Here is a 114271-nt window from a genome sequence, read left to right as displayed (position 1 = left end):
CGCGCCGGGCCCGCTGACGCCGCCGCCGGGGCGGCCAGCTCCCGGATCAGCCGCCGTGTCACCGCAGGCGCGACCACGCCCTCCCCGCGGGCGACGGTGCGGACGGCGTCCACGAGCGTCGCGGCGTCGCTGTCCTTGAGCAGGAAACCGGCGGCCCCGGCCCGCAGCGCGCCGAGGACGTACTCGTCCAGGTCGAACGTCGTCAGCACCAGGACGTCCGCCAGCTCCTCGGCCACCACCTGCCGGGTGGCCGACACACCATCCAGGCGCGGCATCCGCACGTCCATCAGGACGACGTCGGGCCGCAGCTCGCGGGCCAGCCGCACCGCCTCCTGTCCGTCGGCCGCCTCCCCGGCGACGTCGATGCCAGGCGCGCCGCGCAGGATGAGGACGAGACCGGCCCGTACGGCCGACTGGTCCTCGGCGACCAGGACCCGGATCGTCATGGGCGAGGTGCTCCTTCGGTCAGGGGCAGCCGGGCGGACACCCGCCAGGCGCCCTCGCGCGCGCCCGCGTCGAACGTCCCGCCCAGCAGCTCCACCCGCTCGCGCATGCCGACGAGGCCGGTGCCCGTGCCCGGGACGCGCGGGCCGCCGCGCGGGCCCAGCGGACTGCCGACCGTCACCACCAGCCCGTCCTCACGGGCCAGCCGCACGGTGACCTCCCCGGGGGCGGCGTGCTTGAGCGCGTTCGTCAGGGACTCCTGCACGACACGGTAGGCGGCCAGTTCGACGGGCGCGGGCAGCGGCGGCCCGCCGGCCCGCTCGTCGTGCAGGGTGAAGCGCAGCCCGTTCGCCGCTCCGCCGGTCCGGGCGGCCGCCACCAGCGCGTCGAGGCCGGCCAGTGTCGGGGCTGCGGCCGGTGCCTCCTCGTCCCCCGGGGTCCGCAGGATGCCGATCAGGCGGCGCATCTCCGCCAGGCCCTGCACGCTGTTCTCGCGGATCACCGCCAGCGCGCGGGCGGTCGCCGCCGGTTCCTCGCGCGCCTGCGCGGCCGTCGCGTGCAGGGCGACCGCCGAGAGGTGGCCCGCCACCACGTCGTGCAGCTCCCTGGCCATGCGGGCGCGTTCGGCGGTCACCGCCTGGGCGCGGTCCATCTCGGCCAGGAGCGCGGTCTGCTCCGCCCGCAGCCGTTCGGCGGCCGCCGCGTCCTGGTGGGTGCGCACCAGCAGCCCGGTGTACGCGGGGGCCGCGGTGACACCGGCGAAGAGGATGCCGAGCAGCAGCGCCTCCGGCTCGCGCAGCAGCGCCAGCAGCCCGGCGGTGAACGCGACGCTGGCGGCCACCGACCACGGCGGCAGCAGCCGGGCCGCGCGCGGCGTTCCGTACAGGACGGCCGCGTAGACGACGTCGGTGAACATCAGCAGTGTCGGCAGCACGCCTCCGGTCAGCTGGTCGGCGGCCAGGGCCGCCACCGCCAGGCACAGGGCCCAGGGCTGCGCGGTGCGACGGCCCAGCACGGCCAGGCACATCACCGCCAGCGGCAGCGGCACCCACTGGCCGCGCTCGCGGCCGAGCGGCTGGACGGTGTACAGGCCGAGCCACCACAGCAGCAGCCCGCCGAGCAGCCCGGCCGCCGCGATCCACACGTCCGACCGGTGCGGTCGGCGGCCGGGCGCGCACGGAGGGGGCATGCCCCCATCTCAGCACGGTCCGGCGACCGCCCCGGGGGCGAGGTGGCGGACGGGGGGACGCCGGGCCGTACATCGAAGGGTGCAGCCGGGAATCGTCACCCGCGACGACGCCCGGGGGCGGCGCCGCGGCGAGGCTTGGGGGGACGGAAGGAGCACGCCGTGGTCGTCACCCTCATCATCGCCGTGGAGGTCGCCTTCTGGGTGCTGCTGGCCGCCGGTCTCGCCCTGCGCTACCTGGCCCGCATGCCCCGCGCCGGGCTGGCCGTGCTGCTGTGCGAACCGGTCCTGGAGGTGGTGCTGCTCGTCGCCACCGCCGCCGACCTGCGCAACGGCGCGGAGCCGGACTTCACGCACGGGCTGGCCGCCGTCTACATCGGCTTCACCCTCACCCACGGCCACTACCTGATCCGCTGGGCCGACGCCCGCTTCGCGCACCGGTTCGCGGACGGCCCGCCGCCGGTGCGGCCGCCGCGCTACGGCACGGCCAGGGCGGTGCACGAGTGGAAGATGTCCGCCCGCGCGATCGGCGCCGCCGCCATCGCGGCCGGACTGCTCCAGGCCGCCGTCTGGTACGTCGGTGACGCGGGCCGGGCCGAGTCGCTGCGGGCCTGGCAGGAGCGGATGGGCCTGGTCGTCGTGATCAGCCTGGTCGTCGCGCTGAGCTACACCCTCTGGCCGAAGCGCCCGCCCGCCCCGCCCGCTTCGTCCGCCGCCGGGCCTGGGGCGCAGCCGTCCGGCGAGCGTTCCCGGAGCTGACCCGCGGCGCCAGGGGCACCGCCCGCCTGCGTGGCGGTGGGGCATCGGCGCCGGTGCGGCGGTCCGCGCTGGTCAGCGGTGTGCGGATGCGGGACGTGGCGACGGTTGTGATGCTGGAGGGACGACACAGCCCATCGGCGAAGGGACTGCCATGTCCATGAAGGACAAGCTCAAGGGCATGCTCAAGGGCCACGAGGGCCAGGCCCGGCAGGGCGTGGAGAAGGGCGGCGACCAGATCGACCGCCGCACCGGCGGCAAGCACAGCGAGCACGTCGACACGGCCCAGCGCAAGCTGAACGACCAGCTGGGCACGCAGCCGCCGGAGCACGGCGGTGACCAGCCGCCCCGGTCCTGACGGCTTCGGTACGCGACGGCGGACGCCCCCGGGACCACGTGCCGCGGGGGCGTCCGGCGGCTGTTCGGGCGGTGTGCGGGTTTTCGGGTTCCATCCGGGCAGAAGGGGGCACTCGCGCTGGGTCCCTCGTCGACCAGGAGGCGCGTATGTCGTTCAACCCCTTGGAGCAGCGGGGCATCCCGCTGGACCGCCAGCTCCGCAACTGGCGGGAGCTGGATGTCGAGCCCATCGACCCCGACCACTGCGACCCGTACACCCGGTGCCGGATCATCACCATGAACGGCATCGAGGTCGAAGCGATCCTCTTCAGCCACCAGATGGCCCGGCACTGCCCCGACCCCCAGGTCAAGCGGCAGCTCGCCTCCACCCGCTACATCGAGGCGCAGCAGCAGAAGGTGGTGAACTGGCTGCTGCCCGGAGTGTCCTCCGTGCTGGAGACGACCATCGCCTACGAGCAGGTCGCCGTGGACCTCACGGCATGGGTGGCCCGCATGGAGCCGGACCCGTACCTCAAGCAGGCGTACCAGTTCGGCGTCCTGGAGGACTTCGACCACCTGTACCGGTACGCCAACCTGTACGAGATGATCGAGCACCGCAAGGCGGAGAAGATCGTCGACGGCCTCACCGAGGTCATGCCGGGGCGTCCGACGAAGTTCCACCACCGCGACCCGGTGGACAACGTCCGCGACCCGTACGACCGCACGACGGCCGACCCGCTGTCCAAGCTGCACGCGCTGACGGTCATGTCGGCCGAACAGCAGACGATGAACTTCTACATGAACGTCGGCCCGACGTACATGGAGCCCATCGCCCGCCAGCTCTACCAGGAGATCGGGCTCATCGAGGAGGAGCACGTCACCCACTACGAGTCCCTGGTGGACCCGGGGGAGACGTGGTGGGAGCAGCTCGTCAACCACGAGTACAACGAGTGCTACCTGTACTACTCGTTCATGGAGCAGGAGAGCGACCCGCGGATCAAGGCCATCTGGGAGCTGCACCTGAACATGGAGCTGGAGCACCTGCACGTCGCCTGCGACCTCATGCGCCGCCACGACGGGCGCGAGCCCGAGCAGGTGCTGGCCCCGCAGCTCCCGCAGGTGCTCACCTTCGAGCCCAACAAGGAGTACCTCCGCGAGCTGCTGGACACCCAGATCGACCTCACCACGCTGGGCGCCGGCTACGTGCGCGAGGCCCACGAGCGGTTCGAGCGCATGCAGGAGAAGCTCAACGACGGCCAGGCCCCGCCCAGCGAGCGCCTGATGGAACGGCACCGCGAGATGATGGGCGGCGAGTACCGGCTCCAGACGGAGGGCGAGCACCCGGTGCCGTCCCTGCGCGCCGCCCACTGACCGGCACCGAGGCGGAGGACACCGTGACAGAACAGGCCCAGTCCGGCATGCGTGACGCCGGAAAGGACGTCGTGGCGCTGCTGATGCAGCAGCACGGCGAGGTGCGCAACCTCTTCGACGAGGTGGAGCAGAGCCGGGGCGACGAGCGGCGCGACGCCTTCCGGCGTCTGGTCCGCATGCTCGCCGTGCACGAGACCGCGGAGGAGGAGGTCGTCCACCCGGCCGCCCGCCGCGCCTTCGACGGCGGGGACCAGGTCGTCGAGGAACGCCTCGCGGAGGAGAAGGAGGCCAAGGAGCAGCTCAGCCGCCTGGACGACATGGACCCGGACGACCCGGACTTCGGCCCGAAGCTGCAGAAGCTGCGCCGGGACGTCATGGAGCACGCGCGCGCCGAGGAACGGTACGAGTTCACCAAGCTGCGCCGGACGATGAGCGCGCAGCAGCTCGCCTCGATGGCCAAGGCCGTGAAGGCCGCCGAGGCGATGGCGCCCACCCGGCCGCACCCCGGCGTCGAGTCGGGGCCGGCGAACATGGCCGCGGGGCCCGTCGCCGCCCTGATCGACCGCACGCGTGACGCGGTGCGCAAGGCGATGGGCGACCGCGGCTGAAGCACGGGCCGCGGATCTTCCCTCCGAGTGCCGGAGCCGGTTCCCGCCGGCTCCGGCACTCGTGTGCGCACTCAGCGGGTGATGAAGCGGGAATTGCGTGTACTCATGCGGCGCGCAAGAATTCCCGGCGCCGTCCTGTTTCGGATTTCCTGGAGTTCACGGCCTTGACCCCGTTGGCTACTGATCCGTAATTTACCGATCCACAACCCGTTCGTATCGATCTGAGGCGCTCAGCGCACGGCCGACCCCGTCCCGCATTTCACGTGCATTACCGCGTCAATGGTATTTCGGCCCGCGATCGTTTACCGGGCTGCGGCGACCGGTATTCCGGCGGACGTGGCGGTGTACGCGGCGCCGATCTTGGAACCGGAGAGGTAACTCATGGGAGTCCACAGACGGAAGCCCCGTTCCAGGGCAGCGCTCGGGGCCGTCACCGCGGCCGGAATGGCCGCGGGCATGCTCGGTCTCGCCGCCGCCGGTCCCGCCTCGGCCGAGCCGGTGTCGCTGACGCAGACCTACAGCTGCGTCCTCCCGCTGATCGGGGCCGACCCGATCAGCGTCGAGATCAACTCGGACATGCCGGCGACCGTCGAGAAGGGCCAGCCCACCGGAGCCTTCGCCATCGAGGCCGTCACGCAGGTCAGCGCGAAGGCCGCCCAGGGCATGGGCCTGGTGGGCGGCGTGACCGTCGAGGGCACCGCCACGGCCGACGTCACCGTCGAGCTGCCGTCCGGCGCGCTCGACCTGTCGGTCGTCAACACCGTTCCCAGCACGCCCGTGCCGAACCCGCCGGCCCCGTTCGAGGTCCTGGCCTTCGGCGAGTCGCCGTCGCTGACCTTCAACCAGACCGGCACGGCGACGATCAACGTCAACGCGCTGACGCTGACGATGACGCCCCGCACCGCCACCGGCGGCGAGACCGGACTCGGCACCTTCGACGCGCCGTGCACCCTGGCGCCGCAGGACCAGAACACGGTGCTGCACACCTTCGAGATCGTCGAGACCGGCCCCGGCGAGGAGCCGGAGGAGCCCGAGGAGCCGGAGGAGCCGGAGGAGCCGGAGGAGCCCGTCGGCGACGGCAGCCAGAACCTCAGGACCTCGGTGCGCGGCGGTTCGCTGTCGATGTCCCAGGCCGGCGACACGGTCGAGATGACCCCCGTCGACTACGGCGCGGGCGGCACCTCCACGGGTGACCTCCAGACGGTCACGGTCGAGGACTTCCGCGGTGGCACGGCCGGCTGGTCGCTCACCGGCAAGGTCACCGACTTCACCGGCGACGGCGACACCATCCCCGCGGAGAACCTGAGCTGGAACCCGTCCTGCGTGGCCGCCGCGGGCTCGCAGAGCACCTGCGTCGCCGGCTCCCCCGGTGTCGTGGGCAGCGAGGGCGCGGCCCTGGCCAGCGCTCCGGACGCCGATGCCACCGGTGGTGAGTTCGCCGTGGACGCCGGGCTCTCCCTGGACGTCCCGGAGCTGGCCGCCCCCGGCACGTACTCCAGCGTGCTCACCCTCACCCTGACCTGACGCCCAGGTCCCCGGCACCACCCCGGGGTGGGCCGGCCGCAGCGGCCGGCCCACCCCCTTCCCGTCCCAGGCATCCCAGTCCCAGGTGTCCCAGGGGGTCCCCACCCATGCGCGCACGAGCGTCCGCACTCCTGATACTCGTCCTCGGCCTGCTGCTCTCGCCGGTCGCGCCACCGGCGCACGCGGCGGACAACGGCAAGTGGTCCGTCTTCCCCGCCACGGGCGAAGACGTCCAAGGCCGCGCCCACTTCCGGCTGGAGGCCGCGCCCGGTTCCACCGTGCGGGACGAGGTCACCGTCGCCAACCTCTCCGGCTCCGCGAGGACGTTCCACCTCTACGGCGCGGACGCCTACAACACCCCGCGCGACGGCGGCTTCGCCGTGCGCGGCGCCGAGGAGGAGCACCGGGGCGTCGGCGTCTGGCTGCGTCTGGACCGCGAGAAGCTGCGGATTCCCGCCGGGGGCCGGACCACGGTGCCCTTCACCCTCACGGTGCCTACCAACGCCGAGCCGGGGGACCACCCCGGTGCCGTCATCGCGCTCGACCAGGAGGTCCGCAAGGCCGGGGGAGCGGTGGGCGTGGGGGTGCGCCAGGCCGTCGGCGCCCGGGTCTACCTCCAGGTGACCGGCGAGCGGAAGCCCGCCGTGGAGGTGGAGGACGTGCGCTGGGAGTACGAGGCGCCCGCCGTCCCCGGCACGGGGGACGATCCGGCGACCATCCGGTACACGCTCGTCAACAGCGGCAACGTGACGCTGCGGCCCGAGGTGCGCCTCGCGGCCGAGGGCGTGTTCGGCCGGGAACTGGTCGAGCGCGCGGCCGGGGCCGTCCCCCTGGAACTCCTCCCCGGGGAGCGGGTGCGGCTCTTTGAGTCGTGGACAAAGCCGCCCGCGATGGACAGGGGTGACGTCACCGTGACGGTCACCGACGAGGCGACCGGGCAGCGGGCCAGCGCGAGCACGTCGTTCCTCGTCGTCCCGTGGCTGCTGCTGGCCGCCGTGGTGCTGCTGCTCACCGTGCTGGCGCTGCTCCTGCTGCGCCGCAGGCGCGGGGCGGCGGACGCCGCCCCGCGGGAGTGAGGCCGCGCGGGGGCGGAGCCGCGCACCGGCCTCCGCCCCCGCGCCCCGCTCAGCGGTTCTCGCCGGGCACCCACAGCACGTCGCCCTGCTCCCGGTTCGCCGTGCGGGCCAGGATGAACAGCAGGTCGGACAGGCGGTTGAGGTAGGTGGCGGTCAGCGGGTTCATCGTGTCGCCGTGCTCGGCGAACGCGGCCCACGTGGAGCGCTCCGCCCGCCGCACCACCGTGCACGCCTGGTGCAGCAGGGCGGCCCCCGGCGTGCCGCCGGGCAGGATGAAGCTGCGCAGCTTCTCCAGGTCGGCCAGGAAGCGGTCGCAGTCGGATTCCAGCCGGTCGACGTAGCTCTGCTCGACGCGCAGCGGCGGGTACTGGGGGTTCTCGGCGACCGGCGTCGAGAGGTCGGCGCCGACGTCGAACAGGTCGTTCTGCACGCGGGTGAGCACCGCAGTGACGTCCTCGGGCAGTCCGCCCAGCGCGATCGCCACCCCGATGGCGGCGTTCGCCTCGTTCGCGTCGGCGTACGCCGAAATGCGGGTGTCGGTCTTCGCGGTGCGGCTCATGTCACCGAGCGCCGTCGTGCCGTCGTCCCCGGTGCGGGTGTAGATGCGCGTCAGATTGACCATGCGGCCGACCCTAGCCCCTCACCGGCGGGCCCTGCCGGGGGACGGCGCGCGGGGGTGCGGGCGGGTGGTGTCCGGCCCAACTGGGGTGTGCCGCCTGCTCGGTAATGATCCGATGTGATGTCCATCAGATGAGACGTGACGCGTATCTCTTCGCCGCCCACCGGGCCCTCACGGGCGCTATGGTCCGGCTGAGAACACCCGCCAACGACCGTCGAGGGGACACACGTGGCCAGGAAACTCGCCGTCATCGGAGCCGGACTGATGGGTTCCGGCATCGCGCAGGTCTCCGCCCAGGCCGGATGGGACGTGGTGCTGCGCGATGTGACCGACGAGGCGCTGGCCCGGGGCCGCGGCGGCATCGAGGCGTCCTACGGCAAGTTCGTCCAGAAGGGCCGTCTCGACGCCGGGGACGCGCAGGCCGCGCTCGCCCGCATCACCACGACGACCGACCTGGACGCGGTGGCCGACGCCGACATCGTCGTCGAGGCCGTCTTCGAGCGGATCGACGTCAAGCAGGAGATCTTCCGCACCCTGGACGGCATCGTGAAGGACGAGGCCGTCCTCGCCTCCAACACCTCGGCCATCCCGATCACCAAGATCGCCGCCGCGACGCGGCGCCCCGAGCGGGTCGTGGGCACCCACTTCTTCTCGCCGGTGCCGATGATGCAGCTGTGCGAACTGGTGCGCGGCCTGAAGACCAGCGACGAGACCCTCGCCGTGGCGCGGGAGTTCGCCGAGGGCGTCGGCAAGACGTGCATCGTCGTCAACCGGGACGTGGCCGGGTTCGTCACCACCCGGCTCATCACCGCCCTGGTGGTGGAGGCGGCCAAGCTCCAGGAGTCGGGCGTCGCCACCGCCGAGGACATCGACACCGCCTGCAAGCTGGGCTTCGGGCACGCCATGGGCCCGCTTGCCACCGCCGACCTCACCGGCGTGGAGATCCTGCTGCACGCGGCGGACAACATCTACACGGAGTCCAGGGACGAGAAGTTCGCCGCTCCCGAGCGGATGCGCCGCATGGTGGACGCCGGGGACCTGGGGCGCAAGAGCGGCGAGGGCTTCTACCGCTACTGAGCCGCTGCCGCGCGCCGGCACCGCCGGACGGACGTCACCCGCAGGGGTGGATTCCGTATCGATTCGCACACGGACGGCAACTTCGCTCCCGGGCGGGCCGTCAAGTGTAGTGAGACATTCGGACACGAAGGTTTACGCGACGTAACCATCGGGGAGCGCGTTATGCACATCAAGGGCGACCACGCCGAGCTGTTCGTCGGTGGACGCCTCGACGTGCGCAGCGCCGCCGACGCCCGTACGGCGCTGCACACCGCGCTCGACGCCGGTGACGGCGACCTCGTGCTCAGCCTCGCCCAGCTCGACTCCTGCGACGCCACCGGCCTCGGCGTCATCATGGGCGCCCACCGCAGGGCGGGCCGCTGCGGACGGCGGCTCGTCCTGCGGGACGTCCCCCCGCAGATGCAGCGGGTCCTCGTGGCGACACGCCTGCACCGCATCCTCGCCATCGAGGGGCAAACGCTCACAAAGCCATGACGATTCGGGGCCGGGCCGCAGGGTCGGGCTTCGCCGCGGCCCCGGTTGCGTCTAGGGTTCGCTTCACTGCCGGGAAGGGCCCAGGGAGTACCACGAGCACCGCATCTGGGGGGCTTTCACCATGCACCCGACTCACCGCGGACCGGAGGACAAGGGCGGTCGCGAGAGCCACGACAGCGGGGCTCTGGCCCGTACCGTCCAGCTGGTCGCGGGTGAATACCTGCTGACCGTCAACCCCGTCGACGGCAGCGAAATCGAGCCATGTCCGCCGGGACGACTGCCCGGGCCGCCGCGGCGCCGCGGCCCGCGGGCGCGCGCCGACCTCGCCCGCGCCGCCGCGCCGCCCGCCCCGGTGGGCGAGGCGGCACTCGACCTGCCGCTGCTGGAGCGCGACGAGGAGCGGGAACGGCTCGTCCGCCTCCTGGCCCGCGGCCGTTCCGTGCGGCTCACCGGGCCCAGCGGCTCCGGCCGCACCGGGCTGCTCGCCGCCGTCGCCGCCGGATGCGCGGACCTGGCGCCCGACGGCGTCGTCCGGCTCAGCGGCCACCGCCGCGGCGTGACCGACCTGCTCTACGCCCTCTACCACGCGGTCCACGACGCCCCCCGGCACCGGCCGGAGCTGGCGGAGCTGCTGGACGCGCTGGCGGAGGTCGGCGCCGTCGTCGTCCTGGACGACCTGGAGTTCGGCGGCGCCGCGCTCGACGAGCTGCTGAAGGCGACCCCCGAGTGCGCCTTCCTGTTCGCCGCGACGCCGGACGTCCCCGCCCCCTCGGCCGACTCGGACCTGGAGGAGGTCGTCCTGCGCGGCCTCAGCCGCACCGCCTGCGTGGACCTCCTGGAGCGCGCCGCGCGCAGGCCGCTCACCGAGGGCGAGGCCGACTGGGCCGGCGACCTGTGGTTCGAGTCCGAGGGGCTGCCGCTGCGGTTCGTCCAGGCGGGCGCGCTGCTGCGGGAACGCGACGCGCGCGGCCTGGCCGTCGGTGCCGCCCCCAGTGACGACGACCCCGCGCCGGACGGCGCCGGGGCGCAGGAGGCCGAGCCGGGCGAGGCGGAGCGCCCGGCCGGGCTGACCGTCGCCTCGGTCACCGCGGTACGGCTCGCGCAGGCCCTCTCCGGGCAGGGCCGCGACGTCCTGCGGTTCGCCGTCGCGCTCGACGGCGAGGTGCCGCAGGCCGCGCACCTGCCCGCCCTGCTGGACGACGAACGGGCCGACGCGGCGCTGGCCGAGCTGACCGCCGCCGGGCTCGCCACGGCGGCCGGCGCCCACTACCGCCTGGCCGCCCAGGTCACCGCGCAGCTCGTCGACGCCGGGTACGCCGAGGGCGCGGGCGCGCGCGCCCGGACCGCCGCCCAGCACTACGCCTGGTGGGCCGGGCACCCCTCGGTCACCGCGGAGCGGGTCGCCGCGGAGTCGGAGGCGGTGCTCGCCGCCGTGCGGGGCGCCCAGCGCGCCGGGCACGCCAGCGCGGCCGTCCTGCTGGCCCACACGGCCGCACCGGTCTTCGCCGCCGCGCAGCACTGGTCGGCCTGGGAGCGCGTGCTCACCGCCGGGCAGGAGGCGGCCCGGCAGTCCGGCGAGGTCGCCGAAGAAACGTACTTCCACCACGAGCTGGGCGTCCTCGCCCTGTGCACGGCCGACCTGGACCGGGCCCGCACCGAGCTGGAGACGGCGATGGCCCTGCGGGGCGGACTCGCCGACCGCAGCGGTACGTTCGCCGGCCGCCGCGCCCTGGCGCTGGTCGCCGACCGCTCCGGCGTGCCGCTCACCCCCGCGCTGGACCCGGTGCCGGGTGCCGAGGCGGAGGAGGGGGCGACGGCGCCCTCCGGCAGCGAGGACGCCACGGTGACGGCCGCGGCCGTCACCGGCGCGACGCCGTCCCAGCCGTTCGGCGCCTACGCCGACGCTGCCCCGGCGGTCCTGCCGGATGATCCGGGGACCGGCCCGCGCGGCGGCCTGCGGCGCGTGCTCGTGGCGAACGGCCGCCGCAACGTGCTGGCCGCGGCGGCCGGAGCCGTGCTGGCCGTCGTCCTCGGCACGGTCGTGACGGTGGCCAGCACCTCGGGCGAGGAGGACACGGCCGACCGGGTCAGGCCGGACAGTTCCACAACGCAGCCGGAGGACGACGGGTACGGCACGCCCGAGACCCCCGGCGAGCCGGCCGGTTCCGAGGGCCCGCGGCCCTCCCGGGACCCCGGCTCCTCCGGTGCCCCCGGCGCCACGCCCCCGGACTCCGGTGCGTCCCCCTCCGGCGACGGCGGGGAGGACACCTCGGCTCCCGGAGGCGGCGGCGACGCCCCGGACGGGGGAACGAGCGGCGGCACCTCCGGCGGCACGGGCGACGGTGCCTCCGGGGGAACGAACGGCGGCACCGGGGACGGCGGCACGCCCGGCGGCGGGAACAGCGGCACGCCCGGCGAACCGGGTGGCGGCGATGACGGAACGCCCGGCGGCGACGGGCCGGATGGCGGCGGTGAGACGGGCGGCACGCCGTCGGACCCGGCGACGGGCTCTCCCGGGGGCGGCGAACCCGATCCGGACGAATCCACCGACGAGCAGACCGGTGAGCCGACGGAAGAACCCACCGACGAGCCGGGCGAGGCGACGCCGACGGCTACGCGGCCCGAGCCCACGGTCACCGTGACCGGCTCCGGTTCGCCGTCCCCGGCGCAGAGCGGGACGCTGCTCGTCTGACGCCGGGTCCGGGCACGCCGTCTCCGGCGCGCCCGGACCCGGCGGCGAACCCGTCAGTCAACGACCGTCAGGCAACGACCGTCAGAAGAGGCGCAGTTTATCGTCGTCGATGCCGCGCAGGGCGTCGTAGTCGAGGGTGACGCAGTCGATGCCGCGGTCGGTGGCCAGCACGCGGGCCTGCGGCTTGATCTCCTGCGCCGCGAACACGCCCTTCACCGGGGCCAGGTGCGGATCGCGGTTGAGCAGCTCCAGGTAGCGGGTGAGCTGCTCGACGCCGTCGATTTCGCCGCGCCGCTTGATCTCGATGGCGACGGTCGCCCCGCCCCCGTCGCGGCACAGGATGTCCACCGGTCCGATGGCGGTGGGGTATTCGCGCCGAATCAGGGACCAGCCCGCGCCGAGCGTCTCCATGCGGTCGGCGAGCAGTTCCTGGAGGTGCGCCTCGACGCCGTCCTTGATGAGGCCGGGGTCCGTGCCGAGTTCGTGGGACGAGTCGTGCAGGACTTCCGCCATCGTGATGATCAGTTTCTCGCCCGCCTTGTTCACCACCGTCCAGACCCCGTCCTCACCCTCCTTGAGCGTGCACGGAGGAGACATCCAGTTGAGGGGTTTGTAGGCCCGGTCGTCGGCGTGGACGGACACCGACCCGTCGGCCTTCACCAGGATCAGCCGGGGTGCCAGGGGCAGGTGTGCAGTGAGCCGGCCGGCGTAGTCGACGGAGCAGCGGGCGATGACGAGACGCATGGGCGGCACGCTATCCGACCTCGGAGCCGGGTAGCGATTCGCCCCTGCTTCTCCCCGTTCATGCGTGGCTTGTTGTGCGCGCAACGCACTGGTCGACTGGTGGCTACGGCTTTACCGTAGGTGATGGGGGCGTCGCCGAACGAAAGCGTGTTACGGCGAGGCCCCCTGCCCCGTCCGTGGGACCCCGGCGCCGCCGGGGTCGCGAGAGGAGAACCCCATGTCGCTCGACGTCTCACCGGCCCTCCTGGAACAGGCCGAGCGAGGCGAGGTGGACGAAGCGGATTTCGTCGACTGCGTCAAGAACTCCCTCCCGTACGCCTGGGAGATGGTCAGCTCCCTCGTCGCCAGACTCCAGGTCGACGGTGGGGCGTTCGCCGACAACCAGACCCCGCCGCCGGACGAGCAGGCGCGTGGCCAGCTCCTGCGGGCCATGGCCAGTAACGCCATCCGGGGGGCCATGGAACGGCACTTCGGGGTGCGTCTCGCCTTCCAGAACTGCCACCGCGTCGCCGTGTTCCCGCTCGACGCCTCCGCCGACGAGCGGCTGGAGCGCTTCACGTCCATACGCGGCCAGCTCCTCAACCAGTCGCCGGTGCTGCGCGACTGCTGAACACCCGGCGCGGACGCTGCCGCTCCTCGAAGCCGAGGAGCGGCAGCACCTCCGCGCCGACCCGGGCGATGTTGGCCTCGGTGGCGGCGAGGCCGCCCGCCCCCTCCGCGAGCAGGGCGAAACGGCGGATGCCCGTGCGCTCGGCGGTGCGGGCGAGCCGGTCGGCGCACAGCACGGGCGGGCCCACCGGGTGCAGGGAGCACAGCAGCCGCGTGTACGCGGCCGGGTCCCGCATCGTGCGTGCCCGGCCGTCCACCGTGACGTGGGCGCCCAGCCCCTGCCGCAGCCAGCCCGGCATCGTCTCGCAGAGCGTCCGGGTGGCCTCGGCGGCGGTGTCGGCCACCTGGACGACGCCGGCGGACACGTGCCCGTCGGCGATCGTCTCCGCGTCGTGCCCGGCGGCCAGCGCCTCGCGCCGCCACAGGGCGGCCAGGCGGGCCTTCTCCTCGTCCCCGCAGTGCATGCCGAGCAGCATCGGCAGCCCGCGCACCGCGGCGAGGCGCACGGAGGCGTCCGAGGTGCACGCCATGACGACCGGCGGACCGCCGGGGCCGGTGAGCGCTTCGGCGGGGCGGGGGACGACGGCCACCTCGCGGAAGCGGTAGCGCTCCCCGTCCGCCCCCACGCGGGGCTCGCGCAGCCAGCGCAGCAGCAGGTCCAGCGCTTCGGGGAAGCCCGACTCGTACGCCGCGAGGCCGCTGCCGAAGACCTCCAGGTCCACCCACGGGCCGCCCCGGCCCACCCCCAGGGTGAACCGGCCGCCGGTGGTCAGGTGCAGCAGCGCGGCCTGCTCGCCCAGCGCCACCGGGTGCGCGGTCGGCAGGACGCTGACCGCCGTCCCCACGCCGATGCGCCGGGTACGCCCCAGGAGCAGGGCGGCCAGCGTCACCGCGGAGGGGCAGGTGCCGTACGGGACGAAGTGGTGCTCGGCCAGCCAGACCGCGTCCAGCCCGGCCTCCTCGGCCGCCACGGCGGACCGCACCGCGCGGTGCAGCGCCTCCTCCTGGCTCTGCCCGGGAAACTGTGCGGCCAGTACGAACGTCCCTACGCGCATTGTCGTCAACCTCCTCGGCGGCGCCCGTGGCCGTGCTGCCCCCTCCTGGCATTAACGCCTGACACGTGCCGAAGGCACGCTCACGGCACCCCGTTATTCGGATCATCGTTACGACGCCGCGGTGGAGCACGGACGGTTCGGGCGCGCAGCGTCCGGTGCGTAGGCTGGTCGGACAGTCCGCAGCGGTCGGACAGCCCGAGCCCCGGGCCGGTACGGCCCCCGACTCCTTCCGAGGTTCCCGTGTCTCCGCGACGAAACCGCCCGCGCGGCGGTGCCAAGGCCGACCCGAGCGCCGCCGGGGGCGGCCCGCGGTCGGTCAGCCTGGACCGCACCGAGTCCTGGCGGGGCGAGGACTGGGTCGTGCGGCGCATCAGCGGCGGCGGAGCGGCCAAGCACTACCGCTGCCCGGGCTGCGACCAGGAGATCCCGCCCGGCGTGCCGCACGTCGTCACCTGGCCGCAGTACGGGGACGTGGACAACCGCAGGCACTGGCACGGGCCGTGCTGGTCGGCGCGGGACCGCCGGGGCGTCCGCGTCCAGCGCTCCCGCAACGCCCCGCGCTACTGACCCCCGGCGCTCCCCGGCGGCGCCCGCCGTCCGGGCCGCCCGCTCAGGCGCCCGGACGGCGGCCCGGCGCGCGGGCGGCCCGCCCGTCACCAGCGGTCGTGGACCTGGGCGCGGGCGTAGCGGTCGTACAGGCCGCGCACGGCGTCCAGCACGGCGGGCGGCAGGGGCGCCAGGGCGGCGGCCTCCGCGTTCGCCACGGCCTGCTCGGGGGAACGGGCGCCGGGGATGACGGAGGTGACGCCGGGCTGCTGGATGACCCAGCGCAGGGCCGTCTGCGCCGGGGTGGCGCCCTCGGGGGCCAGCGCGGCGAACTCGGCGGCCGCCGCGAGACCGGTCCCGTAGTCGATCCCGGAGAACGTCTCGCCCTGGTCGAACGCCGAGCCGTCCCGGTTGAACGCGCGGTGGTCGTCGGGGGCGAACACCGTCTCACGGGTGTACCGGCCCGACAGCAGCCCGGAGGCCAGCGGCACGCGGGCGATGATGCCGACGCCCGCCTCGGCGGCCGCGGGCAGCACCCGCTCCAGCGGTTTGAGCCGCAGCGGGTTGAGGATGATCTGGACGCTGGCCGTGCCCGGCCGGGCGATGGCCGCGAGCGCCTGCTCGCACGTCTCCACGCTCACCGCGTACGCCGCGATCCGTTCCTCGGCCACCAGGGTGTCCAGGGCGTCGAAGACCGCGTCGGAGGAGTACACCGGCGAGGGCGGGCAGTGCAGCTGCACCAGGTCCAGGGTGTCGGTGCCGAGGTTGCGGCGGGAGCGGTCCGTCCAGGCGCGGAAGTTGTCGAGGTGGTACTGCTCGGGCGCCTGCTCGACGCGGCGGCCCATCTTCGTCGCCACGAACACCGGGGCGTCCGGGCGTTCCCGCAGGAAACGGCCGATGAGCTGCTCGCTGCGGCCGTCCCCGTACACGTCGGCGGTGTCGAAGAAGGTGACGCCGGACGCCGCCGCCGCGTCCAGCACGGCGAGGGCGTCCTCCTCCCGTACCTGGCCCCAGTCGGCGCCGAGCTGCCAGGTGCCCAGCCCCACGACGGAGACCGGCCGGCCGGTCCTGCCCAGTATGCGCTGTTCCATGAACCGATCCTAAAGCCGTCCGGCGCGGCCCGGCAGCCGGGCCGCGGCTCACACGTCGCGGAGGGCGATACGGGCGTAGGCGGCGGCGAGTGCCGCCGCCGTGACCGCCGCGAGGACGCCGAGCAGCGGCCAGCCGTTCGGGGTGCCCGGGTCCGCGGAGGACAGCTCGATCGGGATGTGGAACAGCGTGGCCAGGCCGTTGAGCGTCGAGTACTCGCGGATCGTCTCGCCCAGCTCGAAGGTGTTCTCGGTCGTCAGGAACAGCGAGACGATGAACGGCACGAGCACCAGGCCCAGCATGGTCGTCACCGCGCCGGGCGTGCTGCGCAGCAGCGTGCCGACGGCGAGCGAGAGCAGACCGAGCAGGGCGACGTACAGCGCGGCGCCGACCGTGGCGTCCAGCCACTCGCCGGAGGTGACGACGGCCTCCCCGGCCGCGCGGCTCGCCTCGCCGGTCGACGCTGTGTCGGCGTAGGGGCTGAGCGGCTTGCCCTCCAGCACGGCCGACTGGATGACCGCGGTGATCCCGCACGCGGCCAGCGTCATCACGAAGGACAGCAGGAAGAAGACGATGGCCTTGGCCGACAGCACCCGGCCGCGCTGCGGGCACACCGTCATCGTGGAGCGGATCATCCCGGTGCTGTACTCGGAGGTCACCACGAGCACCCCGAGGGTGATCACGGCGAGCTGCCCCAGCATCAGGCCGAAGAAGCCGCCGGAGAGCACCGGCATGTCCAGGTACGCGCTGCCGCTCATCCCGACGGCGACGAGCAGGCCGACGCCGACGACGAGGGCGAACAGCACGGCCAGCGTCCACACCGTGGAGCGCACCGAGCGGATCTTCGTCCACTCCGAGGCGATGGCGTGGCCGAGGTGGGCGCGCCGCTCGGGCAGCGGCGGGGCGTGGCCGGACCCGGGGCCCTGGGCGGCCCGGGCCGGCGGCGTGGCGGAGGACGGGGCGTAGGGCGTGGTCATCGGGCGTCCTCGCGGTCGGACGTGGGCTGCTGGACGGGGGCGGGCGGCGCCGGGGGAGCCGCCGGCGGGACGGGCGGGCCGGACCCGGGGGCCTGCGCGGTGCCGGACGGCCCCGGCCATCCGGCGCCGGGCGGCTGCGCGGCGTACGGCCCGGGTGCGGCGCCGGGCACTCCGGGCGGCCCGGCGTACGGACCGTGCTGGCCCGGCACCGGCTGCCCCGGCACCGGCTGCCCCGGCTGCCCGGAGCCGGGGCAGCCGGGACCGGGGCGGGTCCCCGGCGCGGCGGCGTAGTCCACGGCGCCCTGCGTCATCCGCATGTACGCCTCCTCCAGCGACGCCTGGTGCGGCGACAGCTCCCACAGCCGCACGTCCGCGCCGTGCGCCACGTCGCTGATCCGGGGCAGCGGCAGCCCGTCCACACGCAGCGCGCCGTCCGGCTCCGGCTGCACCCCGCCGCCCGCCTCGGCGAGCGCGGCCGACAGCTTCTCGCGCTGCTCGGGGGCGTCGTCCGGGGTGCGCACGCGCGCGAAGCCGGCGGAGTTGGCGGCGATGAACTCCCGCACCGGCTGGTCGGCGAGGAGCTGACCGCGTCCGATGACGATGAGGTGGTCGGCGGTCAGCGCCATCTCGCTCATCAGGTGGCTGGAGACGAAGACCGTCCGGCCCTCGGCGGCCAGCGCCTTCATCAGCTGCCGTACCCAGCGGATGCCCTCCGGGTCGAGGCCGTTGACCGGCTCGTCGAACAGGAGCACCCGCGGGTCGCCCAGCAGGGCGGCGGCGATGCCGAGCCGCTGCCCCATGCCGAGGGAGAAGCCCTTGGAACGCTTCCTGGCCACCGAGGTGAGGCCCACCATGGCCAGGACCTCGTCCACGCGCCGGGCGGGGATGCCCGAGAGCTGGGCGAGGCACAGCAGGTGCTGGCGGGCGCTGCGCCCGCCGTGCACGGCCTTGGCGTCCAGCAGCGCGCCCACCTGCCGGGCGGCGTTGGGCAGTCGGCGGAACGGGAGGCCGCTGACGGTGACCGTGCCGCTGCTCGGCTCGTCCAGCCCCAGGATCATCCGCATCGTCGTGGACTTCCCCGAGCCGTTGGGGCCGAGGAAGCCGGTGACGACGCCGGGCCGCACCTGGAAGGAGAGGTCGTGCACGGCCGTCTTGCCGCCGTAGGTCTTGGTCAGCCCGTAAGCCTCGATCATCGGCCCAGCCCCTGGTGTTGCGCGGGAACATCGGGGCGACGCCCGCCCCCGTAGAACCAGGAGGCTACCGGGACGCCGGCGGTTCCCTCACGCGTCCCGCCGTTTCAGCAGCAGGTAACCGCCGACCAGCGACGCGGCCGTCCACGCGGCCATGATGAGCAGCCCCGCCCAGGGCCCGTACGGGCGGTCTCCGGTGTCCACGACCGTCATGATCATCGATCCCGCCTGGTCCGGCAGGTACCAGGCGACCTCCCGGGTGGCCTCCACCGAGCCCAGGATCGGGCTGACCAGGAAGAACAGCGGCGTGAGGATGGCGAACGGCAGCATGGGCGTGCGCAGCATCCAGGTGACGCCCATGGCGAACAGCCCGATCAGCGCCATGTAGAAGCCGCCGCCGACGACGGCGCGCAGCACGTTCGGCTCGCTGATCGACGTGGCCAGGTCGCCCAGGACCGCCTGCCCCAGGAAGAAGGACAGGAAGCTGGTGACCATGCCGACGACCAGGACCAGGGCCGTGCCGACGAGCAGCTTCGCGGCCATGAAGGTGCCGCGCTGCGGCACGGCCGCCAGGGACGCGCGGATCATGCCGGTGCTGTACTCGCTGGAGACGATGAGCACGCCGAAAGCGATCATCGCGAGCTGGCCGATCGACATCCCGGCGAAGCTGGTGACGACGGGGTCGAAGGTGAGCTTGTTCTCCTCGGGGAGGTCGTCGTACGTCGTGCGGATCAGCAGGCTCAGCAGGACGCCGAAGGCGACCGTCACGAGGAAGGCGCTGCCCAGCGTCCAGACGGTCGAGCGGATCGTCATGGCCTTGGTCCACTCCGAGCGGAGGACCTGCGTCGCGTGGGCCATGGTCAGGACCCCTTCCTGGGCTGCGGGGACGGACCGGCGCCCGGGTCCGGCGGCGGTGCGGCGCCCGGGGGCACGGCGCCCGGCGGCGGTGCGGCGCCCGGAGGCACGGCGCCCGGCGGCGGGGTCTCGCCCTGCGCCTGGTACTGGACGGCGCCCGCGGTCAGCTGCATGAACGCTTCTTCCAGCGACGCCTGCTGCGGGCTCAGCTCGTGCAGGACGAGACCCTCCGCGGCGGCCAGCTCGCCCACCCGGTCGGACTCCGCGCCCTCGACCTCCAGCGCCCCGTCCGGACCCGCCACGACGGTGAGCCCCGCCGCGCCGAGCACGTCCCGCGCCTTCTCCTGCTCGGGCGTGCGCAGCCGCACGTACGACCGGGAGTTCTCCCGGATGAACTGCCGCATCGAGGTGTCGGCCAGCAGCCTGCCCTGCCCGATGACGATGAGGTGGTCGGCGGTCAGCGCCATCTCGCTCATGAGGTGGCTGGAGACGAAGACGGTCTTGCCCTGCTCGGCCAGGTGCTTCATCAGGTTGCGGATCCAGTGGATGCCCTCGGGGTCGAGCCCGTTGACGGGCTCGTCGAACATCAGGATCTTCGGGTCGCCGAGGAGGGCGGCGGCGATGCCGAGCCGCTGGCCCATGCCCAGGGAGAACCCCTTGGGGCGCTTCTTGGCGACCGACGACAGCCCCACCAGGCCCAGCACCTCGGTGACCCGCCGCTCGGGGATGCCGTTGGACTGGGCGAGCACCCGCAGGTGGTTGTACGCGGTGCGCCCGCCGTGCACCGACTTGGCCTCCAGGAGCGCGCCGATGGAGTTCAGCGGGTCCCGGAGCCGGTCGTAGTGCTGGCCGTCGATGCGCACGTCCCCGGCGGTCGGCCGGTCCAGGCCGAGCATCATCCGCATCGTGGTGGACTTGCCTGCCCCGTTGGGGCCCAGGAAGCCGGTCACCATACCGGGCTGGACCGTGCAGGTGAGCCGGTCGACCGCCGTCGTGGTGCCGTAGCGCTTCGTGAGCCCGTCAAGCTCGATCATGGGCCCGACGCTAGACGGTCCAAGTGCCGCACGCCAACCGTCGTGCGGCACTTGGACCGATAGGTGCGGGATGTCACCACCGCCCGGCGGCGACGCCCCGCGTCAGCGCGTCTGCTGCGCCGGGACGCCGCTGGTGGCACCGTCCTCGTCGTCGGCGGGCTGCCCGGAGGCGGCCACCGCCGCGCCCGTGAGGGTGGCCAGCATCTCGCGCACGTTGGTCAGCTGCGCGTTGATGCTGTCGCGGCGGTTGGTGAGCGCCGCCAGCTCGCGCTCGGACTCGCTGCGCACCCGGTCGGCCTTGGCGTTGGCGTCGGCCACGATGTCCTCGGCCTGCCGCTGGGCCGTCTCGACCGTCTGGCGGGCGCGGCGCTCGGCGTCGGTGCGCAGCTTCTCCGCCTCCAGGCGGAGCTGCTCGGCACGGTGCTCGATCTCCGCGAGCCGCTTCTCGGCCTTGGCCTGCCGGGAGGCGAGGTCACGCTCGGACTGCTCCCGCCGCTTGGCGAGGTTCGTCTCGAAGTCGGCCGCGGCCTGGGCCGCCTTGGCGCGGGTGTCCTCGAAGAGGGCGTCCGCCTCCTCGCGCTTGGACTGCGCGTCCCGCTCGGCGTCGGAGCGCAGCGTGGAGGCTTCGCCCTTCGCCTTGTCGACGATGCGGACGCCCTCGTCCTCGGCCTTCGCCTTCCGGTCGGCGGCGTACGCCTCGGCGTCGTCCCGCACCTGCTGGGCCGCGCTCTCGGCCAGCTCCCGGTGCTGCTCGGCGGCCCGGCGGGCCTCCTCGCGCAGGTCCTTGGCCTCCTCCTCCGCGAGGCGGAGGATCTTCTCGACCCGCGCGCCGAGCCCGGCGTAGGACGGCTCGGAGTCGTTGACCTGGGCCTGGGCGTTCTGCGTTTCGAGGTGCAGCTCCTCGATCCGCTTCTCCAGCGAGGTGATGCGGGCCAGTGCGCTGTCTCGGTCGGCGACGAGCTTGTTGATGCGGTCGTCCACCTGTCCGCGGTCGTAACCACGCCGCACGAGCTCGAAGCCGAAGGGGGAGGAAGTGTCGCTCATGGGGTTCCTGTCGAAAGAGACCGGTGAGGTGATAACCGGAATCCTAGGGGCCAGGGCGCCCCCTCTTCGAGCGGTTGCCTCACTTGGTGCCCTTTACCGCGCACACGACCGGAACCCGACCGGAAGAGGTGCGCTCTTTCGGGTGGCTACCCCTGGGGCGACTTGCCGCCGCGGGAACCGCCCGCTCCGGCCCCCGCCTTGACCGTCCCCTTGCCGTCGCGCCCGTCCTTGCCCTCGCGGCTCTCGCCCTTGTCCCGGCCCGGCTTCCCCGCGCCGGGCGACTCGAAGGACTCCAGCGCGTCCAGCACGTCCTGCACCCGGGAGATCTCCGCCTGGACGTCCTCGCGGCGGCGCACCAGCAGGTCCAGCTCCCGCCGCCCCTCCGCGACGATCCGCTCCGCCTCCTGCCGGGCCTCCTCGCGCAGATCCCCGGCCTCCTTGACCAAGGTGGCCTTCTTCTGCTCGGCCTCCTTGAGCAGCGCCTCGGCCTTGCGCACCGCCGCGATGCGCACCTTGCCCGCCTCGGAACCGGCGTCCGACACCAGCTTCCGTGCCTTCTCCTGCGCCTCGGTCAACTGCTCCTCGGCGGCCTTCACGAGTTTGTCGGTGCGCTCGCCCGCCGACTTCATCGTCTCGGCCGCCTCCCGGCGGGCCCGCTCGTGCAGCTCCTCGACCTCGCCCTCCACCCGCTGACGCAGCTCCTCGGTGCGCTCCCGGATGGCCGTCGCGTCCCTGCGGGCCTCCTCCAGCATGGTGTCGGAGTCCGCGCGGGCCCGCTCCACCAGCCGGCTGCTCTCCGCCCGGCCCTCGGACACCAGCCGCTCGGCCTCGGCGCGGGCGACGCCGACCATCGTGTCGGACTGCTCCTCGGCGGCGGCCGCGGTACGGACGGCCTCCTCCCGCGCCTTCGCCAGCAGCTCGTCGGCCTGCCCGGCCGCCTCGTTCAGCTTCCGCGACGCCTCCCGGCGCGCCTCGTCCCTGACCCGGTCGGCGTCCCCGCGGGCCTGGTCGGCCTCGCCCTGCGCGGAGCTGCGCAGCCGCTCCGCCTCGGCGATCGCGTCCGTGACGGTGCGCTCGGCCAGCGACTTGGCCGCGTCCGTCTCCTCCTCGGCCTCCCGGCGCAGCGTCGCCGCCGCGTGCTCGGCGGCCGACCGCAGCCCGGCGACGTCCTCCTCGGCGCGCTCGCGCAGCCCGGCCACAACCTCCCGCACCTGCCGCGCCTGCTCCTCGGCCGTGGCCACCAGCCCGGCGGCGCGCTCCTCCGCCTCGGCCACCAGCCGCGTCGCCTCGCTCTGCGCCTCCTCCACGCGGCGACGCGCCGACGCCAGCAGCTCCTCACTCTGCTCCCGCGCCTGCGTGCGCTCGCGGTGCGCCTCCTCGCGGGCGTCGGCCAGCAGTTCGTCGGCCTCGCCGCGCCGGCGGGCGGCCTCCTCCCGCGCCGCCGCCAGCGCCTCGGCCGCCTCGGTGCCGAGCCGCTCGGCCGCGGCCTGCGCCTCGGCGCGCACCCGGTCGGCGGTCTCCTGCGCCTCGGAGCGCAGCCGCTCCGCCTCGGTGGCCGCCTCGGTGCGCAGCCGGACGGCCAGGGCCTCGCCCTCGGCGCGGGCGTCCGCGGCGTCCGACGCGGCCTCCGTGCGCAGCCGCTCGGCCTCCTCCTCGGCCTGCTGCCCGAGCGTCCGGACGCGCTCGGCGGCCTCGGCGCGCAGCCGTTCCGTCTCGGCCCGCGCCTCCTCGCGCAGCCGCGCCGCCTCGTCCCGGGCGCCGCGCAGCTCCTCCTCGGCGGCGGCGAACCTCTCCTCCGCCTCCTCCCGGCGCCGGGCCAGTTCACCGGCGGCCTCGGTGGCGGCCTGCCCGGCCTGCTCCTCGGCCTCCTCGCGGATGCGCCGGGCGGCTGCCTCGGCCTCCGCCCTGGCCTCGTCCGCCTGCTCCTGCGCGCCGCGGCGCAGCTCCTCGGCCTCGGCGCGGGCCCGCTCCAGCAGCTCCTCGGCCTGGCGGCGCAGCCCGGTGGCCCGCTCGATGGCCTCGGTGCGGACGCGCTCGCCCTCGGCGGTGGCCGCGCCGCGCGTCTCCTCGGCGTCCGCCTTGGCCTGGGCGAGCAGCTCCTCGGCCTTGCCCGCGGCCTGCTCGATCTGCTGGACGGCGTCCTTGCGGGCCTCGGCCCGGAGCCGCTCGCCCTCCTCGACGGCCTCCGCGCGCAGCTGCTCGGCCTCGCCACGCAGCCGCCGCGCCTCCTCCTGGAGCTCGGCCGTCTTGGCCCGGTACGCCTTGGTGTCCGCCTGCGCGGACCCCTTCAGCTGCTCGGCGGTGTCGTGGGCCTGCGCGCGGAGCCGGTCGGCCTCCTCCTCGGCCTCGGTGCGCAGCCGCTCGGCCTCCTCGGCCGCCGCCTTCGTCGTGGCCTGGGCCTCCGCGGACGCCTTGCCGAGCATCTCCTCGGCGCTGCGGGCCGCCTCGGCGAGCTGGGCGGCCGTCTCCTCGGCGGCGGAGGCGCGGGCGTCCTCGCGGGCCTTGGCCAGCGCGCGTTCGGTCTCGGCGCGGGCGTCGGTGAGCGTCTGCTCCGCCTCCGCCTTCAGCGCCTCGGCCTCCGAGGTCGCCTCGCTGACGAGCCGGGCGATCTGGGCCTTGGCGGTGCGGGTGCGCTGCTCGTTCTGCGACTCCGCGTCCGCCAGCCGCTTGGCCGCGTCCTCGCGGGCCGCCTCCAGGACCTTGTCCGCCTCGCTGCGGGCGCTGCGCAGCGCCTCGTCGGCCTCCCGCACACGCTGCTCGGCGCGGCGGGCCAGCTCGGCGGCCTCCCGCCGCGCCGCCTCCGTCTCGGACGCGGTGCTGCTGCGCAGCCGCTCGGCGTGGTCGGTGGCCTCCTGCGCCTGCGTGGAGGCGGCCGCGAGCAGCCGCTCGGCGTCGGCGCGGGCCCGGCGCAGCAGGGCTTCGGCCTCGCCGCGGGCGGCCCGCGCCTCCTCGGTGAGCCGCTGCCGCGACTGCTCGGCCAGCCGCTGCGCCTCGGCCCTGGCGGCGCCGAGGGTCTGCTCCGCCTCGGCGCGGGTCTCCTCGGCGAGGCGGCGGGCCTGGGCCTCGCTGCGGGCGCGCAGTTGCTCCGCCCAGGCGACGTTCTCGTTGACGTGCGACTCGACGGTCGAGCGGCGTTCGGCCAGCTCCTGGTCGAGCTGCTGACGGCGGCGCACGGCCTCGGCGTGCAGGTCCGACTCCAGCCGGGCCTGCGCCTCGGCCTGCTCCTGGTGTATGCGCTGGGCCTGGGCCCGGGCCTCGCGCAGCTCGCGGTCCGCGTCCGCGCGCAGCTGCTCGGCCTGGAGCTGGGCGTTGCGCAGGAGCTGCTCCGCCTGACCGGCGAGGTTGTCGTAACCGGCCGGGCGCGCGGCGAGGGAGCGCCGCGCCTCGTGCAGTTTGGCGCGGAGCACTTCGACCTGGTAGCCGAGGTCGTCGGCGTGGTCGACCGCCTTGTCCCGTTCCTTTCTCAGCCGTTCCATCTCGGCTTCGAAACGCGACAGGTGGTCGTCAGCCTCGTAGCGGTCGTAGCCCCGCACTGCGCGGTCCCATCCGTCCCCTGGTCGGTAAGGTGAACTGGCTGTTCCGAAGAACGTCCGCGGAAAGCTCCGCGGATCTCCCGAAGAACCTCCGAGGAAATGGTGTCAGATCATCGGCGGGACGCGGAACGGGACCCAGGACCTGCCCGGCCGCCCACGGCTGTGCGCCGCGCGGCCACTCTAGCGCCCCCGAGCGCGAATTCCGTGCGTGTGCCGGGGGGAACGGACGGGCGTGGGGACGGGTGCGGGGGACGGCCGGCGGCCGCCGGGCGTCAGGCGCCGTCCGGCGCCTGCCCCTCGTGCGGTGCGGCGGAGGCGGAGGTGACGAGTTCGGTGAGCACCCCGTGGCAGTCCTTGGGGTGGAGGAAGGTGATCCGCGAGCCCATGGAGCCGGTGCGCGGCGCGTCGTAGAGGACCCGCACGCCCTTGTCCCTGATCGCCTCCGACTCCCCGTCGATGTCGGCCGTGCCGAAGGCGATGTGGTGGACGCCCTCGCCGTTCTTGGCGAGCCACTTGGCGACGGTCGACTCCTCGTCGACCGGCTCCAGGAGCTGGAGGTAGGAGGCGCCGCCGTCGTCGGTGCCGTTGATGCGGAGCATGGCCTCCCGGACGCCCTGCTCCTCGTTGACCTCGGTGTGGAACACCTCGAAGCCGTAGGTGGCGCGGTAGAACTCGACGGTCGCGTCCAGGTCGAAGCAGGCGATCCCGATGTGGTCGATGCGCGTCAGCATGGAACAAGGACACCGCCTGCGGGGTTGATTACGCAACGTGCGCACGGTCACACCGACGGACCGGTGACCGGCCGGGTACCGCTCAGTACATTGGCGATTAACCCTCGTTCACTTCCTTCTCCGAAGGGGCCGCAGCATGACTGGCACGACCGGCACCACCTCAGTGATCGTCGCGGGCGCCCGTACGCCCATGGGACGGCTGCTCGGCTCGCTGAAGTCCTTCTCCGGGGCGGATCTCGGCGGCTTCGCGATCAAGGCCGCCCTCGACCGTGCGGGCATCGGCGGCGACCAGGTCCAGTACGTCATCATGGGACAGGTCCTCCAGGCCGGTGCGGGGCAGATCCCGGCCCGCCAGGCCGCGGTGAAGGCCGGTATCCCCATGAACGTGCCCGCGCTGACCGTCAACAAGGTCTGCCTGTCCGGGCTGGACGCCATCGCCCTGGCGGACCAGCTCATCCGGGCCGGCGAGTTCGACGTGGTCGTCGCCGGCGGCCAGGAGTCCATGACGAACGCGCCGCACCTGCTGCCCGGCTCCCGGGAGGGGCACAAGTACGGTGCCGTGCAGATGCTCGACGCGATGGCCCACGACGGCCTGACCGACGCCTTCGAGAACGTGGCGATGGGCGAGTCGACCGAGAAGCACAACACGCGCCTGGGCATCGGCCGCGCCGAGCAGGACGAGATCGCCGCCGCCTCGCACCAGAAGGCCGCGGCCGCCCAGAAGAACGGCCTGTTCGAGGCCGAGATCACGCCCGTGGAGATCCCGCAGCGCAAGGGCGAGCCCGTCGTGTTCAGCAAGGACGAGGGCATCCGCGGCGAGACGACCGCCGAGTCCCTGGGCAAGCTGCGTCCGGCCTTCGCCAAGGACGGCACCATCACGGCGGGCTCCGCCTCGCAGATCTCCGACGGCGCGGCGGCCGTCGTGGTGATGTCCCGGGCCCGGGCCGAGGAGCTGGGCCTGGAGTGGATCGCCGAGATCGGCGCCCACGGCAACGTGGCGGGCCCCGACAACTCCCTCCAGTCCCAGCCCGCCAACGCCATCCGGCACGCGCTGGGCAAGGAGGGCCTGGACGTCGCCGACCTGGACCTGGTCGAGATCAACGAGGCGTTCGCCGCCGTCTCGCACCAGTCCGTGAAGGAGCTGGGCATCAGCCCCGAAAAGGTGAACGTGAACGGTGGCGCCATCGCCCTCGGTCACCCGATCGGGATGTCCGGGGCCCGCATCGTGCTGCACCTCGCGCTGGAGCTGAAGCGGCGCGGCGGCGGCACCGGTGCGGCCGCCCTGTGCGGCGGCGGCGGCCAGGGCGACGCCCTCATCGTGAAGGTGCCGGGCAGGTGACGTCCGCACGGCGGCAGGCGCGGAGTCGGTGAGCGAGCGAGGAGCACAGCGCACATGGCGGTGAACGTCCCCGAACTGGTGGAGCAGGCCCGCGCGGGCAGACCCCGGGCGGTGGCCCGGCTCATCTCGCTGGTGGAGGGGGCGTCACCGCACCTGCGCGAGGTCATGGCCGCGCTCGCGCCGCTGAGCGGCTCCGCGTACGTCGTCGGGCTGACCGGCTCGCCCGGTGTCGGCAAGTCCACGTCGACGTCCGCGCTGGTCAGCGCCTACCGGAAGGCGGGCAGGCGGGTCGGCGTGCTGGCGGTCGACCCGTCCTCGCCGTTCTCCGGCGGGGCGCTCCTGGGTGACCGGGTGCGGATGTCCGACCACGCCTCCGACCCGGGTGTCTACATCCGCTCCATGGCCACCCGCGGCCACCTGGGCGGGCTCTCCTGGGCCGCCCCGCAGGCGATCCGGGTGCTGGACGCGGCGGGCTGCGACGTGATCCTCGTCGAGACGGTCGGCGTCGGCCAGTCCGAGGTGGACATCGCCGGACAGGCCGACACCTCCGTGGTGCTGCTCGCGCCGGGCATGGGCGACGGCATCCAGGCCGCCAAGGCGGGCATCCTGGAGATCGGCGACGTGTACGTGGTCAACAAGGCGGACCGGGACGGCGCCGACGCCACCACCCGCGAGCTGAACCACATGCTCGGCCTGGGCGAGGCCCGCGCCCCCGGCGACTGGCGGCCGCCGATCGTCAAGACCGTCGCCAGCCGGGCCGAGGGTGTGGACGAGGTCGTTGAGGCGCTGGAGAAGCACCGCGCCTGGATGGACGAGCGCGGCGTCCTGACGGAGCGCCGCACCCGCAGGGCGGCCAGGGAGGTCGAGAACATCGCCGTGACCGCCCTGCGCGAGCGGATCGCCGACCTGCACGGCGACCGCCGCCTCGGGGCGCTGGCCGCGCGCATCGTAGCCGGTTCGCTGGACCCCTACGCGGCGGCGGACGAACTGGTCGCGGGGGTCACCGAGGGCGAGTGAGCCGGGTCGGCTCAGTCGTCCCCGTGGTCGTCGTCACCGTCGTCCCCGCGGTCATCACGGTCGTCGTCTCCGTCGTCGTCGCGGTCGTCGTCCCGGCTGTCGTCGTCCTTGCCGTCGTCGTCGCGGTCGTCCGCGTCGTCGTCGGCCGCGGGGGCGGTGTCCCCGGTGAGGGAGACGCGCACCTCCCGGTCGTCGTCGTCCTCACCGCCCCCCAGGCCGACCGTCCACCACGTGCCGTCCAGCTCGACGTCGTCGACCGTGCCCCGTCCCTGCTCCGCCCCGATGCGGGCGGCGTCGGCGAGGGTGACCTGCGTGCCCCGCAGCGCCTCGCGGACCCGCGCGGCGTCGTGCCGGTCGTCGTCGCGGTCGTCGCCGTCGTCGTCCCGGTCCACGCCCAGGACGCGCCCGTCCGCCCGGGCGACGTCCACCTCCCGCCAGGTGCCGTCCGCGCCCAGCACGGTGACCTCCCAGACCCGGCCGTCCTCCTCCGCGTCCAGTTCCGTCCCGGTGCCCTGCGCCGCCGCGAGTGCCCGCTGGACGGCCTGCTCGGCGGTGACGGACCCGCTCCCCGCCGGGGGCGGGGCGTTCCCCGTGCCGTCCGTCCGGTCGCCGGCCGGTGTGCCCGCCGCCGTCCGCAGCGCCCGGGACGTGTCCTCGCCGTCGCCGTCCGCCAGGGCGGTGCCCGCGACGATGCCGCCGCCGACGACGGCCGCCACCGCGAGGGCCGCGATCGTGTGGTTCCGCTGCATGAGGTCCCCTTCCACCGTGTCCGGCCGGTGCGCGGTCGCCCGGCCAACCGCTGCCCACGGTGCCGGAAGCAAGCTGAAGCCCCGCTGAACGAACCTGAAGACCGCTTCAGGAACGATCTGCCACGCTGGCCCCCATGCGCGTGCTGATCGTGGAGGACGAGCGCCGCCTCGCCCGCTCACTGGCCCGGGGACTGACCGCCGAGGGCTTCGCCGTCGACGTCGCCCACGACGGGCGCGAGGGCCTGTTCATGGCCACCGAGAACCCCTACGACCTGCTCGTCCTCGACATCATGCTCCCGGGCCTGAACGGGTACCGCATCTGCTCGGCGCTGCGGGCCGCGGGCGACGAGACGCCCATCTTGATGCTCACCGCCAAGGACGGCGAGTACGACGAGGCCGAAGGGCTGGACACCGGCGCGGACGACTACCTCACCAAGCCGTTCTCCTACGTCGTCCTGCTGGCCCGCATCCGGGCATTGCTGCGGCGGCGCGGCGGCGGCGCGGCACCGGTGCTCCGGCTGGGCGGGCTGTCCGTGGACCGGGCCGCGCGCCGGGTGGAGCGGGACGGGCGGGAGACCGAGCTGACCGCCAAGGAGTTCGCCGTGCTGGAGCAGCTCGCCGTGCGCGCGGGCGAGGTGGTCTCGAAGGCGGAGATCCTCGAACACGTCTGGGACTTCGCCTACGCGGGCGACCCGAACATCGTCGAGGTGTACGTGAGCGCGCTGCGCCGCAAGCTCGGCGCCGGGCTGATCACCACCGTGCGGGGCGCCGGGTACCGGCTGGCGGTGGACCGTGGCCGGTGACGCACCGCGCCGCCCGTTCGGCACGGTCCGCGCCAAGGCGACGGCCGGGGCGACGGCCGTCGTGGCGCTCGCGCTCGCGCTGGCCGCGGGCGCGGTGCTGTGGCTGCTGGAGGCCAACCTGATCCGTGAGGTCGAGCTGCGGGCCGAGGTGCAGGCGCGGGACATCGCGGGGCAGCTCGCCACCGGGGTCGCCTTCGCCGACATCGAGTCCGCCGAGGGGCCGGTGCAGATCGTCGACGGCGCGCGTCGGGTCAGGGGCGTGAGCGACGGCCTGGAGGCGCTCACGGGCACGTCCAGCCCGAGCGTCGAGCCGGTCGCCGTCCCGCCCGCGGCCGCTCCCACCGCCCCGGCGCCCGGCACGGGCGACGGCGGTGACGACGACGGCGGTGACGACGGCGACGACGGCGACGACGGTGAGGACGACGACGAGGACGACGGCGTGCGGCTGCCCGCCGGGCCCGGCGACGTCGACGGGGCGGAGCGGCTCGGCCCCGGCCAGGTGGACGGCGACGTGGAGTTCACCGACGGCACCGCCACCGTGGACGGCCGGCGCGGCGACTACCGCTACGCCGTCGCCGAGGTGGTGACCCCGCGCGGGGAACCGCTGACCGTCTACGCGGGCGCGCCGCTCGCGCTGGAGCAGGCGGCCGTCGGCACGGTGCGGACGGCGCTGCTGGTGGGCGTCCCGCTCATGCTCGTCGTCGTCGCCGCGACCACCTCGGGGGTCATCGCGCGGGCGCTGCGCCCCGTCGAGGGCATCCGCCGGAGCATGGCGGAGATCACCCGCTCCACCGACCTGTCCCGGCGCGTGCCCGAGCCCGCGGTGCGCGACGAGATCGGGCGGCTGGCCCGTACGACGAACGAGACGCTGGCCGCGCTGGAGGGGGCCGTGGAGCGGCAGCGGCGGTTCGTGGCCGACGCCTCGCACGAGCTGCGCAGCCCCATCGCGTCCCTGCGCACCCAGCTGGAGGTGGGGGAGGCGCACCCGGAGCTGCTGGACGTGGCGGAGGCCGTCCAGGACACCGTGCGGCTCCAGGACCTCGCCGCCGACCTGCTGCTCCTGGCCCGGCTCGACGCCGGGGAACGCCCCGTGCAGGGGCGCGTCGCGCTGCCCGCCCTGGTGCACGAGGAGCTGGCCCGGCGCACGGCGGACCGGGTGCCGGTGGCGTGCGGTCCGGCGGCCGGCGCGGAGGTGGCCGGGTCACGCGCCCAGGTGGCGCGGGTGCTGGGCAACCTCCTGGACAACGCGCAGCGGCACGCCGACGCGGTGGTGCGGGTGTCGGTGCGGCGCACCGGCCGCTGGGCGGTGCTCGAAGTCGCGGACGACGGCGCCGGGGTGCCGCCCGGGGAGCGGGAGCGGATCTTCGAACGGTTCGTGCGGCTGGACGACGCGCGCAGCCGGGACGACGGCGGCGCGGGCCTGGGGCTGGCCATCGCCCGGGAGGTGGCCGCCCGGCACGGCGGCAGCCTCACGGTGGGCGAGGCGCCCGAGGGCGGCGCCCTGTTCGCGCTGCGGCTCCCGGCCCTGACGTGACCGGCGGGCGTTCCCGCCCGCGCGCCGCCCCGGGCCCCGCGCGCCGTCCCCCGGCTCCGCTCGCCGTCCCGCTCGCCGTGCGGTCCTAGACCCGTCCGCGGTGCTCTCTGAGGTGGTCGGCGACCGGCTCCAGGTACTCCCGCAGGGCGGCGAGGCTGTCCGGCTTGAGCAGGTCGATGAAGTGCCGCCGGACGGACGCCACGTGGTGCGGGGCGACCTCGCGCATCGTGTGCCATCCGTGGTCGGTGAGCACCGCGAACAGGCCGCGCTTGTCGGTGTCGCAGTGCTCGCGGCGCACCAGCCCGGCGTTCTCCATCCGGGTGACCTGGTGGGACAGGCGGCTCTTGGACTGGAGCGTGGCCCCGGCCAGGTCGCTCATCCGCATGCGGCGGTCGCCCGACTCGGAGAGGTTGACCAGGATCTCGTAGTCGTTGAGGGTGAGCCCGAACGGCTGGAGGTCCCGCTCCAGCTGGTACATCAGCAGTCGGCTGACGTCCAGGTGGGTACGCCAGACCCGCTGTTCGTCCCGGCTGAGCCAGCGGGGGCCGTCTTCGGTGTCCATACCTGCGACTTTACCCAGTCCAGCCCGCTCCGCCGCCGGGTGCGCCCGGCACGCCGTGGGCGCCCGGCACCGCGCCCGTGGGCGCTTCGGGCATCAGCGTCTCCGAGGACTGGAGCAGGACCGTCCCCGCTCCGGTGAACTCGAACTGGTGCTCCTCGCCGGAGGCGCCGCCGAAGCCGGTCAGCGCCCGCACGCCGCCGAGGAAGCCCCGCAGGTAGCCGTGGTCGTAGTGGTGGCAGGGGGACGGGCAGTCGGCCCAGCCGACCAGCGCCTGCGGGTCCACCCGGACCGGCGGCTCCACGAAGTGCACCGCGCCGTTGGAGGCGGCGACAAACTTGCCCGTGCCGATCAGCGTCACGAAGCCCGGGATGATCGACTGCTTCAGCGACAGGTTCGGGTCGAAGGCCAGCAGGTTGCCGGAGCGGATGGTGAGGTTGCCGTCCTCCAGGTCGAAGGAGTTGACGTCGAACGCCCGGTCGGCCAGCAGCAGCCGGCCCCGGCCCTGCGCGACGACCCAGTCGGCGGCGTGCAGCGGGGAGTGGAAACTGCGGGCGACGAGATGGTCGAGCGGGCCGTGCCCGACGCCGTCGAAACGGATGTCGCCGAAGTAGGCGATCATCTTGCCCTTCTGGAGGAACCACTGCCCGTCCAGCTCGACGCAGAAGGCGTACGAGCCGACGTTGTCGTTGGCGGGCAGCGTGTGCGCGTCGTGGACGATCGGGCCGTTCACAGTTTCTCCTCGCTCGCCTGGACGTAGACGGTGCCCTGGCCGGACAGCTCCAGCTGGAACGCCTCGCCCGAACCGCGGCCGACCATGTCGCGCCAGCCCAGCGCCGTGGACAGCCGGTTGCGCAGGTCACCCAGGTGGGCGACGTAGGCCTGCGGGTCCACGTGCACCGGGCGCTGCGGCGTCACCGGCAGCTCCAGCACGCCGCCGTGCGCCAGCACCGCCACCGCGCCGTGGCCCTCCAGCGTCGTGGTGAACAGGCCCTGCCCGGTGGCCTGCCCGCGCACCAGGCCCATCACCCCGCCCTGCGCGCCGAGGAAGACGGTGCCCTGGCGCAGCGTGCCCTCGAAGGCCAGCAGCCGGTCGGCCTCCACGTGCAGCAGCGCGCCCGCGGCCTCGATGACGTGCACCTCGTGGCCGCCGTGCCCGAAGAAGACGGTGCCGTCGCCCTCGACCGTCATCAGCGGGGCCGCCTCCCCGCGCGCCCGCCGGCCCAGCGCGGACATCAGCCCGCCCTGCCCGCCGACCAGGTTCGGGGTGAAGGAGACCTCGCCGCGGTAGGCGAGCATCGCGCCGCGCTGGCTGTACAGGGGACGGCCCGGCGCGACGCGGGCCTCGACCATCTTGCTGCCGACCCGGCTGAAGCCCGTCACAGCTGCCCTCCCACGGTGAGGCGCTCGCTGGGCTGGACGTAGACGAGTCCCTCGCCCTCGAAGCGGATCTGGAACGCCTCGCCTGATCCCTCACCGGCGAAGGTGCGGAACGTCACGCCGCTCTGGAACTCCTGGCGCAGCCGCCCGGTGTGGGCCAGGTAGGCGCCCGGGTCCACGGTGAGCGGTGTCTGCGGGCTGACGCGCAGCACGATGGCCGGTCCCGTGGACGTCAGGGCCGCCTGCCCGGTGCCCTCGACGGTGGTGGTGAACAGCCCGTTGCCCTGCGAGGCGCCGCGCAGCCCGGTGAACGTCGTCCCCGTGCGCAGGGCGCCCTCGGTGCACAGCAGGTTGTTCGCCTCGACGTGCAGCGTGTCCTGGTGCAGCGTGACGAGGCTGATGTCGGTGGCGGCGTCCGCGAGGTAGCAGGTGCCGTGTCCCTTCACCTCCATGACCTCCATCTGCTCGCCCGTCAGCCGCCGGGTGACCATGCCGCGCAGGCCGTCACCGCCGCCGGTGAGCTTCTTGAAGGCCATGTCCCCCTCGTAGGCGATCATCGAACCGTTCTTCGCGCGTACGCCGTCGCCGCTGAGGTCGACGGCGAGCACCTTGCTGCCCTGGAGCCGGAACTGAACCACGCCCCGAACCTACCCCGGCGCCGGAGCGCCCCGGGAGGGTGCCACAATGGACTCTGCTTGTGCTTTTCTTCACAAGCGCGGGAGGCGGTTCGCGCACGCGCCGTCGGCCCCGCCAGTCCCTTCGACCCGAGGAACCGCCGTGGACCTGAAGACCGCGTCCGCCCTGCGCCGCCTGCGCCTGGTCTCCACCCCGGAGGCCGTCTCCTTCCTGCTGCTGCTCGTCGCCTCCGTGCTGAAGCGCACCACGGACTTCAACGCCGTCCCGGTGATGGGTGCCATCCACGGTGCGCTGTTCGTCATCTACGGGCTGTTCTGGGCCGACGCCTGGAACCGGACCCGGTGGCCGCTGGGCCGGGCCGCCCTCTACTTCGTCCTGGCCGTGCTGCCCTTCGGCGGCTTCTACGCCGACAAGCTGCTGCGCCGGGAGTCCGAGGCGAGCGTCATCGCCACCCGGGCCCAGCGCGAGGGCGTGGTCGGCGGATGATCGTCGCCTTCTCGGTGACCCCGCTCGGCGTCGGCGAGGACGTGGGGGAGTACGTCGCCGACGCCGTCCGGGTCGTGCGCGCCTCCGGCCTCCCGCACCGCACCGACGCCATGTTCACCTCCGTCGAGGGCGAGTGGGAGGAGTGCATGGACGTCGTCCGGCGGGCGGTCGCCGCCGTCGAGGCCAGGGCTCCGCGCGTCTCGCTCGTGCTCAAGGCGGACATCCGTCCGGGCGTCACCGATGGACTAGCCCGGAAGGTGGAAACCCTGGAGCGGCACCTGCGCTGACGGGGCGCCCAAAGCCGCAGCCCGTCGGCCCGGGGCCCCGCCCACCGGCGGACACCACCCTCCGCACTCCGTTCGACACGGAACCGCGTGTCCCTTCTGCTGGGACATGTCGGTTTCGTCGGAACGAGCTGTGGAGGGATCGTGCGGCCGGAGGGCTACGACTACGAGACCTACAGCCGTCTTGCCGGACCGCTGACCGAGCCGGGCCGGCTGCCCTACCGGGTGCGCTACCGCAGGCTGCTGTCCACCGAGCCGCACCGGATCAGGGCGGTGCTGCTGATGACCGCGGCGCCGGCGCTGTCCGCCGTCCTGCTGCTGTGGCTGGTCTGGCCGACGCACTGGACCGAGCGGACCGGTGCCCCGGTCTGGCTGGTGGCCGCGGACTGGGTGATGCTCGGCTGCATCGGCCTGATCGAACTCTTCCGCCTGGTCAACGTCTTCTCCATCGCGCACGCCACGATGGTCGCCCGCGATCCGGTGCCGGTGGTGCCCGAGCCCGGCACCCGGGTCGCGTTCCTCACCACGTACGTGCCCGGCAAGGAGCCCCTCGACATGCTCCGCGCCACGCTGGAGGCCGCGGTGGCCCTGCGGCACGACGGCCCCCTGGACGTGTGGCTGCTGGACGAGGGGGACGACGAGCTGGCCAAGGCGCTCTGCCGCGAGCTGGGCGTCCACCACTTCACCCGCAAGGGCGTCGCGGAGTGGAACCGCGCGGAAGGGGTCCACCGGGCCCGCACCAAGCACGGCAACTACAACGCCTGGCTGGCGGCGTACGGCGCCGGCTACGACGTCTTCGCCTCCGTGGACACCGACCACGTGCCGCTGCCGAACTACCTGGAGCGGATGCTCGGCTACTTCCGCGACCCCGACGTGGCGTTCGTCGTCGGGCCGCAGGTGTACGGCAACTACGACAAGGCCGTCACCAAGGCCGCCGAGAGCCAGCAGTTCCTCTTCCACGCGCTCATCCAGCGCGCCGGGAACGCCTACGGCGGCGCCATGTTCGTCGGCACCAACAACGCCGTGCGCGTCTCGGCCGTCCTCCAGATCGGCGGGCTGCGGGACTCCATCACCGAGGACATGGCCACCGGCTTCGAGCTGCACCGCACCCGCAACCCGCTCACCGGGCGCACCTGGCGCTCCGTCTACACCCCCGACGTCCTGGCCGTCGGCGAGGGCCCCGAGTGCTGGACGGACTTCTTCACCCAGCAGATGCGGTGGTCGCGGGGCACCTACGAGACGGTCATCGGGCAGCTGTGGCGCGCCCCGCACCGCTTCCCGCCGGGCAAGCTCCTCAACTACGCGCTCATGCTGGCGTACTACCCGATGAGCGCGGTCACCTGGCTGCTGGGCGCGCTCAGCTGCACCCTCTTCCTGTGGCTCGGCGCCTCGGGCACCCAGGTCCCGGCGGCGGTGTGGATGATGCTCTACAGCGACGTCGCGGCCCTCCAGATCGGGCTGTACGTGTGGAACCGCCGCCACAACGTCTCGCCGCACGAGCCCGAGGGGTCCGGCGGCCTCGCGGGCATGGCGATGTCCGCCATCTGCGCCCCCGTCTACGCACGGTCCGCCGTCGCCGCCGTCCTGCGCCGCGAGTGCCGCTTCGTGGTGACGCCCAAGGGCGACACGGCGAGCCCCGACCGGCTCGCCACCTTCCGCATCCACCTGTTCTGGATCGGCGTGCTCGGCACCGGGCTCGCCGCCTCCTTCGTCCTCGGCCACACCCACGTCGCCATGCGCACCTGGACGGTGCTGGCGCTCGTCATCGCGCTCGCCCCGGTGGCGATGTGGAGCCTCACCGAGTACCGCACGAAACGCATTCGCCGTGAACCGCGCGACGAGCGGGAACCCGCGCTCGTCGCCACGTCCAGCGGGAGCTGACTGACCCATGCCCTACCGCCCCAGCGCCCAGTTCAAGAAGACCCTCATAGGCACAGGCGTCACCCTCGTGCTCGCCGGGCTCAACGCCCCGGCGACCTTCGGCTTCGCCAAGGAACGCCTCCACGACTACCGGACGTCCCGCCCCGAGTACCAGGCGCGGTACGGCTCGTGGGAGGTGATGGACGTCCCCTCCCAGTACCAGACGAACGCCATCCACGCGGCGCTGCTGCGCACCGGCAAGGTGCTGCTCATCGCGGGCTCGGGCAACAAGCAGGACCAGTTCGACGCGGGCACCTTCGTCTCCGTCCTGTGGGACCCGGCGACGAACACCTTCAAGCGCGTCGACACCCCCGACGACCTGTTCTGCGCCGGGCACTCCCAGCTCGCCGACGGCAGGCTGCTCGTCGCGGGCGGCACCGCGCGCTACGAGCAGCTCGACGGCGAGGTCGAACGCGCCGGCGGGGCGATGCGGGTGAAGAACGAGAACCCGGACGAGCCCCGCACCTTCCCCGAGGGCACCCGGTTCCGCGCGCCCGACGGCACCGAGTACGCCTCCGCCTTCCCCGTCCTGGTGCCCCGCGCCGACAAGACCGTGGACGAGGACGGCGAGGTGACCATCACCGCCGGTGAGGCACGGGTCTTCGTGGAGGCCGTCGAGGAGGGGCCGCAGGCCGTCACCGAGGAGCCCGCCCAGTACGAGATCGTCGGCCTGAAGGGCAAGGAGGCGGACAACCTCTACGGGCTGGCCGAGAAGATCAACCTCGACAAGCAGGACTTCCAGGGCATCAAGGAGTCCTTCGAGTTCGACCCCGTCGCCGAGAAGTACGTCCCGGTCGACCCCATGGACAAGGCCCGCTGGTACCCGACGCTGGTCACGATGCCGGACGGGAAGGTGCTCTCCGTCTCCGGGCTCGACGAGATCGGAGAGATCCTCCCCGGCGACAACGAGCTGTACGACCCGCGGACGAAGAAGTGGTCCACCGCCGCCAAGCGGTACTTCCCCACCTACCCGGCCCTCTTCCTCGTCGAGGGCGGCAAGCTGTTCTACTCCGGCTCCAACGCCGGGTACGGCCCCGCCGACGAGGGCCGCGTGCCGGGCATCTGGGACGTGGGCGCCAACACCTTCAAGGAGGTCGGCGGCATCAAGGACCCGGACCAGCTGGAGACCTCCAGCTCCCTGCTGCTGCCCCCCGCCCAGGACCAGAAGGTCATGGTGCTCGGCGGCGGCGGGGTGGGGGAGTCGGCGAAGTCGACCGACCGCACCGCCATCGTGGACCTCACCGAGGAGAGCCCCGCCTACCGGGCGGGCCCCGAGCTGCCCGAGCCGACCCGCTACCTCAACAGCGTGATCCTGCCGGACGACACCGTCTTCACCACCGGCGGCTCCCGTGACTACCGGGGCCGCGGCAACAGCGACATCCTCGCCGCACAGATCTTCGACCCGGCCACCGAGGAGTTCCGCGAGGCCGCGGCGCCGGAGGTGGGCCGCAACTACCACGCGGAGGCGCTGCTCCTGCCGGACGGCCGGGTGGCCACCTTCGGCTCCGACCCGCTGTTCGCCGACAAGGACAACACGCAGCTCGGCGTCTTCGAGAAGCGTGTCGAGGTGTACACCCCGCCCTACCTGCACGGCGGCCGCGCCGAGCGGCGCCCGGTGGTCGGTGAGGGGCCGACGGAGCTTGAGCGGGGCGCCGAGGCGGTCTACCGCACGCCGGACGCGGGCCGCGTCACCAAGGCCCGCCTCATGCGGCCCAGCGCGGTCACGCACGTCACCGACGTGGAGCAGCGCTCGGTGGCGCTCGGCCTGCGCAAGGAGGAGGGACGGGTGACCCTGACCGTCCCGGACGACCGGTCGCTGATCCCGCCCGGCTGGTACATGCTCTTCCTCACCGACGAGGAGGGCACCCCCTCCGAGGCGAAGTGGGTCCACCTGCCGTGAACCGCGGGTCCGCCGTCCCCGGCCCGGCACGGGCCGGGGACGGCGGACGTCCCGGGGCCGGACCGGGTGGTGAGACGGGGCTGACCGCCATATGACCGCCCGGTAGGGTCGGCCGCGTGCCCAAGCCGCTCAGCCTCTCCTTCGACCCCATCGCCCGCGCCGACGAACTGTGGCAGCGCCGCTGGGGCCCCGCGCCCTCCATGGCCGCCATCACCTCGATCATGCGGGCGCACCAGATCCTGCTGGCCGAGGTGGACGCGGTGGTCAAGCCGTACGGGCTGACCTTCGCCCGGTACGAGGCGCTGGTGCTGCTCACGTTCTCCCAGCACGGCGAGCTGCCGATGTCCAAGATCGGCGAACGGCTCATGGTCCACCCCACGTCGGTGACCAACACCATCGACCGGCTGGAGCGCGCCGGTCTCGTCGCCCGGCGCCCCAACCCCAACGACGGGCGGGGCACGCTCGCGTCCATCACCGCCAAGGGCCGTGAGGTCTGCGACGCGGCGACGCGGGACCTGATGCGCGTGGACTTCGGCCTCGGCGCCTACGACGCCGAGGAGTGCGCGGAGATCTTCGCCCTCCTGCGCCCGCTGCGACTGGCCGCACACGACTTCGACGAGGGCTGACGCCCGGCGGGTGGGCCGCGGCGGTTACGCTCGACGGCGACGCCGCAGTCCGCCGCGGGGCAGCCCCCGTACCCCGTCCGGGCGGGCTGCCCTATGCGAGGAATGGCTCAGTGAAGCAGAAGGTGCTGACCCGCTACCGGGTGATGGCCTACGTCACGGCCGTGTGGCTGCTGGTGTTCACCGGTTTCATCGTCGCGAAGTACGCCTTCGACACCGGCGACACGATGCTGGTGTCCCAGATCCACGGCGTGCTCTTCATCGTCTACGTGGTCTTCGCCTTCGACCTCGGCTCGAAGGCGCGCTGGCCGTTCGGCAAGCTCCTGTGGGTGCTGCTCGCCGGCTGCATCCCCTTCGCCGCGTTCTTCGTGGAGCGGCAGGTGGCGCGCGAGGTGGAGCCCCTGGTGGAGCCGGAGGAGGACGAGGTGCGCACGCCGGCGGGCGCCTGACCGCCGCGCGGGCGCCGGGCTTGGCGGTCGGCCCCGGCAGCCGGGCCCGGTCACCGGACGGGCGGCAGACCCGTCCGGGTCACTGCTGGTAAATAGTTGGACGTCCTAGTAAATTCGTCCGTATGGACGCTGACGCCATCGCAGAGGGCCGCCTTCGGTGGCAGGCCCGGTTCGACGCCGCACGGAAGCGGGACGCCGACTTCACCACGCTCAGCGGGGACGAGGTGGAGCCCGTCTACGGCCCGCGCCCCGGTGACTCCTACGAGGGGTTCGAGCGCATCGGCTGGCCCGGCGAGTTCCCCTACACCCGGGGTCTGCACGCCACCGGCTACCGGGGGCGGACCTGGACGATCCGCCAGTTCGCCGGTTTCGGCAACGCGGAGCAGACCAACGAGCGCTACAAGATGATCCTGGAGGCGGGCGGCGGCGGGCTGTCCGTCGCCTTCGACATGCCGACGCTCATGGGCCGGGACTCCGACGACCCGCGCTCGCTCGGCGAGGTCGGCCACTGCGGCGTGGCCATCGACTCCGCCGCCGACATGGAGGTCCTGTTCGACGGCATCCCGCTGGGGGACGTCACCACGTCGATGACGATCAGCGGCCCGGCCGTGCCCGTCTTCTGCATGTACCTGGTGGCCGCCGAGCGGCAGGGCGTGGACCCGGCCGTGCTCAACGGCACCCTCCAGACGGACATCTTCAAGGAGTACATCGCCCAGAAGGAGTGGCTGTTCCAGCCCGAGCCGCACCTGCGGCTCATCGGCGACCTGATGGAGCACTGCGCGCGGGGCATCCCCGCGTACAAGCCGCTGTCCGTCTCCGGCTACCACATCCGCGAGGCCGGTTCCACGGCCGCGCAGGAGCTGGCGTACACCCTGGCGGACGGCTTCGGGTACGTGGAGCTGGGGCTCAGCCGGGGGCTGGAGGTGGACACGTTCGCGCCGGGCCTGTCCTTCTTCTTCGACGCCCACCTCGACTTCTTCGAGGAGATCGCCAAGTTCCGCGCCGCCCGCCGCATCTGGGCACGCTGGATGCGCGACGTCTACGGGGCGACCAGCGAGAAGGCCCAGTGGCTGCGCTTTCACACCCAGACGGCCGGGGTCTCGCTCACCGCCCAGCAGCCGTACAACAACGTCGTCCGCACGGCGCTGGAGGCGCTGTCCGCGGTGCTCGGCGGCACCAACTCGCTGCACACCAACGCGCTGGACGAGACCCTGGCGCTGCCCTCGGAGCAGGCCGCCGAGATCGCGCTGCGCACCCAGCAGGTGATCATGGAGGAGACGGGCGTCACCAACGTCGCCGACCCGCTGGGCGGCTCCTGGTACGTCGAGCAGCTCACCGACCGGATCGAGGCGGACGCCGAGAAGATCTTCGAGCAGATCAAGGAGCGCGGCCTGCGCGCCCACCCCGACGGGCGGCACCCGATCGGGCCGGTGACCTCCGGCATCCTGCGCGGCATCGAGGACGGCTGGTTCACCGGCGAGATCGCCGAGGCCGCCTTCCAGTACCAGCGGGCGCTGGAGAAGGGCGACAAGAAGGTCGTCGGCGTGAACCGCCACACCGGTTCGGTCACCGGGGACCTGGAGATCCTGCGGGTCAGCCATGAGGTGGAGCGCGAGCAGGTGCGGGCGCTGGGGGAGCGCAAGGCCCGCCGGGACGAGGCGGCCGTGCGCGCCGGTCTGGACGCCATGCTCGCCGCGGCCCGGGACGGCTCCAACATGATCGCCCCGATGCTTGAGGCGGTCCGGGCCGAGGCCACGCTCGGCGAGATCTGCGGCGTGCTGCGCGAGGAGTGGGGCGTCTACACCGAGCCCGCCGGTTTCTGACCGCCGGGCGGCGGCCCGGCGGCGGCTCCGCCCGCCGCCAGGCCGCCGAGCAGCAGCGCGGTGAAGCGCCGCGCCCAGGGCGCGTCCACCGGTTCGGCGCTCACCAGGCTGCGGTGCACCACCGCGCCGGCGATCACGTCGAAGATGAGGTCCACGGTGCGGGCGGTCTCCGCCGCGTCGGCGCCGTCCGGCGGCAGCTCGCCCCGCGCCTGGGCGCGGGCGCGGCCCTGGAGCACCAGGCGCTTCTGGCGCTCCACGACGGCGCTGCGGATGCGCGTGCGCAGGGCCGGGTCGTGGGTGGACTCGGCGATCACCGCCATGAGGGACGTCTTGGTCTCGGGGTGCTCCAGCAGCGCGGCGAAGGAGAGGACGACGCCCTCCACGTCCGCCGCGAGGCTGCCCCGGTCGGGCAGTTCCAGCTCGTCGAAGAGGACGGCCACGGCGTCCACGACCAGTTCGCTCTTGCCCGGCCAGCGGCGGTAGAGCGTCGTCTTGGCGACGCCCGCCCGCGCGGCCACCTCCGCCATGGTCAGCCGGGACCAGCCCAGCTCCACCAGGGCGGCGCGCGTGGCGAGGAGGATCGCCTCGTGGGCCGCGCTGCTCCGGGGTCTGGCCATGGGGTGACCCTATCGCCGCCATCGGTTACGCTACGACCCGTAGCGGAATCCGCCGGTCTGCGGCGGCGCCCCGCGACAACCACACGAGCCGGGTGGGGACCCGGCACACACCACCGCGCGGAGGGGGGAGACTGGTCTCATGCAGCCACGCAACATGTCCATGAGCGGTGTGGTCGACCTCGCCGCGGTGAAGGCGGCCGGTGAGGCCAGGCAGAAGGCGGAGGAGGCCCGCGTCCGGCGGGCGGCCTCCGGGGATCAGGACGGCGGTGCCCCCGCGGGGGGCGCCCAGGTCGTCATCGACGTCGACGAGGCGAACTTCGAGAGCGAGGTGCTCCAGCGCTCCGCCGAGGTCCCGGTGGTCATCGACTTCTGGGCCGAGTGGTGCGAGCCGTGCAAGCAGCTCGGGCCGGTGCTGGAGAAGCTGGCACGGGAGTACTCCGGGCGGTTCCTGCTCGCCAAGATCGACGTCGACAGCAACCAGGCGCTGTTCCAGCAGTTCGGCGTCCAGGGCATCCCGGCGGTGTTCGCCGTGATCGCCGGGCAGGCGCTGCCGCTGTTCCAGGGCGCGGCGCCCGAGCAGCAGGTCCGGCAGGTGCTGGACCAGCTCATCGACGCCGCCCGGCAGCAGTTCGGCATCGAGGGCGCCCCGGTCGACGTCGCCCCGGGGGACGAGGAGGTGCCGCGGTCCGTGCCCGAGCCCCCGGCCGACCCGGCCCTGGCCGCCGCACACGCGGCGCTGGACGCCGGTGACCTGGGCGGCGCGGTGCAGGCGTACCGCAACGTGCTCTCCGGCGACCCGGGCAACGTGGAGGCCAGGCTCGGCCTCGCGCAGGCCGAGCTGCTGGACCGGGTGCAGGGCCTGGACGCGGCGCAGGTCCGCAAGGACGCGGCCGACCGGCCCGCCGACGTCCCGGCGCAGCTGCGCGCCGCGGACCTGGACCTGGTCGGCGGGCACGTCGAGGACGCCTTCGGGCGGCTGGTGGAGACGGTGCGCCGCACGGCGGGTGAGGACCGGGAAGCCGCCCGGCTGCGCCTGCTGGAGCTGTTCGAGGTCATCGGCGCGGAGGACCCGCGCGTCGTCGCGGCGCGGGGCGCGCTCGCCCGCGTGCTGTTCTGACGGCTCCCGGCGGCGTCCCGTCGCCACCGTCCCTTCCTTCCTGACGCCCCGCGCACCGGCCCGTATGACGGGCCGGTGCGCCGCGTGGGCGCCCCCCTGTTGACGCGCTGACGAACAGCGGCCGCACTTTGCCAGAATTTGACGAAGGCCGCAGCTGTAACTGGAGGTAAGTCGCGCGTTGCCCTTCGTCGGCCGCGCGCCACCCATATGACCTTTTGTCCCCCCATAGCCCCGCGTGCTCCCGGTGATCGCCGGGGCCTTCCCGCGCGGTGCCCGCGACCTCCCCGTTACCCGTAAGTAACGAGCCCCTTGTGCCGCGCCCCGCCGATGGACGACGATCGGCCACGCTCGGTCCTCTCCCGCAGCCCGGCAGCCAACCGGCGCCCAGCGCGAGCGGAATCCCCACCGGGCCGCCGGGATCTCCCACGCCCGGCGAGACGGACAGGGGGGTCTCCGCCGGACGGCGGGGCCTGTCCGGCAGGCCGCGCGCGAGCGCGGCCCGTGGTTGTCGCTCGGGGGTGAACGCCGCCGGTGGACGCGGAGCCCGCGTCAGCGTGACGGCGCTTCTTCCCGAGGACGTAGCACTTCTCCATTCCCGCCCGGCCGACGGCCCGGCGGGGGTGTACGTCCGAGAAGGAGGACATATGGAGTCCCACGTTCGTGGCGGGACGAGATGGAAGCGGTTCGCCGTGGTCATGGTGCCGAGCCTGGCCGCGACGGCCGCGATCGGTGTCGGGCTGGCCCAGGGCGCGCTGGCCGCGTCGTTCAGCGTCTCGGGCCAGTCGTTCAAGGTGAAGGCCGAGCGGCTGGAGGGCAAGGGGTTCGTGCAGTACGGCGCCCTGGCCCAAGGGCACGACCTCAAGGGTGAGAAGGCATCCCACCCGGTCGCGGTGTCCGGGTTCGAGACGGCGGACATCACCAACATGTGCCAGTCCGTCGTCACGCCGGGCGTGCCGGTGTTCGGGTCCGTCAGCCTCGTGCTGCGGGCCGGCGGCAGCGGAACGCCCGTCCACGCGAAGAACCTGTACATCGACGTGGCCCAGCTGGACGCCGACGCGACGTTCAAGGGCATGGACATCGGCGTCGCCGCCCAGGACGCCGGCATCAAGCCCGGTGAGCGCAACGCCAACCCGTACGGCTTCTCGCAGCGGGCCGACGAGGCCACGCTGACGAACGTCGAACAGACGGCCTGGGCCACCACCGCCGGCACCTTCGAGCTGAGCGGTCTCAGCATGCGCCTGCACAAGGGCGTCAAGGAGTGCTTCTAGCACCACCCGGGCGGGCGGGGACGCCCAGGGCAGCCCCGCCCGCCCTCGCAGGTTTCCCGATCTGATCTCCACGGCAATGCCGGTTCCAGGGAGCTGTATACATGAGCGCCGAGTCTCCGGGTCCCCGCGACGGCCGATTCACGCACCTGCGGCTGCGGTTCCGCGCCTGGCGGCGTAGTCGCCCGTTCTGGGCGGGCCTGCTGACCCTCTGGGGCGGTCTGCCGATCGCCTACCTTCCGTACCACGACTTCAAGCTCGGCCACCTCACGCTGACCATGGCCACCACGGCGGGCGCGGGCTCGCTCATCATCGGCGTGCTGCTGGTCACGCTGGGCCTGACGATGTGGTACCAGCAGCTCGTCCGCGTCTTCGCGGGCATCGCCTCGATCCTGCTCGCCCTGGTCTCCATCCCCGTCGCCAACCTGGGCGGCTTCGGACTCGGTTTCCTGCCCGCGCTCATCGGCGGCGCGCTGGCCGTGTCCTGGACCCCGGGCACGGAGCGGGCCGCCGGATCCGGCCACCACGGGGATCCGGGCCCGGACCCGGACCCCGGCACGCGGCCGGACGAGGGGGATACCGCGCCGCTGCCCGCCCCCGGGGACGAGTGGACGGGCGGCCCGGCCGTGGCTGACCCGAACGGGGGAACCCACCGTGCAGGCTGACGACGCGCCCGGCCGCGCCGCGCAGGACGGACCGCGCCACGCGGCCCCCCGGAAGTCGCTGTTCACGCGGATGCAGCTCCCGGCGGGCAGGGCCATCGTGCTGGCCGCGATGCCCAGCGCCCTGCTGGTCGGCATGGGGCTGACGCCGCGGCTCGCGCTCGCCGACGAGCAGCCGGTGAACCCCTTCGCGCCGGGACCCTGCGTCACGCAGCCGGACCGTCCGGAGGAGACGGAGCCGCCCGCGTCGCCGTCCCCCACGCCGGAACCGTCCGGGACGGCGGAGCCGGAGGAGCCCGGCGGTCCGCCGGACGCCGCCGGACCGGACGGGAGCGGCCCCGCGGAGACCGGGCCGGGCGGGACCGGGCCGGACAGCGGGACCGGGAGCGGCGCGTCCGAACCGGCGCCCGCGGAGAGCCGTGCCGCGCCGCCGGACGCCGGGGAACCGGCGCCGCCCGCGCCGCAGGCCGGCCCGGAGCGGGAGGAGCCGCGCCAGGAGGAGCCCGGGCCGACCCGGAGCCGCGACCCGTGGGACCCGCTGGGCCTCGGGGACGCGCTCAGGGACCTCCTCGGCGGGGAGGACGACGAGCCCGCGCCGCGTGCGGGCAGCCCCGCGCCGGGCACCGGGGAGACCCCCGGCGGCCGGGACGGCGGGGACCGGGACGGCGGCGGCCGGCCGGACGAGGCGCCCGCCCGCGGGGCGGAGTCCGGCGCCCCGCAGGAGTCCGCCGCCCCGGAGGAGTCCGCCGCCCCGGAGGAGTCCGGCGACACCGGGGCGCGCAGCACCGAACGGGCCATCCGGGAGGCGGCCAAGGAGGTCGGAGCCGAGGTCGAGGAGCTGGCGGAGGGCACCGGGGACGGGGCCGGGGCCGGTGCGGAGCCCACCGCGGAGCCCGACCCGGACGCCAGGCAGCCCTACCCCTGCCCGACGCCCGACCCGGAGGCGCTGGCGGCGGCCGAGCTGGAACCCGGACTGCCGCTGCTGCCCGCCGAGCCGTGGCGGCTGGAGAGCACCCGGCTGACGCTGACCGGGCTCGACTACCAGGGCATCGTGGAGGTCGCGACGGCCGCCGGCCCGAGGAAGGTCCTCAAGTTCACCGCCGACCGGCTGGACATCAAGGACCTGCACCAGATCGTGGTGGGCCCGGACGGCGCGACCGCCCACGTGAAGGGCGCGCCGGGCTCCACGTCCACCTTCCGCGACGGGACGGTGACGATGTACACCGAGGAGCTGAAGGGCAACCTCTTCGGGCTCATCCCGATCACCTTCAGCCCCCGCACCCCGCCCCCGCTGAACGTGCCGTTCGTGTTCTTCACCGACGTGCGGGTCACGCAGGCCGCGCAGTTCGGCGGCACGCTCACGATCCCCGGCATGGACCTGTACTACGACTGACCGCCCGCCGGGCGGCGGCCACGCGGGCCCGCACCCCCGGCAGGGGTGCGGGCCCGCGGGCGTACGACGGTCCCCGGGGGGTGCGTCAGCTGTCCTTGCCCAGGTGCAGGACGCGGACCATGTTGGTCGTGCCGACGACGCCGGGCGGGGAGCCGGCCGTCATGATCATCACGTCGTTCTCGTTGTAGCGCTGGAGCTTCAGCAGCTCCTGGTCCACCATCCCGACCATCGCGTCCGTGTTCTCCGCGTGCGGCACCACGTACGTCTCCACGCCCCAGCTCAGCGTGAGCTGGTTGCGGGTGTTCGGGTCCTCGGTGAAGGCGAGGATCGGCTGCTCGGCGCGGTAGCGCGAGAGCCGCCGCGCGGTGTCCCCGGACTTGGTGAAGGCCACCAGCGCCTTGGCCCCGAGGAAGTCCGCCATCTCGGCCGCCGCGCGGGCCACCGAGCCGCCCTGGGTGCGCGGCTTCTTGCCCGGCACCAGCGGCTGGAGCCCCTTGGACAGCAGCTCCTGCTCCGCCGCGATGACGATCTTGGACATCGTCTTGACCGTCTCCATCGGGTACTGCCCGACCGAGGACTCCGCCGACAGCATCACCGCGTCCGCGCCGTCCAGGATGGCGTTGGCGACGTCGGACGCCTCCGCGCGCGTCGGCCGCGAGTTGGTGATCATCGACTCCATCATCTGGGTCGCCACGATCACCGGCTTGGCGTTCCTGCGGCACAGCTCCACCAGGCGCTTCTGCACCATCGGGACCTTCTCCAGCGGGTACTCCACCGCCAGGTCGCCGCGCGCCACCATCACGCCGTCGAACGCGAGGACGACCTCCTCCATGTTCTCCACCGCCTGCGGTTTCTCCACCTTGGCGATGACCGGCACCCGGCGGCCGACCGCGTCCATGACCCGGTGCACGTCCCGCACGTCGCCCGCGTCGCGCACGAAGGACAGGGCGACCATGTCGCAGCCCAGCCGCAGCGCGAACTCCAGGTCGGCGATGTCCTTCTCGGACAGCGCCGGGACGTTGACCGCGGCGCCCGGCAGGTTGATGCCCTTGTGGTCGGAGACGACGCCGCCCTCGATCACGATGGTGTGCACCCGCGGCCCGTCCACCTCGGTCACCTGGAGGGCGACGTTGCCGTCGTTGATCAGGACGGCGTCGCCCTTGGAGACGTCACCGGCCAGGCCCTTGTACGTCGTCCCGCAGATGGTGCGGTCACCGGGGACGTCCTCGGTGGTGATGGTGAACTCCTCGCCCCTGACCAGTTCGACCGGCCCCTCGGCGAAGGTGGCGAGACGGATCTTGGGGCCCTGGAGGTCGGCGAGCACGCCGACGGCGCGGCCGGTCTCCTCGGCGGCCTTGCGGAGACGGGCGTACCGCTCCTCGTGCTCGCGCTGGGTGCCATGGCTCATGTTGAAGCGGGCCACGTTCATGCCGGCCTCGATCAGCGTCTTGAGCTGATCGTAGGAGTCAACGGCGGGACCCAGGGTGCAGACGATTTTGGAACGGCGCATGGGGCGATCCTATCGTTTTGTTTAGAAGCCAAACCTACTGGGGGTGATCCAGCTCACCCGTCGGCGTGCGCGACCAGGGCGTACGCCTGTGCGGCGATTTCCAGTTCCTCGTCCGTGGGTACCACGGCGACGGTCACCGGCGCGTCCGGCGGGGAGATCAGCCGCGGCGCGTCGGAGCGCTCGGCGTTCAGCCCGGGGTCCACCGCGAGGCCCAGCCCCGCCAGCCCGTCCACCGCTGCCGCCCGCACCGGCGCCGAGTTCTCGCCGACGCCGGCGGTGAAGGCGACTGCGTCCACCGTGCCGAGCACCGCGCTGTAGGCGCCGATGTACTTCTTCAGCCGGTGCACGTAGACGTCGAACGCCAGTTGCGCCCGCTCGTCGCCCTCGTCCACGCGCCGCAGGATCTCGCGCATGTCGTTGTCCCCGCACAGCCCGGCCAGTCCGCTGCGCTGGTTCAGCAGGGTGTCGACCTCGTCCACGGACAGGCCCGCCACCCGGACCAGGTGGAAGACGACCGCCGGGTCCACGTCGCCGGAGCGGGTGCCCATCACCAGGCCCTCCAGCGGGGTCAGCCCCATGGAGGTGTCCACGCAGCGCCCGCCGCGCACCGCCGAGGCGGAGGCGCCGTTGCCCAGGTGCAGCACGATGACGTTCACCTCCTGCGGCCGCTTGCCCAGCAGCTCGGCCGTGCGCCGCGACACGTAGGCGTGGGAGGTGCCGTGGAAGCCGTAGCGGCGGACGCGGTGCGCGTCGGCGGTCGCCACGTCGATCGCGTACCGGGCGGCGTGCTCGGGCATCGTCGTGTGGAAGGCGGTGTCGAAGACGGCGATCTGCGGCAGCCGCGGGTTCAGGGCGCGCGCGGTGCGGATGCCGGTGATGTTGGCCGGGTTGTGCAGCGGCGCCACCGGCACCAGCCGCTCGATCTCGGCCAGCACGCCGTCGTCCACCACGGTCGGCTCGGTGAACCGCAGCCCGCCGTGCACCACCCGGTGCCCGACGGCCGCGAGCCGCGGCGAGTCGAGCCCGTGCCCGTCCGCCGCCAGCTCCGCGGACAGCGCCTTCAGGGCGCTCTCGTGGTCGGGCACGGCGACCGTGCGCTCCCGGCGCCGCCCGCCCGCGGGGGTGTGCACCAGCCGGGACGCGTCCTCACCGATCCGCTCGACCAGCCCGGCCGCGAGCCGGGAGTCGTCGGCCATGTCCAGCAGCTGGTACTTGACCGAGGACGAACCGCAGTTCAGGACGAGGACGCGGGTGGCGGCGCCGGGCGCCGGCCCGGTGCCGGGGGCGCGGTTGCCGTCGGGGGCGTCGGTCATGCGGAGGGGTTCCTTCCCTGGGCCTGGATGGCGGTGATGGCCACGGTGTTGACGATGTCCTGCACGAGCGCGCCGCGCGAGAGGTCGTTGACCGGCTTGCGCAGCCCCTGGAGCACCGGGCCGACGGCGATCGCCCCGGCCGAGCGCTGCACGGCCTTGTAGGTGTTGTTGCCGGTGTTCAGGTCGGGGAACACCAGCACCGTCGCCTGCCCGGCGACGTCCGAGCCCGGCAGCTTCGTCGCCGCGACGGACGGCTCCACGGCGGCGTCGTACTGGATCGGCCCCTCCACCAGCAGGTCGGGGCGGCGGGTGCGCACCAGCTCGGTGGCCTGGCGCACCTTGTCCACGTCCGCGCCGCTGCCGGAGGTCCCGGTGGAGTACGACAGCATGGCGACGCGCGGCTCCACGCCGAACTGCGCGGCGGTGGCGGCCGACTGGATGGCGATGTCGGCGAGCTGCTCGGCGTCCGGGTCCGGGTTCACCGCGCAGTCGCCGTAGACGAGCACCTTGTCCGCCAGGCACATGAAGAACACCGACGAGACGATCGAGGCGTCCGGCTTGGTCTTGATGATCTCGAACGCGGGCCGGATCGTGGCGGCGGTGGAGTGCGCCGCGCCGGAGACCATGCCGTCCACCAGGCCCTCGCGCACCATCAGGGTGCCGAAGTAGGAGACGTCGGCCACCACGTCGTAGGCCAGTTCGTGGGTGACGCCCCGGTGTGCGCGCAGCTTGGCGTACAGCTCCGCGAAGCGCTCGCGCAGCGGCGAGGTGGCCGGGTCCACGATGCGGGCGCACGCCGCCAGCGACCCGCCGCCCCACTCGGCCTCCTCCGGTCCGAGCAGCCGCAGGTTGACGCCGAGTTCCGCGGCGCGCTTGCGCACCGCCTGCTCCTCGCCGAGGAGCGTCAGGTCGCAGATGTTGCGGCGCAGCAGGACCTCGGCGGCGCGCAGCACCCGCTCCTCGGTGCCCTCGGGCAGGACCACGTGGCGCCGGGCCTCGCGGGAGCGCTCGATCAGCTCGTGCTCGAACATCATCGGCGTCACCCGGTGGGTGCGGACCACCGAGAGGCGTTCGGTGAGCTGCCGCGTGTCCACGTGCGTCTCGAACAGCCCGAGGGCGACCTCCACCTTGCGGGGGCTCGCCGCGTTCAGCTTGCCCTCCAGCGAGAACAGCCCGGCGGCGGTGGGGAAGGAGCCGGTGGGGACGGCCAGCACGGGGGTGCCGGGGGCGAGCCGTTCGGCGAGCGCCATGGTCTCCTCGCCCGGGTACTGGTCGAGGGTGAGCAGCACCCCGGCGATCGGCGGCGCGCCCGCGGAGTGCGCGGCGAGTGAGCCGATGATCAGATCGGCGCGGTCCCCGGGGGTGATGACCATGCAGCCCTCGGTGAGCGCGGGCAGGAAGGTGGGGAGCATGGCGCCGCCGAAGACGAAGTCGCGGCAGTCGCGGGACAGCCCCGCCGGATCGCCGAGCAGCACCCGGGCGCCCAGCTCGTCCACCACCTGCTGGACGGTCGGCGCGGCCAGCGCGGGCTCCTCGGGCAGCACGAACACGGGCTCGGGCAGGTGGCGGCCCAGCCAGCGGGCGGCCTCGGCGGCGTGGCCGTCGCGCACCCGGTTGGCGATGGTGGCCAGGACCTCGCAGCCCAGCGAGGTGAAGGCGTGGTGGGCGTTGCGCACCTCGGCGACCACGGAGTCGGCGCTCTGGTCCAGCCCCGCGACGACCGGCAGTACGGCCGCGCCCAGCTCGTTGGCCAGCCGCGCGTTCAGCGACAGCTCGGCGGGCAGGTTGGTGTCTGCGTAGTCGGTGCCCAGCACCAGGACGGCGTCGAAGCCGCGGGCGATCTCGTGGTAGCGGTCCACCAGCCGCGATATCAGCTCGTCGGTGCCGCTCTCGGCCTGGAGGGCGGCGGCCTCGTCGTAGCCGAGGCCGGTCATCGTGCCCTGCGGCTGGGAGAGCCGGTAGCGGCTGCGCAGCAGGTCCAGCAGCGGGTCCGGGCCGTCATGGGCGAGCGGGCGGAAGACGCCCACCTTGCCGACCTGCCGGGTCAGCAGCTCCATGACCCCCAGCTCCACCACCTGCCGGCCGTCGCCGCGGCCGATGCCGGTTACGTACACGCTGCGCGTCACGCGGGGCTCTCCTCGCTCTCTGCGTTCCTGGCCGTCCACCGCCCGGCTCCGGGCGTCCGGGCCGGCTGCGTCATCCGGGCCGACTGCGTCATCCGACCGTCCGCCCGGACCGTCCGCCCGTGCCGTAGCGCTTTCCCGGGGGAGCGGGACGGACGCCCGCGGGCCCGCGAGCGTCAACCCGGGCACCGGGAAAGTACCCGTTTTGACCCGGCTATGCCCTTGACGGTACCCATCGCCCCCCACGCGCCGCGCGCCAGGCCACAGCATTCGGACAGCCAGGGCCGCGGCGGGCCGGACGTGAAACAATCCCCCCGGCCATCGGACCGTCCCCGACCAGGAGTAACGATCAGCATGCGTATCGGAGTCCTCACCGCCGGCGGCGACTGCCCCGGCCTGAACGCCGTCATCCGCTCGGTCGTGCACCGGGCCGTGGTCGATCGCGGTGACGAGGTCATCGGCTTCGAGGACGGCTACAAGGGCCTGCTCGACGGCCGCTACCGCGAACTGGACCTGGAGTCCGTCGGCGGCATCCTCGGCCGGGGCGGCACCATCCTCGGCTCCGCCCGGCTGGAGCGGGGGCGGCTCGCCGAGGCGTGCGCGAACGGTGAGGAACTCCTCGGCCGCCTCGGCATCGACGCGCTCGTCCCGATCGGCGGCGAGGGCACCCTGACGGCCGCCAGCATGCTCGCGCAGGCCGGTCTGCCCGTGGTGGGCGTGCCCAAGACCATCGACAACGACATCTCCGCCACCGACCGCACCTTCGGCTTCGACACGGCGGTCGGCGTCGCCACGGAGGCCATGGACCGGCTCAAGACGACCGCCGAGTCCCACCAGCGCGTCATGGTCGTGGAGGTCATGGGCCGCCACGCCGGGTGGATCGCCCTGGAGGCGGGCATGGCCGGCGGCGCGCACGGCATCTGCCTGCCCGAGCGGCCGTTCCAGGTGGACGCCCTGTGCAAGATGGTCGAGGAGCGGTTCTCCCGGGGCAAGAAGTTCGCCGTCATCTGCGTCGCCGAGGGCGCCCGCCCGGCCGAGGGCTCGATGGCCTACGAGAAGGGCCAGATCGACCAGTACGGGCACGAGCGCTTCACCGGCATCGGCAACCGCCTCGCCCGCGAGCTGGAGGACCGCCTCGGCAAGGAGGCCCGGCCCGTCATCCTCGGCCACGTCCAGCGCGGCGGCACCCCGACCGCCTACGACCGGGTGCTGGCCACCCGCTTCGGCTGGCACGCGGTGGAGGCGGCGCACCGCGGCGACTTCGGCATGATGACGGCCCTGCGCGGCACGGAGATCGTCATGACGCCGCTGGCCGACGCGACGCGCGAGCTGAAGACCGTCCCGCAGGACCGGATGGACGAGACCGAAGCGGTGTTCTGAGCGGTGGCGGACGGGCCCGGTCCGGTCCGGGCGCGTCCGGGCTGGTCCGGGCTGGTCCGGCGGCGGGCGGAACCGCCCCTCAGCCCCTTCCGGCCCAGCGGTACACGTGTTCCGGGCGGCCCTGGCCGCCGTAACGCGGCGCCCGCCCGGCCAGGCCCTGCGCGGCCAGGTGCTCCAGGTAGCGCCGCGCCGTCACCCGGGATACCCCCGTCAGCTCGCCCACCGCGCTCGCGGAGAGCCCGGCGGGCGCCGCGCGCCGCAGGTGGCCCACCACGGCCTCCAGCGTCGTCGCGCTCAGCCCCTTGGGCAGCGGTCCGCCGACGCTGCCGCGCAGCGCCGCGAAGGCCCGGTCCACGTCCTGCTGCGCCGTCGCCCCGGCGCGCGGGACCAGCTCCCGGCGGAAGTCGGCGTACCGCTCCAGCTTGTCGCGGAAGGCGGCGAACGCGAACGGCTTCATCAGGTACTGCACCACCCCGTGGGCCACCACGGAGCGCACCACGCCCGCGTCCCGCGCGGAGGTGACGGCGATGACGTCGGTGAGGTCCGCTGTGCCCCTGCGCGTCCGCAGCGCCCGGCAGACGTCGAGCCCGGTCATGTCCGGCAGGTAGAAGTCCAGCAGCACCAGGTCCACGGCCTCCCGCTCCACGAAGTCCAGCGCCTCCCGCCCCCGGTGCACGGCGCCCACGGCCGTGAAACCGGGCACACGGTCCACGAACTGGGCGTGCGCGTCCGCGATGCGCGGGTCGTCCTCGACGACCAGGGTGGTGATCATGACGCTCCGCAGGGTCGTCTCCGTCGCTCGCCGCGCGGCCGCAGCCGGACGGTGAACACCGCGCCGCCGCCGGCGGCGACGTCGGCCTCACCGTCATAGCGGTTGATGACCTGGGTGACCAGGGCGAGGCCGAGCCCCCGTCCTCGCACGCCCCCCGGGCCGCCCTTCGTGGAGAAGCCCCGGGTGAAGATCGCGTCCAGGTGCGCGCGGTCCACGCCCCGCCCGGAGTCCGCCACCCGCACGAGCAGGCCGCCGTCCGGCTCGGAGCGCACGGTGACGGCCACCCGGCGCGGCGGGTCGCCCGCGAGGGCGGCGTCGATGGCGTTGTCCGCCAGGTTGCCCACCAGCGTGACGAGGTCGCGGGCGGCGAACGGCGACGGCTCGGCCTCCGCCACCGCGGTGTCCTCGGTGACCTCCAGTTCCACGCCCTTCTCGGCGGCCTGCGCGGCCTTGCCCAGCAGCAGGGCCGCGAGCGCGGGCTCGGCGACCGCGCCCGTCAGCCGGTCCGCGAGGTGCTGCGCCGAGGCCAGCTCGACGGTGGCGAACTCCACGGCGTCCGCGGGGCGGCCCAGCTCGATCATCGTCACCACCGTGTGCAGCCGGTTCGCCGACTCGTGGGCCTGGCTGCGCAGCGCCTCGGCGAAGCCGCGCACCGAGTCCAGCTCCCCGGCGAGCGCCTCCAGCTCGGTGTGGTCGCGCAGCGTCGTGACGGTGCCGAGCGGGCGCCCGTCCTTCTCGATCCGCTCCTGGCTGGCGACCAGCACCCGGTCCCGGTACACGCACAGCTCGTCGTGCACGGGGGTGCCCGAGGCGAGGAGGGGGCCGAGCGGTCCGTCGATCCGCAGCGCCGCCACCGGGCGTCCCTCGGAGCGGTCCGGCAGCCCGAGGAGGCGGCGGGCCTCGTCGTTGGCCAGGGTCAGCCGCCCGGCCGGGTCCACGATGACCAGGCCCTCGCGTACCGTGCGCAGCACCGCGTCGTGGTGCTCGTACAGGCGGGCTATCTCCGGGGCGCCGAGTCCGAACGTCTGCCGCCGCAGCCGCCGGCTGACCGCCCACGACCCGGCGGCGGCCAGCGCCAGCGCCCCGCCGCAGACGGCGGCGACCGGCACCATGCGGCGCCGCACGTCCCCGCCTATCTGCTCCTGGAGGATGCCGACGGACAGCAGCCCCAGCAGCCGCCCGTCCGGCGTGCTGACGGGCACGACGGCCCGCACGGAGGGGCCGAGCGTGCCCGGGTACGTCTCGGTGACGGGCCGGCCCTCCAGCGCCGGGCCGACGGTGCCGACGAACCGCTCGCCGAGGCGGTCCGGGTCCGGGTGCGAGTACCGGGTGCGGTCCGGTGCCATGAAGACGACGAAGTCGGTGCCGGTGGCTCGGCGCACGGACTCGGCGAGCGGCTGGAGCGTGCGCGTGGGGTCCGGCAGGGCGAACGCGGCCCGCACGCCCGGCAGCTCCGCCAGCCCGGAGCTGAGGGTGAGCACCTCGCGTTCGGCGTCCCCGGCGCTGTCGTCGCGGGCGTCCAGCACGACGAGCAGCCCCCCGCCGGCGACGAGGACGACGATGACGGCGAGCTGGAGGACGAGGAGCTGCCTGGCGAGGCTCGCCCGGGTGCGCATGCCGTCATTCTGGCAGCCCGCCGGACGGCCCCCCCGCCCGCCGGGCGGGGCGGCGCGGCACTCCGTGGAGTCGCGGAGCGCGCCGAGTCGCCGGACACTGGCGGCATGACGGCTGACCAGCGCACGCTGTACACGACGACCGCCCGTTCGCTGCCCGGCCTGGAACGGGTGCAGATCGAGGACGAGGCCGACCTGCGGCTGGCCGTGTCCACCCCGGCCGGGCTCGGCGGGGCGGACGGGGCCGAGGGCTGGAATCCGGAGCGGCTCTACGCGGCGGCGCTGGCCACCTGCATGCACCAGGCGGTCGAACTGGCCGCGGGCACCCGGGGCGCGGACACGGCGGACAGCCGCGTCACCGCGCGGGTGGCGCTGGAGCACGACGGGTCCCTGCGGTACTCCTTCGAGGCGCGCCTCACCGTGGAGCTGCCGCGCCTGGACGCGGACGAGCGCGCGGCCGTGATCCGGGAGGCGGTGCGCAGCTGCCCGATGGCGCGGGGCGTCGAGGTCGGCGAGGACGGATGAGGGCGCCGGGGACTGCCGGGGCCTGACCCGGTCCGGCTCCGGTCCCGTCTCCGGCTCCGGCTCCGGTCCCGGCTCCGGTCCCGGGGACGGGCTCGGACCCGGGCCATTTTTGCAGGATCTGCATTTTTGCGTACCCTGCAATGTGTGACCGACACTCCCCACCCCGGCCTGCGCGAGCGCAAGAAGCGGGCGACCCGGACCGCCCTGGCCGAGGCCGCCGTACGGCTGGCCGCCGAGCACGGCGCCGAGCACGTCACGGTGGAGGCGATCAGCCAGGCCGCCGGCGTCTCGCCGCGCACGTTCTTCAACTACTTCGACAGCCGCGACGACGCCTTCGTCATGCTCGACGCCGAGGTGGGGGAGCGGGTGCGCCGCGCCGTGCTGGAGGCGCCCGCCGCCCTCTCGCCGCTGGAGGCCGTCCGCGACGCGCTGGCCGCCGAGCTGGCCGACCTGGAGGAACGCCACGAGCTGTGGCACCTGCGCGGCCAGGTCCTGCACCGGTCCCCGCACCTGCTCGCCCGCAGCCTCGGGGCCCACATGACCGACGAACGCGGGCTCGCCGCCGCCGTCGCGGAGCGGCTGGGCGCGCCGCCGCGCCCCCGGACGGACGGTGCCCCCCGGGCGGACGGCGGCGGGTGCTCCGCCCCGGACGCGCCCGCGGACCTGGCCCTGTACCCGCGCGTCGTCGCCGCCATGGCCGCCACCGCCGTGCGCGTCGCCGTCCAGCACTGGAGCGAGAACCAGGACACCGGACCGTTCCCGGAGGTCTTCCGCCGGGTCTTCGAGCAGCTCGGCGCCGGGCTGTCCGCGCCCGCGTCCTGACGAGACGCCCGCGCCCCTCAGTACCCCCACCCCTCACCGAAGAAGAAGGACTCCGTGACCGCAACCGACGCGCGGGAGGCCCAGGCGCCGCCCGCCGCCATGACCAACCGCCAGATACTCCAGGCGATGTCCGGCCTCATGGCGGGCATGTTCGTCGCCATCCTGGCGGGGACCGTGGTGGCCAACGCGCTGCCGCGCATCATCGCCGACCTCGGTGCCAGCCAGTCCGCCTACACCTGGGTCGTCACCTCCGAGCTGCTCGCGATGACGGCGACCGTCCCGCTGTGGGGCAAGCTGTCCGACCTCTACAACAAGAAGCTGCTGCTCCAGCTCTCGCTGGGCATGTTCGTCGTCGGCTCGCTGCTCGCGGGCTTCTCGCAGGACGTCGGCACGCTGATCTTCAGCCGGGTCTTCCAGGGCATCGGCGCCGGCGGACTGACCGCCCTCGCCCAGGTCGTCATGGCCGCGATCGTCCCGCCGCGCCGGCTGGGCAAGTACGCGGGCATCTTCGGGGCCGTCTTCGCCGTCGGCACCGTCACCGGACCGCTCGTGGGCGGCGTCATGGTGGACACCCCGTGGCTGGGCTGGCGCTGGTGCTTCTTCGTCGGCGTGCCCTTCGCCCTGCTGGCCATCGTGCTGCTCCAGCGCACGCTGAAGCTGCCCACCGTGCGGCGCGACGCCAAGGTGGACTACCTCGGCGCCTTCCTGCTCGTCGCGGGCGTGTGCGCGCTGCTCATCTGGACCACGCTGGCGGGCAACGAGTTCGCCTGGGCGTCCTGGCAGACGGCGGCCCTGACCGGTGGCGGCGCGGTCCTGCTGGCCCTGGCCGTGTACGTGGAGGGCCGGGTGCCCGAACCCGTCATCCCGCTCGGCATCTTCCGCAACCGGACCGTCACCCTCACCACCGTCGCCAGCCTCTTCGTCGGCGTGGCGATGTTCGGCGGCACCGTCTTCCTCTCGCAGTACTTCCAGCTCGCGCTCGGCAAGTCGCCGACGGTCGCCGGGCTGATGAGCCTGCCGATGGTCGGCGGCCTGCTGGTCTCCTCCACCGTGGCCGGGCAGGTCATCAGCGCCACCGGCCGGTGGAAGGTGTACCTCGTCGCGGGCGCGGCCGTCATGACGGCCGGTCTCGGGCTGCTGTCCACGATCGGCGCCGACACCGGCTTCGGCGAGCTGAGCCTCTACATGGCGGTGCTGGGCGTGGGCGTCGGCCTGCTGATGCAGAACCTCGTGCTGGCGGCGCAGAACGACGTGGCGGCGGCCGACCTGGGCTCGGCCACCTCCGTCCTGTCCTTCTTCCGCAGCATGGGCGGCACGATCGGCACCAGCGTGCTGGGCGCCGTCCTCGCGCACCGGGTCGCTGACGAGATGTCCGCGGGCCTGGGCGACGCGGGCGTCGCTCCTCAGGCCGGGGGCGGTGCGCACGGCGCGGTGCCGGACGTCTCCACGCTGCCCGGACCGGTCCGGGAGGTCGTGGAGCAGTCCTACGCGGCCGCGACGGCCGACCTCTTCCTGGTCGCCACGCCGTTCGCCGTGCTGGCACTCGTCGCGGTGGTGTTCCTCAAGGAGAAGCCGCTCAAGACGACGAGCGGCATGCAGCGGCTGGCGGAGGAGACCGCGGCCGGGCACACCACGGCCGGGGACAGCGCGGCGGCGAACGCCACCGGGGACACCGTGGCGGACGCGGCGGGGGAGGGGGCCGGGAGGCCCGGCCCCGAGGACGACGCCACCGTCCCCGCGGGCTCGGCGACCTGACCGGCGCGGCCCCGCCGCCCGGGGCCGCGCACGGCGGAGGCCGGGGCCGCCACCGTGGCGGCCCCGGCCTCGCGCGTGAGGTGTCCGACCGGATCAGGGGGTGTCGCAGTCGCCCCCGTTCAGGCTGAACTCCGTCGGGTCGGCGGCGGCTCCCGAGACGGTGCCGTTGAAGCCGAAGCTGGCGCTGGCACCGGGGGCGAGCGTGCGGTTCCAGCTCACCGGCTTGGCGGTGACGTCACGCCCCGACTGGGTGATCTGCGCGTTCCAGTGGTGCGTGACCCGCTGCCCGTCGGCGTAGGACCAGGTCAGCTCCCAGCCGTCGACCGCGCTCGTGCCGGTGTTCTTCACCGTCACGTTGGAGGTGAAGCCGCCGTTCCAGCGGTTCGAGGAGAACGTCACCTCGCAGGCGGCGGGCTCCGGGTCACCGGGGTCGCCCGGGTCACCGGGGTCGCTCGGGTCGCCGGTGCCGAGGTCGTCCAGGTAGGAGGCGATCCAGGCCAGCGGCGCGTTCCAGTTGATGGTGATCTCGTTCGTCGCCCACGACTCGATGTGGTCGACGTAGCACATCGCCGGTGCGCAGCCCTGGAGCATGTCCTGCGCGATCGGGTCGTCGATGCTGACGTTCGGACCGCCGGCGACGGAGCCGGGGGCCGGGTTGGGCAGGCTCGCGTCGAGCTGGTTCGCCCAGAACCGGTGGTGCTGGTTCTTCGAGTCGCGCTCGCCGTAGCCGGTGACGTAGGACTGGTTGAGCGGGTTGCGGCCCAGCAGGTAGTCCATGCCGCGCAGCACCGCGTCCCGGTAGTCGCTCTCGCCGGTCAGGTCGTGGGCGGTGGCCAGGACGACCATGTTGTTGAGCACCTGGCTGTTCGAGCCCCAGACGTAGTTCATCCCGGAGGGCGCGTAGGGCAGGCCGTAGGCCATGGCGTCGGAGTCGGCCGCGAAGCCGTCGGCCGCCTCGGTGACCATGTCCCGGACGCCGTCGAGCTGCGCGTCCGTCATCTCGTTGGGCACCGTGGCCAGCGTCAGGGCGCCGAGCCCCGAGGTCGCGCCCCAGGAGATGCCGCCGCGCGGGAAGACGGCGTCGGTGTCGCCGTGCAGCTCGGAGTCCAGAATCGCCTGGCGGAAGGTCTCGTCACCGGTGGTGGTGAACAGTTCGGCCGCCGCCCAGTAGAACTCGTCCCGCACGTCGCCGTCGCTGTAGGCACCGCCGCCCACGCCGTCGTTCGGGTCGGCGTACACCTCCGGGTTCGCCTGCGCCGCCGCCCACGCCGTGCGGGCCGTGTCCAGGCACGTGGCGGCGAAGTCCGCGTCGTAGGGCTCGAAGAGCCGGGCGCACTGGGCCCCGGTCGCGGCGACGTTCAGCGTCGCCGCGGTGGACGCCGGGTGCAGCTCACGCGGCTGCGGGTCCTCGTGCGGCAGCAGCGGCAGACCGGTCCACGCCCGGTCGTGGATCTTGTGGTGGACCATGCCGGCCAGCGGCTCGCCCTCGGGCACCTGCATGCGCATGAGGAAGTCCATCTGCCAGCGGACCTCGTCCAGGATGTCCGGCGTGCCGTTGCCGTGCTCGGGCACCCGCAGCCGGCCGTCGCCGAGCGGCTCGCCGTCGGCGCCGTCGACGGTCAGCGTGCGCTCGTAGGAGGACATCAGCTGGGCGACGGATATGCCGCCGTTGACCACGTACTTGCCGTGGTCGCCCGCGTCGTACCAGCCGCCGGAGACGTCGAGGCGGTAGTCGCACACGCCGGGCTGGCAGGGCACGCTCAGGTCGCCCTGGTTGGGTGCCACGCCCACGTGGCCCGCGGGGCGCGCGTACTCCTCGCCGACGAGGTCGCCGTCGATCTCGATGCCGCTGCGGTTGTGGTAGAAGTACGCGAGCGCGTCGGTCCGCAGCGGTTCGTAGAGGTCGGAGCCGAGCGAGAACGGCTCGCTCGTCTGCCCGTCGACCGTGACGGTGTACCCGTCACCGGCTTCCGTCACGTTGCTGAAGTCGAAGGTGTGGACGTTCTGCCGCGAGGTGGGGTCCACGCCCTCGGGGGTCGTGGTGCCGCTGGCCGCCTCGCTCCCGTCCGCAGCGTTCACCGTCCAGGTCAGCGGCGTGGTCGCGTCGGTGACGACGGTGCCGCTCTTGGGGCCGTGGGTGAGGTAGCCGACCTGGTTGACGCGGACCGGCGAGCCGGTGTCCGGTTCGTACACGGGCGGTTCGGCGCCGCCGCGCAGCGACACGTCGTCGAGGCAGAAGGTGGTCGGCTCCGCGCTGCCGCCGACCTGGAAGACGAGCTGCGCCGCCTCGTGGTCGGCGCCCGCGGTGAAGACGTGTTCGAAGGTCGTCGGCTCCGCGCCGAGCCGGTCGTTCGCGGACAGCTCCGCCGTCCACGGGTCGGCGGCCATCTGGGCCAGCGTCCGCACGGTGATGGGCGCCGTGCTGCTGGCCGAGTAGCTGAGCGTGTAGCTCTCCCCCGCGGTGAGCGGGAGGTCGTCGTGGCCGACGATGGCGTCCCAGGGGTTGGTGAGGTCACCCGGGATGTCGGCGCACAGGCGTCCGTCCACCACGGCGCCTTCGGTGTTCTCGGTCCACCACCAGGGGGCGGTGCCGCTGTCGAAGGACCCGTTGGAGATCAGCTCGGGGCCTTCGGCCGCGGGGGCGGCGGGCTGCGCCACGGCGGGCGCGGTGACGCTCGCGGCCACCAGCCCGGCCAGCGCGAGGGCGCCGACCAGGCGGGGACGGCGGAGTCTGCCGCGGTGCGCGTGCCCGGCGCCTCGCGGCTCCGGGTGTGCACGGGACGGACGAGGAGTCACGGCTCGGTCCTTCCGGCGAATGTGGGGATGGGGGTGGGAGGTGCCGGGACGGTCCGAACGGCAACAGCCGCCCCGGCTGTGGGAGCGCTCCCACATGCATCCTGGGGGGCCGCCGGTCATGGGTCAAGAGGTATGACAACAGTGCGTGGCTCCCTGTACCCGCCACGCGTCCGGCCGCGCCGCGCCGCCCGGCCGTCCCGCCCCGCGGCGACGGGCCCCCGGCCCGCGCCTCTCCCGCCCCCGCCCCGGCCCTCCCGCTCCGCGACGGCGCGGGCCCCCCGGGCTCCGCGCCGTTACCGCGGGCGGGCGCCGGTTCAGCCCGCGTCGTCGAGCCGGAAGCCCACCTTCAGGCCCACCTGGAAGTGGGCGACCCGGCCGTCCTCGATGTGCCCGCGCACCTGGGTCACCTCGAACCAGTCGAGGCCGTGCAGCGTCTGCGCCGCGCGCCCGACGCCGTTGCGGATCGCCGCGTCCAGGCCCTCGTGCGAGGTGCCGACGATCTCCGTCACCCGGTAGGTGTGCTCGCTCATGGCCGTCTCCCTGCAGTGTGGGCACCGTGCTCTCTCCACTTCCACGGTGCCCCAGCGGCCCCCGGGCCGCGAGCGGGCGGCCGGGGGGCTGCCCGGGGGCCGCCGGGGCCGCCGGGGCCGCCGGGGCCGCCGGGGCCGCCGGGGCGGGGCCGGACGCGGGCCGCCCGGCCGGGGTCAGGCCGGGCGCAGCCACACCGTCGCCAGCGGCGGCAGCGTCAGGCCGACGCTGACGGGGCGGCCCTGCGCGGTGACGGCCTCGCTCTTGACCGGCTCCGGGTTGTGCACCCCCGAGCCGCCGTACCGGGCCGCGTCGGTGTTCAGCACCTCGCGCCACGCGGGGACGCCCTCGGGCACGCCCAGCCGGTAGCCGTGCCGCACCACCGGGCAGAAGTTGCTGACCGCCAGCAGCGGGGAGCCGTCGGCGGCGAAGCGCAGGAACGCGAAGACGTTGTCCTCCCGCGCGTCCGCCTCCACCCAGGCGAAGCCGGAGGGGTCGGTGTCCTGCTCCCACAGCGCGGGAGTCTCCAGGTAGCGGGCGTTGAGGTCGGCCACCAGATCACGGACGCCGCGGTGGTCGCCCTGGGCGGAGTAGGCCGGGTCCAGCAGCCACCAGTCGGGTCCGTGGCTCTCCGACCACTCGGCGCCCTGGGCGAACTCCTGTCCCATGAACAGCAGTTGCTTGCCGGGATGCGCCCACATGTAGCCGAGGTAGGCACGGTGGCCCGCGCGCTGCTGCCACCAGTCGCCCGGCATCTTCGACACCAGGGAGCCCTTGCCGTGCACGACCTCGTCGTGCGAGATGGGCAGGACGTAGTTCTCCGAGTAGGCGTACACCATCGAGAACGTCATCTCGTCGTGGTGGTACCTGCGGTGCACGGGCTCCTTGGCGACGTACTCCAGGGAGTCGTGCATCCAGCCCATGTTCCACTTCAGCCCGAATCCGAGCCCGCCGAAGCCGTGCCCGCCGCTGTGGTGGGTGGGCCGGGTCACGCCGTCCCAGGCGGTGGACTCCTCGGCGACGGTGACGACGCCGGGGCAGCGGCGGTAGACGGTCGCGTTCATCTCCTGGAGGAACCGCACCGCGTCCGGGTTCTCCCGGCCGCCGTGCTCGTTGGGCGTCCACTGGCCCTCCTCGCGGGAGTAGTCCAGGTAGAGCATGGAGGCGACGGCGTCCACCCGCAGCCCGTCGATGTGGAACTCCTCGCACCAGTACACCGCGTTGGCGACGAGGAAGTTGCGCACCTCCGGGCGGCCGTAGTCGAACTCCAGCGTCCCCCAGTCCGGGTGCTCGGCCCGCAGCGGGTCCGGGTGCTCGTACAGGGGCGGGCCGTCGAAGCGGGCCAGGGCCCAGTCGTCCTTGGGGAAGTGCGCGGGCACCCAGTCCATCAGCACCCCGATGCCCGCCCGGTGCAGGGCGTCCACCAGGTACCGGAAGTCGTCCGGGGTGCCGAGCCTCGCGGTGGGGGCGTAGTAGCCGGTGACCTGGTAGCCCCACGAGCCGCCGAACGGGTGCTCCATGACGGGCAGCAGCTCCACGTGCGTGAAGCCCAGCTCACTGACGTAGGCGGGGAGCTGTTCGGCCAGCTCCCGGTAGCCCAGCCCGGGCCGCCACGAGGTGAGGTGCACCTCGTAGACGGAGAACGGCGCGGCGTGCACCGGGCGTTCGGCGCGCCGGGCCAGCCACTCCCCGTCCCCCCACGTGTAGGCCGAGCGGGTGATGACGGAGGCGGTGGCCGGCGGGCACTCGGTGCGCCGGGCCATGGGGTCGGCGCGCAGGCTGTGGCTGCCGTCGGGGCGGCAGACGTCGAACTTGTAGCGGGCGCCCTCGCCGACGTCCGGCAGGAACACCTCCCACACGCCGCTCGCGCCCAGTGAGCGCATGGGGAAGCCCGTCCCGTCCCAGTGGTTGAAGTCCCCGGCGACCCGCACCCCCCGGGCGTTCGGCGCCCAGAGCGCGAAGCGGGTCCCGGCGACGCCGTCGTGGACGGTGGGGTGGGCGCCCAGCGCCCGCCACAGCTCCTCGTGGCGGCCCTCGCGGAGAAGGTGCAGATCGAGGTCGCCCAGGGTCGGCAGGAACCGGTAGGGGTCCTCGGTCTCCAGCACGGTGTCACCGTCGTAGGCCACGCGCAGCCGGTAGCCGGGCACGGAGCCACCGCGCAGCCCCTCCGCGGGCGGGAGCAGCGCGGCGAACAGGCCGTCGCCCTCGTCGTGCAGCCGAGCCGTGCGGCCGTCCGCGAGGCGGGCGGTGACCGACCTGGCGTACGGCCGCAGCGCGCGCAGCAGCAGGCCGCCGTCCACGGGGTGCGCGCCCAGCAGGCCGTGCGGGTCGTGGTGGGCACCGGAGAGCAGGCGGCCCCGGTCGGCGTCGGACAGCGCCGGTGCGGGCAGGACGGCCAGCGCCGCGGCCTCCTCCTCCCGGGCCTCCCGCGCCGCGCCGGGGGCCGGGCGGCGCGGTGCGGGCGCCGAGGGCGGGGCGGCGCGGAAGGTGTCGGGTACCTCGGGGCGGGGCGTCACGGGGCGGTCCTCCTCGGGGATTGCGGCGCCTGCGCGAGGCGGCGGATCGCGGCCAGCGGGATGGGGAGCCAGGCGGGGCGGTGGTGGGCTTCGTAGAGCACCTCGTAGACGGCCTTGTCCGTCTCGTAGGCGCGCAGCAGGGTGGCGTGCTCGCGCGGATCGGTGCCGCCGCCCGCGGCGTAACCGGCGCAGAACGCGTCCCGGTTGGCCTGCGCCCAGCTCCGGGCGAAGTCCCCGGCCCCGTCCTGACAGGCGGCGTAGTCGAAGGAGCGGAGCATGCCGGCGACGTCCTGGAGCACCGGCTGCGGGCGGCGGCGCTCGTCGAGCCGCTTGGCCGGTTCGCCCTCGAAGTCGATGAGGGACCAGCCTCCGTCCCGGCCCCGGCCCCGGCCCCGGCCGGCGGTCGCGGTGCGCAGCACCTGCCCGAGGTGCAGGTCGCCGTGGATGCGCTGGACGGGGTGGCCCTCACCGGCGCGGGCCAGCTCCTCGACGGCCGCGTACGCCTCGCGCAGCCCGGCGCGGTACGGCCGCAGCTGGGGGACGGCGTCGCAGGCCAGCTTGAGCCGTCCCGCCATGTCCTCGGCGAGCGCGGCGAGCGGTTCGCCGCGCAGGACGGAGGTGGGCAGCGCCGCGGCGAGCGCGGTGTGCACCTCGGCGGTGGCCCGTCCCAGCGCGTGCGCGGCGCCGGTGAAGTCGGCCCTGCGGTGCAGGGCGTGCAGCGCGAGCCGCCAGCCGTCGCTGCTGCCCGTCAGGTAGGGCTGGAGCACGCCGAGGGTGAGGGGGTCCGCCGCGCTCGCCTCGAACCAGGCGACCGGCGCGGGCACCCGGTCGCAGCCGGTGCGGGCCAGGGCGAGCGGCAGCTCCAGGTCGGGGTTCACGCCGGGGCTGACCCGCCGGAACAGCTTGAGGATGAACGTATCTCCATAGACGATGGACGAGTTCGACTGCTCGGCACGCAGCGGGCGGGCCCGCAGTCCGCCGGGCAGGGCGCAGCCGGGTTCGCGGGTGAACCGCAGGGCGCCGAGGCGGCCCGGGGTGCGCAGCCGTTCCAGGAGCACGCCGGTGAGCCGTTCGTCGGGCACGGCGTCGTACACGGCGAGTCCGCGCAGCGGCCCCCGGGCGGGGCGGCCGATGAGGGTGGGGGCCAGCGGCGGCGGCATCACCGGGCGTACGCCGAGCAGGAGTTGGTAGCAGTCGACGGTCTCGGCCTGGCGGGCTTCGAGCAGCAGGTGCAGCAGCCCCGGCCCGGCGCCCGCGCAGGGCAGCAGCTCGGTGGCGGCGGACAGGGTCAGGCCGTCCAGGGGACGGCCCTTGCCCGCGAACCAGCGTTGCCGTGGCAGCCACCGGGTCAGCATGGGGGCGAGCGAGCGCAGCAGCTCGGTGGCCGCCGGGCCGCCGGGCGGCCCGGTGACGCGGGGCGAGGAGCTGTCCGGCATGGCGGTCATGGCTTCCTTCCCCCGGGCACACGAAATGTACGCAGAGTGTCCCGGATGGCGGCAGTGGCTGTCCGGCTGTGCGGTACGTGTTGGAGGGAGATCGTTCGTGCGGCGGTGGCGCGCTGGGCCGCACGGGTGTCTGTACGTGTGCCCACGGCGGCCCGGGTGTAACCTGCCGGGCCGTCGTGGCGCGCACACGGGCCGGTGCGCCTAGCCGGCCGGCGCCGCGGGCGCCGCCGGGGCGGCGGGCGCGGTGGGCTGTTTGCGCAGCCGGAACCAGTAGAAGCCGTGCCCGGCCAGCGTCAGCAGGTACGGCAGCTCGCCGATGGCGGGGAAGCGCACCCCGCCGATCAGCTCCACCGGGTGCAGACCGCGCCAGGTCCGCAGATCGATCTCGGTGGGCTGCGGGAAGCGGGAGAAGTTGTTGACGCACATCACGATGTCGTCCTCGCCGCTGGGCAGCCGCACCTCCCGCAGGAAGGCCAGCACCGCCGGATTGGAGGAGGGCAGTTCGGTGTACTGGCCCAGCCCGAACGCCGGGTTCTGCTTGCGGATCTCCACCATCCGCCGCGTCCAGTGCAGCAGGGACGAGGGCGAGCTCATCGACGCCTCGACGTTGCTGACCTGGTAGCCGTAGACCGGGTCCATGATGGCGGGCAGGAACAGCCGCCCGGGGTCACAGGAGGAGAAGCCCGCGTTCCGGTCCGGAGTCCACTGCATCGGCGTGCGCACCGCGTCCCGGTCGCCGAGCCAGATGTTGTCGCCCATGGCGATCTCGTCGCCGTAGTACAGGATCGGCGAGCCGGGCAGGGAGAGCAGCAGCGCGGTGAACAGCTCGATCTGGTTGCGGTCGTTGTCCAGCAGCGGGGCCAGCCGCCGCCGGATGCCGATGTTGGCCCGCATGCGCGGGTCCTTGGCGTACTCGGCGTACATGTAGTCGCGCTCTTCGTCCGTCACCATTTCGAGGGTCAGCTCGTCGTGGTTGCGCAGGAAGATGCCCCACTGGCAGCCCGAGGGGATGGCCGGTGTCTTGGCCAGGATCTCCGAGACGGGGTAGCGGGACTCCCGGCGGACGGCCATGAAGATGCGCGGCATCACCGGGAAGTGGAACGCCATGTGGCACTCGTCGCCGCCCTTGGCGTAGTCGCCGAAGTAGTCGACGACGTCCTCCGGCCACTGGTTGGCCTCCGCCAGCAGCACGGTGTCGGGATAGTGGGCGTCGATCTCGGCGCGGACCCGCTTGAGGAAGTTGTGCGACTGCGGCAGGTTCTCGCAGTTCGTGCCCTCCTCGGCGTACAGGTAGGGCACGGCGTCCAGCCGGAATCCGTCGATGCCCAGATCCAGCCAGAACCGCAGGGCGGAGATCATCTCCTCCTGCACCATCGGGTTCTCGTAGTTGAGGTCGGGCTGGTGGGAGAAGAACCGGTGGAAGAAGTACTGCTTGCGCACCGGGTCGAAGGTCCAGTTGGACGCCTCGGTGTCGACGAAGATGATCCGCGCGTCGGCGTACCGCTTGTCGTCGTCCGCCCAGACGTAGTAGTCCCCGTAGGGCCCGTCCGGGTCGGAGCGGGACTGCTGGAACCACTCGTGCTGGTCGCTGGTGTGGTTCATCACCATGTCGATGATGACCCGGATGCCGCGCTGGTGCGCCGCGTCGACGAACTCCACGAAGTCGGCGAGGTCGCCGAACTCCGGGAGCACCGAGGTGTAGTCGGACACGTCGTACCCGCCGTCGCGCAGCGGTGACTTGAAGAACGGCGGCAGCCACAGGCAGTCGACGCCCAGCCATTGCAGGTAGTCGAGCTTGGCGGTGAGGCCCTTCAGATCGCCGACGCCGTCACCGTTGCTGTCCTGGAACGAACGCACCAGGACCTCGTAGAAGACCGCGCGCTTGAACCACTCGGGGTCGCGGTCCTTGGCGGGCGTGTCCTCGAAGGTGTCGGGGACGGGCTCATTGACGCTCATCGTTGGGTGACCCTCCGGTCGGTGAGGACGGTCGCAGGGTCAGGACGTGCGCCGGAGCCGGCGAGCCGGCTCGGCCGGGCTCCAGCCGCACGTAGTTGTCCCTGCCCCAGTGGTAGGTCTCGCCGGTGAGCTCGTCGCGCACCGGGAAGGTCTCGGCGCCACGTTCCTGCGCCTCGGTGAGGCCGAGCTTCCCCATGTCCAACGACACGGTGGCTTCGTGGGTGTGGTGCGGATCGAGGTTCACCACGACCAGCACTGAGTCGGCGTAGGGCGCTGTGCTGCGCTTGGAGTACGCGATGATCTGGTCGTTGTCCGTGTGGTGGAAGTGCAGCGAGCGGAGCTGCTGGAGCGCGGGGTGCCGCCGGCGCAGCCGGTTGAGCGTGGTGATGAGCGGGGCGATCGAGCGGCCCTCACGTTCGGCCGCCGCCCAGTCGCGCGGGCGCAGCTCGTACTTCTCGGAGTCCGCGTACTCCTCGCTGCCCTCGCGCACGGGGGTCGCCTCGCACAGCTCGTAGCCCGCGTACACCCCCCAGGTGGGGGAGAGGGTGGCGGCCAGCACCGCCCGTGCCTCGAAGGCGGCCCGCCCGCCGTGCTGGAGGTAGGCGTGCAGGATGTCGGGCGTGTTGACGAAGAGGTTCGGGCGCATGTAGGCGGCGGCCTGCCCGGTCAGCTCGGTGAGGTACTCGGTCAGCTCCTGCTTGGTGTTGCGCCAGGTGAAGTAGGTGTAGGACTGCTGGAAGCCGACCTGCGCGAGCGCGTGCATCATCGCGGGCCGGGTGAACGCCTCGGCCAGGAAGATGACGTCGGGGTCGGTGCGGTTGATCTCGGTGATCACCTTCTCCCAGAAGCGGACGGGCTTGGTGTGCGGGTTGTCCACCCGGAAGATCCGCACCCCCCGCTCCATCCAGAACCGCAGGAGGCGCAGCGTCTCGGCGACCAGGCCCCGGTACGCCTTGAGGCCGTTGTCGAAGTGGATCGGGTAGATGTCCTGGTACTTCTTCGGCGGGTTCTCGGCGAAGGCGATCGTGCCGTCCCCCCGGCGGCGGAACCACTCGGGGTGCTCGGTGACCCAGGGGTGGTCGGGGGACGCCTGGAGGGCGAAGTCGAGCGCGACCTCCATCCGCAGGCTCCGGGCCGTCTCGACGAAGTGCGCGAAGTCCGCGAACGTGCCCAGGTCCGGGTGGAGGGCGTCGTGGCCGCCCTCCGGCGAGCCGATGGCCCACGGCGAGCCCACGTCGTGCGGCCCGGCGTCCAGGCTGTTGTTGCGGCCCTTGCGGAACGCGGTGCCGATCGGGTGGACGGGCGGCAGGTACACCACGTCGAAGCCCATCGCGGCCACGGCCGGGAGCCGTTCGGCGGCCGTGCGCAGCGTGCCGGGGACCGGCGGGCCGTCCCCGGTCACGACGGCGCCCTCCGAGCGCGGGAACAGTTCGTACCAGGAGCCGAACAGGGCGCGGCGCCGCTCGACCTGCACCGGCATCGAGCGGGAGGCGGTCACCAGCTCGCGCAGCGGATGCCGCGCCAGCACCGCCGTCAGCTCCGGGTGCAGGGCGGCGGCCAGCCGGGCGGCGTCCGGCGCGCCGGTGTCCCGCAGGGCGTCGGCGGCCTCCAGCACGACGGCACGGCCCTCGTCCTTGGGCACCTCGCCCGCGGCCTTCTCCAGCAGCGCGGCGCCCTCGGTGAAGGTCAGCTCCGTGTCCACACCGGCCGGGATCTTCAGGCCCGCGTGGTGGCGCCAGGTCGCCACCGGATCGCTCCACGCCTCGACGACGAAGGTCCACCGGCCCTCGGCGTCGACGGTGACCTCGGCACCCCACCGGTCGGTGCCGGGGGCCAGCTCGCGCATGGGGGTCCACGGCCCGGTCCGTCCGCTCGGGTCGCGCAGCACCACGTTGGCGTTCACCGCGTCGTGCCCTTCCCGGAAGACGGTGGCGGACACCTGGAAGGACTCTCCCACCGCTGCTTTGGCGGGCCGCCGCCCGCAGTCGACGAGCGGCTGGACGTCCAGGACGGGAATACGACCGATCATGGGTTCTCACCTGTGGTCGAACGGAGTGGTTTTGTACTTTGTATCCGTTTTTCAACGGCGGGGGGATGTGCGGGCATGACCGCTCCTGTCCGCGTTCACTCGGCTGGGGGTCTCGTCGCGCAGGGGAGTTACCTGCCCAGGCTCAGGGGGGCGGATGCCACGCCCAGGTGAACTACTCGTAGGTAGCCGCGCGGTCGTGCTGACCGGCGCATGCGGGGCGCACGGAAGCGGCGCGCCCGGCCGCAGCGCGGAATCACCCGTCGTACAGCAGTTCAGTTCCGGTGTGTTGACGTCCCGTCGGACGCGGCGGTGCGCCCGGCGCGCGCGCACCCCTGCGGACACCCGGGGAGCGGGGACGGCGCGCGGGCGGCGCGCGCGGAGGTGACACGCAGGGAAACGCCGCGAACGGCGCCGGGCGCCGCCCGGGCGCGGCTACCTTCGAGGGGTGAAGGCCATCCGTCGATTCTCCGTGCGTCCCGTCCTTCCCGAGCCCCTACGACCCCTCAGCGACCTGGCGCGGAACCTGCGCTGGTCCTGGCACCCCGACACCCGAGAGCTGTTCCGGTACGTCGACCCCGAGGGCTGGCGGGCGGCCGGCGGCGACCCGCTGCGGCTGCTCGGTTCCGTCCCGGCCGGCCGGCTCGCCGAGCTGGCCCGGGACCGCCGCTTCCTGCGCCGCCTCACCGTGGGCGCGGGTGACCTCGGCGACTACCTGACCGAACCGCGCTGGTATCAGAGCGCGGACGACGGCCTGCCCGCCGCCGTCGCCTACTTCTCGCCCGAGTTCGGCATCACCGCCGCCCTGCCCCAGTACTCCGGCGGCCTCGGCATCCTCGCCGGGGACCACCTCAAGGCCGCCAGCGACCTCGGCGTCCCCCTCGTCGGCGTCGGCCTGCTCTACCGGCACGGGTACTTCCGCCAGTCGCTCTCCCGGGACGGCTGGCAGCAGGAGAGCTACCCCGTGCTCGACCCGGACGAGCTGCCGCTCGAACTCCTGCGCGAGCAGGGCGGGACGCCGGTCACCGTCGTCCTCGCGCTGCCCGGCGGCCGCACCCTGCACGCCCACGTCTGGCTCGCCCGCGTCGGACGCGTCCCGCTGCTCCTGCTCGACTCGGACGTGGAGGAGAACGCCCCGGCCGAGCGGAACGTCACCGACCGGCTCTACGGCGGCGGCCGGGAGCAGCGGCTCCTCCAGGAGATGCTCCTCGGCATCGGCGGCGTCCGCGCCGTGCGCGCCTACTGCCGCCTGACCGGCCACCCCGCCCCGGAGGTGTTCCACACCAACGAGGGACACGCGGGCCTCCTCGGCCTGGAACGCATCCGGGAGCTGTGCGCGGACGGGCTGGAGTTCGGCGCCGCCCTGGAGGCCGTCCGGGCCGGCACCGTCTTCACCACCCACACCCCCGTGCCCGCGGGCATCGACCGGTTCGACCGCGACCTCGTCTCCCGCTACTTCGGCGACGACGGCGAGCTGCCCGGCATCGGCGCCGAACAGGTCCTGGGCCTGGGCACCGAGAGCCCGCCCGAGGGCGACCCCGGCCTGTTCAACATGGCCGTCATGGGCCTGCGCCTGGCCCAGCGCGCGAACGGCGTCTCCACCCTGCACGGCGACGTCAGCCGCCGCATGTTCTCCGGTCTGTGGCCGGGCTTCGACGCGGCCGAGGTGCCCATCACCTCCCTCACCAACGGCGTCCACGCCCCCACCTGGACCGCCCCCGAGGTCACCGAGGAGGCGCCCCGCCTGTCCGACTCCGACCTGTGGGACCTGCGCCGCGGCCTGCGCGAGCAGCTCGTCGGCGAGGTGCGGCAGCGGCTCTACGACGCCTGGCGCGAACGGGGCGCGGGCCACGCCGAACTGGGCTGGGTGGACGGCGTCCTGGACCCCGACGTGCTCACGATCGGCTTCGCCCGCCGCGTCCCGTCCTACAAGCGGCTCACCCTCATGCTGCGCGACCGCGACCGGCTGCGGAACCTGCTGCTCCACCCGGAGCGGCCCGTCCAGCTCGTCGTCGCGGGCAAGGCCCACCCGGCCGACGACGGCGGCAAGCGGCTCATCCAGGAACTCGTCCGCTTCGCCGACGACCCGCGGGTGCGGCACCGGATCGTGTTCCTGCCCGACTACGGCATGGGCATGGCCCGGAAGCTCTACCCCGGCTGCGACGTGTGGCTCAACAACCCGCTGCGCCCGCTGGAGGCGTGCGGCACCAGCGGCATGAAGGCCGCGCTGAACGGCGGCCTCAACCTGTCGGTGCTGGACGGCTGGTGGGACGAGTGGTACGAGCCCGACTTCGGCTGGGCCATCCCCACCGCCGACGGCCCGGCTGACGACGGCAGCCCGGCGGACGGCGCCGACCGGCGCGACGCCATCGAGGCCGCCGCCCTCTACACGGTCCTGGAGGAGCAGGTCGCCCCCTGCTTCTACGACCGCCCCGAACGCTGGCTCCAGATGGTCCGGGCCACCCTCACCCGGCTCGGTCCCAAGGTGCTCGCCGACCGCATGGTCCGCGACTACGTGCGGCGCCTGTACGCGCCGGCCGCCCGCGCCCACCGCGCGATGGACCCGGACGCCGCCCGGGAACTGGCCGCTTGGAAGACGCGGGTGCGCGCCGAGTGGAGCCACGTCGCCGTGGACCACGTCGAGGCCGCCGGTCCCGCCTCCGGCTCCCTGGAGCTGGGCGGCTGCCTCACCCTGCGGGTCCGGGTCCGGCTCGGCGCGCTGGAGCCGGGCGAGGTGGAGGTGCAGGCCGTCACCGGCCGGGTGGACCGCACCGACACCATCACCGATCCGGAGACGGTCGTGCTCAAGCCCGCCGGCGGGGCCGACCTCGCGGGCTGCCGGCTCTACGAGGGCGAGCTGGCCCTCGACCGGACCGGGCCGTTCGGCTACACCGTCCGCGTCCTGCCCGCGCACCGGCTCCTGGCGGGCGCCGCCGAACTGGGACTGGCCGTCGTGCCGCCCGGCACCGCGGCGTCCGACGAGGCCGCGGGCGTGCTCCTGCGCTGACCGGCGCGCCCGGCGGGCGGCCCCGGGGCCCGGGGCCGCCCGCCGGGTCCCGTGCAGGGAGCGCGGGATCCTGAGCACGAGTTCCTGCAGCGATGTCGGAATTCGCGTGTGATGAGCACTGCTCGTGTCCGCTGATCATGAGCGCACGCATGAAACCCTTCAAGGAGCCTGCCATGCCCAACGATGACTCCCCCCTGCTCGCCGAATCGGTCCAGCAGCCCGACGGCACCCCGGAAAGGCTGCGCCGCCAGATCGACTTCATCATCGAGGTGGACCGGCTCAAGGACGTCTTCCGGCAGAGTCCGCTGCTGGCCGCGAACCGCAAGGAGAACGACGCCGAGCACTCCTGGCACCTCGCTTTGATGACCCTGGTACTCGCCGAATACGCAGACGAACCCATCGACACAAGCAAGGTTCTCGCCCTCGTCGTACTCCACGACCTGGTAGAGATCTACGCAGGGGACACATTCCTGTACGACACAGCAGCTGCCGCCGATCAGGAGGCACGAGAGCAACAGGCGGCGGACAAGCTCTTCGCGCTCCTGCCCTTCGACCAACGAGACCACTTCCGGTCCTTGTGGGACGAGTTCGAGGAACGCAGCACGCCCGAAGCCCGTTTCGCCAAGGCGATGGACCGGCTCCAGCCCCTGCTGCTCAACTACGGCAACCGCGGCGGGACTTGGCGCACCCCGGGAGTCACCGAGAAGGACGTGCTCGCCCGCAAGTCCGTGATCAAGGATGCGTCCGTAGACCTCTGGCAGTATGCACAGGAACTGATCCACACGGGAGCCGCCAACGGCTGGGTCCCCCGCGCCGATCCCAGCACCTGAGGAGACTCCAAGCCTCTCGGTGACTCTTCAGCCCCACCAGCGCCAGCAGACACTCCGGCGGACGCGCCTTGAGGAAGCCGGACTGGGTGACGAGGCCGAGGGCCTGCGGCAGCTCTGCGACATCCGCGACGAGCACGGACCGGGCAGCTGATCACCTTCGTCTCCGCCCACCGGTACGAGATGAGACCCAGCTCCTGCTGGCCGAGGGCGCCAGGCTCCAGTTCCCCGCCCCCGAGTTCCTGGACGACCTCAGGATTTCGTTCTTCATCCGGGACGGCATCAACCGCTACCTGACCGGCCTTCCGCCCACGCCGCGCCTTTCCTGGTGACGGGTGGGACTGCCTGTGGCCGGGACGGTAGGAAGGACTCCTCTCACGTATCCCGGAAGATCGCAAAGACCAACAACTGATTACTACTGACCGTAACCGTTGCTCATGATCGCCGGGATCTGCTCGGACAGTGCTCATGGTCACGCGGGATTGTTCACGGAATCGCGGATCCTGGATCCCGGGCCGCTCAGCCCAGGCTCTCCCGCCAGGCGCGGTGCAGTCGCGCGAACCCGCCCGTGCCCGCCAGCAGGCGCGCGGGCGGGCCGTCCTCCACGATCCGCCCGTCCGCCATCACCAGCACCCGGTCGGCGACCTCCACCGTGGAGAGCCGGTGTGCGATGACCACCGCCGTGCGGTCGCCCAGCACCGTGTGCATGGCGCGCTGCACGGCCTGCTCGCCGGGCACGTCCAGCGAGGACGTCGCCTCGTCCAGGATCAGCACCGCCGGATCGGCCAGCAGCGCCCGCGCGAACGCCACGAGCTGCCGCTGCCCCGCCGAGATGCGGCTGCCCCGCTTGCGCACGTCGGTGTCGTACCCGTCCGGCAGCGCGGCGATGAAGTCGTGTGCCCCGATGGCCTTCGCCGCCCGCTCGACGTCCTCCCGGGTGGCGTCCGGACGTCCGATGGCGATGTTCTCCGCCACGGTGCCGGAGAACAGGAACGCCTCCTGCGTCACCATCACCACGCCGCGCCGCAGCTCCGGCACGGCCAGCTCCCGCAGGTCGGTGCCGTCCAGCAGGACCCGGCCCGCGCTCGGGTCGTAGAAGCGGGCCAGCAGCTTGGCCAGCGTGGACTTGCCCGCGCCCGTCGTGCCGACCACCGCGACGGTCTGCCCGGCCGGGATCGTCAGGTCGAACCGGGGCAGCACCTCGCCGCCGGTGCGGTACCCGAAGCTGACGCCCTCGAAGGTGACGGTGCGGGCCGGGCCGCTGCCGCTCGCGGGCGGCAGCGGGCGCGGCCGTTCGGGCTCGGGCACGCCGGGCCGCTGGGCCAGCAGTCCGGCGATCTTCTCCAGCGAGGCCGCCGCCGACTGGTAGGAGTTCAGGAACATGCCCAGCCGGTCGATCGGGTCGTACAGCCGCCGCACGTACAGCGCGGCGGCGGCCAGCGCGCCCAGCGCCAGCGTGCCGTCCGCCACCCGGTAGGCGCCCCACAGCACGATGGCGGCCACCGCGACGTTGGCCGTCAGCCGGGAGAGCACCACGTAGCGGGCCATCTCCAGGATCGCGTCTCCGTTGACCCGCAGGTGGTCCTCGTTCAGTTTCCGGAAGGCGGTCTCGTTCGCCTTCTCGCGGCGGAAGGACTTCACCGGCCGGATGCCGTTCATCGTCTCGGCGAACTTCACGATGAGGGACGCGATCGCCGTGGAGCGCTTGCGGTACACCCGCATCGAGCGCCGCCGGAAGTCGCGCACCAGCAGCAGCAGCGGCACGAAGGAGGCCAGTGCGGCGCCGCCGAGGCCGAGGTCCAGGTAGAGGAGCAGCATGGCGATGTAGCCGACCGAGACGATGACGCCCAGCAGCTCCTGGAGCCCCTCGTCCAGCAGCTCGCGCAGGGCCTCCACGTCCGTCGTCGCCCGGGAGATGAGCCGTCCGGAGGTGTAGCGGTCGTGGAAGTCCACGCTGAGCGCCTGGGCGTGCCGGTAGATCCGGCCGCGCAGCTCCAGCAGCACGCTCTGGTTGACGCGCGCGGCGGCCCGGGTGAAGGCGTACTGCAGCCCGCCGGAGGCGATGGCGCACAGGGCGTACGCCACCGCGAGCACGACCAGCGGCCCGTGCCGGCCGTCCCGCAGCGCGGGCACCGCGTCGTCGATGGCGAACGCCACCAGCAGCGGGCCGCCCTGCACGGCCGCCTGCTGGGCGAGCAGCAGTCCGACGGCGACGGCCACCCGCAGGCGGTGCGGCACGAGCAGCGAGCCGAGCAGCGTGCGGGCCGCGTCCTTCGGGGCGGGCAGCACGTCGCGGTCGAAGGGATCGCCGTCCCCCTCACCGTGCGGGGCCGCCGGATCGGACGGCGGCGGCCCCGGGCTCGCCGGAGTGGCCGTCGAGGTCGTGGTCACCGTTCCCCCTCGTCTTCTGCGGACATCGTGGTGGGCGAGCCGTCACCGGACATCAGGCGGCGGTACTCGGCGCTCGCGGCGCTGAGTTCGCGGTGCGTGCCCACGGCCGTGACGCGGCCCTGCGACAGCAGCGCCACGCGGTCGGCCAGCAGCACCGTGGAGGGGCGGTGGGCGACGACCAGGGCCGTCGTCGTCGCCAGCACCTCGCGCAGGGCGGCCTCCACCTTGGCCTCGGTGTGCACGTCGAGGGCGGACAGCGGGTCGTCCAGCACCAGGAAGCGCGGCCGTCCCGCCACCGCGCGGGCCAGCGCGAGCCGCTGGCGCTGGCCACCGGACAGGCTCAGCCCCTGCTCACCGACCTGGGTGTCCAGGCCGCGCGGCAGCGCGGAGACGAACCCCTCGGCCTGCGCGACGCGCAGCGCCCGCCACACCTCCTCGTCGGTGGCGTCCGGCGCGCCCATCACGATGTTCTCCCGCACGGACGCGGAGAACAGCGTCGGCTCCTCGAACGCCACCGCCACCAGGGCGCGCACCTCGGCGCGCGGCAGCGTGGCGGTGTCCGTGCCGTCCAGGGTGATGCGGCCCGCGGTGACCTCGTGCAGCCGGGGCACCAGCGCCGTCAGCGTCGTCTTGCCGCTGCCGGTGGCGCCGACCAGCGCGACCGTCTCGCCGGAGGCCACGTGCAGGTCCACGCCGTCGAGCACCGGCCCGGCCGCCGGGTCGGCGTCCGGGTAGCGGAACCGCACGCCGGAGAACCGCAGCCCCGTCTCCGTCTCCGTCCGCGCCCCGGCCGCCGCTCCGGGCCGGGAGCGGTCCGGGACGGGCTCGGCGGGCACCGGCTCGTCCAGGACCTCGAAGTAGCGGTCGGCGGCCGTGGCCGCCTCGTTGCTCATGGCCAGCAGGAAGCCGATCGACTCCACCGGCCAGCGCAGCGCCAGCGCCGTCGACAGGAACGCCACGAGCGTGCCCGCCGACAGCGCGCCGTCCGCCACCTGCACGGTGCCCAGCACCAGCGCCGTGCCGAGCGCCAGCTCCGGCAGGGTGAGGATCAGCCCCCACACCGTCGCCAGCAGCCGCGCCTTGTGCAGCTCGGTGCCGCGCAGCCGGTCCGACAGCGCGCGGAACGCCCGCGCCTGGCTGCGGTGCCGCCCGAACCCCTTGATGATCCGGATGCCGAGGACGGCCTCCTCGACGACGGTGGTCAGGTCGCCCACCTGGTCCTGCGCGGTGCGTGCGACGAGCGCGTACCGCTTCTCGAACATGGCGCACAGCGCCACGAGCGGCACGACGGGCGCGAGCAGCACCAGCCCGAGCGTCCACTCCTGGACAAGGAGGATCGCGCAGCCCACCAGGATCGTGACGCTGTTGACGAACAGGAACGTCAGGGGGAAGGCCAGGAACAACCGCAGGAGCTGGAGGTCGGTGGTGGCCCGGGACAGCAGCTGCCCGCTGGCCCAGCGGTCGTGGAAGGCCACGGGCAGCCGCTGGAGGTGGGCGAACAGATCCGCCCGCATCGACGCCTCCACCCCGGCGAGCGGCCGGGCCACCAGCCACCGCCGCAACCCGAACAGCGCCGCCTCGGCCACGCCGATCACCAGCAGCAGCGCGCCGCCCCACCACACCCCGGCGGTGTCCCGGGCGGCGACCGGACCGTCGATGATCCACTTCAGGGCCAGTGGGATGACCAGTCCGGTGCAGGACGCGACGACGGCCACGAGCGCGGCGGTGCCGACCCGGGCGCGCACCGGCCGGACGTAGGGCCACAACCGGGACAGCGAGCGCACCGCCGACCGCGGCGGGCCGGGGGGCGCGGGGGCGGGGGGATTCTCGACGGCGGCACTCATCAGGAGTGATCCTACGATTCACCCCTGACGCGACGCACCGTATTTCCCGCCGTCCGCGCAGCCGCGGAACCGTGCGGGCGTGCCGCCGCCGGCCGCGCGGTGGCGCGGACGGCGGGTCAGGCGCCCCGGCCGGGCCGGGGCGCCCCGGTCACGCGGTGCCGGGCGGCGTCAGCTCGGTGGGGCAGGACAGGACGCGGTCGGAGCCGACGCGGCGCTCCGGGCCGGTCAGCCGCACCCGCACCGTGTGGCGGACGTCCGTGCTCGACGCGGCGAGCCGCAGTTCCAGCTCGCCCGGCTCCACGACGCGGTCCCCGGCGAGCCCGGTGAACGACGCCAGGTCCGCGTGGAAGCGGAACCGCACCCGCTGGGCCGCTCCGGCCGCCAGCGGCACCCGCGCGTAGCCGATCAGCCGCACCTCGGGCCGGGTCGTCTGGGCGACCGGGTCGTGCAGGTAGAGCTGCACGGTCTCGATGCCGTCCCGCCCGCCGGAGTTGCGCACCGTGAGCGAGACGTCCACGGCGCCGTCCGTGGCGAGTTCGGTGGCCGGGACGTCCACGTCCGTCCAGTCGAACGACGTGTAGCTCAGCCCGTGCCCGAAGGGGTGCAGCGGCGTCGGGTCGATGCTGCTGACCTCGCTCCTGCCGCCCAGCGGCGGCTGGAGGTACGTCCACGGCTGGCCGCCGGGCTGGGCGGGGACGCTGACGGGCAGCCGCCCGGAGGGGTTCACCCGGCCCGAGAGCACCCCGGCCACCGCCGGGCCGCCCTCCTCGCCGGGGAAGAACGCGACCACCGAGGCGGCCAGCCGGTCCGACCAGCGGCCCAGCGCGTAGGGGCGGCCGGTGAGCAGCACCAGCACCACGGGCGTGCCCGTGGCGACCAGGGCGTCCAGCAGCTCGCCCTGGACGCCCGGCAGGGCGAGGTCGGGCGCGTCGCAGCCCTCGCCTGAGGTGCCGCGCCCGAACAGGCCGGCGCGGTCGCCCAGGACGGCCACGCACACGTCCGCGCCGGCGGCCAGTTCCGCCGCCGCCGCGAGCCGGGAGATGTCGGCGCCGGTGACGTCGCAGCCCTCCGCGTACGCCACGTCGGCGGCGGGGAACTCGGCGCGCAGGGCGTCCAGCACGGTGGGGATCTCCACGCCGAGCGGCACCTCCGGGTGGACGACTCCGACGTGGGCGGGGAAGGAGTAGCAGCCCAGCATGGCGAACGGGTCGTCGGCGCGCGGCCCGACGACCGCGACGCGGGCGCCGGGCACCGGCGCCAGCGGCAGCGCGCCGCCCCGGTTGGCGAGCAGCACGCACGACCGCTCCGCCAGGGTGCGGGCCAGCGCCCGGTTCTCCGGCGGGTCCAGGTCCACGCTGCCCTGCGGCGCCTCGGGTGCCGCGGTGTGCGCGAGCGCGGGCGGCACCGGCGACCAGCCGGCGTCGAGCAGGCCCAGTTCGCACTTCTGCCGCAGCACCCGCCGGGCCGCCCGGTCCACGTGGTCCTCGGGCACCCGTCCGGCCCGCACCGCCTCGACCAGCGCGTCGCCGTAGCAGCGGACGGTGGGCAGTTCGGTGTCCACCCCGGCCGCCAGCGCCAGCCGGGCGGCGTCGCCGGGGCCGTCGGCGACCCGGTGCAGCGTCTCCAGGAAGCCGATGCCGAAGTAGTCGGCGACGACGGTCCCGGTGAAGCCCCACGTCTCGCGCAGCAGGCCGGTGAGCAGGGAGACGTCCGCGGCGGCCGGGACGCCGTCGATCTCGGCGTAGGAGTGCATCACCGAACGGGCGCCCGCCCGCAGGGCGGCCTCGAAGGGCGGCAGGACGACGTCGGCCAGCTCCCGCCGCCCGGCCCGCACGGGGGCGAGGTTGCGGGCACCGGTGGAGGCGGCGTAGCCGGCGAAGTGCTTGAGCGTGGCGACCACGCCGGCCTCCTCCAGCCCGCGCACGTAGGCGGCGCCGATGGAGCCCACCAGGCAGGGGTCCTCACCGATCGTCTCCTCGACCCGGCCCCACCGCGGGTCGCGGACGACGTCGAGGACCGGCGCGAGCCCCTGGTGGACGCCCACCGACGCCAGGTCGTGTCCGATGCGCCCGGCCATCTCGGCGACCAGCTCCGGGTCGAAGGTGGCGCCCCAGGCGAGCGGCACCGGGTAGGCGGTGGCGCCGTGTGCGGTGAACCCGGCCAGGCACTCCTCGTGCGCGATGGCCGGGATGCCGAACCGTCCGGCGGCGGCGATGCTCTGCTGCGCGCGGACCAGGCTCAGCGCGCCGCGCGCCGGGTCCACCGGCGCGGTGCCGAAGACGCGGGTGAGCTGGCCCAGGCCGCGCGTGACGAGCGCGTCCCAGTCGACCTCCCCGCCCATCTCGTTCTGGTAGGGGGCCACGCCCTCCCCGTCGCCGTCGGCGCCCACCCAGACGCCGTAGAGCTGGGCGGCCTTCTCCTCCAGCGTCATCCGGCCGAGCAGGTCGGCCACCCGCGCGTCGACGGGCAGCGCGGGGTCGCGCCACGGGGCCGCGCCGGTGACCTCCGCGGGGTCGGCCGCGACGGGCGCGGCAACTTCCTGAGCCGGGCGGATGGTCATGGAACGGGGTTCCTCTCTGTTGTCCTGCGTGGGGTGCGGGTGCCCCGCGTGCGGTGCGGGGCCGGGCGGGCTACTTGCCGCCGACGCCCATGAGCCCGCTGATCAGCGCGCGCCGCGCCACCAGGTAGACGGCGAAGATGGGGACGCCCGAGAGCACGACCGCCGCGAGGAGCGCGGGGATGTTGATCCCGAACTGGCCCATGAAGTTGAACAGTCCGAGGGTGAGCACGCGCGGTCCCTCGGACTGGGTGAGGATCAGCGGGAAGATGAAGCCGTTCCACGCCTGGAGGGCGGAGAAGATGCCCACGGTGCTGATGCCCGCCTTGGACAGCGGCACGGCGAGCTGGAGCAGCATCCGCAGCGGGGTGGCGCCGTCCAGCGCCATCGCCTCGTACAGCTCCTCGGAGATGTCCCGCATGGTGCCGGTGAGGACGATGACGGCGACGGGCATGGCGAACGCGGCCGTCGGCAGGATCACCGCGGGCAGCGTGTCGTACAGGCCGAGTTCCGCGATGAGCAGGTAGAGCGGCACGAGGACGGCCTGCGCCGGGATGGCGACGCCCAGCAGGAACACCCGGAACGCCAGGCCCGACAGGCGGCTGCGGGTGCGCACGGCGACGTAGGCGATGGGCACCGACAGGACGAGCACGAGGGTCACGGTGGCGACGGCCACCAGCGCCGTGTTGCCCATGAGCCGGGGGAAACCGCTGCTCAGGACGGTGTTGTAGTTGTCCAGGGACGGGTTCTGCGGCGGGGTGAGCGGGTTGCCGGTGAGCGCCTGCGTCTGGTCCATCAGCGACGCCGAGACCAGCGTGTACAGCGGCACCAGGACGACGATCAGCCACCCGAAGGAGCCGAGCCCGGCCAGCGGGTTGAGTCGGCGCCGCAGCGGTCGGCGGCCTGCCGCCGCGCGGTGCGACAGGGCCGAGGCCCGCCGCGTGCGGCGCGGCGGGGTGTCACCGGGGCGTGGTGCGGGCGGCGCCCCGTGGGCGCCGCCGGACGTGGCTTCGGTGGTGCCGGTGGGCATCGGTCGTCACATCCCCTCTCGGGTGCTGCGCATCGCGCCGAAGCCGGTGAAGCGCACCAGCAGGAGCGACAGACCGGTGGCGGCGACGACGAGGAAGGTGGCGATGGCGCTGGCGTAGCCCAGGTCGTAGCTCTGGAAGCCGGTGCGGTACATCAGGTAGGGCAGGATCGTGGTGTCCGTGCCGGGACCGCCCTTGGTGAGGATCAGGACCGTCTCGAAGTAGGTGAGCGTGCCCACGACCATCAGCACGGTGGAGGTGGTGATGGTGTTGCGGAGCTGGGGCAGCGTGATGGAGAAGAACCGGCGCAGGCCCCCGGCGCCGTCGATGGCGGCGGCCTGGTAGAGCACCTGCGGGATCTGCCGCGCGCCGCCCTGGTAGATCAGCGCGTGGAACGGGATGAACTGCCAGCCGCCGACGAACACGACGGCCAGGAAGGCGCCCGTGGACGAGCCGAACACGTTGCCGTTCTCCAGCCCGAACCAGGGCCCGATCTGCCGTACGACGCCGAAGTTCGGGTCGAGGAAGGAGTGGAAGAGCAGCGCGATGGCGGTGCTGGACAGCAGCAGCGGGAGGAAGAACACCGCCGAGAGCACGGCGCGGTTGCGCTGCCGTCCCGCCGCCCACACCCCCATGAGGAGGGCGACCGGCGTCTGGAAGGACCAGCTCAGCACGAGCATCATCCCCGTGAGCCCGGCCGCCTTGGCCATCTCCGGGTCGGCCAGCAGCCGCGACCAGTTGTCGAGACCGGTGAACTGCGGCGAGGTGAGGCCGTCCCACTCGGTGAAGGAGAGGTAGACGGCCAGCAGCAGCGGCACGATGGCGAAGAAGACGAAGAACGCGATGCCCGGCAGCGCCCACGCCGCGCTGGGGCGCGCGACGCTGCTGCCCGCGCGGGCGGCGCCGCCGCGGCGCCGCCCGGTGCGGGGTGGTGCGGTGGGGGGTGCGGCGGACGTCACGCCAGTCCCTTCATCGCTTCGGTGAACGCCTGGGGGGAGGACTGGCCGACGAACAGCTTGTTGATCTCCGTGAGCATGGGCGTGGCCAGGTCCGCGCCGAGCGCCTGGTCCCAGGAGAGCGTGAAGCTGGGGGCGTCCTCGACGAGCTGGTACTGGAACCTGGCGAACTGCGGGCTGGGGGAGGCGTCGAGCAGGTTCTCCGCGCCGGTCGTGGTGGGGATGTCGCCGTTGTCCACCAGCGCCTGCGCGTACTGCTCGGAGGCCATCTCGCGGAAGAAGGCGAGCGCCGGCTCGTGGTCCTTCACGCGGGCGTTGAGCGACCAGTAGTTGGTGGGGTTGCCGACGACGTTGCGCAGGTCGCCCTTGCCGCCGGGCAGGGACGGGAAGAGGGCCCAGCCCAGGTGCTTCTTGGCGAAGTCCGGGTACTTGCCGAGCTGGGTCGCGTACTCCCAGGAGCCCATCAGGTGCATGGCGGCCTTGCCCTGCGCGAACAGCGCGGGGGCGCCGCCGCTGACGTAGCTGACCGAGCTGAAGTTGTCGCCGAAGGCGCCCTGGTCGATGAGGTCCTTGACGGTCTGCGCGGCCCGCAGCACCGCCGGGTCGCCCCAGCCCTCGGAGTCACCGGCCTGGATGCGGGCGAAGACCTCGGCGCCGCCGATGCGGTCCACGAGGTACTCCAGCCACATCAGCTCCGTCCAGGTGTCGGAGCCGCCGAGGGCGAACGGCGTGATCTTCTTGCCCAGCAGGGTGTCGATGAGCCGCTCCATGTCCTGCCAGGACTCCGGCGGGGTCAGCCGGTGCTCGTCGAAGACGGACTTGTTGTAGAAGAGGATCACCGGCTGCATGCCGCGCATGGGGATGCCGTAGTTCCGCCCGGCCAGGGTCCCGGCCTCCAGCACGGCGGGCAGGAAGCCGTTCGCCAGCTGTGCGTCGGAGCGGACGGCGTCGGTGAGGTCCACCAGCTTCCCCGCCTCCTGGAACGGCCGGATGCTGCCGCCGCCCCAGTTGAAGAAGATGTCCGGGCCGCTGGGGGAGCCCATGGCGGTGCGGAGCTTGGTGCTGTAGTCCGAGCCGGGGATCGGCTCCAGCTTGATGCGCACGTCCGAGCCCTTGTTGAAGCGGCTGACGGCGCCCTCCTGCACCTTGACGGCGTCGTCGCCGTAGACGAAGGCGGTGAGGGTGCCGCCGCCCGAGCCGGGCTGGGACCCCGAACCGCAGGCGGAGACGGCCGCGGCGGCCAGGGCGGACGCACCGGCCGCCAGCACGCCGCGCCTGCTGAAAGTCCTGTCGGTGAACAAACCCGGCGTCATGGCAGCGCCTCTCTTCGAAAGATTTCGGAGGTGTTTCCGAATTTTCGAGCAACGTAGGGTGCCGTACGCGCCGCGTCAAGACGTCGCGCGGCGGCTCTTTGCGGAGCCCGCGCGTCCACGCCCGCCGGGGGCCGACGCCGGTGCGGGGCTACCATCGCCGTCATGAGTTCCGCAGAAGCACAGCCCCGCGGTGCGCGTCCGCCGCACCGTGACCGCGGTCAGGCGGGCGGCGCCGCCACCCTCGCCGAGATCGCCAGGGCGGCCGGAGTGTCGGCTCCGACTGTTTCGAAGGTGCTCAACGGCCGGGCTGACGTCGCCGCCGGGACCCGCTCGCGGGTGGAGGAGCTGCTCGTCCGGCACGGCTACCGCCGGCGCCGCGCGGAGGCCAGCCGCTCCCCCCTGCTCGACCTGGTCTTCCACGAGCTGGAGAGCGCGTGGGCGATGGAGGTCATCCGTGGCGTGGAGAACGTCGCGCGGCAGGAGGGCCTCGGCGTCGTGCTCTCCGAGAGCGACGGCCGCCTCACCCCCGGGCAGACCTGGGTGGAGCGCATGCTGGCCCGCCGCCCCCAGGGCGTCATCCTCGTCCTCTCCGGCCTGGACGAGTCCCAGCGGGCGCAACTGACCAGCCGCAACGTGCCGTTCGTGGTCATGGACCCGGCGGGCGACCCGGGGGACTCCGTCCCCTCGGTCGGGGCCACGAACTGGCAGGGCGGACTCGCCGCGACCCGGCACCTGGTGGAACTGGGCCACCGCAGGATCGCCGTCATCGGCGGCCCCCGGCGCATGATGTGCAGCCGCGCCCGCATCGACGGCTACCGGGCGGCGATGGAGGCAGCGGGCCTGCCCGTGGACCCGCAGCTCATCCGCGAGGGCGACTTCCACCACGAGGCGGGCTTCCGCGTCGGCGGGGAGCTGCTGCGGCTCCCCGACCCGCCGACCGCCGTCTTCACCGGCAACGACATCCAGGCGCTCGGCCTGTACGAGGCGGCCCGCGAGCTGGGGCTGCGGGTGCCCGAGGACCTGAGCGTGGTCGGCTTCGACGACCTGCCGCTCAGCCGCTGGGTCGCGCCGCCGCTCACCACGGTGCGGCAGCCGCTCACGGAGATGGCCGAGGCCGCCGCCCGCATGGTGCTGGACCTGGGGCGGGGGGAGCGGCCCGCCGTCACCCGGATCGAGCTGGCCACCAGCCTGGTCGTGCGCAGTTCCACCGCTTCCCCCACGCGCTGAGGCGCGGTGTGGGACGGTGGGGCGGGGAGCGCTCCCACGAACTGCGCGCCGACGTATTGACGGCTCACGGCGAAGACTCCTAACGTCACCGAAGCAGATCGGCGCTTTCTTCGAAACATTCGAAGAGGTGCGCGGACGGTCGGCGGCACCCGTGGCACCGGGCACACCCGGTGCGCCCGGGTCGTCCGCGCCCCGGGACCGGACCGTTCCACCCGGCACGCCCGGCACCGCCGCACGACCGCGCACGCCTCGTACGTCCCGCACGCCTCGAACGTCCCGCACGTCCTGAGCCGCCCCCACGTCCGTCGCAGCCACCCGTCCCGCACCGCCGCACGCACCAGCGCGCCGCGCGCACCGCCGCACCCCACCGCGCGCCGCGCACCGCACCCGCAGCATGCCCGCACCACCCGCACGTTCCGCTGTCGCCCCACGCGCGAAGGGAGGCACGCGGGTCCGCGCGACCGCCCGGCCCGGCCCCGTCCGGCCAGGCGGCCCGCGTGCGCAGGCCCGTGCCCGCCATGCCCCACAACCGGCCCGTCCCCCGCCCCGCCCAGGACCCCGCCCCCCACCGGCCGCCGGGCCGCCCGCTGCGCGCCGCCATCGTCGGCACCGGCGGTATCGCCGAGGTCGGGCACCTGCCCGCCCTGCGCAGCCAGTCCCACCGCGTGGACCTCGTCGCCGCCGTCGACACCGACCCCGCCCGGCTGCGGGACTTCACCACCCGGCACGGCATACCCGCCGCCCACACCTCCGTCGCCGCCATGCTCGAAGCCGAGCGACCCGACCTCGTGCACCTGTGCACCCCGCCCGCCGCGCACGCCGACGCCGTCGTCGGCTGCCTGGAGGCCGGAGCCTGGGTGTGGGTCGAGAAACCACCCGTCCTGTCCCTGGCCGAGTTCGACCGCATCGAGGCGGCGGAACGTCCCGGCGGCCCCTACGCCAGCGTCGTCTACCAGCACCGCTTCGGCTCCGGGGCCCTGCGGCTCGCCGAACTCGCCGCGTCCGGAGCGCTCGGCCGGCCGCTCGTCGCCCAGTGCGTCACCGCCTGGTACCGGGGCCACGACTACTACGAGGTGCCCTGGCGCGGCCGCTGGGCCACCGAGGGCGGCGGCCCCACCATGGGCCACGGCATCCACCAGATGGACCTCATGCTCTCCGTGCTCGGCGAATGGGCGGAGGTCCGGGCGATGGCCGGGCGGCTGGACCGCTCCGTGGAGACGGAGGACGTCTCGCTCGCCCTCGTCCGCTTCACCTCCGGGACCGTCGCCACCGTGCTGAACAGCGTGCTGTCCCCGCGCGAGGAGAGCCGGCTGCGCTTCGACTTCCAGGACGTGACCGTGGAACTCACCCACCTGTACGGCTACGGCGACGCCGACTGGAGCGTCACCCCGGCGCCCGGCGTCCCCGAGGCCGCCGTCCGGGCGTGGCACGAGGCGGCCGCGTCCGGGGAAGTGCGCAGCTCCCACTCCGCCCAGTACCCGCACGTGCTGGACGCGCTGGAGCGCGGGCAGCGGCCCCCCGCCAGCGGGCGCGCGGGCCGCGAGACGCTCGAACTCGTCACCGCGCTCTACCGCTCCGCCCTCACCGGGCAGCCCGTCCGCCGCGACCAGCTCGGCCCCGACGACCCCTTCTACCACCGCCTGCACGGCGACACCCCCGGCTGGGCGCCCACCGTCCGGACCCTCCAGGAGCCCGCATGACCACCGACGCCCGCACCGCCGCCACCGCCCACGACGAGGACGCGGCCACCGTCTCCCTCAGCGCCGCCGGCACCGAACTGCTGCGCTACCACTACCGGCCCGGGCTCCCGGCCGCCGAGTGCCCCATGCCCTACGCCCACCCGCTGCGCACCCTGTCCGGCGGCACCGTCACCGGCAACCGCCCGCACGACCACCGGTGGCACAAGGGCCTGTCCATGACCGCCTCCCACCTGTCGGGCCAGAACTTCTGGGGCGGCGGCACCTACACCCCCGGCGCCCCCGGTTACGGCTACCTGGACCTGCCCAACGTCGGACGCATGGACCACGTCCGCTTCACCGCCCCGGACAGCGGCCACGGGTTCGGCGAGGAACTGGCCTGGCACACCGCGGACGGCGAGCACTGGATCACCGAGCACCGGAAGCTGGCGGTGCGCGACGTGGACCCGGACGGCGGGAGCTGGACGCTGGAGTTCACCTCCGAGCTGCACAACGTCCGCGCCTCGACGCTGGAGTTCGGCAGCCCCACCGTCTTCGGCCGGGAACTGGCCGGGTACTGCGGCTTCTTCTGGCGCGGCCCGCGCTCCTTCACCGGCGGCCGGGTGCTGCTGTCCGACGGCACCGAGGGCGAGGCGGTCATGGGCCGCCCGGGCCAGTGGCTGGCCTTCACCGGGCGGTTCGACGGACGCGACGGCGCCGCCACCCTCGTCTTCACCGCCGCCCCCGACCACCCCGGGCACCCCCCGCACTGGTTCGTGCGCAGCGAGCCCTACCCGGTGGTCAACCCCTCGCTGGCCTTCTACGACGCGCTGCCGCTCGCGGCGGGCGAACGGCTGCGCCTGGCCTACCGGCTCGTCGTCGCGGACGGCGAGTGGGACGCCCGGCGGATCGCCGCGCACCTCGCGGACCACCCGTGGTGACGCCCCCGCCCGCGCCCGCCTTCCCCGGCGGCACCGCCGTCTCGGGCCTCACCGTCTACGACTGGCCGGCGCCGGACGGGCTGCGCGGCGGCTCCCCGCACGTCCACCTGGCCTGCACCGAGGGGTACGTCGTCGCCGCCGGTGAGGGCAGCCTGGACACCCTCACCGCCGGCGGGCCGGCCAGGACGCCGCTGCGCCCCGGCGCCGTCGCCTGGTTCGGCCCCGGCACCGTCCACCGCGCCGTGGTCACCGGTGAGGACGCCCTGCGGGTGGTCGTCGTCATGCAGAACGGCGGCCTGCCCGAGGCGGGCGACGCCGTCTTCACCTTCCCGCCCGAGGTGCTGGCCGACCCGGTGGCGTACGCCGCCGCCAGCCACGCCGACGACGCCGCCTCCGCCCGGCGCCGCCGCGACCTCGCCGTCCGCGGCTACCGCGACCTCCTCGCCCGCACCGCAGCCGGGGACACCGAGGCGCTGCCGCGCTTCTACCGGCAGGCCCTCGCCCTGCGCCGCGACCGGTTCCCCGACTGGGCCGAACGCTGCCGCACCGGCGCCCGGCGGGCCGCCGACCGCACCGAGGAGCACCTCGCCGCCCTGACCGACGGACGCATCGGCCACCTGCTGGACGCCTCCGTCGCCACGGCAGCGCCACCGTCCGCGCGCCGCTTCGGCATGTGCGGACGCCTGGACACCTACGACCTCACCCCCCACTTGGCCGCACCCACCACGGAAGGAACCCCCGACCCATGAGACCACCCCGCTCCCGCCTGGGCCGCGCCCTGGCCACGGGCGTGCTGTGCGCCGCGACGGCGCTCGGCACCCTGGCCACCGGCGCCGCCCCCGCTCAGGCCGCCGACCAGCCGCTGCGCGACCTGGCCGATGCCAAGGGCATCCACATCGGCAACGCGCTCGCCGGTTCGAAGCTGACCAACAACGCCCGCTACCGGGAGATCGCCGCCACCGAGTTCAACTCGGTCACCGCGGAGAACGCGATGAAGTGGGGCGTGCTCGAACCCAACCGCGGCAGCTACAACTGGGGCGAGGCCGACCAGCTCGTCGACTTCGCCGAGGCCAACGGCCAGCAGGTGCGCGGCCACACCCTCATCTGGCACAGCCAGAACCCGGGCTGGCTGGACAACGGCGACTTCAGCGCCGCCGAGATGCGCCAGCTCATGCGGAACCACATCGAGACCACGGTCGGCCGCTACGAGGGCCGCATCGCCGTGTGGGACGTCGTCAACGAGATGTTCAACGACGACGGCAGCTTCCGGCGCACGATCTGGTACGACGCGCTCGGCCCCGACTACATCGCCGAGGCGCTCACCCTGGCCCACGAGGCCGACCCGACCGCGAAGCTCTACCTCAACGACTACAGCGTCGAGGCCGTCAACGCCAAGAGCACCGCGATGTACAACCTCGCCCGCGACCTCAAGGCCCGCGGCGTCCCGCTGCACGGCATCGGCCTCCAGTCGCACCTGATCCTCGGCCAGGTGCCGTCCACCATGCAGGCCAACATCCAGCGCTTCGCCGACCTCGGCCTGGACGTGGACATCACCGAACTGGACGTGCGCATCCAGATGCCCGCCAGCGCCGACGAGCTGCGGCGCCAGGCGGACGACTACCGCGCCGTCTTCGACGCGTGCCTGGCCGTCAGCCGCTGCCAGGGCGTCACCGTCTGGGGCGTCGGCGACAACGACTCCTGGGTGCCCGACGTCTTCGAGGGCTACGGCGCCCCGCTGATGTACGACGGCAACTACCAGGCCAAGCCCGCCTACGACGCCGTCGCCGAGGCCCTCGGCGGCACGACCGACCCCGGTGACCCGGGCGACCCGGGGGACCCGCCCGGTGACGGCTGCGTGGCCGACTACGCCGTGGCCAACGAGTGGAACTCCGGCTTCACCGGCAACGTCACCATCCGCTGCACCGGCTCCTCGCTGAGCGGCTGGACGGCGACGTGGGACTTCCCGGCGGGCCAGCGCATCAGCCACGCATGGAACGCCTCGTGCACCCAGTCCGGGGCCCGCGTGACCTGCACCAACGTGAGCTGGAACGGCACCGTCCCCGCGGGCGGCTCCACCACGTTCGGCTTCAACGCCACCACCAGCGGCTCCAACCCGGCGCCCGCGTCCATCACCCTCTCCTGACCCGGAGGCGGCCCGCCCGGCCGCCGCACCTCCCCACCGGGCAGCACACCCGGGCCCGGCGGGAGCGTCCCCGACGCCCCGCCGGGCCCGGCCGTGCGACGACGCTTCCGTCCGGCACCTCCGACACCCTCGCGAGGGCGGGCCAGTCCCGCACGGGACGCGGGTTCCGCGGGTTCAGCGGGTCGAACGATCCAGCGATCAACGGGCGGCTGCGCGACCATACCTGGCCGGTATCTGGGGTTCTGTGCCCGATCGTCTTCGGATGGCGGCGCTCTGGCCGCCTCTCCGTTGGGCCCCCTGTGCGCAGGCGTGCGATCGCGTCAGGATGTGGCGACCGAACCGTGCGGGGAAAGGGCGGACGACCGTGGGCGAGCATCGCAAACCGGACCCGGACCCGGGACAGGGCACGCCGCCGCCGGGCAACTCCGACGGAGAAGTGCCCAAGGCTCCGCTTCCCTCGGGGACCCGCAGGAAGTAGGCACTGTCCATGGCGAGCACGGAGGACCTGCGGGAGCAGGCCGCACAGGCGATGGCTGACGGGGGACGCTGGCCCGCCGACTCGCCGTGGGTGCGGCAGGCCATGCAGGCGCTGCCCAGGGACCGTTACGCGCCCGGGCGGCTGTGGCGGTGGACAGGTGACGCCTACGTGCCGGTGGACCGGGCCGCTGACCCCCGGGGCTGGGCGGCCGAGGTCTACGGCGGGCCGGGCGTCGCGGCCGTCACCCAGGTCACCGACGGCCGGGCGTCCTCCAGCCTGTCCGCACCGGCGGTAGTGGCGGACATGCTCGACGCGGTGATGCTGGAGCCGGGGCAGCGGGTGCTGGAACTGGGCACCGGCACGGGCTGGAACGCGGCCCTGCTGGCCTGGCGGGCCGGTTCCGGCCGCGTCGTCAGCGTCGAGACCGACAGCAGGCTCGCCCTCGCCGCGCGGGAACGTCTGGACGCGGCGGGCGCCGAGGTGGCCGTGGAGGTCGCCGACGGGCAGGCGGGCTGGCCCGCGGGAGCGCCCTATGACCGGGTGATCGCCACCTACGCCGTCGAGGAGGTCCCCGCCGCGTGGGTGACCCAGACCCGGCCCGGCGGACGGATCGTCACGCCGTGGGGACGGCTGGGCCATGTGGCCCTCACCGTCGCAGCCGACGGCCGGTCGGCCACCGGATGGATGCAGGGCCTGGCGATGTTCATGTCCGCGCGCGGCGCGGCCCCCGCGCTGGGCTGGCGCCAGGTCCGCGGTGACGCGCCGCCCCGGCGCGAACGTCGGCTCACCCGGGACCTGCGGCCTCTCCGGGACAGTGCCGACCTGCTGTTCGCCGTCCGCGTCGTGCTGCCGGACGTCCAGGTCCTCACCCGGACCGAAGGGGACCAGGTGACCGTGTGGCTGCACGACGGCGTGTCGTCATGGGCCACCCTGGTGGGCTCGCACGCCGTCGTCTACGGGGGCGGGCCGCGCGACCTGGCCGCCGAGCTGGACCAGGCGTGGGAGTGGTGGCTTCGGCGGGGGAGCCCCGGGCTGTACGACTTCGGCATGACCGTCGCCGTCGAGCCGCACAGCCAGGTCGTGTGGTGCGGGAATCCGCACGCTGGCCCGTACTGGCCCGGGCCGCGGCCGGGCGCCGCCGCCCGAAGCTGAGCACGAAGCGGACGCCGGGCTCAGCTCGGAGGCGTGCCTTTCCGGGCGGCGTGTGGGCACCGTGGCGGTGGCGGGGCTGAAACGGCCGTGCGGTTGCTGCTGGACGCCGATGAGGTGACTGGGATTCAGCGTGCTGGTGCGGATCGCTGACCGGGCGCGATCCGGTCGACCGGAGCAGGAAAAGCGGCAGATTTCACGTCCTGTCCGACGTTACAAGAAACGTGCCAGCTCACCGCATGAAACGTGCTTCACTCAGCGGAGGTGGCGACGTCGTTGATGAAGACTTTCGGTTCGCCGAAGGTTCGCGTGTAACCTGAAATGTCTATTTCCCTGGATTTCTCTTTTGTCAGTCCAGGCTCGATGTCCCGGATGTCGAGGGTCTTCGTGTATACCGGAGTTTCACCGTTGCTGACAGCGACATCGATGCTGTAGCTCAATTTTCTCTCTGTTGTGTTGCTCGCGGTGACGACAAGGTGGATCACCGGCGCTTCCACCGTCGCCGCGACCTTGACGTCGCCGAGCGCGACCGTCTTGGTCTTCCCGTCGTAGTCAATGACCGGGGTGGGTTCCACATCCGGTGTGACGGTCCGCATGGAAGGTGTGGCCGTGGCGTCTGGAGATGCTTCGGAGGTGATCACGCATCCACAGGACAACATGAGTGCAGGAATTACGGCGTAAAGTGTCCATTTGACTCGCACACAAGCCTCCCGTTGGTGAGATGACATTATCATTATGACTCCGTCCCCATCGGTCGGCGGCGCATGGGGGCGTGCAAGGTGTTATGCCGTGATATGCGTGCTCCTGACGGCGCTGGGAAGGCGGCGGGCAGCCACCGTCCGACGCTGAGCACGAAGCGGACGCCGGGCTCACAGCTCACCGTCAGGGCACGCCGCTCGCTCTGCTCGGAGACGTCCCGGGGGGCGTCGGACGCGTTCCGCGCGGGGGCCGGCGTGACGTGGTCGGACGTGTCAGGTCCCGGTTCGGTAACGGGGGCGCGGCCGGGCGGGGGTCTCCTTATGCTGACGCTCCCGCCGGGCCCGATTGGGGGGCGCCCGGCTGCCGACGCAAAGGGACGTCCATGATCCGTACCCGCTCCATCGCCGCAGCCACCGCCGTGGTGGCGGCTGCAGGCCTCGCGCTGATACCCGTGCCCGCCCAGGCGGCCGGCTCCGTGCACCTGTACAAGGTCTACTACGACAGCCCCGGTTCCGACCGCGGCGCCAACTCCAGCCTCAACGCCGAGTACGTCCAGATCCGCAACACCACCGGCGCCTCCGTCCAGCTCCGGGGCTGGACGCTGACCGACGCGGTGAACCACCGGTACACCTTCGGCACCTTCACCCTGGCCAAGGGCAAGACGGTCACCGTCCGCACCGGCAAGGGCACGAACACCTCCGTCAACCGCTACCAGGGCCGCGCCTGGTACGTGTGGAACAACGACAAGGACACCGCCACCCTCCGCAGGGCGAACGGCACCCGCGTCGACGTCTGCTCCTACAACTCCACCCGGGCCGACTACCGCATGTGCTGACACGCCGCCCGGAGCGGTCTCCGCGCCCCCACCCGGAGACCGCCCGGCCCCGCGGCCGCCGCAGGCCCCGCGCCCGTCGGCCGGGGCGGCGGGCTCACACCGGCCGGGGCAGGGCGCGCCACAGCAGGAGCGAGCGCGGCGGGACCGCGACCTCCTCGCCGCAGGGGTGCAGGGTGCCCGGCGGCTCCGACTGGCGCTCGCGGCCCGTGTCCAGGAGCAGTTCCCAGGTCGTCGCCCAGGGCGGCCCGGGGAGGCGGAACGCCACCGGGTCCGGGCCCGCGTGCAGGAGCGCCAGGAAGCTGTCGTCGGTGACGGGCTCGCCCGTCTCGTCGCGGTGCGGGATGTCGTGGCCGGAGAGGAAGAGGCCGAGCGTCGAGCCGGGGGCGTACCAGTCGGACTCCGTCATCTCGGTGCCCCGGGCCGTGAACCAGGCGAGGTCGCGCAGGCCGCCCGGGCCGTGCGGGCGGCCGGAGAAGAAGGCCCGGCGGCGCAGGACGGGGTGGTCGCGGCGCAGGCGCAGCAGGCGCGCGGTGAGGTCGTGCAGGGAGCGCCAGGCCGGATCGTCCAGGAGTGACCAGTCGAGCCAGCTCACCTCGTTGTCCTGGCAGTACGCGTTGTTGTTGCCGTGCTGGGTGCGGCCCATCTCGTCCCCCGCGACGAGCATGGGGACGCCGGTGGACAGGAGCAGGGTCGTCATCATGTTCCGCAGCTGCCGGTGGCGCAGCGCGGTGACGCCGGGGTCGTCGCTGTCACCCTCCGCGCCGCAGTTCCACGAGCGGTTGTCGTCGGTGCCGTCGCGGTTCTCCTCGCCGTTGGCCTCGTTGTGCTTGCCGTGGTAGCTCACCAGGTCGCGCAGGGTGAAGCCGTCGTGCGCGGTGACGAAGTTGACGGAGGCGTAGGGACGGCGGCCGCCCCAGGCGTAGAGGTCGCTGGAGCCCGACAGGCGGTAGCCGAGGTCGCGGACGTCCGGGAGGGCGCCGCGCCAGAAGTCGCGCACGGCGTCGCGGTAGCGGTCGTTCCACTCCGTCCACAGCGGCGGGAAGGCGCCGACCTGGTAGCCGCCGGAGCCGACGTCCCAGGGCTCGGCGATGAGCTTGACGCGGCGCAGCACCGGGTCCTGGGCGATGACGGCGAGGAACGGGGAGAGCATGTCCACGTCGTGCATGGAGCGGGCCAGGGCGGCGGCGAGGTCGAAGCGGAAGCCGTCCACGCCCATCTCCTGCACCCAGTAGCGCAGCGAGTCGGTGATGAGGCGCAGCACCTGCGGCTGGACGACGTGCAGGGTGTTGCCGCAGCCGGTGTAGTCCGCGTAGCGGCGGGGGTCCCCGGCGAGGCGGTAGTAGCCGCGGTTGTCGATGCCGCGCAGGCTCAGCGTCGGGCCGAGTTCGCCCGCCTCGGCGGTGTGGTTGTAGACGACGTCCAGGATGACCTCGATCCCGGCGGCGTGCAGGGCCCGCACCATGTCCTTGAACTCGCCGACCTGCTGGCCGCGGCTGCCGGTGGCGGCGTACGCGGCGTGCGGGGCGAAGTAGCCGACGGAGTTGTAGCCCCAGTAGTTGCGCAGCCCGCGGCGCAGGAGGTGGTCCTCGTGCGCGAACTGGTGGACGGGCAGCAGTTCGACGGCGGTGACGCCGAGCCGGGTGAGGTGCTCGACCGCCGCCGGGTGGGCGAGGCCCGCGTAGGTGCCGCGCAGCCGCTCGGGCACCCCCGGGTGGCGCATGGTGAAGCCGCGCACGTGCAGTTCGTACAGGACGGTGTCGGCCCACGGCGTCTTGGGACGGCGGTCGTCGCGCCAGTCGTCGTCGGGCGGGCTGCCGGGCGGCCCGGCGGGGGCGCCGTCGTGGACGACGACGCCCTTGGGCACGAACGGCGCCGAGTCGCGTTCGTCGCGGACGGTGTCGGCCAGGTGCTGCTGCGGCCAGTCCCGCACGTGCCCGTACACCTCGGGCGGCAGGGCGAACTCGCCGTCCACGGCCCGCGCGTAGGGGTCGAGCAGCAGTTTGGCGGGGTTCCACCGGGCGCCTGACCAGGGATCCCAGCGGCCGTGCACCCGGTAGCCGTAGCGCTGTCCGGGCCCGGCCCCGGGGACGAAGCCGTGCCAGATCTCGTGCGTCTGCTCGGTGAGGGCCCGGCGGGTCTCGCGCCCCGCGTCGTCGAAGAGGCACAGCTCGACGTTCTCGGCGCCGCCCGCCCACAGGGCGAAGTTGGTGCCGGTCACGCCGCCGGGGCCGGTGCGGTAGCGGGCGCCGAGGGGCTGCGGGCTGCCGGGCCACACGGCGCGGGCGTCCCCGGACGGGTCCGGACGGCCTCCGGCGCTGCCTGGGCGCGGCGACCGCCGGTCGTCCAGCGCGGTGCCGGGTGCCACGTGCCGGGTCATCGCCCCTCCTTCCCGGTGCGGTGGTGGGCCGGTCTCGTCGGGGCAGGGCAGCACACGGCACGGCCTCCCGCGGTCGGGACGTGCGGCCCCGCGCATGCGGCCACGGCGCCGCCCGCCGGTGCGTGCGGGCGCGCGGCCCCGGGTGCTCCGGCGTCCGTGCCGTCGCGCGCGGTCCCGCTCCTTGCGGTGATGCTTCCCGCAACGACCGGCCGCCTCACCCCGCGCCGCGTGCGATTACCCGGGACGGACCGCGTCGTGATCCTGGAACGAAACGGTGACATTCCACGGGAGTTCACCCGTTCGAGGTTGTGATGGACTTTCGACCGGGCGCACGGCCCGGCGCGGCGGGCCGTACGGACCGGCACCGGCCGGGGCGTGGGGGCGGCGCGTGACAGGGCGCGCCCGGGGTGCGAGAGACGAGGACGGTCGGCGGGTGCGGGGTACCGGGGTGCGGGGGAGACGGGTGCGGGGTACAGGGGTGCGGGCAAGGCGGGGCGGCGGGAGGCTGGCCGCCGTCCTGCTGGGCGTCACGCTGCTGGTGGCGGGGTGCGGGGGTAACGGGGACGGCGGCGCCGACGCGGCCGCGCCCGCGGCGGACGGGAAGCCGCCGGCCGCGGCGGACACCGTCAGCGAGGAGCGGGACGCGGACGGGGAGTCGGCGGCGACGGTGCGGATCGAGCCGCGGGACGGCGCCGAGGGCGTCGCCACCACCGGTGCGCTCAAGGTGACCGCGACCGGCGGCACGCTCGGCTCCGTCACCGTCGAGGACGGCGAGGGCAACGCCGTCGACGGCCGGCTGAGCGCGGACGGAACGGCCTGGCAGCCGGTGCGGGCGCTGGCGACGGCCACCCGCTACACCGTCGAGGCCGTCGCGGAGGACGGTCAGGGACGCACGTCCGCCCGGAGCGCGCACTTCACGACCGTCGTCGCGCGGGACACCCTCATCGGCCATTTCACGCCCGAGGACGGGTCGACGGTCGGCGTCGGCATGCCCGTCTCCCTCACCTTCAGCCATCCCGTCGCCGACCGTGAGGCCGTCGCGGCGGGCGTCGAGGTCACGGCGGAACCCGCCGTGGAGATCCGCGGCCACTGGTTCGGCGACCGGCGCCTGGACTTCCGCCCCGAGCGCTACTGGAAGCCCGGCACCGAGGTCACGCTGAGCCTGCGCCTCTCCGGGGTCGAGGCGGCGGAGGGCGTGTACGGCACGCAGCACAAGGACGTCTCCTTCACCGTCGGACGTTCCATGGTCTCCACCGTGGACGCCAAGAAGAAGACGATGACCGTGCGGCGCGACGGCGAGGTGGTCAGGACGCTGCCGGTCACGGCCGGGGCACCCCACACGCCCACCTGGAACGGCACGATGGTGATCAGCGAGAAGCACGAGGTCACCCGCATGAACGGGGACACCGTCGGCTTCGGCGGCGAGTACGACATCAAGGACGTCCCGCACGCGATGCGGCTGTCCACCTCGGGCACCTTCATCCACGGCAACTACTGGGCGGCCCGCGGGACGTTCGGCTCGGCCAACACCAGCCACGGCTGCGTCGGCCTGTTCGACCGGCGCGGCGGCGGCGACCCGGCGGCGGACGCGGCCTGGTTCTACGACAACTCGCTGCTCGGCGACGTGGTGGTGGTCCAGAACAGCCAGGACGCCACCATCGCGCCCGACAACGGCCTCAACGGCTGGAACCTCGACTGGAGCGAGTGGGGGACCGCCGGGCCGTAGGGCACGTCACAGCCGGGGGCGGGGACAGGGAGGTTAACGGGCGTTACCCTGCCGCCATGACTGTGAACCTCGAAGTCGCCGACGGCGTCGGCACGCTGCGGCTGGACCGCCCGCCGATGAACGCGCTGGACATCGCCACCCAGGACCGGCTGCGCGAGCTGGCCGCCGAGGTGACCCGGCGCGACGACGTACGGGCCGTCGTCCTGTGGGGCGGCGAGAAGGTGTTCGCGGCGGGCGCGGACATCAAGGAGATGCGGGAGATGGACCACGCGGCGATGGTGGCCCGCGCCCGCGACCTCCAGGACGCCTTCACCGCCATCGCCCGCATCCCCAAGCCCGTCGTCGCCGCCGTCACCGGCTACGCGCTCGGCGGCGGCTGCGAACTGGCGCTCTGCGCCGACGTGCGGTTCGCCGCCGAGGACGCGAAGCTGGGGCAGCCGGAGATCCTGCTCGGCCTGATCCCCGGCGCGGGCGGCACCCAGCGGCTGGCGCGCCTGGTGGGGCCGTCCCGCGCGAAGGACCTGATCTTCACCGGGCGCCAGGTCAGGGCGGACGAGGCGCTGGCGATGGGCCTGGTGGACCGCGTCGTGCCCGCCGCCGAGGTCCACGACCAGGCCCACGCCTGGGCCGCCCGCCTCGCCAAGGGGCCCGCGATCGCGCTGCGGGCGGCGAAGGAGTCCGTCGACTTCGGCCTGGAGGCCGACATCGACTCCGGCCTGGCCCTGGAACGCACCTGGTTCGCCGGGCTGTTCGCCACGGAGGACCGCGAGAGCGGCATGCGCAGCTTCGTGGAGGACGGACCGGGCAAGGCCCGCTTCCGCTGACACCGGCGCCCGTCCCGTGCCGCGCGGGACGGGCGCCCGTTTCGGGCGCGGGACGTCGGGCACCCGGGTGGCGTTGGCCAGCCGTCCACACGAGGAGCGCCCCATGAAGGCCGTGGTCTGGCACGCCGTCGGCGACATCCGGCTCGACGACGTGCCCGAACCCAAGATCCAGGACCAGTACGACGCGATCGTCCGCATCACGACGTCCGCCGTCTGCGGCACCGACCTGCACTTCGTGCGCGGCACCATGCCGGGGCTCCGCGAGGGCCGGGTGCTGGGGCACGAGGCGGTCGGCGTGGTCGAGGAGACGGGCGCGGGGGTGCGCAACCTCCGCCCGGGGGACCGCGTGGTCGTGCCGTCCACGGTGGCCTGCGGCGTGTGCAGCTACTGCCGGGCGGGCTACTACGCGCAGTGCGACAACGCCAACCCCGGCGGCCCGCAGGCCGGGACCGTCTTCTTCGGCGGCCCGGAGGCCGCGGGCGGCCTCGACGGGCTCCAGGCCGAGTACGCGCGGGTGCCGTTCGCGCACGTCGGGCTCGTCCCGCTGCCGGACAGCGTGGACGACGCCCAGGCGATCCTGCTCTCCGACATCTACCCGACGGCCTGGTTCGGCGCCAGGCTGGCGGAGATCACGTCCGGCGACACGGTGGCCGTCCTCGGCGCCGGCCCGGTCGGGCAGGCCGCGATCGCCTGCGCCCGCATGGAGGGCGCGGGCCGGATCATCGTCGTGGACGGCGTCCCCGACCGGCTGGAACTGGCCCGGCGCCAGCACGCCGAGGTGATCGACTTCCAGGCCGAGGACCCGGTGGAGGCCGTGCGGGAGATGACCGGCGGCATCGGGGTGGACCGCGTCATCGAGGCCGTCGGCATCGACGCCGAGCGCCCCGGCGGCCCCGCGGCCCGCGCGCTCGAGGGCCAGGAGGAGCGGTTCGACCGCGAGCAGCGCGAGATCGCCCCCGAGCAGCACCCCGACGGGCGGACCTGGGTGCCCGGCAACGCGCCGTCGCTGGCCGCCCGCTGGTCGGTGGAGATGGCCGCCAAGGCCGGAACCGTCGGCGTGATCGGCGTCTACCCGCCGCACGCCGAGCACTTCCCGCTGGGCGCCGCGTTCCAGAAGAACCTGACGCTGCGGCTCGGCAACTGCAACCACCGCCGCTACGTGCCCGACCTGGTGTCCCGCGTCGCCGCCGGGACGCTGGACCCGACGCCGCTCATCACGCGGTGGGCCGCCACCGAGGACGCCGTCGAGGCGTACCGGACGTTCGACCGCAGGGAGAGCGGCTGGACGAAGGTGGCGCTCGGCCTCGGCGGCCCCGGCGCCGTGTCCCCGGGGCTCGGCGACGCCGCCGGGACGGGCGCGGCCACCACCGCGGGCACGTCCGGCGGGGACGGCACCGGCGGCTAGCCGCGCGCCCCCGGACGCGCCGGGTGCCCGCACCCCGGGCGCACCGCGCCCGCCCGGCGGGGAACGACAGCCAAGGAGGCAGACCTCATGCGCATCGGAATCCTGGGGGCCGGACACATCGGCTCCACCCTCGCCCGTCACTTCGACCGCATCGGCCACGAGGTCGTGATCAGCAACTCGCGCGGCCCGGACACGCTGGAGGACGTCGTCGCCGACATCGGCGGCTCGGTCCGGGCGGTCACCGCCGAGGACGCCGCCCGCTTCGGCGAGGTGGTCGTCGTCAGCATCCCCTACGGCCACTACCGGGACCTGCCCGCCGACGCGCTGCGGGACAAGGTCGTCATCGACACCTGCAACTACTACCCCGAGCGCGACGGCCAGGACCGGGAGCTGGACACCGACACCACCACGTCCAGCGAGAAGATCAAGGAGCACACGGGCAGCAACCTGGTGAAGGCGTTCAACGCGATCTACTGGGAGCACCTGCGCGACCGCGCCCGGCCCAAGGGCGACCCCGGGCGGCTCGCCATCCCCCTCTCCGGCAGCGACGACGGGGCCAAGGCCGTCGTGGCCGGGCTCGTCCGCGACATCGGCTTCGACCCGGTCATCGCCGGGAACCTGGGCCAGGGCGGGCGCCGCCACCAGCCGGGCACGGCCGTGTACGGGGCCGAGCTGTCCGCCGAGGAGTCCGACGCCCTCCTGCACGCCGCCGCCTGACCGCCGCCCCTTCGACCCGCCCGTCCCGTCGGCCCGACGGGGCCCGACACAGCCCGACAGCCCGAAGGAGGCACCGTGTCCGACGACATCTCCCCGATCGAGCGGGACGCCCTGTGGGACGAGTTCCACCGGGTGGTCAACATGACGTCCCAGGAGCTGAGCGACTGGCTGCGCACCGACACCGCGCACGAGGACGGTGAGGAGCTGCCCGACCAGGCGGGCACCGTCAAGGGGCAGCACGTGCTGGCCATCCTGCGCAAGCGCCAGGTGGACCTGTCCGACGACGACCTGCGCGTCATGCGCGGCGTCGTGGACACCGTGTCCGCCGAGCGGCGCGAGGACCTGGAGCCCACCGCCGGGCAGCAGAACTGGCGCTACCGGCTGATGCGGATCGGGCACGACCCGCTCCGGCCCGCCCCCTGAGCGGGCCGGAGACGGAGACCACGGCCCTGACCGGGGCCGGACGCGGCGCGCCACCCCGCGCCTCCTCCCCCGTCCGGCCCCGCCCGCCGGCCCCCGGCAGAGCGGAATCAATGACTCCGGCCACACGCCGTGCAAACTCACGCCATGATGGGGCCCATGGCGGGACTGGAGGAAACGGCACCAACGGCGGTGTCGGCGGGCGGCGGTGTCGTGCGGGACAACGCGCTGGCCCTCCTCGGTGATCCGAGCCTCCACGAGGTGCAGTTCCGCAACCGGCCCGAGTCCTGCGGGCTGGCCCGCAGGCTGGCCGCCGCCGTCCTGCACGGCCAGTGGCGGCTGCCCGTCGGGGTCACCGACGACGGCGTGCTCCTGGTCTCCGAGCTGGTCGGCAACGCCGTGCGGCACACCGGCGCCCACCACTTCAGCCTGCGCATGTTCCGCCGCAGGGGCTGGGTCCGCGTCGAGATACGCGATCCGTCCCGGGGCCTGCCCTGCCTGCTGCCCGTGCGGGAGCTGGACACCAGCGGGCGCGGGCTGTGGCTCGTGGAGCACCTGGCCGACCGCTGGGGCGTCGACCTCCTGCCGCGCGGCAAGACGACGTGGTTCGAGATCCGCGTCGCCGACCACTGAGCCCGGCCGCCGCACCCCCGGCACGCCCGCGCCCCGCCGGGCCCCCGCCCCGCCGGGCCCCCTCCCCGGCCCTGTGCACACAATGGCCCGATGGACTACGAGGAGCTGCTGACGCGGGCCAGGGCGGCCGCGCTGCCGGTGCTGGGACGCGGCCAGCCGGCCGACTACATCCCGGCGCTGGCCTGTGCCGACCCGTACGACTTCGGCATGGCGCTGGCCACCGTGGACGGTGAGGTGCACGGGACCGGCGAGTGGCGCAAACCGTTCTCCGTGCAGAGCGTCTCCAAGCTGTTCGCGCTCTCCCTGGCGCTGGCGCACGGCGGCACCGCACTGTGGAAGCGGGTCGGCCGGGAGCCCTCGGGCAACCCGTTCAACTCGCTGATCCAGCTCGAATCCGAGCACGGCATCCCGCGCAACCCGTTCATCAACGCGGGCGCGCTCGTCGTCACGGACGCGCTGCTGAGCCTGACCGGTGACGCGCGCGGCGCGGTCGTGGACTTCCTGCGCGAGGAGTCCGGCAACGCGAGCCTCGCCGTCGACCCGGCCGTGGCCGCGTCCGAGGCCGAGCACGGGCACCGCAACGCCGCCCTCGCGCACTTCATGGCCTCGTTCGGCAACCTGCACAACCCGGTGGAGGAGGTGCTGGAGCACTACTTCGCGCACTGCTCGGTGGCCGCCGACTGCCGTGACCTGGCGCTGGCGGGCGGCTTCCTGGCCCGGCACGGGCTGCGCGCCGACGGCAGCCGCCTGTTCGGCCGGGGCGACGCCAAGCGGATCAACGCGGTGCTGCTGACGTGCGGCGCCTACGACGCGGCCGGGGAGTTCGCCTACCGCGTGGGGCTGCCCGGCAAGAGCGGCGTCGGCGGCGGCATCCTGGCCATCGTCCCCGGCCGGGGCGCGGTGTGCGCGTGGAGCCCGGGGCTGGACGCGGTGGGCAACTCGGTGGGCGCGATGGCGGCGCTGGAGGACTTCACCGCACGCTCGGACTGGTCGGTGTTCTGACGGACGGCCGCCCGGACCGGCCCTCCCCGGGGCCGCCGCCGGGCGCCGCGCGGTCAGCGGGTGCGGCGGCGCGCCGTCGTCGCCCGGCGGCGGCGGTCGTTGCACAGCAGGCACTTGCCCCAGCCCGGCGGCAGTGGGTCCTCCCGGTCCCCGTGCAGCGGGTCCACCGCGCCCATCGGGTGCTCGCGGCAGCCCGTCGTCCCGCCGTGCGCCGACTCCAGCGACCGGACGGCCGTCAGCGCGCGCCGCAGCGCGTCCGACACCTCCGCCAGCTGGTCGGCCGGGGGCGACCCCTCCAGGCCGAAGGCGATGTCGGACGCGGTGCTCAGCGCGTTCTGAAGCTCACGGACCTCTGCGTAACTCATCGTCCCCCAAGGCTAGCCGCCCGCGCCGACAACCGGCCCGGGCCCGCGTCCCGCGGCCGTCTCCGGCACCAGGACGCGCACCGCCGACGGCACCGCCTCGGCCGTCACCGGCAGGGCGCCGACCAGCTCGCCGTCGGCGTAGGCGCGCATCGCCTCGGTGTGGACCCGCACCCGCCGGGCGTGGAAGGTGGCGACGAGCGGATCGCTCACGTGCGTGCCCCGGTACAGGCGCGGGAAGGCCCGCACGAGCCGCGCGACGCCCGCGGGTCCGACGACGGTCACCGCGAGGCGCCCGTCGTCGGTGGCTGCGTGCGGGCAGATCCGCATGCCGCCGCCGTACGTCGTGGTGTTGCCCACGGCGATGAGGACGGCGGACAGCTCCGAGCGTTCCCCGTCCAGCTCCAGGAGGTACGGGCGAGGGCGCAGCACGCCCAGCTCGGCGAGGACGGCCAGGTTGTAGCGCGCCCGGCCGCGCGGCCACCGCATGCGGTTCGTGCGGTCGGTGACCAGCGAGTCGAAACCGCTGGTCAGCACGGTGCCGAACCAGCACGGCCCGCCGCCGTCCCCGGCGTTCGCCCGGCCCAGGTCCAGGGTGCGGGCCACGCCGCCGGTGATGACGTCGGCGGCGGCCGCCGGGTCGGCGCGGGGTATGCCGAGCACCCGGGCGAAGTCGTTGCCGGTGCCGGAGGGCAGCACGGCCAGCGCCGTGCCCGTGCCCGCGACCTCCTGGAGGGCCAGGTGGACGAGGCCGTCGCCGCCCGCCACGGCCAGGACGTCGGCGCCCGCCGACACCGCCGCGCGCGCCCGGGCGCGGGCCTCGGCCGCGTCGCGTCCGGCGACCACGTCCACCTCGACGCCGTGCGCGAGCAGCCGCCGGGCGGCCGCCGCCGCTTTCCCGCCGCCGCGCCGCCCGCCCGCGGCGGGGTTGACCAGCAGCGTCACCCGCCGCGGTACCGGACGCCCGCCCGCCCCGGCGCCCGCTCCCGCGCCCGGCATCAGGCACGCTCCGGGACGAGCTTGCCGGGGTTGAGCACGCCCGCCGGGTCCAGCACGCCCTTGACGGCCCGCAGCACCTCAAGACCCAGCTCGCCCACCTCGGCGGCCATCCACGGGGCGTGGTCGGCGCCGACGGCGTGGTGGTGGGTGATGGTCGCCCCGCAGGCGGCGATCGCGTCCGACGCGGCCCGTTTGGCTGCCGCCCAGCGCCCCCGCGGGTCGTCGCCGCCGGCCGCGGCGACGGTGAAGTACAGGGAGGCGCCCTCGGGGTAGACGTGCGAGACGTGGCAGGTGACCACGGGCGGGTTCCCGCCGGTGGACAGCGCGCCGGTCAGGGCGTCGGTGACGGCCGTGCGCAGGGCGGGCAGCGCGGACCAGGTGGCGGCCGTCTCCAGCGTCTCGGCGAGCACGCCCGCGTCCAGCAGCGCGTCGCGCAGGTACGGGCCCGCGTAGCGGCTGTGCCGCCACTGCGCGACGGGCTCCGCGCCCAGCTCCGTGCCCCCGGCCGCGCGCAGGGCCGCCGCACTCAGCGCGCGCACCGCCGCCACGTGCTCCGGCTCGCCCTCGTGGGCGACGACGGCCAGGCAGCCGCCGGTGGCCCGCGCCCCTGACAGGGCCGCGCTGACGAAGGTCTCCGCCTCGTCGGACAGCCGCACCAGCGTGGGCCGCGCGCCGCTCTGGGCCAGGGCGCGCAGGGCGGCCGTGCCGGTGGCGAAGTCCGGGAACGACCACGCCTCGTCCCGCTGCTCGCGGGGCACGGGCCGCACCCGCACCGTCACCTCGGTGATGACCCCGAGCACGCCCTCGGAGCCGAGGAGGAGCTGCCGCAGGTCGGGCCCCGCGGCCGAGCCGGGGGCCCGGCCGAGGTCGAGGGTGCCGCGCGGGGTGGCGGCGCGCAGGCCGAGCACCATCGCGTCGAACCGCCCGTATCCGGCGGAGGACTGCCCGGCGGAGCGGGTCGCGGCGTAGCCGCCGAGGGTGGCGTACTCGTAGCTCTGCGGCTGGTGGCCGAGGGTGAACCCGTGCGCGGCGAGGAGCTCCTCGGCCTCGGGCGTGCGCAGCCCGGCCTGGAGGGTGGCGGTGCGCGAGACGGTGTCCACCGCGAGGAGCCGGTCCAGCCGCCGCAGGTCCAGCGCGATGACGGCGGCCCGGCCGCCGCGCAGCGGCTCCACCCCGCCGACCACGCTCGTGCCACCGCCGAAGGGCACGACGGCCACGTGGTGCTCCTCGCAGACGGCGAGCACCGCCGCCACCTCGTCGTGGCCGCCGGGCCGCACCACGGCGTCCGGGGCGTGGGAGACGTCCCCGGCGCGGCGGCGTAGCAGGTCGGGCGTCGACTTGCCGCCCGCGTGCCGGACGCGGGCGGCGGCGCCGGTGTCCACGTGGCCGTCCCCGACGGCGGCGGCGAGCGCGGCGCGGGCGGCGGGGGGCAGGGCGCCCGGCGGCACCGCGAGGTCCGCCTCGGCGACCCGGGGCGCGGCGGTCAGGCCGACGCCCAGGACGTCGGCGATCAGGCCGCGCACGGACTCGGGCAGGGCGGTGGCGTGTGCGGGGTCGCCCCAGGCGTTCCAGGACATCTCGCCGACACGGTGGCTCGGAACCGTCATGCGTTACAGTCTGGCACATGGTGTCAATCAGTAACGAGGGTCAGGACCGAAGCAGGCACCGCACCGGGGACGCCGCCGACGCGCCACCCGCCGGACACCCGGAAGCGGGCCACCGGGAGACCGGCCACCGGGAGACCGGGCGCCAGACCGCCCCGCGCCGGGACGCCGGGACGCCGCCCGCCGCGGGGGAGGGGGCCGCCGCACCCGGCACGGCCGCCGACCCGATGGCCGACACACTCCTCGACGCCGCCTTCCACTGCGTCGCCACCTTCGGACTGCGCCGCCTCACCCTCACCGACGTCGCCCGCCGCGCCGGGGTGAGCCGCCCGACGATCTACCGCCGCTGGCGCGACATGGACAGCCTCGTCGGCGACCTCCTCACCCGCGAGATGCACGGCGTCCTCCTCGCCGCCGTCCCCGTCGCCGCCGCACGGGGCGGCGACGGACGCACCCGGCTCGTCGCCGGGGCCGCCGCCGTCCTGGCCGCCCTGCGCGACCACCCCCTCGTCGCCCGCATCCTCGACACCGAACCCGAGACCCTGGTCACCTACACCTTCCAGCGGCTCGGCTCCAGCCAGCGCGACGCCCTCACCTTCACCGAGGAGCAGATCCGCGCCGGGCAGGCCGACGGCTCCATCCGCGCCGGGGACCCCGCAGAACTGGCCCGCATGGTCATGCTCCTCGTCCAGACCACCGCCACCTCCTGGCGCCTGGTGGACGACGTCCTGCCCCTGGAGCGGCTCACCCGCGAACTGCGCCACCTGCTCGACGCCTACCTGCGACCCCCGGAGGCCACGCCGTGAACCGTCCCGCCGAAGCGTCCTCCCTCAACGCCGCCCGCCGCGCCCGCGACCTCGACGACGTCCGCCGCACCGCGGTGGTCGACGTCCTGGTCGTCGGCGGCGGCGTCACCGGCACCGGCATCGCCCTGGACGCCGCCTCCCGGGGCCTGCACGTCCTGCTGGCCGAACAGCGCGACCTCGCCTTCGGCACCAGCCGCTGGAGCTCCAAACTCGTCCACGGCGGACTGCGCTACCTCGCCGGCGGGCAGCTCGGCATCGCCTACGAGAGCGCCCGCGAACGGCACGTGCTCCTGACCCGCACCGCCCCCCACCTCGTCCGCGCCCTGCCCATGCTGCTGCCGCTGCACCCCGGCGTCACCCGCGCCCAGGCCGCCCTGACCCGCAGCGGGTTCCTCCTCGGCGACGCCCTGCGCCGCGCCGCCGGCACCCCCGGCTCCGTGCTCCCCGCCACCCGCCGCGTCTCCCGGGACCGCGCCCTGGAACTGGCCCCGGCCCTGCGCCCCGACGGCCTGCGCGGCGGGCAGCTCTCCCACGACGGGCAGCTCGTCGACGACGCCCGGCTCGTCGTCGCCCTCGCCCGCACCGCCGCCGCCCACGGAGCCCGCGTCGTCACCCGGTGCGCCGCCGAGGAACTGCACCGCGAGGGAGCCGTCCTGCGCGACGACGTCACCGGGACCCGCCTGGACGTCCGCGCCCGCGCCGTCGTCAACGCCACCGGCGTGTGGGCCGACCGGCTCGTCCCCGGCGTCCGGCTGCGCCCCAGCCGGGGCACCCACCTCGTCCTGCCCGCCGCCCGGCTCGGCCACCCCCGCGCCGCCCTCACCCTCCCCGTCCCCGGCGAACGCAACCGGTTCGTCCTCGTCCTGCCCCAGGCGGACGGCCGCGTCTACGTCGGCCTCACCGACGAACCCCTCGACGGACCCGCCCCCGACGTGCCCGCCCCGCCCGAATCCGACATCGCCTTCCTCCTCGACGTCGCCGGCAGCGCCCTCGCCACCCCCCTGCGCCGCACCGACGTCATCGGCGCCTTCGCCGGACTGCGCCCCCTCCTGGACGCCGCCCCCGGCCACGCCCCCGGCCGCAGCGCCGACCTCTCCCGCCGCCACGCCGTCCTCACCTCACCCGAGGGCGTCATCACCGTCGTCGGCGGCAAGCTCACCACCTACCGGCGCATGGCCGAGGACGCCGTGGACACCGCCTGCGCCAACGCCGCCCTGGCCGCCGGGCCCTGCCGCACCCGGAACCTGCCCCTGGTCGGCGCCGCCGCCCCCGCGGCACTCGCCCGCGTCCGCGCCCCCGCCCGCCTCGTCGCCCGCTACGGCACCGAGGCCCCCGCCGTCCTCGCCGAAGCGGGCGGCGACCCGGCCCTCCTCGCCCCCGTCGCGGCCGGCGTCACCGGCGCCGAACTGCGCTGGGCGGTCCGCCACGAGGGCGCGCTCGACGACGCCGACCTCCTGGAGCGCCGCACCCGCATCGGGCTCGTCCCCGGAGACCGCGCCGCCGCGCTCGCCGCCGCCCGCCGCGCCCTCCTGCCCTGACCCGGCCCGCCGCTTCCCTCGCCCCGGCGCGCCCCGTGCGGCAGCATGGCGCCTGCCGGGACGCGCACGGCAGCGCACGTCCCGGCACGGCACGACGCACGGCACGGAGCACGGCACGACGCACGGCACGGCGACGAGGAGGACGCATGGCGGCGGTTCAGGGCAGCGAGGCCACCGAGGAGTTCCGGGCGGCCCGCGACTTCCTGCTGCGGCACCGGGAGGACTACCAGGCGGCCTACGACGGCTTCACCTGGCCGCGGCCCGAGCGTTTCAACTGGGCCCTCGACTGGTTCGACGTCATCGCCGACGGCAACGACCGCGACGCCCTGCACATCGTGGACGAGGACGGCACCGAGACCCGCGTCTCCTTCGCCGCCATGTCCGCCCGCTCCGACCAGGTCGCCCGCTGGCTGCGGGACCGGGGCGTGCGGGCGGGCGACCGCGTCCTGGTCATGCTCGGCAACCAGCGCGAACTGTGGGAGACGGCGCTGGCCGCCATGAAACTGCGCGCCGTCGTCATCCCCACCACCCCGCAGCTCGGCCCCGCCGACCTCCGCGACCGCGTCACGCGCGGCGAGGCCCGCCACGTCCTCGTCCGCGCCGGGGACACCGCCAAGTTCGACGACGTCCCCGGCGACTACACCCGCATCGCCACCGGCCCTGCCGTCCCCGGCTGGCTCCGCTACGACGACACGGAGGACGCCCCGCGCGACTTCACCCCCGACGGCCCCACCCGCGCCGGGGACCCGCTGCTGCTCTACTTCACCTCCGGCACCACCGACCGCCCCAAACTCGTCGAGCACACCCACGCCTCCTACCCCGTCGGGCACCTGTCCACGATGTACTGGATCGGGCTGCGGCCGGGCGACGTCCACCTCAACGTCGCCTCGCCCGGCTGGGCCAAGCACGCCTGGTCCAACCTCTTCGCGCCGTGGAACGCCGGGGCCACCGTCTTCATCCACCAGTACACCCGCTTCGACCCGGCCCGCCTCATGGCCGAGATGGACCGCGCCGGCGTCACCACCTTCTGCGCCCCGCCGACCGTGTGGCGCATGCTCATCCAGGCCGACCTGGGCCAGCTGCGCACCCCGCCCCGCGAGGCCGTCGCCGCCGGGGAACCGCTCAACCCGGAGGTCATCGAGACCGTCCGGCGCGCCTGGGGCGTCGTCATCCGCGACGGCTTCGGCCAGACCGAGACGACCGTGCAGGTCGCCAACACCCCCGGCCAGCCGCTGACCCCCGGCTCCATGGGACGGCCCTGCCCCGGCTACACCGTCGAACTCCTCGACCCGGTCACGGGACGCCCCGGCGCGGACGAGGGCGAGATCTGCCTCGCCCTCAATCCCCGCCCCGCCGGGCTCATGACCGGCTACCACGGCGACCCGCGGCGCACGGCCGACGCCATGGCCGACGGCTACTACCGCACCGGCGACATCGCCGCCCGCGACGCCGAAGGGCGGCTCACCTACGTCGGCCGCGCCGACGACGTCTTCAAGGCGTCCGACTACAAGATCTCCCCGTTCGAGCTGGAGAGCGCCCTCCTGCGGCACGAGGCCGTCGCCGAGGCCGCCGTCGTCCCCGCCCCCGACCCGCTGCGCCTGGCCGTCCCGAAGGCGTACGTCGTCCTCGCGGCGGGCTGGGAACCCGGCCCGGAGACCGCCGAAGCCCTCTTCGCCCACTCCCGCGCCGTCCTCGCCCCCTACCAGCGCGTCCGCGTCATCGAGTTCGCCGACCTCCCCAAGACCGTCTCCGGCAAGATCCGCCGCACCGAACTGCGCGCCCTCACCGCGAAGGGCTCCGACGCCGAGTACCGCGAGACCCCCGGCCGCCCCGCCCCCTGACGGCCCCGCGCCGCTGCCCGCGGGCCCCGGGCCCGGCCGCCCCGCCCGCTGGTGCGCGGACGGGGCGGCCGGGGCAGCCGGTCAGACGGGCAGCCGGTCGAGGATGCCCGCCAGCCGGTCCGGCTGGAGCAGGAAACCGGTGTGACTGGTCTCCAGCGTGTGCACGTCGTACGGATTGTCCGGGGTCAGCGCGTCCGCCTCGGCGATCAGCCGGTCCTGCATGGCCACGGGGAGGGACCGGTCCTCGGTGAGGCGGACGTAGCTGCGGGCGATCGTGCCCCAGGTCGCGGCGTCGCCGCGCGCGTCGGCGGTCATCACCGCCAGCGACTCGTCCGGCTGGAGCAGGTTGAGGAAGGCGAGGAACTGCGCGTCGGTGCCGTCCGCCATGGTCGCCGCCTTGAGCGCGGCGAGCAGATCCGGGTCGGCGGTGCGGTAGTTCGCCCGGCCGACACCGAGTTCGGCCGGGTCACCGACGTTCAGCGCGGCCAGCGGGGCCAGCAGGTTCTCCGCGAACTCGGGCTCCTGCATGTACGCGACGGGGCTCGGCCGCCGCACGCACGACCACGCCGACACGTACACGAGCCGGTCCACCAGCTCGGGAACCGTGTTCCCCACGCCGGTGACGGTGGTGCCGCCGAGGCTGGCACCCACGAGCACCACCGGCCCGAGCGCGGCGAGGCGCCGGACGACGTCGGCCACCGCGTCCACGTTGTCCTGCAACGTGACCCCGGCCAGCGTGGACGGCTCGGCCGCCCACGCGTCGAGGTCCTGCGGCGCCTGGTAGGCGGCCGGGTACTGCGCGTCGAAGCCGTGACCCGGCAGGTCGACGGCGTAGCTGCGGTGGCCGAGCAGGGCCAGCTCACGCTGGACCGGAGCCCACATCAGCGAGCTGGAGCACGAACCGTGCACCAGCACGAAGGTGACGCCCGCGTCGCGGGCCCGCCGGGCGGGGGAGGAGGTGCCGGGAACAGATGTCATACGGATGCGCGTCCTAGGTCCGGTGGGCGGCGCGGCGCGCAGGGCCGGGAAGCCGTGCCCGCGCGGTGGGCCGCCGGGGCGGGAAGAGGGAGCGGACGCGCCCGTGGACCGGACGCGCCGGGGTCGAGGCGCCGGGCGCGCAGGGGCCGGTGGCAGCGCTCGGTCAGCGCGCGGCGGCCCCGGCAGGGGCGGCACGCGGCGCGGAAGCGCTCACCGGCGACGGCGCGCGGCGGCGGGCATGGCCGGGCGGTACCCGCGGGGCGGAGCCCCGTACGCGGCGGTCACCCGCGGGGTGCACCCGGCTGGCGCCGGTCGCTGAGGATCGGCGGCGTCATGCCGCTCAGACGGTCCGGAGCCGGACGAAGACGAAGGTCATGCCCCGACCCTAACCGACGCCCGGTCAGGGTCCGCCTCCCGGGGACGTGCCGCCTCACCGGCCGTCCGCCGTCGCCGGTCGCTCGTCATCGTCGGTCGTCCGCCGTCGCCGGTCGGCTGTCAGTGCCCGCTGCGAGGGTGGGCCCATGACGCCCTTGCTCCTCCCCGACATCGAACGCGCCATCCGCGGCAGTTGGAGCGCCGAGACGTGCACGCCCGAGTACCGGGCGCGCTGGTCCCCGGACAACCCGGCCCGCGACCAGTGCGGCGTGACGGCCATGGTCCTCAACGACCTCCTCGGCGGGGAACTGCTGCGCGGCGAGGTCCGGGTGAAGGGCGAGCGCACCGACTACCACTGGTGGAACCGGCTCGGCATGGGCGTCGAGATCGACCTCACCCGGGAGCAGTTCCGGCCGGAGGAGACCGTCACCGAAGGCGTCGTCATCCCCCGCCCGCCGGACAGCGAAATACGCCGCCTCCGCGAGGAGTACGCACTCCTCCGCACCCGCGTCCTGGAAAGGCTCCGCCCCCGGCCGACCCCGCTCGCCCCTTGAACCCGCCCCTTGAGCCCGCCCCCTGACCCGCCTCCGGCCGCCCCTCCTCCGCACCTGCGCGGATCGGCCCCTCGGCATCGGCCGTGGGCCGCAGCCGGGCAGCATCCCCGCACGTGCGGGGAGGAGGTCAGCACACGCCCGGCGTCTCCCGAGACCAGGGGAGCACCCCCGCAGGCGCGGGGAGCAGGTGCGCAGCACCCCTGCCGCGACCCCCGCGATGGGAGCACCCTCGCGGTAGCGAGGAGCACAGGCCGAGAACCGGCGCGGTGCGGGGCGCCAGGGAGCATCATCGCGCATGCGGGCACGCGTGGTGACGCCGGTCGGGGAGGCGCCCGGAACGACGGACGGCGGGAATGCGCACGGGTCCTCACAGCAGGAGGGCGCTTGCCCGGGACGACACCGGGGCGTCTCCGGTGCAGGACGTGGCGGCCGCACGCGGCGCCGTGTGCCCGGAGGGCTCAGCCGGTGGCGCGCGTGTAGGTGAGGATCATCGCGCTGCTCTTGAGGACGGTGTGGTCGGTGAGCGTCCAGGTGCGCGGGTCGAAGGCGGCCTTGCGGGAGAACAGCGGGATGCCGTTGCCGATGGTCATCGGGGCGACCTTGAGGATCAGCGTGTCGATCTCGGTGTACAGCGAGCCGGCCAGTTCGCCGCCGCCCAGCAGCCAGATGTCCTTGCCGTCCTGCTGCTTGAGCTGCCGCACGGTCGCCACCGGATCGTCGGCGACGAGTTCGACGGCCGGGGCCGGCGTCTCGGTCAGGGTCCGGGAGAAGACCAGGTGACGCAGGTGGGGGTAGGCGTCGGTGACCCCGGCCGCCAGACCGATCCCGTAGCTGCGCCGGCCTTCGAGCACGGTGTCGAAGTGCGTGCCCGCCGCGGTGACGGACAGGGCCTGCCGGGCCGGTCCGGGCAGCGTCTCCGGGTACTCGGCCACGAGGTGCCGGAGGTAGTCCTCCGGAATGGGCCAGAAGCCGTCCGGACCGGTGGGGTCCGCGCCGTCCGGGCCCGCGATGAAGCCGTCGAGAGTGCTGGCGATGTAGTGGACGAGTCGGCGCACGCCGGGTTCCTTCCGTCGGTCTGCTCCGGCACCGCTGCAACGGGACGCCGGTCGGCGTGCCGGTACGCGAAGCCTTCACGTGATCATCGCACCGGCCCGCCCGCGCGAGCACCGCCCACCAGACCACACCCGCACCCACCCGCGCACCGGGGTTCTAGCGGCTGCGCACACCCGTCAAAAGGCGAACAGCCCCGCAGGTGCGGGGGCTGTCGGCCCGTCCGTCCGGCGGCCGAGCCGGTCACCGCGCAACGCGTCAGGGTCGGCATCGGGGGCAGGCGCGGGGGAACCAGAAGCTGATGTCGCCGTGCCAGCGTCGCCGCTGGGGTGGTGCTTCGACGGCGTCGGCGCCCAGTGGCAGGCCGCAGTGGACGCACGCCTGCGCCCGCACCTGCGCGTCGGTCAGCCCGTCCTGGGTGATCCGCTCCTACGGCGGCCCGCCCGGTGGCCGGCGGCCGGGGATGCGGGTGGCCTGCCAGGCGTCGTAGAGGCCGCCGCCGACCGGGCACACAGCCCCCCGCCTCCGGCACGTCGGACAGCGCCGGCCGTGCCGCAGCATGTCCCCCCACGCCCGGTCCGCCGCCCGCTGCCCGGCCGTCAACGGCCCAGCCGCCGCCGCTCCGCACGTCACCACGGCCCGCACCCCCCGGGCACCGGCGGCAGACCATCCAGCAGCGCCAGCCGGGCCACATACCGCCGCACCAGCACACGCTCCACCTCCCCGACCGCGATCGTGCGCGGCGGAACCGGACGGCACACGCACACCACCCGGCCCGTGACGACGATGCGCCGCACACCGACCACCGGCGGCATCACCGCTCCCACCACCGCGCGGGAAGCGGCGTCCGGCAGTCCGCGCACCACCACACCGTGCAGCCGCCCCGGGACTCACCCGGAATGTCCACGACCCGCTCCAGAACACCGGGCCTGTGACAGCGCATGCACACCGGCGGCGGCACCGACCCGCTCACGCGACAACCGTCCCGTACCAGCACTGCGGACACTCCCACACCGACTCCACCGGCGCCCCCGACCTGATACGGGCGCTGGCGAGATGGAGGTCATCACTGGGCGCGCCACAGGCGGTGCAGCGGCCCGGCGGCTCGTCCTCGGCGGCTAGACACCCCCGGCACAACCGCCGCTCCCACCCCGGCCCGGACAGCGCCTCCACGCAGCTGACCACCACGCCGGTCGCCGTACCGCATCCATCACACGTCGCGCTCACGAGGCGGTCACCTCACCCGAACCAAGGCCGGACCGGAGAGCCGAAACACATCCGGGACAGGCGTACAGCCGCTCAGACGGGTGCGCATCGGCCTTCAGCGTGCCCACGGGCACACCGTCCTGGGTCAGTTCCGAGCAACGGCAGCAGCGGCGCAGAGCCCGCACGGGCGGGTAGCCGCCCGGACCGGCACCCGCAGGTTCAGTGATATCCATGTCACCGAAAGTAGGCGCCGGTCGGGGAGCGGAGGGGTAGGGCCTGTACCCCTTGGAGAAGAGGTACAGGCCCTACCCCTCACTCAGGCAGTTACCGGCACCCCCATGCGATGCCGCAGCACCTCAGCATCACGCCGCACCGTCGCCGGTCCGTTCGCCGTGACCTCCGCCACCGCACCCCGTGCGAACAGGTTGTAGCGCACGGTCTCCGGCGACTCCGTCCATGCCCGTTGCAGCATGTGCACCACCGCCACCGGCTCGCGCTGTAGCGAGTAGGCCCGCGCGGTTTCCACCGAGTGGAACGCGCGGCGCGTCGCCGACGGCACAGCCGACACATCCACTCGCTCAGCCGCCTCCACCGCGTCCCGACCCTGTACCAGGTCTGCGCGCATCGTGATGGCGTAGGCGTCCACCATCGCCTGCCCGAACATCAGGTAGGGGTGCACGTAATCGCGGAGGCTGCGGGCCGCGTCGTCTGCGTGGTCCCAGTACCGCTCGGCGTCACCTCGGCGGCCGACCTTCGCGTAGGACAACGCGGCTGCTAGGTGCAACAGGCCCCAGCGGGCCCGTGAGTCCGCGTCCCGCTCGGGGTCCAGGAGGTCGGCGGCGCGCATCGCCAGGTCGACGCGCGCCTCATGCTGCTCCCCGGCGTCGCGGAAGACGTGGTTCATGTACCAGGCGGCCGAGGCGATGGCCCGCGGGCTGTCCGCGTCCTGCGCCGCCGTCATCGCCCGGTCCCCGGTCAGCATGACCAGCTCGGGGACTGGCTGGAAGGACAGGAACAGCTGCGCGAGGTGGTAGACCTCGGTCTGAGCGGCGAGGAGCTGGCGCCGCTCGGTGCCGGTGGCGGCCCGGGCGGCGTGCTGCACGTCGGCCAGGAGGTCGGGCAGCAGCGCAGCGACGCGTGTACGGTGCGCGCCGGCGGCGTGCCACAGTCGCCATGCGTCAGCGACGCGGTCCAGCAGCACGCTCGCCGAGCCGGGCTCTTCATCGGGCGTGCCGAGCTGGTACCTCGTCAGGGCGGCGGCGACGGCCGGAAGAGCGTCGTGGGCGGCCTTGCTGTAGGAGGACGCGGTGAGCCGTTCCTCGCCGGTGAGGTCAGCGAGGTCCTGGGCGGCGAGGACGTCGGCCAAGCGCAGCAAGACGGGCAGGCGGGGGACTCCGAGGCGGCCGCACTCGATGGCCTTGACCCATTCGGCGGAGCGGCCTACGAGTCCGCCAAGTACGGGCCGGGTCATACCCCGGCGTTCGCGTAGGCGTCGCACGCGCTGGCCGAAGGTCTGGGGGGTGTCGGTGGGGTCGGGCATACTGGTGCCTCCGTTCTGACCTAGACACTCCGGACGG

General features: G+C 74.1%; 96 protein-coding genes (1 of these 96 running past the window's edge). 51 read left to right on the top strand and 45 right to left on the bottom strand.

Features of this window, described 5'->3' with window-relative positions; translation table 11 throughout:
- Positions 1 to 446, bottom strand: the 5' portion of a protein-coding gene (locus V1J52_RS04720; protein WP_330138305.1) for a response regulator transcription factor. Its footprint begins 217 nt before the window's first position; the window shows 446 of its 663 coding nt (coding positions 1-446); it begins with the start codon at positions 444 to 446; its stop codon lies beyond the left edge, outside the window.
- Positions 443 to 1633, bottom strand: coding sequence for a sensor histidine kinase (locus tag V1J52_RS04715; protein WP_330138304.1), 1191 nt, complete (start codon positions 1631 to 1633; stop codon positions 443 to 445). The genes V1J52_RS04720 and V1J52_RS04715 overlap by 4 nt, the downstream gene beginning before the upstream one ends.
- 159 nt (positions 1634 to 1792) lie before the next feature.
- Here V1J52_RS04715 and V1J52_RS04710 point away from each other — a divergent pair, with 159 nt between their 5' ends.
- The 6 genes from V1J52_RS04710 (at position 1793) to V1J52_RS04685 (ending at position 7301) form a co-directional block, all read left to right on the top strand.
- On the top strand, positions 1793 to 2389 hold the full coding sequence (locus tag V1J52_RS04710; protein WP_330138303.1) for a hypothetical protein: 597 nt from the start codon (positions 1793 to 1795) through the stop codon (positions 2387 to 2389).
- A 151-nt stretch (positions 2390 to 2540) separates the two neighbouring features.
- The gene (locus V1J52_RS04705) at positions 2541 to 2744 is read left to right on the top strand and encodes an antitoxin (RefSeq protein ID WP_330138302.1); all 204 of its coding nucleotides are present in this window, start codon (positions 2541 to 2543) and stop codon (positions 2742 to 2744) included.
- A 146-nt stretch (positions 2745 to 2890) separates the two neighbouring features.
- Entirely contained in the window at positions 2891 to 4093 is a 1203-nt protein-coding gene (locus V1J52_RS04700; protein WP_330138301.1) for a hypothetical protein, read from the top strand.
- Between the two features lie 47 nt (positions 4094 to 4140).
- A complete protein-coding gene (locus tag V1J52_RS04695; protein ID WP_330138823.1) occupies positions 4141 to 4701 on the top strand; it encodes a hemerythrin domain-containing protein in 561 nt (186 codons plus the stop codon).
- A gap of 381 nt (positions 4702 to 5082) precedes the next feature.
- Positions 5083 to 6225, top strand: coding sequence for a DUF6801 domain-containing protein (locus V1J52_RS04690; protein WP_330138300.1), 1143 nt, complete (start codon positions 5083 to 5085; stop codon positions 6223 to 6225).
- Between the two features lie 107 nt (positions 6226 to 6332).
- The gene (locus V1J52_RS04685; protein ID WP_330138299.1) at positions 6333 to 7301 is read left to right on the top strand and encodes a COG1470 family protein; all 969 of its coding nucleotides are present in this window, start codon (positions 6333 to 6335) and stop codon (positions 7299 to 7301) included.
- A gap of 49 nt (positions 7302 to 7350) precedes the next feature.
- Here the strand turns inward: V1J52_RS04685 and V1J52_RS04680 are convergent, their stop codons facing one another.
- Positions 7351 to 7923, bottom strand: coding sequence for a cob(I)yrinic acid a,c-diamide adenosyltransferase (locus V1J52_RS04680; RefSeq protein ID WP_330138298.1), 573 nt, complete (start codon positions 7921 to 7923; stop codon positions 7351 to 7353).
- Between the two features lie 225 nt (positions 7924 to 8148).
- On the opposite strand from V1J52_RS04680, the gene V1J52_RS04675 reads away from it, so the two are divergent.
- The 3 genes from V1J52_RS04675 (at position 8149) to V1J52_RS04665 (ending at position 12163) form a co-directional block, all read left to right on the top strand.
- The gene (locus V1J52_RS04675) at positions 8149 to 8997 is read left to right on the top strand and encodes a 3-hydroxyacyl-CoA dehydrogenase family protein (RefSeq protein WP_330138297.1); all 849 of its coding nucleotides are present in this window, start codon (positions 8149 to 8151) and stop codon (positions 8995 to 8997) included.
- 162 nt (positions 8998 to 9159) lie between these two features.
- On the top strand, positions 9160 to 9471 hold the full coding sequence (locus V1J52_RS04670) for an STAS domain-containing protein (RefSeq protein WP_330138296.1): 312 nt from the start codon (positions 9160 to 9162) through the stop codon (positions 9469 to 9471).
- A gap of 121 nt (positions 9472 to 9592) precedes the next feature.
- Positions 9593 to 12163, top strand: coding sequence for an ATP-binding protein (locus tag V1J52_RS04665; RefSeq protein WP_330138295.1), 2571 nt, complete (start codon positions 9593 to 9595; stop codon positions 12161 to 12163).
- Positions 12164 to 12244: 81 nt separating this feature from the next.
- Here the strand turns inward: V1J52_RS04665 and nucS are convergent, their stop codons facing one another.
- Positions 12245 to 12907 carry an endonuclease NucS gene (nucS, locus tag V1J52_RS04660; protein WP_330138294.1) on the bottom strand — a complete coding sequence of 221 codons (663 nt, stop codon included), beginning with the start codon at positions 12905 to 12907 and terminating at the stop codon, positions 12245 to 12247.
- Between the two features lie 217 nt (positions 12908 to 13124).
- Here nucS and V1J52_RS04655 point away from each other — a divergent pair, with 217 nt between their 5' ends.
- Positions 13125 to 13517, top strand: a complete 393-nt coding sequence (locus V1J52_RS04655; protein WP_330138293.1) for an SCO5389 family protein — start codon at positions 13125 to 13127, stop codon at positions 13515 to 13517.
- Here the strand turns inward: V1J52_RS04655 and V1J52_RS04650 are convergent.
- Positions 13486 to 14571: an LLM class flavin-dependent oxidoreductase gene (locus V1J52_RS04650; protein ID WP_330138292.1), complete on the bottom strand. Its 1086-nt coding sequence runs from the start codon at positions 14569 to 14571 to the stop codon at positions 13486 to 13488. The genes V1J52_RS04655 and V1J52_RS04650 overlap by 32 nt on opposite strands.
- 240 nt (positions 14572 to 14811) lie before the next feature.
- Between V1J52_RS04650 and V1J52_RS04645 the strand changes: the two genes are divergently transcribed.
- A complete protein-coding gene (locus tag V1J52_RS04645) occupies positions 14812 to 15138 on the top strand; it encodes an Rv1322 family protein (RefSeq protein ID WP_330138291.1) in 327 nt (108 codons plus the stop codon).
- An 86-nt stretch (positions 15139 to 15224) separates the two neighbouring features.
- Here V1J52_RS04645 and V1J52_RS04640 read toward each other — a convergent pair whose 3' ends face one another.
- From V1J52_RS04640 to mce, 8 genes are all read right to left on the bottom strand, one after another.
- Positions 15225 to 16208, bottom strand: a complete 984-nt coding sequence (locus V1J52_RS04640) for an aldo/keto reductase (RefSeq protein WP_330138290.1) — start codon at positions 16206 to 16208, stop codon at positions 15225 to 15227.
- Between the two features lie 48 nt (positions 16209 to 16256).
- A complete protein-coding gene (locus V1J52_RS04635; protein ID WP_330138289.1) occupies positions 16257 to 17183 on the bottom strand; it encodes an ABC transporter permease in 927 nt (308 codons plus the stop codon).
- Positions 17180 to 18376 carry an ABC transporter ATP-binding protein gene (locus V1J52_RS04630; RefSeq protein WP_330138288.1) on the bottom strand — a complete coding sequence of 399 codons (1197 nt, stop codon included), beginning with the start codon at positions 18374 to 18376 and terminating at the stop codon, positions 17180 to 17182. Before V1J52_RS04630 ends, V1J52_RS04635 begins: the two co-directional genes overlap by 4 nt.
- 87 nt (positions 18377 to 18463) lie before the next feature.
- A complete protein-coding gene (locus V1J52_RS04625) occupies positions 18464 to 19231 on the bottom strand; it encodes an ABC-2 transporter permease (protein ID WP_330138287.1) in 768 nt (255 codons plus the stop codon).
- A gap of 2 nt (positions 19232 to 19233) precedes the next feature.
- Positions 19234 to 20262, bottom strand: a complete 1029-nt coding sequence (locus tag V1J52_RS04620; protein ID WP_330138286.1) for an ATP-binding cassette domain-containing protein — start codon at positions 20260 to 20262, stop codon at positions 19234 to 19236.
- 102 nt (positions 20263 to 20364) lie between these two features.
- Positions 20365 to 21306 (bottom strand): coiled-coil domain-containing protein, encoded by a 942-nt coding sequence (locus V1J52_RS04615; protein ID WP_330138285.1) that lies wholly within the window; start codon positions 21304 to 21306, stop codon positions 20365 to 20367.
- Between the two features lie 146 nt (positions 21307 to 21452).
- Positions 21453 to 24839, bottom strand: a complete 3387-nt coding sequence (gene scy / locus V1J52_RS04610) for a polarized growth protein Scy (protein WP_330138284.1) — start codon at positions 24837 to 24839, stop codon at positions 21453 to 21455.
- A gap of 272 nt (positions 24840 to 25111) precedes the next feature.
- On the bottom strand, positions 25112 to 25570 hold the full coding sequence (gene mce / locus V1J52_RS04605; RefSeq protein ID WP_330138283.1) for a methylmalonyl-CoA epimerase: 459 nt from the start codon (positions 25568 to 25570) through the stop codon (positions 25112 to 25114).
- Between the two features lie 136 nt (positions 25571 to 25706).
- Here mce and V1J52_RS04600 point away from each other — a divergent pair, with 136 nt between their 5' ends.
- Both V1J52_RS04600 and meaB read left to right on the top strand, forming a co-directional pair.
- Positions 25707 to 26909 carry an acetyl-CoA C-acetyltransferase gene (locus V1J52_RS04600; protein ID WP_330138282.1) on the top strand — a complete coding sequence of 401 codons (1203 nt, stop codon included), beginning with the start codon at positions 25707 to 25709 and terminating at the stop codon, positions 26907 to 26909.
- A 54-nt stretch (positions 26910 to 26963) separates the two neighbouring features.
- Entirely contained in the window at positions 26964 to 27926 is a 963-nt protein-coding gene (gene meaB, locus V1J52_RS04595; protein WP_330138281.1) for a methylmalonyl Co-A mutase-associated GTPase MeaB, read from the top strand.
- A gap of 11 nt (positions 27927 to 27937) precedes the next feature.
- Here the strand turns inward: meaB and V1J52_RS04590 are convergent, their stop codons facing one another.
- The gene (locus tag V1J52_RS04590; RefSeq protein ID WP_330138280.1) at positions 27938 to 28675 is read right to left on the bottom strand and encodes a PepSY domain-containing protein; all 738 of its coding nucleotides are present in this window, start codon (positions 28673 to 28675) and stop codon (positions 27938 to 27940) included.
- Positions 28676 to 28809: 134 nt separating this feature from the next.
- Between V1J52_RS04590 and V1J52_RS04585 the strand changes: the two genes are divergently transcribed.
- On the top strand, positions 28810 to 29478 hold the full coding sequence (locus V1J52_RS04585; protein ID WP_330138279.1) for a response regulator transcription factor: 669 nt from the start codon (positions 28810 to 28812) through the stop codon (positions 29476 to 29478).
- Positions 29468 to 31012: a sensor histidine kinase gene (locus V1J52_RS04580; RefSeq protein ID WP_330138278.1), complete on the top strand. Its 1545-nt coding sequence runs from the start codon at positions 29468 to 29470 to the stop codon at positions 31010 to 31012. Before V1J52_RS04585 ends, V1J52_RS04580 begins: the two co-directional genes overlap by 11 nt.
- A gap of 85 nt (positions 31013 to 31097) precedes the next feature.
- On the opposite strand, the gene V1J52_RS04575 is transcribed toward V1J52_RS04580, so the two are convergent.
- From V1J52_RS04575 to V1J52_RS04560, 4 genes are read right to left on the bottom strand one after another with little or no spacing between them, the layout of a single operon-like run.
- On the bottom strand, positions 31098 to 31574 hold the full coding sequence (locus V1J52_RS04575; RefSeq protein ID WP_330138277.1) for a MarR family winged helix-turn-helix transcriptional regulator: 477 nt from the start codon (positions 31572 to 31574) through the stop codon (positions 31098 to 31100).
- A 10-nt stretch (positions 31575 to 31584) separates the two neighbouring features.
- On the bottom strand, positions 31585 to 32304 hold the full coding sequence (locus V1J52_RS04570; protein WP_330138276.1) for an AIM24 family protein: 720 nt from the start codon (positions 32302 to 32304) through the stop codon (positions 31585 to 31587).
- Positions 32301 to 32924 (bottom strand): AIM24 family protein, encoded by a 624-nt coding sequence (locus V1J52_RS04565; protein WP_330138822.1) that lies wholly within the window; start codon positions 32922 to 32924, stop codon positions 32301 to 32303. Before V1J52_RS04565 ends, V1J52_RS04570 begins: the two co-directional genes overlap by 4 nt.
- A gap of 26 nt (positions 32925 to 32950) precedes the next feature.
- Entirely contained in the window at positions 32951 to 33589 is a 639-nt protein-coding gene (locus V1J52_RS04560) for an AIM24 family protein (protein WP_330138275.1), read from the bottom strand.
- A gap of 139 nt (positions 33590 to 33728) precedes the next feature.
- Between V1J52_RS04560 and V1J52_RS04555 the strand changes: the two genes are divergently transcribed.
- From V1J52_RS04555 to icmA, 7 genes are all read left to right on the top strand, one after another.
- Positions 33729 to 34073 carry a DUF3817 domain-containing protein gene (locus V1J52_RS04555; protein ID WP_330138274.1) on the top strand — a complete coding sequence of 115 codons (345 nt, stop codon included), beginning with the start codon at positions 33729 to 33731 and terminating at the stop codon, positions 34071 to 34073.
- Positions 34070 to 34360 carry an MTH1187 family thiamine-binding protein gene (locus V1J52_RS04550; RefSeq protein WP_330138273.1) on the top strand — a complete coding sequence of 97 codons (291 nt, stop codon included), beginning with the start codon at positions 34070 to 34072 and terminating at the stop codon, positions 34358 to 34360. The genes V1J52_RS04555 and V1J52_RS04550 overlap by 4 nt, the downstream gene beginning before the upstream one ends.
- 141 nt (positions 34361 to 34501) lie before the next feature.
- Positions 34502 to 36238 carry a glycosyltransferase family 2 protein gene (locus tag V1J52_RS04545; RefSeq protein WP_330138821.1) on the top strand — a complete coding sequence of 579 codons (1737 nt, stop codon included), beginning with the start codon at positions 34502 to 34504 and terminating at the stop codon, positions 36236 to 36238.
- 7 nt (positions 36239 to 36245) lie between these two features.
- Positions 36246 to 38177 carry a radical copper oxidase GlxA gene (glxA, locus tag V1J52_RS04540; RefSeq protein ID WP_330138272.1) on the top strand — a complete coding sequence of 644 codons (1932 nt, stop codon included), beginning with the start codon at positions 36246 to 36248 and terminating at the stop codon, positions 38175 to 38177.
- A 116-nt stretch (positions 38178 to 38293) separates the two neighbouring features.
- Entirely contained in the window at positions 38294 to 38803 is a 510-nt protein-coding gene (locus V1J52_RS04535) for a MarR family winged helix-turn-helix transcriptional regulator (RefSeq protein ID WP_330138271.1), read from the top strand.
- Positions 38804 to 38913: 110 nt separating this feature from the next.
- Positions 38914 to 39249, top strand: a complete 336-nt coding sequence (locus tag V1J52_RS04530; RefSeq protein ID WP_330138270.1) for a DUF3817 domain-containing protein — start codon at positions 38914 to 38916, stop codon at positions 39247 to 39249.
- Between the two features lie 122 nt (positions 39250 to 39371).
- A complete protein-coding gene (gene icmA / locus V1J52_RS04525; RefSeq protein ID WP_330138269.1) occupies positions 39372 to 41072 on the top strand; it encodes a coenzyme B12-dependent isobutyryl-CoA mutase large subunit in 1701 nt (566 codons plus the stop codon).
- Here icmA and V1J52_RS04520 read toward each other — a convergent pair.
- Positions 41048 to 41689 carry a TetR/AcrR family transcriptional regulator gene (locus V1J52_RS04520; protein WP_330138268.1) on the bottom strand — a complete coding sequence of 214 codons (642 nt, stop codon included), beginning with the start codon at positions 41687 to 41689 and terminating at the stop codon, positions 41048 to 41050. The two genes, icmA and V1J52_RS04520, sit on opposite strands and share 25 nt — an antisense overlap.
- A gap of 139 nt (positions 41690 to 41828) precedes the next feature.
- Here V1J52_RS04520 and V1J52_RS04515 point away from each other — a divergent pair, with 139 nt between their 5' ends.
- The 4 genes from V1J52_RS04515 to V1J52_RS04500 all read left to right on the top strand — a co-directional run bounded on the left by V1J52_RS04515 (position 41829) and on the right by V1J52_RS04500 (position 46126).
- On the top strand, positions 41829 to 42806 hold the full coding sequence (locus V1J52_RS04515; protein WP_330138267.1) for a tetratricopeptide repeat protein: 978 nt from the start codon (positions 41829 to 41831) through the stop codon (positions 42804 to 42806).
- Between the two features lie 644 nt (positions 42807 to 43450).
- Complete coding sequence (locus tag V1J52_RS04510) at positions 43451 to 44074, top strand: DUF6230 family protein (RefSeq protein ID WP_330138266.1); 624 nt, start codon at positions 43451 to 43453, stop codon at positions 44072 to 44074.
- A gap of 101 nt (positions 44075 to 44175) precedes the next feature.
- Positions 44176 to 44736 (top strand): DUF6114 domain-containing protein, encoded by a 561-nt coding sequence (locus tag V1J52_RS04505; protein WP_330138265.1) that lies wholly within the window; start codon positions 44176 to 44178, stop codon positions 44734 to 44736.
- Complete coding sequence (locus V1J52_RS04500) at positions 44726 to 46126, top strand: hypothetical protein (RefSeq protein ID WP_330138264.1); 1401 nt, start codon at positions 44726 to 44728, stop codon at positions 46124 to 46126. Before V1J52_RS04505 ends, V1J52_RS04500 begins: the two co-directional genes overlap by 11 nt.
- A gap of 85 nt (positions 46127 to 46211) precedes the next feature.
- Here V1J52_RS04500 and pyk read toward each other — a convergent pair whose 3' ends face one another.
- From pyk to pta, 3 genes are read right to left on the bottom strand one after another with little or no spacing between them, the layout of a single operon-like run.
- Positions 46212 to 47636, bottom strand: coding sequence for a pyruvate kinase (gene pyk, locus V1J52_RS04495; protein ID WP_330138263.1), 1425 nt, complete (start codon positions 47634 to 47636; stop codon positions 46212 to 46214).
- A gap of 53 nt (positions 47637 to 47689) precedes the next feature.
- Positions 47690 to 48949 (bottom strand): acetate kinase, encoded by a 1260-nt coding sequence (locus tag V1J52_RS04490; RefSeq protein WP_330138262.1) that lies wholly within the window; start codon positions 48947 to 48949, stop codon positions 47690 to 47692.
- Positions 48946 to 51075, bottom strand: a complete 2130-nt coding sequence (gene pta / locus V1J52_RS04485; protein WP_330138261.1) for a phosphate acetyltransferase — start codon at positions 51073 to 51075, stop codon at positions 48946 to 48948. Before pta ends, V1J52_RS04490 begins: the two co-directional genes overlap by 4 nt.
- Before the next feature lie 351 nt (positions 51076 to 51426).
- On the opposite strand from pta, the gene V1J52_RS04480 reads away from it, so the two are divergent.
- The gene (locus V1J52_RS04480) at positions 51427 to 52452 is read left to right on the top strand and encodes an ATP-dependent 6-phosphofructokinase (RefSeq protein WP_330138260.1); all 1026 of its coding nucleotides are present in this window, start codon (positions 51427 to 51429) and stop codon (positions 52450 to 52452) included.
- A gap of 79 nt (positions 52453 to 52531) precedes the next feature.
- Here V1J52_RS04480 and V1J52_RS04475 read toward each other — a convergent pair whose 3' ends face one another.
- Both V1J52_RS04475 and V1J52_RS04470 read right to left on the bottom strand, forming a co-directional pair.
- A complete protein-coding gene (locus tag V1J52_RS04475) occupies positions 52532 to 53224 on the bottom strand; it encodes a response regulator (protein WP_330138259.1) in 693 nt (230 codons plus the stop codon).
- Complete coding sequence (locus V1J52_RS04470) at positions 53221 to 54840, bottom strand: sensor histidine kinase (protein WP_330138258.1); 1620 nt, start codon at positions 54838 to 54840, stop codon at positions 53221 to 53223. Before V1J52_RS04470 ends, V1J52_RS04475 begins: the two co-directional genes overlap by 4 nt.
- Before the next feature lie 105 nt (positions 54841 to 54945).
- On the opposite strand from V1J52_RS04470, the gene V1J52_RS04465 reads away from it, so the two are divergent.
- From V1J52_RS04465 to V1J52_RS04455, 3 genes are all read left to right on the top strand, one after another.
- The gene (locus tag V1J52_RS04465) at positions 54946 to 55362 is read left to right on the top strand and encodes an OsmC family protein (protein ID WP_330138257.1); all 417 of its coding nucleotides are present in this window, start codon (positions 54946 to 54948) and stop codon (positions 55360 to 55362) included.
- Between the two features lie 144 nt (positions 55363 to 55506).
- Positions 55507 to 56184 carry a TetR/AcrR family transcriptional regulator gene (locus V1J52_RS04460; RefSeq protein WP_330138256.1) on the top strand — a complete coding sequence of 226 codons (678 nt, stop codon included), beginning with the start codon at positions 55507 to 55509 and terminating at the stop codon, positions 56182 to 56184.
- Between the two features lie 99 nt (positions 56185 to 56283).
- Entirely contained in the window at positions 56284 to 57939 is a 1656-nt protein-coding gene (locus V1J52_RS04455; RefSeq protein WP_330138820.1) for an MDR family MFS transporter, read from the top strand.
- Between the two features lie 93 nt (positions 57940 to 58032).
- On the opposite strand, the gene V1J52_RS04450 is transcribed toward V1J52_RS04455, so the two are convergent.
- The 6 genes from V1J52_RS04450 to V1J52_RS04425 form a co-directional block, all read right to left on the bottom strand.
- A complete protein-coding gene (locus V1J52_RS04450) occupies positions 58033 to 60624 on the bottom strand; it encodes a glycoside hydrolase family 9 protein (RefSeq protein WP_330138819.1) in 2592 nt (863 codons plus the stop codon).
- A gap of 425 nt (positions 60625 to 61049) precedes the next feature.
- Complete coding sequence (locus tag V1J52_RS04445) at positions 61050 to 61265, bottom strand: dodecin (RefSeq protein WP_330138255.1); 216 nt, start codon at positions 61263 to 61265, stop codon at positions 61050 to 61052.
- Between the two features lie 174 nt (positions 61266 to 61439).
- Entirely contained in the window at positions 61440 to 63779 is a 2340-nt protein-coding gene (glgB, locus tag V1J52_RS04440; RefSeq protein WP_443075712.1) for a 1,4-alpha-glucan branching enzyme, read from the bottom strand.
- The gene (locus V1J52_RS04435) at positions 63776 to 65215 is read right to left on the bottom strand and encodes a maltokinase N-terminal cap-like domain-containing protein (RefSeq protein WP_330138817.1); all 1440 of its coding nucleotides are present in this window, start codon (positions 65213 to 65215) and stop codon (positions 63776 to 63778) included. Before V1J52_RS04435 ends, glgB begins: the two co-directional genes overlap by 4 nt.
- A gap of 210 nt (positions 65216 to 65425) precedes the next feature.
- Positions 65426 to 67180 (bottom strand): maltose alpha-D-glucosyltransferase, encoded by a 1755-nt coding sequence (gene treS, locus V1J52_RS04430; protein WP_330138254.1) that lies wholly within the window; start codon positions 67178 to 67180, stop codon positions 65426 to 65428.
- A complete protein-coding gene (locus V1J52_RS04425) occupies positions 67167 to 69209 on the bottom strand; it encodes an alpha-1,4-glucan--maltose-1-phosphate maltosyltransferase (protein ID WP_330138253.1) in 2043 nt (680 codons plus the stop codon). Before V1J52_RS04425 ends, treS begins: the two co-directional genes overlap by 14 nt.
- 445 nt (positions 69210 to 69654) lie before the next feature.
- Here V1J52_RS04425 and glgP point away from each other — a divergent pair, with 445 nt between their 5' ends.
- From glgP to V1J52_RS04410, 3 genes are all read left to right on the top strand, one after another.
- Positions 69655 to 72213 (top strand): alpha-glucan family phosphorylase, encoded by a 2559-nt coding sequence (gene glgP, locus V1J52_RS04420; RefSeq protein ID WP_330138252.1) that lies wholly within the window; start codon positions 69655 to 69657, stop codon positions 72211 to 72213.
- Positions 72214 to 72386: 173 nt separating this feature from the next.
- On the top strand, positions 72387 to 73043 hold the full coding sequence (locus V1J52_RS04415; protein ID WP_330138251.1) for an HD domain-containing protein: 657 nt from the start codon (positions 72387 to 72389) through the stop codon (positions 73041 to 73043).
- Between the two features lie 19 nt (positions 73044 to 73062).
- Complete coding sequence (locus V1J52_RS04410) at positions 73063 to 73194, top strand: hypothetical protein (protein ID WP_330138250.1); 132 nt, start codon at positions 73063 to 73065, stop codon at positions 73192 to 73194.
- A 365-nt stretch (positions 73195 to 73559) separates the two neighbouring features.
- Here V1J52_RS04410 and V1J52_RS04405 read toward each other — a convergent pair whose 3' ends face one another.
- The 6 genes from V1J52_RS04405 to V1J52_RS04380 all read right to left on the bottom strand — a co-directional run bounded on the left by V1J52_RS04405 (position 73560) and on the right by V1J52_RS04380 (position 83129).
- Complete coding sequence (locus V1J52_RS04405) at positions 73560 to 75431, bottom strand: ABC transporter ATP-binding protein (protein ID WP_330138249.1); 1872 nt, start codon at positions 75429 to 75431, stop codon at positions 73560 to 73562.
- Positions 75428 to 77275, bottom strand: a complete 1848-nt coding sequence (locus V1J52_RS04400; protein WP_330138248.1) for an ABC transporter ATP-binding protein — start codon at positions 77273 to 77275, stop codon at positions 75428 to 75430. Before V1J52_RS04400 ends, V1J52_RS04405 begins: the two co-directional genes overlap by 4 nt.
- 148 nt (positions 77276 to 77423) lie before the next feature.
- Complete coding sequence (locus V1J52_RS04395; RefSeq protein WP_330138247.1) at positions 77424 to 79835, bottom strand: beta-xylosidase/alpha-l-arabinosidase; 2412 nt, start codon at positions 79833 to 79835, stop codon at positions 77424 to 77426.
- Positions 79836 to 79905: 70 nt separating this feature from the next.
- Positions 79906 to 80862, bottom strand: coding sequence for a carbohydrate ABC transporter permease (locus V1J52_RS04390; RefSeq protein WP_330138246.1), 957 nt, complete (start codon positions 80860 to 80862; stop codon positions 79906 to 79908).
- Between the two features lie 6 nt (positions 80863 to 80868).
- Positions 80869 to 81819: a carbohydrate ABC transporter permease gene (locus tag V1J52_RS04385; protein WP_330138245.1), complete on the bottom strand. Its 951-nt coding sequence runs from the start codon at positions 81817 to 81819 to the stop codon at positions 80869 to 80871.
- On the bottom strand, positions 81816 to 83129 hold the full coding sequence (locus V1J52_RS04380) for an extracellular solute-binding protein (protein ID WP_330138244.1): 1314 nt from the start codon (positions 83127 to 83129) through the stop codon (positions 81816 to 81818). Before V1J52_RS04380 ends, V1J52_RS04385 begins: the two co-directional genes overlap by 4 nt.
- A gap of 162 nt (positions 83130 to 83291) precedes the next feature.
- On the opposite strand from V1J52_RS04380, the gene V1J52_RS04375 reads away from it, so the two are divergent.
- The 6 genes from V1J52_RS04375 to V1J52_RS04350 all read left to right on the top strand — a co-directional run bounded on the left by V1J52_RS04375 (position 83292) and on the right by V1J52_RS04350 (position 90746).
- Positions 83292 to 84356, top strand: coding sequence for a LacI family DNA-binding transcriptional regulator (locus V1J52_RS04375; RefSeq protein ID WP_330138243.1), 1065 nt, complete (start codon positions 83292 to 83294; stop codon positions 84354 to 84356).
- Positions 84357 to 84874: 518 nt separating this feature from the next.
- Positions 84875 to 86056 (top strand): Gfo/Idh/MocA family protein, encoded by a 1182-nt coding sequence (locus V1J52_RS04370; RefSeq protein WP_330138242.1) that lies wholly within the window; start codon positions 84875 to 84877, stop codon positions 86054 to 86056.
- Entirely contained in the window at positions 86053 to 86973 is a 921-nt protein-coding gene (locus tag V1J52_RS04365) for a DUF6807 domain-containing protein (protein WP_330138241.1), read from the top strand. Before V1J52_RS04370 ends, V1J52_RS04365 begins: the two co-directional genes overlap by 4 nt.
- Entirely contained in the window at positions 86967 to 87722 is a 756-nt protein-coding gene (locus tag V1J52_RS04360) for a cupin domain-containing protein (protein ID WP_330138240.1), read from the top strand. The genes V1J52_RS04365 and V1J52_RS04360 overlap by 7 nt, the downstream gene beginning before the upstream one ends.
- Positions 87719 to 89116 carry an endo-1,4-beta-xylanase gene (locus tag V1J52_RS04355; RefSeq protein WP_330138239.1) on the top strand — a complete coding sequence of 466 codons (1398 nt, stop codon included), beginning with the start codon at positions 87719 to 87721 and terminating at the stop codon, positions 89114 to 89116. The genes V1J52_RS04360 and V1J52_RS04355 overlap by 4 nt, the downstream gene beginning before the upstream one ends.
- Before the next feature lie 487 nt (positions 89117 to 89603).
- Positions 89604 to 90746, top strand: a complete 1143-nt coding sequence (locus tag V1J52_RS04350) for a methyltransferase domain-containing protein (RefSeq protein ID WP_330138238.1) — start codon at positions 89604 to 89606, stop codon at positions 90744 to 90746.
- A gap of 248 nt (positions 90747 to 90994) precedes the next feature.
- Here V1J52_RS04350 and V1J52_RS04345 read toward each other — a convergent pair whose 3' ends face one another.
- Positions 90995 to 91384, bottom strand: coding sequence for a hypothetical protein (locus tag V1J52_RS04345; RefSeq protein WP_330138237.1), 390 nt, complete (start codon positions 91382 to 91384; stop codon positions 90995 to 90997).
- Between the two features lie 440 nt (positions 91385 to 91824).
- Between V1J52_RS04345 and V1J52_RS04340 the strand changes: the two genes are divergently transcribed.
- Positions 91825 to 92277, top strand: coding sequence for a lamin tail domain-containing protein (locus V1J52_RS04340; RefSeq protein ID WP_330138236.1), 453 nt, complete (start codon positions 91825 to 91827; stop codon positions 92275 to 92277).
- Positions 92278 to 92371: 94 nt separating this feature from the next.
- Here V1J52_RS04340 and glgX read toward each other — a convergent pair whose 3' ends face one another.
- On the bottom strand, positions 92372 to 94654 hold the full coding sequence (gene glgX, locus V1J52_RS04335; RefSeq protein WP_330138235.1) for a glycogen debranching protein GlgX: 2283 nt from the start codon (positions 94652 to 94654) through the stop codon (positions 92372 to 92374).
- 478 nt (positions 94655 to 95132) lie between these two features.
- On the opposite strand from glgX, the gene V1J52_RS04330 reads away from it, so the two are divergent.
- The 7 genes from V1J52_RS04330 to V1J52_RS04300 all read left to right on the top strand — a co-directional run bounded on the left by V1J52_RS04330 (position 95133) and on the right by V1J52_RS04300 (position 101381).
- Positions 95133 to 96380 carry a L,D-transpeptidase gene (locus V1J52_RS04330; RefSeq protein WP_330138234.1) on the top strand — a complete coding sequence of 416 codons (1248 nt, stop codon included), beginning with the start codon at positions 95133 to 95135 and terminating at the stop codon, positions 96378 to 96380.
- A gap of 56 nt (positions 96381 to 96436) precedes the next feature.
- The gene (locus V1J52_RS04325; RefSeq protein ID WP_330138233.1) at positions 96437 to 97204 is read left to right on the top strand and encodes an enoyl-CoA hydratase/isomerase family protein; all 768 of its coding nucleotides are present in this window, start codon (positions 96437 to 96439) and stop codon (positions 97202 to 97204) included.
- A gap of 103 nt (positions 97205 to 97307) precedes the next feature.
- Positions 97308 to 98609, top strand: a complete 1302-nt coding sequence (locus V1J52_RS04320) for a zinc-dependent alcohol dehydrogenase (RefSeq protein WP_330138232.1) — start codon at positions 97308 to 97310, stop codon at positions 98607 to 98609.
- A gap of 87 nt (positions 98610 to 98696) precedes the next feature.
- Positions 98697 to 99326, top strand: coding sequence for an NADPH-dependent F420 reductase (locus V1J52_RS04315; protein ID WP_330138231.1), 630 nt, complete (start codon positions 98697 to 98699; stop codon positions 99324 to 99326).
- 75 nt (positions 99327 to 99401) lie between these two features.
- Complete coding sequence (locus V1J52_RS04310; RefSeq protein WP_330138230.1) at positions 99402 to 99749, top strand: DUF3140 domain-containing protein; 348 nt, start codon at positions 99402 to 99404, stop codon at positions 99747 to 99749.
- Positions 99750 to 99905: 156 nt separating this feature from the next.
- Positions 99906 to 100379: an ATP-binding protein gene (locus V1J52_RS04305; RefSeq protein ID WP_330138229.1), complete on the top strand. Its 474-nt coding sequence runs from the start codon at positions 99906 to 99908 to the stop codon at positions 100377 to 100379.
- A 90-nt stretch (positions 100380 to 100469) separates the two neighbouring features.
- Positions 100470 to 101381 carry a glutaminase gene (locus V1J52_RS04300; protein ID WP_330138228.1) on the top strand — a complete coding sequence of 304 codons (912 nt, stop codon included), beginning with the start codon at positions 100470 to 100472 and terminating at the stop codon, positions 101379 to 101381.
- A 53-nt stretch (positions 101382 to 101434) separates the two neighbouring features.
- Here the strand turns inward: V1J52_RS04300 and V1J52_RS04295 are convergent, their stop codons facing one another.
- From V1J52_RS04295 to V1J52_RS04285, 3 genes are read right to left on the bottom strand one after another with little or no spacing between them, the layout of a single operon-like run.
- Positions 101435 to 101746 carry a hypothetical protein gene (locus V1J52_RS04295; protein WP_330138227.1) on the bottom strand — a complete coding sequence of 104 codons (312 nt, stop codon included), beginning with the start codon at positions 101744 to 101746 and terminating at the stop codon, positions 101435 to 101437.
- Positions 101747 to 101758: 12 nt separating this feature from the next.
- Positions 101759 to 102742, bottom strand: coding sequence for a diacylglycerol kinase (locus V1J52_RS04290; protein WP_330138226.1), 984 nt, complete (start codon positions 102740 to 102742; stop codon positions 101759 to 101761).
- On the bottom strand, positions 102742 to 104349 hold the full coding sequence (locus V1J52_RS04285; protein ID WP_330138225.1) for an FAD-binding oxidoreductase: 1608 nt from the start codon (positions 104347 to 104349) through the stop codon (positions 102742 to 102744). The genes V1J52_RS04290 and V1J52_RS04285 overlap by 1 nt, the downstream gene beginning before the upstream one ends.
- Positions 104350 to 104366: 17 nt before the next feature.
- Between V1J52_RS04285 and V1J52_RS04280 the strand changes: the two genes are divergently transcribed.
- The 3 genes from V1J52_RS04280 (at position 104367) to V1J52_RS04270 (ending at position 108531) form a co-directional block, all read left to right on the top strand.
- Positions 104367 to 105152 (top strand): TetR/AcrR family transcriptional regulator, encoded by a 786-nt coding sequence (locus V1J52_RS04280; protein WP_330138224.1) that lies wholly within the window; start codon positions 104367 to 104369, stop codon positions 105150 to 105152.
- On the top strand, positions 105149 to 106690 hold the full coding sequence (locus tag V1J52_RS04275) for a glycerol-3-phosphate dehydrogenase/oxidase (RefSeq protein ID WP_330138223.1): 1542 nt from the start codon (positions 105149 to 105151) through the stop codon (positions 106688 to 106690). The genes V1J52_RS04280 and V1J52_RS04275 overlap by 4 nt, the downstream gene beginning before the upstream one ends.
- A gap of 146 nt (positions 106691 to 106836) precedes the next feature.
- Positions 106837 to 108531 (top strand): AMP-binding protein, encoded by a 1695-nt coding sequence (locus tag V1J52_RS04270; RefSeq protein ID WP_330138222.1) that lies wholly within the window; start codon positions 106837 to 106839, stop codon positions 108529 to 108531.
- A gap of 81 nt (positions 108532 to 108612) precedes the next feature.
- Here the strand turns inward: V1J52_RS04270 and V1J52_RS04265 are convergent, their stop codons facing one another.
- Positions 108613 to 109509 (bottom strand): alpha/beta fold hydrolase, encoded by an 897-nt coding sequence (locus V1J52_RS04265; RefSeq protein ID WP_330138221.1) that lies wholly within the window; start codon positions 109507 to 109509, stop codon positions 108613 to 108615.
- A gap of 521 nt (positions 109510 to 110030) precedes the next feature.
- Between V1J52_RS04265 and V1J52_RS04260 the strand changes: the two genes are divergently transcribed.
- Positions 110031 to 110438, top strand: coding sequence for a YunG family protein (locus V1J52_RS04260; RefSeq protein WP_330138220.1), 408 nt, complete (start codon positions 110031 to 110033; stop codon positions 110436 to 110438).
- Positions 110439 to 110896: 458 nt separating this feature from the next.
- Here the strand turns inward: V1J52_RS04260 and V1J52_RS04255 are convergent, their stop codons facing one another.
- The 3 genes from V1J52_RS04255 to V1J52_RS04245 form a co-directional block, all read right to left on the bottom strand.
- Positions 110897 to 111493 carry a dihydrofolate reductase family protein gene (locus V1J52_RS04255; RefSeq protein ID WP_330138219.1) on the bottom strand — a complete coding sequence of 199 codons (597 nt, stop codon included), beginning with the start codon at positions 111491 to 111493 and terminating at the stop codon, positions 110897 to 110899.
- Between the two features lie 624 nt (positions 111494 to 112117).
- On the bottom strand, positions 112118 to 112351 hold the full coding sequence (locus tag V1J52_RS04250) for a hypothetical protein (RefSeq protein WP_330138218.1): 234 nt from the start codon (positions 112349 to 112351) through the stop codon (positions 112118 to 112120).
- 659 nt (positions 112352 to 113010) lie between these two features.
- Positions 113011 to 114234 carry a helix-turn-helix domain-containing protein gene (locus V1J52_RS04245; protein WP_330138217.1) on the bottom strand — a complete coding sequence of 408 codons (1224 nt, stop codon included), beginning with the start codon at positions 114232 to 114234 and terminating at the stop codon, positions 113011 to 113013.
- Positions 114235 to 114271: the final 37 nt, after the last annotated feature.

The sequence above is a fragment of the Streptomyces solitudinis genome (assembly GCF_036323765.1).
GTDB lineage: Bacteria > Actinomycetota > Actinomycetes > Streptomycetales > Streptomycetaceae > Streptomyces.
The sequence above is the reverse complement of the archived record's forward strand: the minus strand, read 5'-3'. Positions and strand labels throughout refer to the sequence as shown.

What these genes read in the sequence shown, in the direction of transcription:
- V1J52_RS04650 (WP_330138292.1), bottom strand. Translation starts at nt 14,571, where the DNA reads ATGCGCGTAGGGACGTTCGTACTGGCCGCACAGTTTCCCGGGCAGAGC.
- V1J52_RS04445 (WP_330138255.1), bottom strand. Translation starts at nt 61,265, where the DNA reads ATGAGCGAGCACACCTACCGGGTGACGGAGATCGTCGGCACCTCGCAC.
- V1J52_RS04290 (WP_330138226.1), bottom strand. Translation starts at nt 102,742, where the DNA reads ATGCCGGGCGCGGGAGCGGGCGCCGGGGCGGGCGGGCGTCCGGTACCG.
- V1J52_RS04245 (WP_330138217.1), bottom strand. Translation starts at nt 114,234, where the DNA reads ATGCCCGACCCCACCGACACCCCCCAGACCTTCGGCCAGCGCGTGCGA.
- V1J52_RS04365 (WP_330138241.1), top strand. Translation starts at nt 86,053, where the DNA reads ATGACCACCGACGCCCGCACCGCCGCCACCGCCCACGACGAGGACGCG.
- V1J52_RS04625 (WP_330138287.1), bottom strand. Translation starts at nt 19,231, where the DNA reads ATGGCCCACGCGACGCAGGTCCTCCGCTCGGAGTGGACCAAGGCCATG.
- icmA (WP_330138269.1), top strand. Translation starts at nt 39,372, where the DNA reads ATGGACGCTGACGCCATCGCAGAGGGCCGCCTTCGGTGGCAGGCCCGG.
- V1J52_RS04395 (WP_330138247.1), bottom strand. Translation starts at nt 79,835, where the DNA reads ATGACCATCCGCCCGGCTCAGGAAGTTGCCGCGCCCGTCGCGGCCGAC.
- V1J52_RS04260 (WP_330138220.1), top strand. Translation starts at nt 110,031, where the DNA reads ATGACGCCCTTGCTCCTCCCCGACATCGAACGCGCCATCCGCGGCAGT.
- V1J52_RS04315 (WP_330138231.1), top strand. Translation starts at nt 98,697, where the DNA reads ATGCGCATCGGAATCCTGGGGGCCGGACACATCGGCTCCACCCTCGCC.
- V1J52_RS04515 (WP_330138267.1), top strand. Translation starts at nt 41,829, where the DNA reads ATGCAGCCACGCAACATGTCCATGAGCGGTGTGGTCGACCTCGCCGCG.
- V1J52_RS04590 (WP_330138280.1), bottom strand. Translation starts at nt 28,675, where the DNA reads ATGCAGCGGAACCACACGATCGCGGCCCTCGCGGTGGCGGCCGTCGTC.
- V1J52_RS04425 (WP_330138253.1), bottom strand. Translation starts at nt 69,209, where the DNA reads ATGATCGGTCGTATTCCCGTCCTGGACGTCCAGCCGCTCGTCGACTGC.
- V1J52_RS04505 (WP_330138265.1), top strand. Translation starts at nt 44,176, where the DNA reads ATGAGCGCCGAGTCTCCGGGTCCCCGCGACGGCCGATTCACGCACCTG.
- V1J52_RS04550 (WP_330138273.1), top strand. Translation starts at nt 34,070, where the DNA reads ATGATCGTCGCCTTCTCGGTGACCCCGCTCGGCGTCGGCGAGGACGTG.
- V1J52_RS04630 (WP_330138288.1), bottom strand. Translation starts at nt 18,376, where the DNA reads ATGATCGAGGCTTACGGGCTGACCAAGACCTACGGCGGCAAGACGGCC.
- V1J52_RS04400 (WP_330138248.1), bottom strand. Translation starts at nt 77,275, where the DNA reads ATGAGTGCCGCCGTCGAGAATCCCCCCGCCCCCGCGCCCCCCGGCCCG.
- V1J52_RS04700 (WP_330138301.1), top strand. Translation starts at nt 2,891, where the DNA reads ATGTCGTTCAACCCCTTGGAGCAGCGGGGCATCCCGCTGGACCGCCAG.
- V1J52_RS04620 (WP_330138286.1), bottom strand. Translation starts at nt 20,262, where the DNA reads ATGATCGAGCTTGACGGGCTCACGAAGCGCTACGGCACCACGACGGCG.
- glgX (WP_330138235.1), bottom strand. Translation starts at nt 94,654, where the DNA reads ATGACCCGGCACGTGGCACCCGGCACCGCGCTGGACGACCGGCGGTCG.
- V1J52_RS04355 (WP_330138239.1), top strand. Translation starts at nt 87,719, where the DNA reads ATGAGACCACCCCGCTCCCGCCTGGGCCGCGCCCTGGCCACGGGCGTG.
- nucS (WP_330138294.1), bottom strand. Translation starts at nt 12,907, where the DNA reads ATGCGTCTCGTCATCGCCCGCTGCTCCGTCGACTACGCCGGCCGGCTC.
- V1J52_RS04490 (WP_330138262.1), bottom strand. Translation starts at nt 48,949, where the DNA reads ATGACCGACGCCCCCGACGGCAACCGCGCCCCCGGCACCGGGCCGGCG.
- V1J52_RS04685 (WP_330138299.1), top strand. Translation starts at nt 6,333, where the DNA reads ATGCGCGCACGAGCGTCCGCACTCCTGATACTCGTCCTCGGCCTGCTG.
- V1J52_RS04655 (WP_330138293.1), top strand. Translation starts at nt 13,125, where the DNA reads ATGTCGCTCGACGTCTCACCGGCCCTCCTGGAACAGGCCGAGCGAGGC.
- V1J52_RS04715 (WP_330138304.1), bottom strand. Translation starts at nt 1,633, where the DNA reads ATGCCCCCTCCGTGCGCGCCCGGCCGCCGACCGCACCGGTCGGACGTG.
- V1J52_RS04465 (WP_330138257.1), top strand. Translation starts at nt 54,946, where the DNA reads ATGACGGCTGACCAGCGCACGCTGTACACGACGACCGCCCGTTCGCTG.
- V1J52_RS04705 (WP_330138302.1), top strand. Translation starts at nt 2,541, where the DNA reads ATGTCCATGAAGGACAAGCTCAAGGGCATGCTCAAGGGCCACGAGGGC.
- V1J52_RS04635 (WP_330138289.1), bottom strand. Translation starts at nt 17,183, where the DNA reads ATGACCACGCCCTACGCCCCGTCCTCCGCCACGCCGCCGGCCCGGGCC.
- V1J52_RS04600 (WP_330138282.1), top strand. Translation starts at nt 25,707, where the DNA reads ATGACTGGCACGACCGGCACCACCTCAGTGATCGTCGCGGGCGCCCGT.
- V1J52_RS04325 (WP_330138233.1), top strand. Translation starts at nt 96,437, where the DNA reads ATGACTGTGAACCTCGAAGTCGCCGACGGCGTCGGCACGCTGCGGCTG.
- V1J52_RS04340 (WP_330138236.1), top strand. Translation starts at nt 91,825, where the DNA reads ATGATCCGTACCCGCTCCATCGCCGCAGCCACCGCCGTGGTGGCGGCT.
- V1J52_RS04640 (WP_330138290.1), bottom strand. Translation starts at nt 16,208, where the DNA reads ATGGAACAGCGCATACTGGGCAGGACCGGCCGGCCGGTCTCCGTCGTG.
- V1J52_RS04350 (WP_330138238.1), top strand. Translation starts at nt 89,604, where the DNA reads ATGGCGAGCACGGAGGACCTGCGGGAGCAGGCCGCACAGGCGATGGCT.
- V1J52_RS04265 (WP_330138221.1), bottom strand. Translation starts at nt 109,509, where the DNA reads ATGACATCTGTTCCCGGCACCTCCTCCCCCGCCCGGCGGGCCCGCGAC.
- V1J52_RS04320 (WP_330138232.1), top strand. Translation starts at nt 97,308, where the DNA reads ATGAAGGCCGTGGTCTGGCACGCCGTCGGCGACATCCGGCTCGACGAC.
- treS (WP_330138254.1), bottom strand. Translation starts at nt 67,180, where the DNA reads ATGAGCGTCAATGAGCCCGTCCCCGACACCTTCGAGGACACGCCCGCC.
- V1J52_RS04280 (WP_330138224.1), top strand. Translation starts at nt 104,367, where the DNA reads ATGGTGTCAATCAGTAACGAGGGTCAGGACCGAAGCAGGCACCGCACC.
- mce (WP_330138283.1), bottom strand. Translation starts at nt 25,570, where the DNA reads ATGCTGACGCGCATCGACCACATCGGGATCGCCTGCTTCGACCTGGAC.
- V1J52_RS04670 (WP_330138296.1), top strand. Translation starts at nt 9,160, where the DNA reads ATGCACATCAAGGGCGACCACGCCGAGCTGTTCGTCGGTGGACGCCTC.
- V1J52_RS04270 (WP_330138222.1), top strand. Translation starts at nt 106,837, where the DNA reads ATGGCGGCGGTTCAGGGCAGCGAGGCCACCGAGGAGTTCCGGGCGGCC.
- V1J52_RS04615 (WP_330138285.1), bottom strand. Translation starts at nt 21,306, where the DNA reads ATGAGCGACACTTCCTCCCCCTTCGGCTTCGAGCTCGTGCGGCGTGGT.
- V1J52_RS04510 (WP_330138266.1), top strand. Translation starts at nt 43,451, where the DNA reads ATGGAGTCCCACGTTCGTGGCGGGACGAGATGGAAGCGGTTCGCCGTG.
- V1J52_RS04370 (WP_330138242.1), top strand. Translation starts at nt 84,875, where the DNA reads ATGCCCCACAACCGGCCCGTCCCCCGCCCCGCCCAGGACCCCGCCCCC.
- V1J52_RS04475 (WP_330138259.1), bottom strand. Translation starts at nt 53,224, where the DNA reads ATGATCACCACCCTGGTCGTCGAGGACGACCCGCGCATCGCGGACGCG.
- V1J52_RS04680 (WP_330138298.1), bottom strand. Translation starts at nt 7,923, where the DNA reads ATGGTCAATCTGACGCGCATCTACACCCGCACCGGGGACGACGGCACG.
- V1J52_RS04665 (WP_330138295.1), top strand. Translation starts at nt 9,593, where the DNA reads ATGCACCCGACTCACCGCGGACCGGAGGACAAGGGCGGTCGCGAGAGC.
- V1J52_RS04435 (WP_330138817.1), bottom strand. Translation starts at nt 65,215, where the DNA reads ATGCCGGACAGCTCCTCGCCCCGCGTCACCGGGCCGCCCGGCGGCCCG.
- meaB (WP_330138281.1), top strand. Translation starts at nt 26,964, where the DNA reads ATGGCGGTGAACGTCCCCGAACTGGTGGAGCAGGCCCGCGCGGGCAGA.
- V1J52_RS04390 (WP_330138246.1), bottom strand. Translation starts at nt 80,862, where the DNA reads ATGCCCACCGGCACCACCGAAGCCACGTCCGGCGGCGCCCACGGGGCG.
- V1J52_RS04300 (WP_330138228.1), top strand. Translation starts at nt 100,470, where the DNA reads ATGGACTACGAGGAGCTGCTGACGCGGGCCAGGGCGGCCGCGCTGCCG.
- V1J52_RS04380 (WP_330138244.1), bottom strand. Translation starts at nt 83,129, where the DNA reads ATGACGCCGGGTTTGTTCACCGACAGGACTTTCAGCAGGCGCGGCGTG.
- V1J52_RS04585 (WP_330138279.1), top strand. Translation starts at nt 28,810, where the DNA reads ATGCGCGTGCTGATCGTGGAGGACGAGCGCCGCCTCGCCCGCTCACTG.
- pyk (WP_330138263.1), bottom strand. Translation starts at nt 47,636, where the DNA reads ATGCGCCGTTCCAAAATCGTCTGCACCCTGGGTCCCGCCGTTGACTCC.
- V1J52_RS04520 (WP_330138268.1), bottom strand. Translation starts at nt 41,689, where the DNA reads ATGGCCAGACCCCGGAGCAGCGCGGCCCACGAGGCGATCCTCCTCGCC.
- V1J52_RS04575 (WP_330138277.1), bottom strand. Translation starts at nt 31,574, where the DNA reads ATGGACACCGAAGACGGCCCCCGCTGGCTCAGCCGGGACGAACAGCGG.
- V1J52_RS04455 (WP_330138820.1), top strand. Translation starts at nt 56,284, where the DNA reads ATGACCAACCGCCAGATACTCCAGGCGATGTCCGGCCTCATGGCGGGC.
- V1J52_RS04375 (WP_330138243.1), top strand. Translation starts at nt 83,292, where the DNA reads ATGAGTTCCGCAGAAGCACAGCCCCGCGGTGCGCGTCCGCCGCACCGT.
- V1J52_RS04690 (WP_330138300.1), top strand. Translation starts at nt 5,083, where the DNA reads ATGGGAGTCCACAGACGGAAGCCCCGTTCCAGGGCAGCGCTCGGGGCC.
- V1J52_RS04695 (WP_330138823.1), top strand. Translation starts at nt 4,141, where the DNA reads ATGCGTGACGCCGGAAAGGACGTCGTGGCGCTGCTGATGCAGCAGCAC.
- V1J52_RS04470 (WP_330138258.1), bottom strand. Translation starts at nt 54,840, where the DNA reads ATGCGCACCCGGGCGAGCCTCGCCAGGCAGCTCCTCGTCCTCCAGCTC.
- V1J52_RS04305 (WP_330138229.1), top strand. Translation starts at nt 99,906, where the DNA reads ATGGCGGGACTGGAGGAAACGGCACCAACGGCGGTGTCGGCGGGCGGC.
- V1J52_RS04480 (WP_330138260.1), top strand. Translation starts at nt 51,427, where the DNA reads ATGCGTATCGGAGTCCTCACCGCCGGCGGCGACTGCCCCGGCCTGAAC.
- glxA (WP_330138272.1), top strand. Translation starts at nt 36,246, where the DNA reads ATGCCCTACCGCCCCAGCGCCCAGTTCAAGAAGACCCTCATAGGCACA.
- V1J52_RS04415 (WP_330138251.1), top strand. Translation starts at nt 72,387, where the DNA reads ATGCCCAACGATGACTCCCCCCTGCTCGCCGAATCGGTCCAGCAGCCC.
- V1J52_RS04565 (WP_330138822.1), bottom strand. Translation starts at nt 32,924, where the DNA reads ATGGTCGAGGCCCGCGTCGCGCCGGGCCGTCCCCTGTACAGCCAGCGC.
- V1J52_RS04295 (WP_330138227.1), bottom strand. Translation starts at nt 101,746, where the DNA reads ATGAGTTACGCAGAGGTCCGTGAGCTTCAGAACGCGCTGAGCACCGCG.
- V1J52_RS04285 (WP_330138225.1), bottom strand. Translation starts at nt 104,349, where the DNA reads ATGACGGTTCCGAGCCACCGTGTCGGCGAGATGTCCTGGAACGCCTGG.